Source organism: Nocardioides panacisoli, from assembly GCF_039537325.1.
Classification (GTDB): Bacteria; Actinomycetota; Actinomycetes; order Propionibacteriales; family Nocardioidaceae; genus Nocardioides; species Nocardioides panacisoli.
Map to the genome: position 1 here is coordinate 1 of NZ_BAABAH010000012.1, position 111,946 is coordinate 111,946.

General features: G+C 72.1%; 108 protein-coding genes (1 of these 108 cut by a window edge). 56 read left to right on the forward strand and 52 right to left on the reverse strand.

What is annotated here, in order from left to right; translation table 11 throughout:
- The 7 genes from ABD709_RS15270 to ABD709_RS15300 all read right to left on the reverse strand — a co-directional run.
- Positions 1–565: DUF222 domain-containing protein (locus tag ABD709_RS15270; RefSeq protein ID WP_344776922.1), on the reverse strand; the 565-nt coding region annotated here is incomplete at its 3' end.
- Between the two features lie 475 nt (positions 566–1,040).
- Complete coding sequence (locus ABD709_RS15275) at positions 1,041–1,310, reverse strand: hypothetical protein (RefSeq protein ID WP_344776924.1); 270 nt, start codon at positions 1,308–1,310, stop codon at positions 1,041–1,043.
- A gap of 69 nt (positions 1,311–1,379) precedes the next feature.
- Positions 1,380–1,997 carry a maleylpyruvate isomerase family mycothiol-dependent enzyme gene (locus ABD709_RS15280; RefSeq protein ID WP_344776926.1) on the reverse strand — a complete coding sequence of 206 codons (618 nt, stop codon included), beginning with the start codon at positions 1,995–1,997 and terminating at the stop codon, positions 1,380–1,382.
- A 40-nt stretch (positions 1,998–2,037) separates the two neighbouring features.
- Entirely contained in the window at positions 2,038–2,667 is a 630-nt protein-coding gene (locus ABD709_RS15285) for an HAD family hydrolase (RefSeq protein WP_344776928.1), read from the reverse strand.
- A 10-nt stretch (positions 2,668–2,677) separates the two neighbouring features.
- Complete coding sequence (locus ABD709_RS15290; protein WP_344776930.1) at positions 2,678–3,859, reverse strand: sulfotransferase family protein; 1,182 nt, start codon at positions 3,857–3,859, stop codon at positions 2,678–2,680.
- Positions 3,852–4,640, reverse strand: coding sequence for an SDR family oxidoreductase (locus ABD709_RS15295; protein WP_344776931.1), 789 nt, complete (start codon positions 4,638–4,640; stop codon positions 3,852–3,854). The genes ABD709_RS15290 and ABD709_RS15295 overlap by 8 nt, the downstream gene beginning before the upstream one ends.
- Before the next feature lie 41 nt (positions 4,641–4,681).
- Positions 4,682–5,572 carry an alpha/beta hydrolase gene (locus ABD709_RS15300; protein ID WP_344776933.1) on the reverse strand — a complete coding sequence of 297 codons (891 nt, stop codon included), beginning with the start codon at positions 5,570–5,572 and terminating at the stop codon, positions 4,682–4,684.
- Positions 5,573–5,623: 51 nt separating this feature from the next.
- Between ABD709_RS15300 and ABD709_RS15305 the strand changes: the two genes are divergently transcribed.
- The 3 genes from ABD709_RS15305 to ABD709_RS15315 are packed head-to-tail and all read left to right on the forward strand — an operon-like array spanning position 5,624 to position 8,876.
- The gene (locus ABD709_RS15305; RefSeq protein ID WP_344776935.1) at positions 5,624–6,577 is read left to right on the forward strand and encodes a Gfo/Idh/MocA family protein; all 954 of its coding nucleotides are present in this window, start codon (positions 5,624–5,626) and stop codon (positions 6,575–6,577) included.
- A 28-nt stretch (positions 6,578–6,605) separates the two neighbouring features.
- Entirely contained in the window at positions 6,606–7,454 is an 849-nt protein-coding gene (locus tag ABD709_RS15310) for an aldo/keto reductase (protein ID WP_344776937.1), read from the forward strand.
- A 45-nt stretch (positions 7,455–7,499) separates the two neighbouring features.
- Complete coding sequence (locus ABD709_RS15315) at positions 7,500–8,876, forward strand: flavin monoamine oxidase family protein (RefSeq protein ID WP_344776939.1); 1,377 nt, start codon at positions 7,500–7,502, stop codon at positions 8,874–8,876.
- On the opposite strand, the gene ABD709_RS15320 is transcribed toward ABD709_RS15315, so the two are convergent.
- Both ABD709_RS15320 and ABD709_RS15325 read right to left on the reverse strand, forming a co-directional pair.
- Positions 8,869–10,026, reverse strand: a complete 1,158-nt coding sequence (locus ABD709_RS15320; protein ID WP_344776941.1) for a hypothetical protein — start codon at positions 10,024–10,026, stop codon at positions 8,869–8,871. The two genes, ABD709_RS15315 and ABD709_RS15320, sit on opposite strands and share 8 nt — an antisense overlap.
- Positions 10,023–10,916 (reverse strand): TIGR03619 family F420-dependent LLM class oxidoreductase, encoded by an 894-nt coding sequence (locus ABD709_RS15325; protein WP_344776943.1) that lies wholly within the window; start codon positions 10,914–10,916, stop codon positions 10,023–10,025. Before ABD709_RS15325 ends, ABD709_RS15320 begins: the two co-directional genes overlap by 4 nt.
- Positions 10,917–11,007: 91 nt before the next feature.
- Between ABD709_RS15325 and ABD709_RS15330 the strand changes: the two genes are divergently transcribed.
- The 9 genes from ABD709_RS15330 to clpB all read left to right on the forward strand — a co-directional run bounded on the left by ABD709_RS15330 (position 11,008) and on the right by clpB (position 21,474).
- On the forward strand, positions 11,008–11,439 hold the full coding sequence (locus ABD709_RS15330) for a nuclear transport factor 2 family protein (RefSeq protein ID WP_344776945.1): 432 nt from the start codon (positions 11,008–11,010) through the stop codon (positions 11,437–11,439).
- 64 nt (positions 11,440–11,503) lie between these two features.
- Positions 11,504–12,100, forward strand: coding sequence for a hypothetical protein (locus tag ABD709_RS15335; RefSeq protein ID WP_344776947.1), 597 nt, complete (start codon positions 11,504–11,506; stop codon positions 12,098–12,100).
- A gap of 143 nt (positions 12,101–12,243) precedes the next feature.
- Positions 12,244–14,100 carry a molecular chaperone DnaK gene (dnaK, locus tag ABD709_RS15340; RefSeq protein WP_344776949.1) on the forward strand — a complete coding sequence of 619 codons (1,857 nt, stop codon included), beginning with the start codon at positions 12,244–12,246 and terminating at the stop codon, positions 14,098–14,100.
- Positions 14,097–14,708: a nucleotide exchange factor GrpE gene (gene grpE / locus ABD709_RS15345; RefSeq protein ID WP_344776951.1), complete on the forward strand. Its 612-nt coding sequence runs from the start codon at positions 14,097–14,099 to the stop codon at positions 14,706–14,708. The genes dnaK and grpE overlap by 4 nt, the downstream gene beginning before the upstream one ends.
- Before the next feature lie 32 nt (positions 14,709–14,740).
- A complete protein-coding gene (gene dnaJ / locus ABD709_RS15350; RefSeq protein ID WP_344776953.1) occupies positions 14,741–15,922 on the forward strand; it encodes a molecular chaperone DnaJ in 1,182 nt (393 codons plus the stop codon).
- A 1-nt stretch (position 15,923) separates the two neighbouring features.
- Positions 15,924–16,358: a heat shock protein transcriptional repressor HspR gene (locus ABD709_RS15355; protein WP_344776955.1), complete on the forward strand. Its 435-nt coding sequence runs from the start codon at positions 15,924–15,926 to the stop codon at positions 16,356–16,358.
- A 113-nt stretch (positions 16,359–16,471) separates the two neighbouring features.
- Positions 16,472–17,806: a DUF445 domain-containing protein gene (locus ABD709_RS15360; protein ID WP_344776957.1), complete on the forward strand. Its 1,335-nt coding sequence runs from the start codon at positions 16,472–16,474 to the stop codon at positions 17,804–17,806.
- A 12-nt stretch (positions 17,807–17,818) separates the two neighbouring features.
- Positions 17,819–18,724: an Abi-alpha family protein gene (locus tag ABD709_RS15365; RefSeq protein WP_344776959.1), complete on the forward strand. Its 906-nt coding sequence runs from the start codon at positions 17,819–17,821 to the stop codon at positions 18,722–18,724.
- A gap of 149 nt (positions 18,725–18,873) precedes the next feature.
- The gene (gene clpB / locus ABD709_RS15370) at positions 18,874–21,474 is read left to right on the forward strand and encodes an ATP-dependent chaperone ClpB (protein WP_344776961.1); all 2,601 of its coding nucleotides are present in this window, start codon (positions 18,874–18,876) and stop codon (positions 21,472–21,474) included.
- Positions 21,475–21,664: 190 nt separating this feature from the next.
- Here the strand turns inward: clpB and ABD709_RS15375 are convergent, their stop codons facing one another.
- Positions 21,665–22,171, reverse strand: coding sequence for a hypothetical protein (locus ABD709_RS15375; protein WP_344776963.1), 507 nt, complete (start codon positions 22,169–22,171; stop codon positions 21,665–21,667).
- The gene (locus ABD709_RS15380) at positions 22,168–24,663 is read right to left on the reverse strand and encodes a helix-turn-helix transcriptional regulator (protein WP_344776965.1); all 2,496 of its coding nucleotides are present in this window, start codon (positions 24,661–24,663) and stop codon (positions 22,168–22,170) included. The genes ABD709_RS15375 and ABD709_RS15380 overlap by 4 nt, the downstream gene beginning before the upstream one ends.
- A gap of 151 nt (positions 24,664–24,814) precedes the next feature.
- Between ABD709_RS15380 and ABD709_RS15385 the strand changes: the two genes are divergently transcribed.
- Positions 24,815–25,156, forward strand: a complete 342-nt coding sequence (locus tag ABD709_RS15385) for a response regulator transcription factor (RefSeq protein ID WP_344776967.1) — start codon at positions 24,815–24,817, stop codon at positions 25,154–25,156.
- A 66-nt stretch (positions 25,157–25,222) separates the two neighbouring features.
- The gene (locus ABD709_RS15390; protein ID WP_344776969.1) at positions 25,223–26,203 is read left to right on the forward strand and encodes a hypothetical protein; all 981 of its coding nucleotides are present in this window, start codon (positions 25,223–25,225) and stop codon (positions 26,201–26,203) included.
- Here ABD709_RS15390 and ABD709_RS15395 read toward each other — a convergent pair.
- Positions 26,193–27,356, reverse strand: a complete 1,164-nt coding sequence (locus ABD709_RS15395) for a pyridoxal phosphate-dependent aminotransferase (RefSeq protein WP_344776971.1) — start codon at positions 27,354–27,356, stop codon at positions 26,193–26,195. The two genes, ABD709_RS15390 and ABD709_RS15395, sit on opposite strands and share 11 nt — an antisense overlap.
- A 126-nt stretch (positions 27,357–27,482) precedes the next feature.
- On the opposite strand from ABD709_RS15395, the gene ABD709_RS15400 reads away from it, so the two are divergent.
- Entirely contained in the window at positions 27,483–30,548 is a 3,066-nt protein-coding gene (locus ABD709_RS15400; RefSeq protein WP_344776973.1) for an FAD-dependent oxidoreductase, read from the forward strand.
- Here the strand turns inward: ABD709_RS15400 and ABD709_RS15405 are convergent.
- The gene (locus ABD709_RS15405; protein WP_344776975.1) at positions 30,518–31,513 is read right to left on the reverse strand and encodes an FHA domain-containing protein; all 996 of its coding nucleotides are present in this window, start codon (positions 31,511–31,513) and stop codon (positions 30,518–30,520) included. The genes ABD709_RS15400 and ABD709_RS15405 overlap by 31 nt on opposite strands.
- A 113-nt stretch (positions 31,514–31,626) precedes the next feature.
- Here ABD709_RS15405 and pyrE point away from each other — a divergent pair, with 113 nt between their 5' ends.
- On the forward strand, positions 31,627–32,172 hold the full coding sequence (gene pyrE / locus ABD709_RS15410) for an orotate phosphoribosyltransferase (RefSeq protein WP_344776977.1): 546 nt from the start codon (positions 31,627–31,629) through the stop codon (positions 32,170–32,172).
- A 26-nt stretch (positions 32,173–32,198) separates the two neighbouring features.
- Here pyrE and ABD709_RS15415 read toward each other — a convergent pair whose 3' ends face one another.
- Positions 32,199–35,006, reverse strand: a complete 2,808-nt coding sequence (locus tag ABD709_RS15415) for a helix-turn-helix transcriptional regulator (protein WP_344776979.1) — start codon at positions 35,004–35,006, stop codon at positions 32,199–32,201.
- 107 nt (positions 35,007–35,113) lie between these two features.
- Between ABD709_RS15415 and ABD709_RS15420 the strand changes: the two genes are divergently transcribed.
- The gene (locus ABD709_RS15420; RefSeq protein ID WP_344776981.1) at positions 35,114–35,278 is read left to right on the forward strand and encodes a hypothetical protein; all 165 of its coding nucleotides are present in this window, start codon (positions 35,114–35,116) and stop codon (positions 35,276–35,278) included.
- Positions 35,278–36,144, forward strand: coding sequence for an SDR family oxidoreductase (locus ABD709_RS15425; protein WP_344776983.1), 867 nt, complete (start codon positions 35,278–35,280; stop codon positions 36,142–36,144). The genes ABD709_RS15420 and ABD709_RS15425 overlap by 1 nt, the downstream gene beginning before the upstream one ends.
- Here the strand turns inward: ABD709_RS15425 and ABD709_RS15430 are convergent.
- Entirely contained in the window at positions 36,141–36,866 is a 726-nt protein-coding gene (locus tag ABD709_RS15430) for a DedA family protein (protein WP_344776985.1), read from the reverse strand. The two genes, ABD709_RS15425 and ABD709_RS15430, sit on opposite strands and share 4 nt — an antisense overlap.
- Before the next feature lie 98 nt (positions 36,867–36,964).
- Here ABD709_RS15430 and ABD709_RS15435 point away from each other — a divergent pair, with 98 nt between their 5' ends.
- Positions 36,965–37,612: a TrmH family RNA methyltransferase gene (locus ABD709_RS15435; protein ID WP_344777186.1), complete on the forward strand. Its 648-nt coding sequence runs from the start codon at positions 36,965–36,967 to the stop codon at positions 37,610–37,612.
- Here ABD709_RS15435 and ABD709_RS15440 read toward each other — a convergent pair.
- Together ABD709_RS15440 and ABD709_RS15445 are read right to left on the reverse strand one after the other, a co-directional pair.
- Positions 37,609–38,373 carry a hypothetical protein gene (locus tag ABD709_RS15440; protein WP_344776987.1) on the reverse strand — a complete coding sequence of 255 codons (765 nt, stop codon included), beginning with the start codon at positions 38,371–38,373 and terminating at the stop codon, positions 37,609–37,611. The genes ABD709_RS15435 and ABD709_RS15440 overlap by 4 nt on opposite strands.
- A 15-nt stretch (positions 38,374–38,388) precedes the next feature.
- On the reverse strand, positions 38,389–39,129 hold the full coding sequence (locus ABD709_RS15445; RefSeq protein WP_344776989.1) for a hypothetical protein: 741 nt from the start codon (positions 39,127–39,129) through the stop codon (positions 38,389–38,391).
- Positions 39,130–39,259: 130 nt separating this feature from the next.
- Here ABD709_RS15445 and ABD709_RS15450 point away from each other — a divergent pair, with 130 nt between their 5' ends.
- Complete coding sequence (locus ABD709_RS15450) at positions 39,260–40,378, forward strand: glycosyl hydrolase family 18 protein (protein WP_344776991.1); 1,119 nt, start codon at positions 39,260–39,262, stop codon at positions 40,376–40,378.
- A 12-nt stretch (positions 40,379–40,390) separates the two neighbouring features.
- Here the strand turns inward: ABD709_RS15450 and ABD709_RS15455 are convergent, their stop codons facing one another.
- Positions 40,391–40,891 carry a SigE family RNA polymerase sigma factor gene (locus ABD709_RS15455; protein ID WP_344776993.1) on the reverse strand — a complete coding sequence of 167 codons (501 nt, stop codon included), beginning with the start codon at positions 40,889–40,891 and terminating at the stop codon, positions 40,391–40,393.
- Positions 40,888–41,712 carry a hypothetical protein gene (locus tag ABD709_RS15460; RefSeq protein WP_344776995.1) on the reverse strand — a complete coding sequence of 275 codons (825 nt, stop codon included), beginning with the start codon at positions 41,710–41,712 and terminating at the stop codon, positions 40,888–40,890. Before ABD709_RS15460 ends, ABD709_RS15455 begins: the two co-directional genes overlap by 4 nt.
- Positions 41,713–41,837: 125 nt before the next feature.
- Between ABD709_RS15460 and fbaA the strand changes: the two genes are divergently transcribed.
- A complete protein-coding gene (fbaA, locus tag ABD709_RS15465; protein ID WP_344776997.1) occupies positions 41,838–42,869 on the forward strand; it encodes a class II fructose-bisphosphate aldolase in 1,032 nt (343 codons plus the stop codon).
- A 24-nt stretch (positions 42,870–42,893) separates the two neighbouring features.
- On the opposite strand, the gene ABD709_RS15470 is transcribed toward fbaA, so the two are convergent.
- Entirely contained in the window at positions 42,894–44,399 is a 1,506-nt protein-coding gene (locus tag ABD709_RS15470) for a DHA2 family efflux MFS transporter permease subunit (protein WP_425575147.1), read from the reverse strand.
- 51 nt (positions 44,400–44,450) lie between these two features.
- Here ABD709_RS15470 and ABD709_RS15475 point away from each other — a divergent pair, with 51 nt between their 5' ends.
- Positions 44,451–44,864, forward strand: a complete 414-nt coding sequence (locus ABD709_RS15475; protein ID WP_344777001.1) for a DUF3151 domain-containing protein — start codon at positions 44,451–44,453, stop codon at positions 44,862–44,864.
- Positions 44,865–44,879: 15 nt separating this feature from the next.
- Complete coding sequence (locus tag ABD709_RS15480; protein WP_344777003.1) at positions 44,880–45,299, forward strand: ArsR family transcriptional regulator; 420 nt, start codon at positions 44,880–44,882, stop codon at positions 45,297–45,299.
- A 1-nt stretch (position 45,300) separates the two neighbouring features.
- Here ABD709_RS15480 and lysS read toward each other — a convergent pair whose 3' ends face one another.
- Complete coding sequence (gene lysS, locus ABD709_RS15485; protein ID WP_344777005.1) at positions 45,301–47,031, reverse strand: lysine--tRNA ligase; 1,731 nt, start codon at positions 47,029–47,031, stop codon at positions 45,301–45,303.
- Between the two features lie 20 nt (positions 47,032–47,051).
- Complete coding sequence (locus ABD709_RS15490; RefSeq protein WP_344777007.1) at positions 47,052–47,999, reverse strand: diacylglycerol/lipid kinase family protein; 948 nt, start codon at positions 47,997–47,999, stop codon at positions 47,052–47,054.
- A gap of 35 nt (positions 48,000–48,034) precedes the next feature.
- Between ABD709_RS15490 and ABD709_RS15495 the strand changes: the two genes are divergently transcribed.
- Both ABD709_RS15495 and ABD709_RS15500 read left to right on the forward strand, forming a co-directional pair.
- Positions 48,035–49,495, forward strand: a complete 1,461-nt coding sequence (locus ABD709_RS15495) for a carboxyl transferase domain-containing protein (protein ID WP_344777009.1) — start codon at positions 48,035–48,037, stop codon at positions 49,493–49,495.
- A 29-nt stretch (positions 49,496–49,524) separates the two neighbouring features.
- Positions 49,525–50,115, forward strand: a complete 591-nt coding sequence (locus ABD709_RS15500) for a TMEM175 family protein (protein ID WP_344777011.1) — start codon at positions 49,525–49,527, stop codon at positions 50,113–50,115.
- Here ABD709_RS15500 and ABD709_RS15505 read toward each other — a convergent pair.
- Entirely contained in the window at positions 50,112–50,486 is a 375-nt protein-coding gene (locus ABD709_RS15505; RefSeq protein ID WP_344777013.1) for a nuclear transport factor 2 family protein, read from the reverse strand. The two genes, ABD709_RS15500 and ABD709_RS15505, sit on opposite strands and share 4 nt — an antisense overlap.
- Before the next feature lie 159 nt (positions 50,487–50,645).
- Between ABD709_RS15505 and ABD709_RS15510 the strand changes: the two genes are divergently transcribed.
- The 5 genes from ABD709_RS15510 to ABD709_RS15530 all read left to right on the forward strand — a co-directional run bounded on the left by ABD709_RS15510 (position 50,646) and on the right by ABD709_RS15530 (position 55,972).
- Entirely contained in the window at positions 50,646–51,929 is a 1,284-nt protein-coding gene (locus ABD709_RS15510) for an adenylosuccinate synthase (protein WP_344777015.1), read from the forward strand.
- A gap of 17 nt (positions 51,930–51,946) precedes the next feature.
- Entirely contained in the window at positions 51,947–53,242 is a 1,296-nt protein-coding gene (purD, locus tag ABD709_RS15515) for a phosphoribosylamine--glycine ligase (protein ID WP_344777188.1), read from the forward strand.
- Positions 53,243–53,403: 161 nt separating this feature from the next.
- Positions 53,404–54,822: an adenylosuccinate lyase gene (gene purB, locus ABD709_RS15520; RefSeq protein WP_425575149.1), complete on the forward strand. Its 1,419-nt coding sequence runs from the start codon at positions 53,404–53,406 to the stop codon at positions 54,820–54,822.
- A 38-nt stretch (positions 54,823–54,860) separates the two neighbouring features.
- Entirely contained in the window at positions 54,861–55,439 is a 579-nt protein-coding gene (locus ABD709_RS15525; protein WP_344777019.1) for an RNA polymerase sigma factor, read from the forward strand.
- The gene (locus tag ABD709_RS15530) at positions 55,436–55,972 is read left to right on the forward strand and encodes a hypothetical protein (protein ID WP_344777021.1); all 537 of its coding nucleotides are present in this window, start codon (positions 55,436–55,438) and stop codon (positions 55,970–55,972) included. Before ABD709_RS15525 ends, ABD709_RS15530 begins: the two co-directional genes overlap by 4 nt.
- Before the next feature lie 6 nt (positions 55,973–55,978).
- Here ABD709_RS15530 and ABD709_RS15535 read toward each other — a convergent pair whose 3' ends face one another.
- Together ABD709_RS15535 and ABD709_RS15540 are read right to left on the reverse strand one after the other, a co-directional pair.
- Complete coding sequence (locus ABD709_RS15535; RefSeq protein WP_344777023.1) at positions 55,979–57,421, reverse strand: dienelactone hydrolase family protein; 1,443 nt, start codon at positions 57,419–57,421, stop codon at positions 55,979–55,981.
- A gap of 30 nt (positions 57,422–57,451) precedes the next feature.
- Positions 57,452–57,886, reverse strand: a complete 435-nt coding sequence (locus tag ABD709_RS15540) for a hypothetical protein (protein ID WP_344777025.1) — start codon at positions 57,884–57,886, stop codon at positions 57,452–57,454.
- 85 nt (positions 57,887–57,971) lie between these two features.
- Between ABD709_RS15540 and ABD709_RS15545 the strand changes: the two genes are divergently transcribed.
- Genes ABD709_RS15545 through ABD709_RS15555 form a run of 3 tightly spaced genes read left to right on the forward strand, consistent with a single transcriptional unit; the run spans position 57,972 to position 60,516 of the window.
- A complete protein-coding gene (locus tag ABD709_RS15545) occupies positions 57,972–58,571 on the forward strand; it encodes an RNA polymerase sigma factor (protein WP_344777027.1) in 600 nt (199 codons plus the stop codon).
- Positions 58,568–59,572, forward strand: coding sequence for a hypothetical protein (locus tag ABD709_RS15550; protein WP_344777029.1), 1,005 nt, complete (start codon positions 58,568–58,570; stop codon positions 59,570–59,572). The genes ABD709_RS15545 and ABD709_RS15550 overlap by 4 nt, the downstream gene beginning before the upstream one ends.
- 32 nt (positions 59,573–59,604) lie before the next feature.
- Positions 59,605–60,516 carry a glycoside hydrolase family protein gene (locus ABD709_RS15555; RefSeq protein ID WP_344777031.1) on the forward strand — a complete coding sequence of 304 codons (912 nt, stop codon included), beginning with the start codon at positions 59,605–59,607 and terminating at the stop codon, positions 60,514–60,516.
- On the opposite strand, the gene ABD709_RS15560 is transcribed toward ABD709_RS15555, so the two are convergent.
- Positions 60,468–61,466, reverse strand: coding sequence for a sulfotransferase family protein (locus ABD709_RS15560; protein WP_344777034.1), 999 nt, complete (start codon positions 61,464–61,466; stop codon positions 60,468–60,470). The genes ABD709_RS15555 and ABD709_RS15560 overlap by 49 nt on opposite strands.
- Positions 61,467–61,550: 84 nt before the next feature.
- Here ABD709_RS15560 and ABD709_RS15565 point away from each other — a divergent pair, with 84 nt between their 5' ends.
- From ABD709_RS15565 to ABD709_RS15580, 4 genes are read left to right on the forward strand one after another with little or no spacing between them, the layout of a single operon-like run.
- Complete coding sequence (locus ABD709_RS15565; protein ID WP_344777036.1) at positions 61,551–62,477, forward strand: phosphoribosylaminoimidazolesuccinocarboxamide synthase; 927 nt, start codon at positions 61,551–61,553, stop codon at positions 62,475–62,477.
- Positions 62,478–62,498: 21 nt separating this feature from the next.
- Positions 62,499–63,005 carry a YflT domain-containing protein gene (locus tag ABD709_RS15570; protein WP_344777038.1) on the forward strand — a complete coding sequence of 169 codons (507 nt, stop codon included), beginning with the start codon at positions 62,499–62,501 and terminating at the stop codon, positions 63,003–63,005.
- Positions 63,006–63,024: 19 nt separating this feature from the next.
- Positions 63,025–64,506: an adenylate/guanylate cyclase domain-containing protein gene (locus ABD709_RS15575; RefSeq protein ID WP_344777040.1), complete on the forward strand. Its 1,482-nt coding sequence runs from the start codon at positions 63,025–63,027 to the stop codon at positions 64,504–64,506.
- A 16-nt stretch (positions 64,507–64,522) separates the two neighbouring features.
- On the forward strand, positions 64,523–66,070 hold the full coding sequence (locus tag ABD709_RS15580; protein WP_344777042.1) for a long-chain-fatty-acid--CoA ligase: 1,548 nt from the start codon (positions 64,523–64,525) through the stop codon (positions 66,068–66,070).
- A gap of 4 nt (positions 66,071–66,074) precedes the next feature.
- Here ABD709_RS15580 and ABD709_RS15585 read toward each other — a convergent pair whose 3' ends face one another.
- Positions 66,075–66,542: an SRPBCC family protein gene (locus tag ABD709_RS15585; RefSeq protein WP_344777044.1), complete on the reverse strand. Its 468-nt coding sequence runs from the start codon at positions 66,540–66,542 to the stop codon at positions 66,075–66,077.
- A gap of 64 nt (positions 66,543–66,606) precedes the next feature.
- Between ABD709_RS15585 and purS the strand changes: the two genes are divergently transcribed.
- Together purS and purQ are read left to right on the forward strand one after the other, a co-directional pair.
- Entirely contained in the window at positions 66,607–66,849 is a 243-nt protein-coding gene (gene purS, locus ABD709_RS15590) for a phosphoribosylformylglycinamidine synthase subunit PurS (protein WP_344777046.1), read from the forward strand.
- Positions 66,846–67,514, forward strand: a complete 669-nt coding sequence (purQ, locus tag ABD709_RS15595; protein ID WP_344777048.1) for a phosphoribosylformylglycinamidine synthase subunit PurQ — start codon at positions 66,846–66,848, stop codon at positions 67,512–67,514. The genes purS and purQ overlap by 4 nt, the downstream gene beginning before the upstream one ends.
- Positions 67,515–67,523: 9 nt before the next feature.
- Here the strand turns inward: purQ and ABD709_RS15600 are convergent, their stop codons facing one another.
- Positions 67,524–68,933 carry a glycoside hydrolase domain-containing protein gene (locus ABD709_RS15600; protein WP_344777050.1) on the reverse strand — a complete coding sequence of 470 codons (1,410 nt, stop codon included), beginning with the start codon at positions 68,931–68,933 and terminating at the stop codon, positions 67,524–67,526.
- 239 nt (positions 68,934–69,172) lie between these two features.
- Here ABD709_RS15600 and ABD709_RS15605 point away from each other — a divergent pair, with 239 nt between their 5' ends.
- Both ABD709_RS15605 and purL read left to right on the forward strand, forming a co-directional pair.
- A complete protein-coding gene (locus tag ABD709_RS15605) occupies positions 69,173–70,393 on the forward strand; it encodes a hypothetical protein (protein WP_344777052.1) in 1,221 nt (406 codons plus the stop codon).
- Between the two features lie 65 nt (positions 70,394–70,458).
- On the forward strand, positions 70,459–72,744 hold the full coding sequence (gene purL, locus ABD709_RS15610; RefSeq protein WP_344777054.1) for a phosphoribosylformylglycinamidine synthase subunit PurL: 2,286 nt from the start codon (positions 70,459–70,461) through the stop codon (positions 72,742–72,744).
- A 7-nt stretch (positions 72,745–72,751) separates the two neighbouring features.
- Here the strand turns inward: purL and ABD709_RS15615 are convergent, their stop codons facing one another.
- Entirely contained in the window at positions 72,752–73,804 is a 1,053-nt protein-coding gene (locus tag ABD709_RS15615; RefSeq protein WP_344777056.1) for a hypothetical protein, read from the reverse strand.
- 81 nt (positions 73,805–73,885) lie between these two features.
- Here ABD709_RS15615 and ABD709_RS15620 point away from each other — a divergent pair, with 81 nt between their 5' ends.
- The gene (locus ABD709_RS15620) at positions 73,886–74,257 is read left to right on the forward strand and encodes a sterol carrier family protein (protein WP_344777058.1); all 372 of its coding nucleotides are present in this window, start codon (positions 73,886–73,888) and stop codon (positions 74,255–74,257) included.
- Positions 74,258–74,265: 8 nt separating this feature from the next.
- Here the strand turns inward: ABD709_RS15620 and ABD709_RS15625 are convergent, their stop codons facing one another.
- Positions 74,266–75,234, reverse strand: a complete 969-nt coding sequence (locus ABD709_RS15625) for a phosphatase PAP2 family protein (protein ID WP_344777060.1) — start codon at positions 75,232–75,234, stop codon at positions 74,266–74,268.
- Positions 75,235–75,352: 118 nt separating this feature from the next.
- On the opposite strand from ABD709_RS15625, the gene ABD709_RS15630 reads away from it, so the two are divergent.
- Together ABD709_RS15630 and ABD709_RS15635 are read left to right on the forward strand one after the other, a co-directional pair.
- The gene (locus ABD709_RS15630) at positions 75,353–77,770 is read left to right on the forward strand and encodes a phosphoketolase family protein (protein ID WP_344777062.1); all 2,418 of its coding nucleotides are present in this window, start codon (positions 75,353–75,355) and stop codon (positions 77,768–77,770) included.
- A 73-nt stretch (positions 77,771–77,843) separates the two neighbouring features.
- Positions 77,844–79,250 (forward strand): metallophosphoesterase family protein, encoded by a 1,407-nt coding sequence (locus ABD709_RS15635; RefSeq protein WP_344777064.1) that lies wholly within the window; start codon positions 77,844–77,846, stop codon positions 79,248–79,250.
- On the opposite strand, the gene ABD709_RS15640 is transcribed toward ABD709_RS15635, so the two are convergent.
- On the reverse strand, positions 79,240–80,373 hold the full coding sequence (locus ABD709_RS15640) for an acetate kinase (protein ID WP_344777066.1): 1,134 nt from the start codon (positions 80,371–80,373) through the stop codon (positions 79,240–79,242). The genes ABD709_RS15635 and ABD709_RS15640 overlap by 11 nt on opposite strands.
- A 45-nt stretch (positions 80,374–80,418) precedes the next feature.
- Here ABD709_RS15640 and ABD709_RS15645 point away from each other — a divergent pair, with 45 nt between their 5' ends.
- The 6 genes from ABD709_RS15645 to ABD709_RS15670 all read left to right on the forward strand — a co-directional run bounded on the left by ABD709_RS15645 (position 80,419) and on the right by ABD709_RS15670 (position 87,818).
- Positions 80,419–81,771, forward strand: a complete 1,353-nt coding sequence (locus tag ABD709_RS15645) for a dipeptidase (RefSeq protein WP_344777068.1) — start codon at positions 80,419–80,421, stop codon at positions 81,769–81,771.
- 116 nt (positions 81,772–81,887) lie between these two features.
- Positions 81,888–84,224: a molybdopterin cofactor-binding domain-containing protein gene (locus ABD709_RS15650; RefSeq protein ID WP_344777070.1), complete on the forward strand. Its 2,337-nt coding sequence runs from the start codon at positions 81,888–81,890 to the stop codon at positions 84,222–84,224.
- 9 nt (positions 84,225–84,233) lie between these two features.
- Positions 84,234–84,719 carry a (2Fe-2S)-binding protein gene (locus ABD709_RS15655; RefSeq protein ID WP_344777072.1) on the forward strand — a complete coding sequence of 162 codons (486 nt, stop codon included), beginning with the start codon at positions 84,234–84,236 and terminating at the stop codon, positions 84,717–84,719.
- 238 nt (positions 84,720–84,957) lie between these two features.
- The gene (purF, locus tag ABD709_RS15660; RefSeq protein WP_344777074.1) at positions 84,958–86,415 is read left to right on the forward strand and encodes an amidophosphoribosyltransferase; all 1,458 of its coding nucleotides are present in this window, start codon (positions 84,958–84,960) and stop codon (positions 86,413–86,415) included.
- 7 nt (positions 86,416–86,422) lie between these two features.
- Complete coding sequence (gene purM, locus ABD709_RS15665; RefSeq protein ID WP_344777076.1) at positions 86,423–87,487, forward strand: phosphoribosylformylglycinamidine cyclo-ligase; 1,065 nt, start codon at positions 86,423–86,425, stop codon at positions 87,485–87,487.
- 148 nt (positions 87,488–87,635) lie between these two features.
- Entirely contained in the window at positions 87,636–87,818 is a 183-nt protein-coding gene (locus ABD709_RS15670) for a DUF3073 domain-containing protein (protein ID WP_344777078.1), read from the forward strand.
- An 8-nt stretch (positions 87,819–87,826) separates the two neighbouring features.
- On the opposite strand, the gene ABD709_RS15675 is transcribed toward ABD709_RS15670, so the two are convergent.
- The gene (locus tag ABD709_RS15675; protein ID WP_344777080.1) at positions 87,827–89,257 is read right to left on the reverse strand and encodes a hypothetical protein; all 1,431 of its coding nucleotides are present in this window, start codon (positions 89,255–89,257) and stop codon (positions 87,827–87,829) included.
- Between the two features lie 109 nt (positions 89,258–89,366).
- Between ABD709_RS15675 and ABD709_RS15680 the strand changes: the two genes are divergently transcribed.
- The gene (locus tag ABD709_RS15680) at positions 89,367–89,663 is read left to right on the forward strand and encodes a hypothetical protein (protein WP_344777082.1); all 297 of its coding nucleotides are present in this window, start codon (positions 89,367–89,369) and stop codon (positions 89,661–89,663) included.
- Here ABD709_RS15680 and ABD709_RS15685 read toward each other — a convergent pair.
- The gene (locus ABD709_RS15685; RefSeq protein ID WP_344777084.1) at positions 89,657–91,243 is read right to left on the reverse strand and encodes a phytoene desaturase family protein; all 1,587 of its coding nucleotides are present in this window, start codon (positions 91,241–91,243) and stop codon (positions 89,657–89,659) included. The two genes, ABD709_RS15680 and ABD709_RS15685, sit on opposite strands and share 7 nt — an antisense overlap.
- Positions 91,244–91,248: 5 nt before the next feature.
- Positions 91,249–91,686, reverse strand: coding sequence for an SRPBCC family protein (locus tag ABD709_RS15690; protein WP_344777086.1), 438 nt, complete (start codon positions 91,684–91,686; stop codon positions 91,249–91,251).
- A gap of 354 nt (positions 91,687–92,040) precedes the next feature.
- On the opposite strand from ABD709_RS15690, the gene ABD709_RS15695 reads away from it, so the two are divergent.
- From ABD709_RS15695 to ABD709_RS15710, 4 genes are all read left to right on the forward strand, one after another.
- Entirely contained in the window at positions 92,041–93,120 is a 1,080-nt protein-coding gene (locus ABD709_RS15695) for a mechanosensitive ion channel family protein (RefSeq protein WP_344777088.1), read from the forward strand.
- Positions 93,121–93,238: 118 nt separating this feature from the next.
- Positions 93,239–94,741, forward strand: coding sequence for a DUF1800 domain-containing protein (locus tag ABD709_RS15700; protein WP_344777090.1), 1,503 nt, complete (start codon positions 93,239–93,241; stop codon positions 94,739–94,741).
- 10 nt (positions 94,742–94,751) lie between these two features.
- A complete protein-coding gene (locus ABD709_RS15705) occupies positions 94,752–96,041 on the forward strand; it encodes a DUF1501 domain-containing protein (RefSeq protein ID WP_344777092.1) in 1,290 nt (429 codons plus the stop codon).
- Positions 96,042–96,069: 28 nt separating this feature from the next.
- Complete coding sequence (locus ABD709_RS15710) at positions 96,070–97,686, forward strand: glutamate synthase-related protein (RefSeq protein ID WP_344777094.1); 1,617 nt, start codon at positions 96,070–96,072, stop codon at positions 97,684–97,686.
- Between the two features lie 3 nt (positions 97,687–97,689).
- On the opposite strand, the gene ABD709_RS15715 is transcribed toward ABD709_RS15710, so the two are convergent.
- The 16 genes from ABD709_RS15715 to ABD709_RS15785 form a co-directional block, all read right to left on the reverse strand.
- Positions 97,690–98,184: an MSMEG_6728 family protein gene (locus ABD709_RS15715; RefSeq protein WP_344777190.1), complete on the reverse strand. Its 495-nt coding sequence runs from the start codon at positions 98,182–98,184 to the stop codon at positions 97,690–97,692.
- On the reverse strand, positions 98,105–98,335 hold the full coding sequence (locus ABD709_RS21465; RefSeq protein ID WP_425575151.1) for a pyrimidine dimer DNA glycosylase/endonuclease V: 231 nt from the start codon (positions 98,333–98,335) through the stop codon (positions 98,105–98,107). Before ABD709_RS21465 ends, ABD709_RS15715 begins: the two co-directional genes overlap by 80 nt.
- A gap of 5 nt (positions 98,336–98,340) precedes the next feature.
- Positions 98,341–99,222 carry an NAD(P)H-hydrate dehydratase gene (locus ABD709_RS15720; RefSeq protein WP_344777096.1) on the reverse strand — a complete coding sequence of 294 codons (882 nt, stop codon included), beginning with the start codon at positions 99,220–99,222 and terminating at the stop codon, positions 98,341–98,343.
- The gene (locus ABD709_RS15725) at positions 99,212–99,967 is read right to left on the reverse strand and encodes a histidine phosphatase family protein (RefSeq protein WP_344777098.1); all 756 of its coding nucleotides are present in this window, start codon (positions 99,965–99,967) and stop codon (positions 99,212–99,214) included. The genes ABD709_RS15720 and ABD709_RS15725 overlap by 11 nt, the downstream gene beginning before the upstream one ends.
- A 71-nt stretch (positions 99,968–100,038) precedes the next feature.
- Positions 100,039–100,248 (reverse strand): hypothetical protein, encoded by a 210-nt coding sequence (locus ABD709_RS15730; protein ID WP_344777100.1) that lies wholly within the window; start codon positions 100,246–100,248, stop codon positions 100,039–100,041.
- An 83-nt stretch (positions 100,249–100,331) separates the two neighbouring features.
- The gene (locus ABD709_RS15735; protein ID WP_344777102.1) at positions 100,332–101,504 is read right to left on the reverse strand and encodes a PP2C family protein-serine/threonine phosphatase; all 1,173 of its coding nucleotides are present in this window, start codon (positions 101,502–101,504) and stop codon (positions 100,332–100,334) included.
- Positions 101,501–102,307 carry an alpha/beta fold hydrolase gene (locus ABD709_RS15740; protein WP_344777104.1) on the reverse strand — a complete coding sequence of 269 codons (807 nt, stop codon included), beginning with the start codon at positions 102,305–102,307 and terminating at the stop codon, positions 101,501–101,503. The genes ABD709_RS15735 and ABD709_RS15740 overlap by 4 nt, the downstream gene beginning before the upstream one ends.
- A 57-nt stretch (positions 102,308–102,364) precedes the next feature.
- Positions 102,365–103,264 (reverse strand): ATP-binding protein, encoded by a 900-nt coding sequence (locus ABD709_RS15745; RefSeq protein WP_344777105.1) that lies wholly within the window; start codon positions 103,262–103,264, stop codon positions 102,365–102,367.
- Between the two features lie 9 nt (positions 103,265–103,273).
- A complete protein-coding gene (locus ABD709_RS15750) occupies positions 103,274–103,768 on the reverse strand; it encodes an EVE domain-containing protein (protein WP_344777192.1) in 495 nt (164 codons plus the stop codon).
- Between the two features lie 44 nt (positions 103,769–103,812).
- On the reverse strand, positions 103,813–104,790 hold the full coding sequence (locus tag ABD709_RS15755) for a glycoside hydrolase family 26 protein (RefSeq protein ID WP_344777107.1): 978 nt from the start codon (positions 104,788–104,790) through the stop codon (positions 103,813–103,815).
- A 138-nt stretch (positions 104,791–104,928) separates the two neighbouring features.
- Positions 104,929–106,002 (reverse strand): NADH:flavin oxidoreductase, encoded by a 1,074-nt coding sequence (locus tag ABD709_RS15760; RefSeq protein ID WP_344777109.1) that lies wholly within the window; start codon positions 106,000–106,002, stop codon positions 104,929–104,931.
- Between the two features lie 48 nt (positions 106,003–106,050).
- Positions 106,051–106,902, reverse strand: coding sequence for a Gmad2 immunoglobulin-like domain-containing protein (locus tag ABD709_RS15765; RefSeq protein WP_344777111.1), 852 nt, complete (start codon positions 106,900–106,902; stop codon positions 106,051–106,053).
- 91 nt (positions 106,903–106,993) lie between these two features.
- On the reverse strand, positions 106,994–108,238 hold the full coding sequence (locus tag ABD709_RS15770; RefSeq protein ID WP_344777113.1) for an MFS transporter: 1,245 nt from the start codon (positions 108,236–108,238) through the stop codon (positions 106,994–106,996).
- Entirely contained in the window at positions 108,235–108,858 is a 624-nt protein-coding gene (locus ABD709_RS15775) for a helix-turn-helix domain-containing protein (protein ID WP_344777115.1), read from the reverse strand. The genes ABD709_RS15770 and ABD709_RS15775 overlap by 4 nt, the downstream gene beginning before the upstream one ends.
- A 174-nt stretch (positions 108,859–109,032) precedes the next feature.
- Positions 109,033–109,470 carry a hypothetical protein gene (locus tag ABD709_RS15780; protein WP_344777117.1) on the reverse strand — a complete coding sequence of 146 codons (438 nt, stop codon included), beginning with the start codon at positions 109,468–109,470 and terminating at the stop codon, positions 109,033–109,035.
- A 48-nt stretch (positions 109,471–109,518) separates the two neighbouring features.
- Positions 109,519–110,109, reverse strand: coding sequence for a hypothetical protein (locus ABD709_RS15785; protein WP_344777119.1), 591 nt, complete (start codon positions 110,107–110,109; stop codon positions 109,519–109,521).
- 179 nt (positions 110,110–110,288) lie between these two features.
- Here ABD709_RS15785 and ABD709_RS15790 point away from each other — a divergent pair, with 179 nt between their 5' ends.
- Positions 110,289–111,284, forward strand: coding sequence for an AraC family transcriptional regulator (locus ABD709_RS15790; protein ID WP_344777121.1), 996 nt, complete (start codon positions 110,289–110,291; stop codon positions 111,282–111,284).
- 177 nt (positions 111,285–111,461) lie between these two features.
- Here ABD709_RS15790 and ABD709_RS15795 read toward each other — a convergent pair whose 3' ends face one another.
- Both ABD709_RS15795 and ABD709_RS15800 read right to left on the reverse strand, forming a co-directional pair.
- A complete protein-coding gene (locus ABD709_RS15795; RefSeq protein WP_344777123.1) occupies positions 111,462–111,848 on the reverse strand; it encodes a PAS domain-containing protein in 387 nt (128 codons plus the stop codon).
- Positions 111,849–111,879: 31 nt separating this feature from the next.
- A protein-coding gene (locus ABD709_RS15800) for a hypothetical protein (RefSeq protein ID WP_344777125.1) crosses the window boundary here: on the reverse strand, positions 111,880–111,946 show its end. 467 nt of this gene lie beyond the right edge of the window; the window shows 67 of its 534 coding nt (coding positions 468–534); its start codon lies beyond the right edge, outside the window; the stop codon is at positions 111,880–111,882.

A 111,946-nucleotide genomic window follows, 5' to 3' on the forward strand; every position in this document is an offset into this window, starting at 1 on the left:
GTTCCTCTTCTTGGAGGCGCTGGGCGTCGGCCTGGTTGCCGGTGTCGGGGTCGACGACGGCCAGGATCCGTTTGCCCAGGGCGCGCAGCTCGTGGGGGGTGAACCGGGTGCACCAGGCGACCAGCTGGCCCTCCGCCTTCTCGACCAGGGAGGGATCGACCTCTGCGGGGAGCGCGTCGAGTGCTTCGACGATGACCTTGGCCTGTGCCGGTGAGACCAGTCCCTCGGCCATCGCGGCCGCGACCTGGTGCCAGCGCCGGTCCAGCGCCTCGGCGAGCGCGGTCTCGGCGCGGGCGGTGCGCAGGTCGGTGCGGGTGTGCCCGCAGAGCCAGGAGCCGAGGTCGCGGGCGCCCTCGGTCTCGGCCAGGTCACCCGCAGCCGCCAGGACCCGCAGCTTCAGCTCGACCAGCTGGGCCTGCGCCGAGGCGATCCCCAGCAGCGCCAGCTCCTTCTGTCCGGTGGTCATGAACGTCGGCTGCACATCGCGGACGGCCTTCAGCTCGGCCTCGAGGTTCTCCACGCAGGCCAGCACCGGGTGCGGCTGGTGCTGTGCCGGCTGGTCCATCGCGAGCCTCCTCCAGCGCGCGTAGTCATCTGACGCCGCGCTGCCGAGGGGCCGCTCTGAGGATCTCCCTAGCCGGTAGCACTGGCCCGATTCTCCAGCCTGTGGCGGGGCATCGTGTCCGGACCTGAGAACATTAGATCATGTGTTCGATTGCAGCGCAAGAGGGGATGGCGCCCGATCTTGAGCGCCATCCCCTCTCGCAACAGTCAGCTAGCCGCTTGCGGGTCAGACCCCTCCCCGGCCTCCGCGAACGCGGCTGAAGATGAAGAGGGCCAACGCGACGATGACCAGAATGACGAGGATGGTCCACAACATGGTGAAGCTCCGTTCACTGAAGAGTGGCTCTCCGAGGAGAGGCGGTCGACAACCGCTGGGGGACACCGACTCGTCACCCGTCCATGGGTGATGGTTCCCACTCAGCACAGGTTTCAAACCCTGCCTGCTGAGTGCTGGGAAACGCGCCCGCGGCTGCCGCTCAGGCGGGACCAGGATCCGCCGGGTCGTCCATCGTGAGGGTCAGCGTCGAGTGATAGGCGGCGGACGGGCCGTGGGTCTCCGTCGCTCCGCGGAAGGGCTCCTGCTCCGCCGGCCAGACCTCGACGGCTCGGAAGGCGTAGCCGTCCTGCTCGGCTGGCTCGAACTCCAGCGACACGGCCTCGTCGACCTGCAACTCCCGGTGACCGGGGACGAGGACGGACGAGAAATGTGCCCAGCAACCACCCGGGGTGGCGGGGGAGTCGATCACTCCCCATCCTGCGTCGGGATGCCAGGTGCGAACCACTCCGCTGACGACCATGGCTCGAGTATCGACGGCTCAGCGAGTGATCCGCTCGCGAAGCACGACGACCCCCGGACCCGTCAGGTCGTCGAGGGCGGCGGTCCGTCCCGAGACCGTCATCGCCAGCGCCTCGCTCGGTCCCGCGACCTCCGTGCCGTCGCCCCAGGACCAGTCCTGGTCGGTCGCACGCAGTGCGAGGCCGGGGAGCGTGCGCCGGTCCACGAAGCCAGAAGCCCGGCTCGCGGTGAACCAGTCGAGCACGGCACGCCAGTCGGCGAGGTCGGCGTCGGTGGCCAGGCCCAGCGGGCGCGCGCAGTCGCGGAGGTGGAGGCAGGTGTCGGCCAGCTGGCCCATCGGGCGCGGCACCTTCAGGTCGGCGTGCTCGCGCAGCAGCCCGGTCAGCTCCGCCACCGGGCGCTCGGCGAGTCGGGCGGCGAGGGCTTCGCTGGCGCGATCGATCGAGCCCCTGGCCCGCACGATCTGCACGACGAAGCCGCCGAGGCCGACCGTCACCGGCATGACCAGGTGGCCCAGCACCTCGCGCACGGACCACGCGTCACAGAGGCTGCGGGCGTCGAGCTGGTCCTCCTCGAGACCGTCGAAGAAGTCGGCGAGCAGGCGACGGTTGGCTGCGGTCCTCGAGACGACGTCCATGCGCGCCATGCTCGCACCCGAGCACAGCGGACCGGCCGTGCTAGAACCGCTCGAGCAGCTCGCCGAGGGCGGCGATGTCGCCGGACGAGGTGAACCGGTCGATCAGCACGGCGTCGATGCCGACCGAGGCGGCGCCCTCGCAGTAGGACCGCTGGTCATCGACGAAGACGGTCTCCGACGCCTGTACGCCGAGCGCGTCCAACGCGGTCCGGTAGATCGCCGGCTCCGGCTTGGCGGCACCGACCTCGCAGGAGAGCACGAGCTCGTCCACGAGGTCCGCGAGGCCGAGGGCGATGAGGAGGGGCCGGGTGTTGGACGAGCAGTTGCTGACGAACGCCGTACGCACCCCGGCGGCACGCAGCGACTCCAGGAACGGCACCGCGTCGTCGTGCAGCACGTGCAGGTCGTGGAGCAGCTGCTCGTCGGCTCGCACCAGGGCCGCGAGGGCGTCCTGCTCGATCGGGCTCCCGACCTCGTGGAGCGCGCCGGCCAGGGCGTCCTCGGTGGAGACCCGGCCGTCCATCACCAGGTGCAGCCAGTCGGCGACGAGGACGGCGGCGAACCTCTCCGGGTCGACGCCGGCGTGACGCGCCAGGCCGGCGTTGTGCTGCTCGAAGTCGACGCTCAGCACGGTGTCGAAGACGTCGACCAGGCAGGCGCGGTAGGTCACGGCCGCGACCCTACGTCGGGGCGAGGACACTCCGTCGATCGGGGAACGCGGCACGCACCTCGTCCTCGGTGAGCCCGTAGTCCGCGAGGTCGTAGCGGTGCGAGGGGCGACGCGGGCCGTTCCGCGACTCCTCGTCGAGCCGGCGTACGGCGTCCTGCGCGGCCTGGCTCCACTCCAGCCCGAACGCGTCGTAGATCGCACCCACGGTCCCGACCGGGTCCTGGACGAACGACCGGTAGTCGACGTCGAAGAACTGCGACTGGTCGTAGGCCGGCCGCGCTGTCCAGAAGGCGTCCCACTGCCGGCTCAGGTGGCCGAGCTGGTCGCGGCCGAGCGTCTCGCCGACGAACGTCGTCGAGTGACCGGCCGTCGCCTCCGCCGAGAGCGAGCAGGCGGACGCGACCGAGGTCACCGGGTCGCGCTGGGTCATGACGACGAGCGCATCGGGGTAGGTCGCCATCAGCGCGTCGAGCGCGATCAGGTGCGAGGGGTTCTTCAGCACCCAGCGCTTGTCCTGGTCGTTGAGCCCGATCAGCTGCAGGTTCTGCTTGTGCCGGGCGTAGGCGTCCGACCACTCCTGCTCGGCCAGCCAGGCGGAGTACGTCGGCACGTGCGCGAGCGACTCGAAGCCGAGCGACTTCCCCGTCTGGCGCAGCACCCGCCAGCACTCCTCGGGCTCGGCCGCGTCGGAGTAGTGGATACCCATGAACTCCGGGTTGGAGACATGGTGCTCGCGGAACGCCGCCTGGATGCCCGAGAAGACAGGGTCGGCGTCCCAGGTCTCGCGGGGCGGCCGCGGCTGCGGGAACAGCGTCAGCCACATCTCGAGTCCCTGGTGGCCCGGGTCCGCGCACAGCAGCCGGCTCAGCGCCGTGGTCCCGGTGCGGGGGAGGCCGACCACGAAGATCGGCCGCTCGATCCGCACGTCCGCGTGCTCCGGGAACTCGGCGAACCGCGCCTGGGTCATCAGCCGCGCGACGAGCGCGCTCTTGACCTCCGACCGCATGAAGTAGTTGCCGGCGCCGGTCAGCCCGGCCGCGTCGGAGCCCAGGTCGTCGACGAGGATGCGGAAGGCCTCCTCGTGCGCGGTGCCGCCGAAGTCGCTGAGCCCGGTGGTCCGAACCGCCGCGGCTGCGATGTCGTCGTACGAGCCGACGTCCGGGCGCTCCCGCGGCGCTGTCTCCTCAGCCACCGGTGTGGAACTCTCCGCAGTCGATGTTGAGAAGCTGACCGGTCACCGCGCCGGCCAGGTCGGACGCCAGGAACAGCGCGGCCTGTGCCACCTCCTCGGGCGTCGCCAGTCGCTTGAGGTCCGTGGGCGCGGCCTTCTCGGCGTACACCTCCTCGTGCGTCCGTCCGGACTCCTGGGCGAGCCAGTCGAAGTACGCCTTGTTGACGTCCTCGTAGATGTAGGACGGGGCGACGCTGTTGACCCGGATCCCGCGCGGGCCGAGCTCGGTGGCCAGCGACGAGGACATGTGGGCGAGTGTGCCCTTGGAGAGCTTGTAGCCCGCGAACTCCGGCTGGCTCTGGTAGAGCACGCAGGAGTTGATCATCAGGATCGACCCCTTGGACTCCGCCAGCGCGTCCGCGAAGAGCGCCGAGAGCCGCAGCGGGGCGAAGACGTTGGTCTCCTGCGCGGCCCGCAGGCCGTCGAGGCCGAGCGTGGTGAGCGGATCCATCGGCGGGATGCCGAAGGCGTTGTTGATCAGGCAGTCGACGCGGCCGAACTCCTCCAGTGCCGCCTCGACGAGGTGGGCGCGGGCGCCCTCGTCGGTGATGTCGGTCGGTACGACGAGTGCGCGCCTGCCGTGCTCGCGGACCACGGCGGCCATCTTCTCGAGCCGCTTCTCGGTGCGGCTCGCCAGCACGAGGTCCGCACCCATCAACGATGCCTGCTCGCCGAGCGCGCGGCCGAGGCCGGGGCCGACGCCGGAGAGGACGACGACCTTGTCTTCCAGGAGGGGGATCACCCGCACAGACTAGAACGTGTTCCAGTTCTGGTCGAGTGTTCTCAGGACGGGAGGTGCGGCAGCAGCTCCTCGACCATCCGGTCGAACGCGCCGACCAGGATCGACAGGTGCCCCTCGCCCTCGACGAGGTGGGGGACGACGGCGGGCACGTGGGCGGCCAGCCACTCGCCGTGGTGGAACGGCACCATCAGGTCTTCGGCGCCCTGCCAGAGGTACGTCGGCACCGCGACCCGGTCGAGGTCGAAGCCCCAGTCCTTGGTGAACGCCAGGTCGTCGTCGATCCAGCCGTCGAGCACCTCGACGCCGCCCTGGACGTTGCGGATGATGTCCTCGCCGATCTCGCCCGTCAGTACCGCGCGGTCGACGTCGGGCAGCAGGCTGTCGAGGGTCTGGATGATGCCTGCCGCGTCGGCGTCGATGATGCCCGGGCGCTCGCGCTCGCAGAACGGGCGCAACGCCTCCTCGCCCTGCAGTGCGAGCGTGAACTCCTCGACGTTGTCGGCGCCCATCCCGTCGAGGAAGTCCGCCTCCTGCCCGACGTAGGGCATCACGCAGCACACGGCCAGCGCCGCGAGCACCCGGTCGGGCAGCCCCGCCGCCGTGGCGAGGGCGTGCGGGCCGCCGCCCGACCCGCCGCCGGTGAGGATCTTCGCGGCGCCCAGGTGGTCGGCGATCGCGGCGACGTCGGCGGCGATGTCGGCGACCGCCCGTCCCGGCTTGCGGGTCGACCCGGCGGCACCCGCGCGGGTGTAGGTGACCAGCCGCAGGCCGTGCCCGTGCAGCACGCGCTGGTGGGTGGCCTCCTGGTGGCTGCACCCGGGTGTGCCGTGGTGCCACACGAACGGCACCCCGTCCGCGGGGCCGGAGACCTGCACGTCGAGGACGCGTCCGTCGGGGAGGTCCAGCGCGATCCGGTCGACCGAGTCCGTCATACCGGCGAGCATGGCACGGACCCCGAGCCGGCGTCCGCGATCATGAGGGCCGTGGCCCCTCGTCGCGTCGTCCTCGTCGGTCTCGGCACCATCGCGCGCACGCACCTCGCCGTGCTCGCCCGCCGCGACGACGTCGAGGTGGTCGGGGCCGTCGACCCGCGGGCACCCGCGGACCACTCGTTCCCGGTCTTCCCCGACCTGCCGGCAGCCCTCGCCGCGGACCTGCGGCCGGACCTCGTCGTCGTCGCGACGCCCACCGCGACCCACGCGGACGTCGTCGCCTCGGTCCTGGGCGCGACCGACGCCCGGGTGCTCTGCGAGAAGCCGCTCGTGGCGTCGTACGCCGAGCTGGAGGAGCTCGAGGAGCGCATCGGCAGCGCCCTCGGCCGGGTCGCCGTCGCGCACCACTTCGCGTTCTCGCCCGAGGTCGAGTGGGCGCGCGGGGTCGTCGCAGCCAGGCCCGAGCTCGGCCCGCCGACCCGGATCCTGTCCGTGTTCAACGACGCGTACGGCGACCGGCTCGACGACCGGACCGCGAGCCTGGTCTCGACCTGGGTCGACTCGGGACCCAACCAGCTGAGCCTGCTCGCGGCGTTCACGACCGGCTGGGAGGTCCTCGCCCACGACGACCGCACCCACCGCGCCGTCACGGACCTCCGTCACGAGGGCGGCTCCACGGTCCTGACGTCGAGCTGGCTCGCCGCCGACTCCAGCAAGCAGACGACGGTGGAGCTGGCCGGCGGCGCCGTCCAGGTCCGGATGGACCACACCTCCATGACGGGACTGCTGCTCGAGGACGGCCGGGTCGTCGAGCACGCCGGCTACACCGGCGGCCTCGGGCGCAAGGAGGCCCACTACGCGGGCCTGTACGACGCACTGCTGACCGACGCGGGCGACCCGCGGCTCGGCGTACCTCTCGCCGCCGAGATCGCGCGGGTGCTCGAGGACGCGGCCGGCGCCCACGGCGGCGGTGCGCTCTTCTCGGAGGTCGGGTGGTCGGAATAGCTGTCGGGCTGTCTTGTTGGAGCCTCCTATGACCACCACACCTCGGATCACCCTCAACGACGGAACGACCATCCCCCAGCTCGGGCTCGGTGTCTGGCAGGTACCGGCCGACGAGACCGAGCGGGTCGTCTCCGAAGCGCTGGAGGTCGGCTACCGGCACGTCGACACGGCGCAGATGTACGGCAACGAGGCCGGCGTCGGCGCCGCGATCGCGAGCTCCGGCCTCGCTCGCAGCGACGTCTACGTCACGACGAAGCTCAACAACAACCGGCACGACCGGGCCGACGCCAAGGACTCCCTCAAGGAGTCGCTGGACCGGCTCGGCTTGGACCGCGTCGACCTGTTCCTCATCCACTGGCCGCTCCCGACGAGGTACGGCGGCGACTTCGTGTCCACCTGGGAGGCGTTGCTCGAGCTCCGTGAGGAGGGGCTGACCAGGTCGGTCGGCGTCTCCAACTTCCAGGTCGCCCATCTCGACCGCGTGGTGGAGGCGACCGGAGAGGTGCCGGCGGTGAACCAGGTCGAGGCGCACCCCTACTTCGCCAACGACGAGGTGCGCACCGCGACGGTCCGGCGGGGAGCCCACGTCGAGGCGTGGTCGCCGCTCGGGCAGGGCGGCGGCGAGCTGGACGACCCCGTCGTGACCGCGCTCGCGGAGCGCCACGGCAAGACCCCGGCCCAGGTGCTCCTGCGCTGGGCGCTCGACCGCGGCGACATCGTCTTCCCGAAGTCGATGCGCAAGGAGCGGCTCGCCCAGAACTTCGACGCCCTCGACTTCGGCCTCGACCCCGACGAGGTCGCGTCCCTCGCGGCGCTCGACAAGGGCGAGGCGGGCCGCCAGGGACCGAACCCCGACACCTTCGACTGGATCCCCTGAGCCGGCGCCACGCCGGGTCCCGCTCGCGCTGTGCAAGCATCAGCCGTGGCCCGGCGCAGCTTCGACGACGGCTCCTCAGCCGTACCGCCTGCTCTTCCCGGTGAGGTCGAGCGCGTGGTCGTCGTCGGTGCCGGCATCGCCGGCCTGACGGTGGCCAACGCGCTCACCTCCGCGGGCGTCGACTGCGTCGTCGTGGAGGCCCGCGACCGGATCGGCGGCCGGCTCCACACGGTCGAGGTCGGCGGCCACGTCGCCGACCTGGGAGGGGCGTGGATCCACCACCCGGAGGACGGCAACGTCCTGGCCGGCTGGGTCGACCTCGCGGGCGTGCCTTGGATCGTCGATCCCACGGGGACGCGGTTCACGGGAGCGGACCTCGGCGAGCACCGCCGGTTGAGTGACGCGGAGCTCGAGCACGTGGGCTACGGGGTCTTCGACCCTCTGGGGCAGGCGTTTGCTGCGGAGCTCGCCGCCGGCGGCCGCGACCGGTCGGTGGCCGCGGTGGTCGACGAGTACCTGGCGACCTATGGCCCGGAGGACGGCGAGCGGGAGCGGCTGCGGCAGCTGATGGCGGCTGCGGTGGAGCAGGACGGCGCCGGCCCCCTCGACGGGATCTCGGCGCGCTGGGCGCTGACCGAGGACATGTTCGTCGGCGACGTGGTCGACAACGTGCCGATCGGCGGCTACCGCACCGTGCTCGCCCCCCTCGCGGGTGCGAGCGAGGTCCGGCTGCGTCGTCCCGTGCGGCGGATCACCCAGACCGCGACCGGGGTGCAGGTGGACGGTGACGACTGGTCGGAGTCCGGGTCGCACGTGGTCGTCACGGTGCCGCTGGGAGTGCTCAAGGCCGGAGCCATCGCCTTCTCGCCACCGCTTCCCGCCGAGCGGTCGGAGGTCATCGACCGCACCGGGTTCGGCACCATGGAGAAGGTCTTCCTCGCCTTCGAGGAGCCGTTCTGGCGCGCTGCGGACCCCGGGCTCTCGCACGCCGTGATCTACCCGGCCGACCGCGCCCAGGCGGCGACGTGGACGTGGGACTTCGGCCTGGCTCCCGTGATGATGTTCCTGGTCGCGCACAGCGCGGTGGAGGCCATGCGGCGCGACCCGCGAGCCTGGGCCGTCGAGCAGCTCGAGGCGCTGTACGGCGGACCGCTGCCGGCCGGCCCGGTCGACGTGCGCGCCACGGACTGGGCGCACGACGAGCGCGCTCTCGGTGCCTATGCCCACGTCCGGCCGGGGGAGAGCTCCGCCGACTTCGCGCTCCTCGGGGAGCCGGTCGGGCGGATCGCCTTCGCCGGCGAGCACACGACCGTGGGCCGGGCCGGCTACGCCGACGGCGCGATGGAGACCGGCCTCCGGGAGGCGAAGCGGCTGCTCCGCCGGGGCTCGGTCGAGCTGACCGCTCCGGACGTCGTCAGCTGATCATCCGCCGCGCGACCGCCCGCTGCCGGGCGGTGATGCGGGCGGCGTACTCCTCGTCGCTCAGCGGCTTGGTCTCCGGCAGCCGGCCCGGCACGTCGGCCAGGGGCACGACCTCGACCTGCGGGCCGTCGGCCTCGGTGAGGTCCCGCTCGAGCCGCTGCCAGCGCAGCATCATCGACCCGGTGGGGTGGTGGGTCGTCTCGAGCCAGTTGGCGATCGGCTGACCGTCGTACGGCGCCCGCGAGCTCACGACGAACCGCATCATCCCGTCGGCGTCGCACTCCGCCTGGGCCTTGGTCAGGGACGTCTGGTGCGTCTCGTACTCCGTCGAGGCGTACCAGTCCGACCCGACCTGGATCGCCTGGTAGGAGCAGTCGTCGCAGTGCGGGACGGTGACGATCAGCGCCTGGTCGTCGGTCAGCTCGTAGTGACCGATGGAGGAGAACTGCGAGGAGAGGCCGCCCGGCGTCGCCTTCGGGACGGTCAGGGTGTTGACCGGCTCCTTGTACTGGAAGAACTGCGGGAACGCGAACCAGGTCTGGATCGAGCCGACGAGCGAGCGGGCGGCGACGTCGTACTTCTTCTGGAGCAGCTCGCGGGTCAGCGGCTTCTTCGGCTGCCCAAGGGTGTCGGGGCGCTCGATGGTGATGGTGCCGCGCTCCTCGCGCTCCCAGTCGTTGAAGACCTCGCGCACGATCAGCGTCTTCGCGCCGGGCTCGGCGACGTAGCTGAACTCGAACCGCCCGTCCGGCCCGATGTCGAGCTTCCGGTCGTCGAAGGCCATCAGGCTGGTCGCCGCCGAGTCCGCCGTGTAGGCGCCGCCCATCACCTGGAAGGACAGGTCGGCCGACGTCCCACGGCGACCGCGGACGACGTACTCCACACCCTCGCGGAGGTAGGCGCTGAGGTAGATGGCGTCCGGGTTGTCGAGCCCCTGCCGGGAGAACTGATGGGTCGGGTTGACGAAGAGCGGGTGGTCGAGGTCGTAGTCGAACGCCGTCTGCATCGCCATCCGGATCCGGCCCGACAGGTAGTCGTAGCCCTCGAGCCGGTCCGCCTCGGACTTGATGAACGGCGCGTTGGCGATCAGCTCCTCGGCCTCGGCGATCGCCTCCTGCAGGGCCTTGGTGAGCCCGTAGGACTCGGTCATGAGACCTTCGCGATCACGGTCTCGGCGTACTGCTCGAGGTGCTTGATCTTGGTCTCGAGCGGCTCGGTGTCCGGTCCCTTGATGTAGGGGATCCGGAAGCCGACGATGCAGTCGGTCACGCCCTTGTCCTCGAGCCGCTTGACGCCGTCCGGGGTGTAGGCGTCGTAGGAGATCACGTGCACTTCAAACTCCGAGGAGTCGCGGGTGTCACCTTCTTCTCTCCGGATCTCGGCGAGCCGGACGAGCAGCCGGTCGAGCTCCTCGCCGTCGCCGCCGGCGTGCATCCACCCGTCGCCCTTGCGGACGGCGCGCCGCAGCGCCGCGTCGGAGTGACCGCCGACGAGCAGCGGGATCTGCTCCGTGGGGGCGGGGCACTGCTGCAGCGGCTGGATGTCGAAGAACTCGCCCTGGTAGCCGAAGAACGTCGGCTCCTCGCCGGGCTGGGTGAGCCCGCGCAGGATGTCCATGCACTCGTCCATCCGCTTGCCGCGCTTCTCCCACGGGACGCCGAGCGCCGCGAAGTCCTCGGGCCACGGCGACAGTCCGACGCCGAGCCCGAGCCGGTTGCCGGAGAGGAACGCGAGCGACGAGGCCTGCTTGGCGACGAGCACCGGGGGGCGCACCGGCAGCTTGAGCACGAACGGCGTCAGCCGCAGCGTCGAGGTCACCGCGAACAGGTGCGCGCAGAGGATGAAGGTCTCGATGAACTCCTTGCCGAGCAGGAACTCGCGGTCCCCGGTGTCGGTGTAGGGGTACTTGGAGTCCGACTCCTGGGGGTAGATGAGGCTGTCCGCCACCGTCATCGACGTGTAGCCGGCCGCCTCCGCAGCCTGGGCCAGGGGAGCGTAGTAGGCCGCTTGGGTCATGCCCTCGGCGAAGCTGAACCGCATCTCGTTCTCCGGTCACTGAGGTGCGCTCGTGAGGGACGAGCGAGGGCCTCGAAGTGTAGAACGTGTTCTAGATTTCTGCCAGAGTGGTCCCGTGGACCTCCAGGAGCTCAGCGACCGCGCCGACATCACCGACGCCCTGCACCGCTACACGATCGCCGTCGACACCGGCGAGTGGGACCGGCTGGACCAGGTGTTCACGCCCGACGCGCAGATCGACTACTCCGAGTCCGGCGGACTGGTCGGGGCGTTCCCGGAGGTGAAGGGCTGGCTCGCCGAGAACCTCCCCGCGTTCTCCGCGAAGCGCATGCACACGCTCGGGCAGGTCGTGATCGCGTTCGCCAACACGCGCGACGAGGCCCGCGTGACGGCGTACTTCCACAACCCGATGCTCATCGCCGACGGAAGCGGCGGGGAGCGGCTGGTCGAGGTCGGCGGGCTCTACCACCACACGATGACGCGGACGCGGGACGGCTGGCGCTCGCGCCGGCTGCACGAGCAGGTCGTCTGGACCCGCGGGTTCTGACCGGCGGATCCTGACCGGCGGACGCGGTTTTGTGCGGTGTGGGCCGCTCACCGACAATGGCCGGGTGACCGACGACCAGGAGCGCGACCGCGAGTCCACGCTGCGACCCGTGCTCAACGGGCTGCTCGCGCTGGTCGCCGTCGCGCTCGCCGTCGGCATGGTCCTCGGCGGAGCGGCACTGATCGGGACGCAGGCCCTCGGCCTCTCGGGCGGCGACGACGGCTCGAGCGGGGACTCCCTGGAGGGCGAGTCGCTCTACCTGCCGCCGTTCCACAAGACCTCCGAGGGCGGCCCGGCCATCACCCTCGACACCCAGGGCTCCGACCGGGCGGGGAACGGCGGTCCGACCCAGCCCACCGACGAGCCGAGCGACAGCAAGTCGCCGAAGAGCGGCCAGATCTCGCTGCAGACCGTGGAGACCTCGGTCGGCAACTTCGAGCACATCGACCTGACCGGCGTCTACCCGGGCGGCGAGGGCGCGATCCTGCAGGTGCAGCGCTTCGAGAACGGCGCCTGGGCCGACTTCGAGGCGACCATCCCGGTCAGCAACGAGACCTTCTCGACCTACATCCAGACCGGCGTCGCCGGACTGAACCGGTTCCGCGTGATCGACAACGCGACCGGAGTCTCCTCCAACGAGGTGCGCGTCCGGGTCGAGTGACCCGTGGAAATACCTCCGCGTCGTCGGGAACAACCCCGGGTCGCGGGCGGTTGGCTGCTGTGTAAGACTTGAGTCGAAGCGACTCAACTAATCTGCTCCGGCGCCGCTGCGGCTGCCGGGTCCAGCATCGGGAGGAACACAACATGGCACGAGCTGTCGGCATCGACCTCGGTACGACGAACAGCGTCGTCGCGGTCCTCGAGGGCGGCGAGCCCACGGTCATCGCCAACGCGGAGGGTGCACGGACCACGCCGTCCGTGGTCGCCTTCGCCAAGAGCGGTGAGGTGCTCGTCGGCGAGGTCGCCAAGCGTCAGGCGGTCACCAACGTCGACCGCACCATCCGGTCGGTCAAGCGCCACATGGGCACCGACTGGGACGTCAAGATCGACGACAAGAGCTTCACCCCCCAGCAGATCAGCGCCTTCATCCTGCAGAAGCTGAAGCGGGACGCGGAGGCCTACCTCGGGGAGACCGTCACCAACGCGGTCATCACCGTCCCGGCGTACTTCTCCGACGCCCAGCGCCAGGCCACCAAGGAGGCCGGCGAGATCGCGGGCCTCACGGTCGACCGGATCGTCAACGAGCCGACCGCGGCCGCGCTGGCCTACGGCCTGGACAAGGGCGACGACCAGACCATCCTGGTCTTCGACCTCGGTGGCGGCACGTTCGACGTGTCACTGCTCGAGATCGGCGAGGGCGTCGTCGAGGTGAAGGCCACCAGCGGTGACAACCACCTCGGCGGTGACGACTGGGACAACCGCGTCGTCGAGTGGATGATCAAGAAGTTCAAGGACAACAACGGCGTCGACCTCGGCGCGGACAAGATCGCCAAGCAGCGCCTCCAGGAGGCCGCGGAGAAGGCGAAGATCGAGCTCTCCTCCTCGAGCGAGACGCACATCAACCTGCCCTACATCACCCACGGTGAGAACGGCCCGCTGCACTTCGAGGAGCGGCTCACCCGCTCGGAGTTCCAGCGGATGACCGCCGACCTGCTCGACCGCACCAAGAAGCCGTTCGAGTCGGTCCTCAAGGACGGTGGGGTCAGCGTCGCCAACATCGACCACGTCGTGCTCGTCGGTGGCTCCACCCGGATGCCCGCCGTGACCGACCTGGTCAAGGAGCTGCTCGGCGGCAAGGAGCCCAACAAGGGCGTGAACCCCGACGAGGTCGTCGCCGTCGGCGCCTCGCTCCAGGCCGGCGTGCTCGCCGGTGAGGTCAAGGACGTGCTGCTTCTCGACGTGACGCCGCTGAGCCTCGGCATCGAGACCAAGGGCGGCGTGATGACCACGCTGATCGAGCGCAACACCACGATCCCGACCAAGCGGAGCGAGATCTTCACGACCGCCGACGACAACCAGCCGTCGGTCGAGATCAAGGTCGCGCAGGGCGAGCGCCAGATGTGGGCGCAGAACCAGCCGCTCGGCAACTTCGAGCTGACCGGCCTCCCGCCGGCCCCGCGCGGCGTGCCGAAGATCGAGGTCACCTTCGACATCGACGCCAACGGCATCGTCCACGTGTCGGCGAAGGACCAGGCGTCCGGCCGCGAGCAGTCGATGACGATCTCGGGCGGCAGCGCGCTGTCCAAGGACGACATCGACCGGATGGTCAAGGAGGCGGAGCAGTACGCCGCCGAGGACGCCGCCCGTCGCGAGGTCGTCGAGGTGCGCAACCAGGGCGACCAGCTCGTCTACACGACCGAGAAGTTCCTCGCGGACAACGGCGACAAGATCCCGGAGGACGTGAAGACCGAGGTCACCGCCGACGTCGAGGCGCTCAAGAAGGTCCTCGAGAACGCGGAGTCCGACAAGGACGAGCTCACGGCCGCGATCACCAAGCTGGGTGAGTCCAGCCAGAAGATGGGCGCCGCGATGTACGCCGCCGCCGACGCGGACGCCGCGGCGGCCGGGGGTAGCACCGGTGCCACGGGTGAGTCCGACGAGGACGTCGTCGAGGCCGAGATCGTGGACGACGAGGACGCGGCGCCGGGCGAGGACAAGTGACCGAGCGCCGGCCCGAGGAGACGACAGAGGCGCGACCGGCCGAGCCGTCGGGGCCCTCCGGGGCCGAGGACGTCGTCATGCAGTCGTCCCGGGACTTCGACCCGCCCTCCGCTCCGGCGGAGGGCGGGCCCGAGGCCCCAGCTGCCGAGGACGAGGCGGCGATGGACGACGAGCTGGCCGGCGCGCAGCAGGCGGTCGGCGCGCTGACCGCCGACCTGCAGCGGCTCCAGGCCGAGTACGTCAACTACAAGCGCCGGGTCGAGCGGGATCGTGAGCTCGTACGCCAGAACGCGACCTACGCCGCGCTCGCGCCGATCATCGAGGTGCTCGACACCATCGACCGGGCGCGGGAGCATGAGCCGCTCGAAGGCGGCTTCAAGGCGGTCGCCGAGCAGCTCGAGCGGATCGTCACCGGGCTCGGCCTGGTGAAGTTCGGCGAGCCCGGCGACCCGTTCGACCCGACCGTCCACGAGGCGCTGTCGCACATCGGCACCGACGCCGAGGTCGAGGTGACCACCTGCAAGGTCGTCGCCAAGGCCGGCTACAAGATCGGTGACCGCGTGGTGCGTGCGGCTCAGGTGCTGGTGGTCGATCCCGAGGAGAAGTGAGGCGATGAAGGACAGGGAGGAGGTGAGCTGGCATGGCTGACCCTGGCAGTGATGGGGGCGGCATCCGCGCGGACTGGGCGACGAAGGACTTCTACAAGGAGCTCGGCGTCGCGAAGACGGCGACGGCGGACGAGATCAAGAAGGCCTACCGCAAGCTCGCGCGCGCCAACCACCCCGACTCCCACCCCGACGACAAGGCCAAGCACGACAAGTTCAAGGCCGTCGCCGAGGCCTACGACGTCATCGGCGACCCCGAGAAGCGGAAGAAGTACGACGAGGCGCGCCGGCTGTTCGCGAGCGGCGGGTTCCCGGCGGGCGGCTTCGGTGGCGGTGGCGGCGCGGGGTTCGACGTCGACGACCTGCTGCGCCAGCAGCACTCCGGAGGCGGCGGAGGCTTCGGCGACCTGTTCGGCGACCTGTTCGGCGGCGGCTTCGGCCGCCGCCAGCAACGGGCCGCCCGTGGCGCCGACCTCGAGACCACGGCGACCATCGGCTTCGCCGAGGCGCTCGAGGGCGTCACGGTCAGCCTCCGGATCGCCGCGGAGGGCGCCTGCCCGACCTGCGCCGGAACGGGCGGCAAGCCCGGCACCACGCCGCACCGCTGCCCGACCTGCGACGGCACCGGGTTCGTGGTCGCCTCCGTCGGCGGCGCGTTCTCGATGAACGAGACGTGCCCCGGCTGCGGCGGCCGGCAACTGGTCTACGACGACCCGTGCCCGACGTGTCACGGCACCGGCCGCGGCAGCTCGGTGCGCACCATCCAGGCCAAGATCCCCGCGGGCGTCAAGGACGGCCAGCGGATCAGGCTGCGCGGCAAGGGTGCGCCCGGCGAGCGGGGCGGCCCGGCGGGCGACCTGTTCGTCACCGTGAAGGTCACCGGCCACCGGATCTTCGGCCGCAAGGGCGACGACCTGACGCTCGAGGTGCCGATCTCGTTCACCGAGGCGGCGCTCGGCGCCGAGGTCAAGGTCCCGACCCTCGGGGGCGCGCCGGTGACGCTGAAGGTCCCGGCGGGCACGCCCAACGGCCGCACGTTCCGGATCCGCGGCCGTGGCGCCCGGAAGAAGGACGGCAGCCACGGCGACCTGCTCGCCACGGTCGAGGTCCAAGTCCCCGCGACGCTCAGCGACGAGGCCCGGCAGGCGCTCCAGGCCTACGCCGCCGCGACGGGGTCGACCCCGCTGCGCGCCAACCTGTTCCCGGACGGTGAGTGAGATGGCGACGCGACGTACCCCCGGCCCGGAGACCCCGCCGCCGGACGCCGCCGTCTTCGTGATCAGCGTCGCCGCCGAGCTCAGCGGGCTGCACCCGCAGACGCTGCGCACCTACGAGCGGATGGGGCTGATCACGCCCGGCCGTACGGCGGGCGGCGGGCGGCGCTACTCCTTCCTCGACATCGAGCGGTTGCGCGAGATCGCGCAGCTGACCTCGTCCGGCATCGGGATCGAGGGCGTGCGCCGCATCCTCGACCTCGAGAACACCGTCGCCGCGCTGCGGGCCCGCAACGCCGAGCTGAGCGCGGAGCTGGAGGCGGCGCTCGAGGCGCTGCGCCAGGCGGTCGGCGCGCGGCAGGAGCGCTCGGGCAACCTCCCGGTGCTCCGCCAGTCGCAGCCGGGGCAGTCGGTCGTCGTCTGGCGCCGGCCCCGCTAGCGCCGCTCGCCGCAGCGTCCGCAGCCCGGATGTCTGTGCCGGTTGTCACGAGAACCACTAGCCTCAAGGCTTCCAGGGCCATGGGGCGGCCTGATCACCGGCGAGGGGTGCGCGTGGACGCAGTGATGGACTGGCTGTCCGACTGGGCCGCCGGCGTCAACTGGTTCGAGTTCGTGTCGATCCCGTTCTTCACCGGGATCATCGGCTGGCTGATCAATTGGTCCGGGCTCTGGATGCTCTTCAGCCCGGTGAAGTTCTACGGCTTCAAGGTGCCGGGCCTGCGCGAGATCGCGACGGTCATCCCGCGCAAGCTGCAGGAGGTCCCGGGCATCCCGGACGGCGGCATCGGCTGGCAGGGCATCGTGCCCGCCCGGGCCGCGAAGATGGGCAGCATCGCGGTCGACAAGGTGATCGCCAAGCTCGGCACGCCGGCGGAGTTCTACGCCCAGCTGGAGCCCGAGGAGATCGCGGCCCACATCGTCCGCGTCTTCGAGCCCGACCTGCCGCAGATGGTGGACGAGATCCTCTCCCGCGAGCACCCGCGCATGTGGCGCGACCTGCCCGCGCCGCTCAAGCAGGGCGTCATCAACCGGGTCCAGGCGCAGCTGCCGAACGTCGTCACCACGATCACCGACGAGATCGGCGTGCACATCAACCAGCTGCTCGACCCGAAGATCATGGTGATCGACCACTTCCGGAAGAACCCCGCGCTCGTGGTCCGCGTCTTCCGCGACGTCGGCCAGCGCGAGCTGAACCTGATGGTCGCGTTCGGCTTCATCTTCGGCTTCCTGCTCGGGATCCCGGTCGCGATCGTCGACCAGACCTGGCACCTCGCGTGGCTGCTGCCGATCATGGGCGTGATCGTCGGGTGGACCACCAACGCGCTCGGCATGTGGCTGATCTTCGAGCCGCCGGAGCCCCGGCGGATCCTCGGCATCAAGGTGCAGGGCCTGTTCCTGCGCCGCCAGGCCGAGTGCGCCGAGGTCTACGCCGGGATCATCGCCGACGACGTGATCACGCTCGAGCGGATCGGCGACTTCCTGATGGACGGCCCGCGCGGCGACCGCACCCGGCACATGATCGCCACCGCGATGAAGCCCGCGATCGACAAGGCCGCCGGTCCGCTGCGCGGCGCGGCGCGGGTGGTCGTGGGCGCGGAGAAGTTCGACAACATCCGCGAGTCCTTCGCGCGGGAGGCGGTGGGCCGCACGATCACCCCGTTCCGCGACCCCGAGTTCAGCCGGCGCCAGTCGGCGAAGATCCGTGTGCTGATCGCCCGCCGTACCAAGGAGCTACCGCCTCGGGACTTCGTGGAGATGATGCGGTCCGCCATCAAGGAGGACGAGTGGATGCTCTACGCTCACGGCGCGATCATGGGGGCGGCGGGCGGCTTCATCCACCTCGGCTTCTTCACCTGGGGCTGGATCCCCGGGTTCCCGCCCGGATGATGGAGGGCACTGATGACTGACGATCTCGACAGGGACGGGCTGCCCCGGCTGCCGGCCGTGGCGGTCAACGGGACCGTGGTCGAGTCGCTCCCGGGCCTCGCGCGGGTCGCAGCGGTCGCCGCGGTGAACACCACCGGCTGGGGACTGCGCGCGACCGCCCGCAACTGGCGCCGGGTCGGTCGTGCCGCCACCAACCGCGCCGAGGCGGCCGAGCTGATCCGCGAGGTCGGGGCCGTCGTCAACGCGGTCGGCGACATCGCGCGGCAGGTGGCGGACGGCGTACCGGTGGGCACGGTCCTGCTCAGGGCCGGCGAGTCGCTCGGCGGGGCGCCCGAGCGGCCGCGTGCCGAGGCCGTCGGCGAGGTGATCTCCACCCGCCAGACCAGCCTCCGCGAGCGCGGGCACGAGCTCCTGGAGCGGTCCCGCGACGTGTGGGCGACCGACAACCGGCACCCTGCCTTCGACCGGATCCTCGACGAGCTCGCGCCGGACGAGGCGCGGATCCTGGTGATGCTGCTCAAGGACGGCCCGCAGCCCAGCGTGGACATCCGCACCGGCGGGCCGATCGGCATGGTGAGCAGCCAGCTGATCGCCCCGGGCCTCAACATGGTCGGGGCGCGAGCCGGGCTGCGCTACCTGGACCAGGTGCCGTCCTACCTCAACAACCTGTTCCGGCTCGGCCTGGTCTGGTTCTCGCGGGAGCCGCTGCGCGAGCACATGGAGTACCAGGTGCTCGAGGCGCAGCCGGACGTGCTCAAGGCGCTGCACTCGGTGAAGTTCACCAAGGTCGTCCGCAGATCCATCCACCTCACGCCGTTCGGCGAGGAGTTCGTGAAGGACGCCCTGGTCGACGAGCGGACCGCTGCCAGCACCGACCTGCCGGAGCACGAGACGCCGCCGGACCTGGATGTCGACTGAGTGAGCGCCAGCGCCGCGCGAGGTCGAAAATCTCAGAGTTGAGTGGAACAGACTCAACTTTGGATGAGTTGTGATCTATGACGTCCGACCCTGGCAATCCCGGGACGGGCACGACACGATCAGAGCAACTCACGTCCAGGAGCCCGCGCATGAGCACGTTCGGTGCCGACAAGTTCACCACCCGCAGCCGCGAGGCGATCGAGGCTGCCCAGCTGTCCGCCACGACGGCGGGCCACTCCACCACCGAGCCGATCCACCTGCTCGTCGCGCTGCTGCTGCAGCAGGAGGGGACGGCCGCCAACCTGGTCGCCAAGGCCGGCGTGGACGTCTCGACCCTCGTGCACGCCGCTGCCGCCGCGCGCGACGCGCTGGCGTCGGCCTCCGGTGCGACCGTGCAGCAGCCCGCCGCGTCCGCCGCGCTGACCCGGGTGCTCGCCCAGGCGCTGGACCTGGCGCGGTCGATGAAGGACGAGTACGTCGCCAGCGAGCACCTGCTGATCGCGCTGGCCACCGTGGAGAGCTCGGCGCAGAAGGTCCTCCACGACGCCGGCCTGAGCGCCGACGGGCTGCGCGAGTCGCTGACCGCGGTCCGCGGCAACCGGCGGGTGACGTCGCAGGACGCGGAGTCGACCTACGAGGCGCTGGAGAAGTACTCCGTCGACCTGACCACCGCCGCCGAGGAGGGTCGCCTCGACCCGGTCATCGGGCGCGACGCGGAGATCCGGCGGGTCATCCAGGTGCTCTCGCGCCGTACCAAGAACAACCCCGTCCTCATCGGCGAGCCCGGCGTCGGCAAGACCGCCGTCGTCGAGGGCCTCGCGCAGCGCGTGGTCGACGGCGACGTGCCCGACAGCCTCAAGGGCCGGCGGGTGCTGAGCCTGGACCTCGCCGCGATGGTCGCCGGAGCGAAGTACCGCGGTGAGTTCGAGGAGCGGCTCAAGGCCGTGCTCGAGGAGATCAAGAGCGCCGGCGGGCAGATCATCACGTTCATCGACGAGCTGCACACGGTCGTCGGCGCGGGTGCCGGCGGCGACTCGGCGATGGACGCGGGCAACATGCTCAAGCCGATGCTGGCGCGCGGTGAGCTGCACATGATCGGCGCCACCACGCTCGACGAGTACCGCGAGCGGATCGAGAAGGACCCCGCCCTGGAGCGGCGGTTCCAGCAGGTCTTCGTCGGCGAGCCCTCCGTGGAGGACACGATCCAGATCCTGCGCGGCATCCAGGAGAAGTACGAGGCCCACCACGGCGTCCGGATCACCGACGCCGCGCTGGTCGCCGCTGCGACCCTGTCCGACCGCTACATCTCCGGGCGACAGCTGCCCGACAAGGCGATCGACCTCGTCGACGAGGCGGCGTCCCGGCTGCGGATGGAGATCGAGTCCTCCCCGGAGGAGATCGACCAGCTGCGGCGCCACGTCGACCGGCTCAAGATGGAGGAGTTCGCGCTCGCCAAGGAGTCCGACGACGCGTCGGTCGAGCGGCTCGAGGCGCTGCGGCAGGACCTCGCCGACAAGCAGGAGGAGCTGCGGGGGCTCGAGGCGCGCTGGGAGCGCGAGAAGTCCTCGCTCGAGGGCGAGGGTGAGCTGCGCCGCCAGCTCGACCAGCTGCGCAGTGAGGCCGAGCGGCTGCAGCGCGAGGGCGACCTCGGCAGCGCCAGCGAGATCCTCTACGGCCGGATCCCGGCGCTCGAGGAGCAGATCAAGGCGGTCGAGGCGGTCGAGGTGTCGGCCACCGAGAAGCTGGTCGGCGAGGAGGTCGGCGCCGAGCAGGTGGCCGAGGTCGTCGAGGCGTGGACCGGCATCCCGACCGGCCGGATGCTGCAGGGCGAGACCGCGAAGCTGCTCGAGATGGAGCAGGTGATCGGTGCCCGGCTGATCGGCCAGGCCGACGCGGTGCGTGCGGTCTCGGACGCCGTACGCCGGGCGCGGGCGGGGATCTCCGACCCGGACCGGCCGACCGGGTCGTTCCTGTTCCTCGGTCCGACGGGTGTCGGCAAGACCGAGCTCGCGAAGGCGCTCGCCGACTTCCTGTTCGACGACGAGCGGGCGATCGTGCGGATCGACATGAGCGAGTACGCCGAGAAGCACGCGGTCGCGCGGCTGGTCGGTGCGCCTCCGGGCTACGTCGGCTACGAGGAGGGCGGTCAGCTCACCGAGGCGGTGCGGCGCCGGCCCTACTCGGTCGTGCTGCTCGACGAGGTCGAGAAGGCGCACCCCGAGGTGTTCGACGTGCTGCTGCAGGTGCTCGACGACGGCCGGCTCACCGACGGCCAGGGCCGGACCGTGGACTTCCGGAACACGATCCTGATCCTGACCTCCAACCTCGGCTCGCACTTCCTCGTCGACCCGACGCTGGACCCCGAGAAGAAGAAGGAGTCGGTGCTCGCGGTCGTGCGGCAGAGCTTCAAGCCGGAGTTCCTCAACCGGCTCGACGAGATCGTCACCTTCGACGCGCTGTCCAAGGACGACCTGACGCACATCGTGGACCTGCAGCTCGCGTCGCTGGAGAAGCGGCTGTCCGTGCGCCGGATCAACATCCAGGTCACCGACGCCGCGAAGCAGTGGCTGGCCGAGACGGGCTACGACCCCGCCTACGGCGCCCGCCCGCTGCGCCGGCTGGTGCAGACGGCCATCGGCGACCGGCTCGCCAAGGCGATCCTCGCCGGCACCGTCACCGACGGCGGCACCGTCACCGTCGACCGCGCCCCCGACTCCGTCGACGGCCTGGAGCTGCGTGTTGAATCCTGAGTTCGAGCACGTCGAACCCTGACTTCGAGCACGTTGAACCGTCAGTTCGAGCACGTTGAACCCTGAGTTCGAGCGCGTCGAACCCTGGCTTCGAGCACGTTGAGTCAGCAGTTCCAACCGTCCCGAACTGAAGGTTCGACACGCTCGAACTGACGGTTCGACGTGCTCCAACACGGGGTTCGACGAGGGTTCAGGCGGGGCGGGGGAGGCGATCGAGGCGGCGTCGGTACGCCGCGATGGCGGCTCCGGTGGCGTCGGCGCCGAGCTTGGTCCGGGCGGCCGCGAGGCGGCGGTCGGCGGACCGGCGGGACAGGTGCAGGGCGTCGGCGGCGGCGCCGAGCGTCGAGCCGCCGGCGAGGAGGTCCATGAGCACCCGTTCCTCGGCAGTGAGCATCGGGCCACCGCCCGAGACCCGGTGGTCGAGGTGCCCGAGCCGGCGCAGGTCGTCGCAGAGTCGGTCGACGACCGGACGGGGCGCGGAGGCGGCGTCGACGAGGAGCCCGACGCCCTCGATGGCCGTGAACAGTGCCACGGCGGCGTCGTCGGCGCTCGCGACCGGCAGCGCGTACACCAGCCCGCCCTCCCGGTGACCGATGTCGAGGTGGTCGACGACGCGCCAGCCCCGGGAGCCGAGCTCGCCGCGCGCCTCGGCGAGGGCGTCCGGCCCGGCCTCGACGACCACGTAGGGCAGGGTCATCCGCCGCTCACCAGACTGATCAGGTGGCGGCGGTTCTCGGCGCCGACCTTGCGGCGCGCGTTGGCGACCAGCGTCTGCACCGTGCGGTGCGCGATCCCCAGCCGCGCGGCGATCGCCTTGTCGGTGAGGCCCTCGGCCGCGAGCATCACGATCTCGAGCTCGCGGGCCGTCAGCGGAGAGCTGTCCGTGCGCGTCGTCGCCGCGGACCGGCGTACGCCGAGCGCCCGGAGCGAGCGCTCGCAGCGGCTCACCACGTGCACGAGCCGGAGCCCGCGCGCGTGGGCCTCGGCGTCGACCAGGGCGGCCGCGGCGGCCGGGTCGCCGGCGAGCCTCAGCGCCTCACCGTGCGCCCAGCGGCAGCGGGCGCCGGCTCGCTGGTGGGTCCCCTCGTAGGCCGCCGCGGCGTTCGCGAACGCGACGGCCGCCGCTTCGTACTCCTCCTCGCGCAGCAGGGCGATGGCGTCCACCTCGCGGAGCGCTCCGCCGAGGAGGCCGCGCGGGCGCACGTCCGGGGCGGTGGGGTGCGGCGCGCCCGTCTCCCGGGCGGCCCACGCGAAAACCGGCGTGGCGAAGGCGATCCGCGCGAGGTCGTGCTCGTACTCCCGGAAGGCCTTCTCCTCGACGAGCACGTCGTCGTGGCGCCGCAGCTCGAGGAACGCCCACGACCGCACCAGGTGGTAGTTGCTGTGGCCGCGCTCGCTTCCGAGCGACTCGATCCGCTCGGTGGTCTCGAGCCCGAGATCGACCAGCCCGAGGTCCACCTGGGCGATCGCGAGGGTGAACAGCAGGTCGGTGCGGTCGAGCACGCCGAGCCCCGTCGGGGCGGCGGCCAGGGTGGACGCCTCCGCGAGCACGACGTCGTACTCGCACGCGTGCGCCGCCAGGTTGACCCTGCGGAAGTCGAAGGTGCGCTGCAGGCCGAGCAGCTTGGCGTCGGCGCAGCGCAGCGCCATCGTCCGCGCGAGCTCGCGGGCCACGGACTGGGGTCCGTAGGTCTCGGTCGCCGAGATGTAGTTGTTGGCGATGCGGCACTCGCGGGCGAAGTCGCCCTCCTCCTGGGCGCGCTGCAGAGCCGCCGGGTAGGCGTCGCGCCAGCGCGGGTCGGAGCCCAGGTAGTAGGCGTCCGCGACGGCCTTCAGCGCGGCCACGTGACCCTCGTCGATCCGCTCGGCGAGAGCGAGCGCCTGCTCGGCGAGGACGGCAGCGGCAGGTACGTCGCTGTCGACGACGAGCTTCAGGAAGCTTCGCTCGACGAGGGTGAGCAGCTCCTCGATGGTGCCGGGCGTCGCCGCCTCGACCTGGGCGGCGAGCGCGGCGCGGTGCGCCTCGGCGTCGCCACGGAAGTACGCGATGTCGGTGCGCTGGCGGGCGATCCGGAACCGCAGGTCCGCCCGGTCCGGGAGGCCGTCCAGGAGCGCCGCCGCGGTGTCGCACTCGCCGATCTCGTTCGCGGCCTCCGCGGCCTGCAGCCGGAACTCCGCGCCGCTCTCGGTGCCGACGCACCGTGCCGCGGTCTGCAGGTGCGCCACCCGCTCCCCGGTGGTCGCGGCCTCCTCGACCGCCCGCATCGCCGCGTCGTACGCCGCCCCGCAGTCACCGGCCGCCTGCAGGTGGACCGCCTGCTCGCCGGGGTGGGTGAGCACCTCCGCGAGCCGTTGGTGGCAGCGGATCCGCCGCTCCTCGGAGATCAGCTCTCCCACCACCTCGCGGACCAGCGCGTGCCGCATCGCGACGTAGCCGTCCGTCGACCGGGCCAGCCCGCTCTCGATGAGCCCCTCGGCGCCCGGGATCGCCCGCTCGGGCAGCGGCCGGCCGGCCAGCGTCATGAGCGCCAGCCCCTCGAGCTGCTGCTCGGGCAGGTCGCGGCAGCGGGCGAGCATCGCCCGGTGCAGGCTCTCGGTGCCGCGGTCGGCGTCAGCGAGCTCCTCGATCAGCAGCGGGTTGCCGCCGGAGCGGTCGACGACCTCGGCGACCTCGCTCGGCGTGAGCCGCGGCCGGAGGGTGCGGACCAGCTCGGCGGCGTCCTCCCCGTCGAGCGGCTCGAGGTCGATCCGCGCGCCGGCGGCGATCCGGGCGAGCAGCGCGGCCGCCCCCTGGTCGCCGCGGCGGACGGTCAGCACCAGCGGCACGGTCGCAGCGAGCAGCTCGAGCACCCGGACCGTGTCCTGGTCCGCCCACTGCGCGTCGTCGACGAACAGGATGTCCTCGCCGAGCGCAGCGGTGACGGCCTCGGCGACGTACTCCGCGTCACCGTCCCAGGTCTCGGGGTCCAGGTCGGGGCCGAACGCGCGTCGCAGCGGCAGGTACGGCGACCACGACAGCGTCGCGAGGCAGCCGCCCTCGCGGTAGCCGCGCCCGCCGAGCGCGGCGCGGACCAGCGCGGTCTTGCCGACGCCGGCCTCGCCGTACAGGACGACCGGCCAGGCCCGCTCGGCGAGCTGGTCGACCAGCGCCCGGGCGGGCTCGGAGCGCCCTACCAGCAGTTCCCCCACCCGGCTAAAGGTAAAAGGGAAAATTCATCCTTGCGGGGGAATTCGCGCATCCGTCGGGGGGAGGTTGGCGCATTTGCACGATGCCGCGCACCGACCGCGACCGCGAGCCTTGGGGCATTCGAAGCCACTTGTGTTTCTGGAGGAACCCCTCATGTCAACTGCTACTGCCACCCCCCTCGCCCCCGCGCCGGTCGCGCCGGTCGCGCCGATAGCCCCGCGCCGCGGGCCGCGGCTGACCCGGCGCGAGGTCGACGTGCTCACCCTGCTCGCGCTGGGCCGCTCGAACGCCGAGATCGCCGAGGAGCTGTTCGTGAGCGTCTCGACGGTGAAGAGCCACGTACGCCGGCTGCTCACCAAGCTGAATCGGCGCGACCGGCTGCAGCTGGTCGTGCTGGCCTACACCAGCGGGTTCATGGGCGAGCGCACGGCGCAGCGCGACCGCTGCTCCTGCCGCACGAACCACCCCGCGCAGGGGCTGCGCGCGCTCGCCTGACCACCGGGTGCTCCGGCGGCCGTCCCGCCTCGGGCCGGCCGCCGGGCGTCTGGTGCAATGGAGGCCATGACCGAGCAGGCGCCGCGACCGGGGCAGACGACGTTCGCCGGGTGGCTGATCATCGGCGGCTCGGTCGTACTCGTCGTCGCCGCATGGCAGCGGATCGCCGGCCTGCACACGCTCGAGGTCCAGGACGAGCTGCGCAAGCTCCTCTCGGAGCCGCCCATCGACGGCTCCGGCCTGACGGTCAACATGCTGTCGGACGTCATCCGGGTCCTGGCGATGATCGCGGCTGGAGCCGCGACCGCGTCGGCGATCCTCGGCTTCCACGCTCTGCGCCGCTCGACGAGCGCTCGGCTCGCGCTGACCTGCCTGGCACCGCTGGTCCTCGTCGGCGGCCTCGCCACCGCAGGATTCCTGGCCCCGATGGTCGCGGCCGGCGTCGCCATGCTCTGGGTGCAGCCGACCCGCGACTGGTTCCGAGGTACCTCGGCCGCCCCGGTCGCCACCAAGCCGGTGCCGCAGCCGCAGCCCGGCCCGCCGGTCGCGCCCCCGCCGCTCGCGCCTCCCCAGCAGCCGTTCGCGTACGCCGCCCCGCCGGTCGCGGTGCGGCCGGCCCGGCCGCCCGCGATCGTCGCGGCCTGCATCGTCACCTGGGTCTGCACCGCGCTGGTCGCGGGCGGGATGCTGCTGGCCGAGGTCGCGATCATGCTGATGCCGGACGACACCTTCGACGAGATGGTCAAGCAGGCCGAGCAGTCCGGGCCGTACGTCGCAGACCTCAGCCGCAGTGAGATCGTCGCGGCCACGCTGGTGCTGGCGGTCGTCGTCGTCGTCTGGTGCATCGCGGGGGCCGTGCTCGCGGTGCTGGCGTTCCGCCGGGTGATGTGGGCGTGGATCGCGCTGATCGTGTCCGCAGCGGCGGCAGGCCTGCTGCTGCTCGTGACGAGCTTGGCGGCTCCCTACCTGGTCGTGCTCGTCGCTGCGGCGGCGGTGACCTGCTCGCTGCTGCTCCGGGCGGACGCGCGCGCCTGGATCAGGCGCTGAGGTCGGCGGCGGCCAGCCGGCGGACCGCCTCGTCGATGACCGGCTCGTCCTTGCAGAACGCCCAGCGCACCAGGTGCCGCCCGTCGCCGTCCGGGTGGTCGTAGAACGCGGCCATCGGCACGGCGACGACCCCGGCCCGCTCGGGCAGGGCCAGGCAGAACTCGCGGCCGTTGGCCCAACCGAGGTCGGTGATGTCGGTGGTCGTGAAGTAGGTCCCCTCCGGGGTGTACGGCGACAGGCCGGCCGCCGTGAGGCCGGCGGCCAGGCGGTCCCGCCGCTCCTCGAGGCTGCGCGCGAGCTTCGCGGGGAAGTCCGGGCACTCGTCGAGCGCGGCCGCGACCGCGGGCTGCAGCGGCGCGCCCGAGGTGAACGTGAGCCACTGCTTGGCGCCGACCAGGGCCGCGACCAGGTCGGCGGGCCCGGTCGCCCAGCCGACCTTCCAGCCGGTGAACGAGTAGGACTTGCCAGCGCTGGACAGGGTCAGCGTGCGCTCGAACATGCCGGGCAGGGTGGCGATCGGGACGTGCCGGCGCCCGTCGAAGGTGAGGTGCTCATAGACCTCGTCGGTCACCACGATCAGGTCGTTCTCCTGCGCGACGGCGGCGACCGCCTCGAGCTCCTCGCGGGTCAGCACCGAGCCGGTCGGGTTGTGCGGGGAGTTCAGCAGGATCAGGCTCGTGCGCGGACCGACGGCCGCGCGCAGCTCGTCGGGGTCCAGCCGGAAGCTCGGCGCTCGCAGCGGGACGGGCCGGCGTACTCCGCCGGCGAAGCCGATCATCGCGAGGTAGGAGTCGTAGTAGGGCTCGAGCACGACGACCTCGTCGCCCGGGTCGACCAGGCCGAGCAGCGCGGCAGCGATGCCCTCGGTGCACCCGGTGGTCACGGCGACCTGGCGGTCGGGGTCGAGCTCGATGCCGTAGTGCCGCTGCTGGTGGCGGGCGATGGCGGTCCGGAGCTCGGGGACGCCGATCCCGGGTGCGTACTGGTTGCGCCCGCCGCGGAGGGCCGCGATCGCCTCCTCGATCACCTCGGGCGGGCCGTCGCTGTCCGGGAACCCCTGGCCGAGGTTGACCGAGCCGGTCCGCACGGCCAGCGCGGACATCTCGGCGAAGATCGTCGGCGGGATGCCGTCGAGGCGTCGGGCGTGGCGCATGTGCCCATGTAACCGCACGTCGCGGGCCGCCGATGCGCGCGGGATCACCCCGTGTCGGATTGCGGTTCCTTTACCTACACTCGACTCGGATGTCTCGGGTCCACCGGTTTGGGACGGGGGAACGACATGGTCGCGCCCGAGGTCGAGGTGCGGGAGCTGGGCCGCGCGCCGCGAACGGTTCCGGTCGACCGCGGGCTCGAGGTGGGCCGCGGCGCCGACGGGCTGCGGATCGACGACGACGGTGTCTCGCGGCGTCACCTCAAGCTGCTCCCGAGCCCTCTCGGGCTGTCGGTCGTGGACCTCGGCAGCCGCAACGGCACGCTCGTCAACGGAAGGCCGGTGACCTCGCGGACCGCGCTCGCCGACGGTGACGTGATCCGGCTCGGCCGCACCGAGCTGGTGGTGCGGCTCCCGGTGCCGCGATCGACCCCGACTCCCGGCCCGCGCGTGCTCCCGGCGGACTCGGTTCCGCTCCCCGCGCCGCCGGTGCTCGTGGCGCCGGCTGCGACCACGCCCCTCCGGGCGGCGGTCGTGTGGCTCAGGGCCGGGCCGGACACCCACGCGGCGTTCCGTACCTACCAGGAGCTGCCCCGGCGGATCCCGGTGCGGGCCTGGCGCGTCGTGCGGGTCGGGTCGGTGGCGGCCTACCTCGCTCTCGTCGTCACGCTCGTCGTCCGGCCGACGACCGGGCTCGCCCTGTTCTTCGGCGTCGTGGTGCCGGTCCTGCCGATCCTGTTCTTCGTCGCGCCCGGCGTCTGGCGCAACATCTGCCCGCTCTCCTCCGCGAACCAGTCGGCTCGGGTGCTCGGGTTCACCCTCGGCCGCACCGCGCCGCGGTGGTGGAGCGAGCGGGGCTACGTCGTCGCGATCACCCTGTTCTTCGGGATCGCCGGGGCGCGGCTCGCGCTCTTCAACAGCAGCGGTACGGCGACCGCGGCGCTGCTCGCCGTGATCATCCTGTCGGCCTTCGCGATGGGGGTGGTGTTCAAGGGCAAGAGCGGGTGGTGCAGCAGCATCTGCCCGTTGCTGCCCGTGCAACGGCTCTACGGCCAGACGCCGTTCGTGCTCTCGCCCAACAGCCACTGCCAGCCCTGCCTGGCGTGTACCCGCAACTGCTACGACTTCCAGCCGCAGCTGGCGCAGCAGGCCGACCTCCACGACCTCGACAGCCGCTGGTCCCAGCCGCGCCGCTTGTTCGCGAGCGCTCTGCCGGGATTCGTGGCGGGCTTCTTCACGCTGCTGGGCGAGCCCGCCCTCACTACGCCCCAGACCTATGGCCGGCTCGCTCTGTTCGTCGCCGCGAGCGTCGCATGCTTCCTCGTGCTCGAGGTGTTCCTCGGCGTCTCCGCCGGGATGGTGACCGCACTGGCCGGCGCGGCCGCGCTCAACCTCTTCTACTACTACGGCACTCCGCGCGCCGGCTCCGCGCTGAGCACCCTGCTGGGGACCGCGAATCCCGGCTGGCTGCGCTGGCCGGTCCTCGCCGTGGTCGCTCCGCTGACGCTGGTGTGGCTGCTGCGGACGCACTGGGCCGAGCGCCGCTACCTCGCCGAGACCGGGCAGGACGAGGTCACCGACCTGGGGATGCCGGTCGTGCCGACGGTCGCGGAGGCGCCCGCAGCAGAGGTCGCCTTCGTCGGTGGGCCGACTGCCTCGGCGACGACCGGCCAGAGCGTGCTCGAGCTGGCCGAGAGCTGCGGCCTGCAGATCGAGGCCGGCTGCCGGATGGGCGTGTGCGGCGCCGACCCGGTCGCCGTGGTCGGAGGTGCCGAGCACCTGTCGGTGGCCGAGGAGGAGGAGCTGAGCACCCTCCGGCGGCTCGGCCTCGCGCCGAACACCCGGCTGGCGTGCTGCGCCCGCGCGACCGGCGGCCCGGTCACCGTCGGTCTCACACCGGATCGGGGAGCATCCGTCGAGACGCCGCCGCCCTCGTTCGACCGCTCGATCACCAGCGTCGTGGTGATCGGCACCGGTGTCGGCGGGGTCACCGCGGCCGACTTCGTGCGCCGTGGGCACCCCGACTGCGAGATCCACCTCGTGGGCCAGGAGCCGCACCTGCTCTACAACCGGATGGGCATCTCGCGGATCGTCTACGGCCGCTCCGCGATGAGCGGTCTGTCCCTCCTGCCGGAGGAGTGGTACGACGACCACCGGGTCACGACCTGGCTGAACACCCTGGCGACGGACGTCGACACCGCGGGGCGCTCGGTGCGGCTCGGCACGGGTGAACACCTCTTCTACGACAGGTTGATCCTCGCGACCGGTGCGCAGGGCACGGTGCCGCCCCTTCGCGGTTTCGGTGGCCCCGGCACCTTCGTGCTCCGGACCGCGGAGGACGCCGGCCGGATCCGGGCGTACGCCCAGCAGCACGGTGTCACGCGCGCCGTGGTGGCCGGCGGCGGGCTGCTGGGGCTCGAGGGAGCCTGGGCGCTGCGGCGGCTGGGCCTGACCGTCACCGTCCTCGAGCGCAACACGCGGCTGCTGCCGCGCAACATCGACGCCCGCGCGAGCGAGCTCGTGCACGAGCACCTCACCCGCGCGGGCATCGCGGTCCGCTACCGCGCTTCCGCGGCCGCCCTCGAGGGTGGCAGCGTGCTCGAGCAGGTCCGGCTGGACGACGGCTCCCTGCTCCCCGCCGGGATCTTCCTCGCCGCGATCGGCATCACGCCGAACGTCGACCTCGCCCGGCGGGCCGGCCTCGCCGTCGACCGCGGGATCGTCGTCGACGACCGGATGCGCACCAGCGCCCCGGACGTCTACGCCGTCGGCGACGCGGCCGAGCACGACGCGCGAGTCCTCGGGCTGTGGCCGGTCGCCACGAAGCAGGCCGAGGTTGCCGCTGCCAACGCCCTGGGCGGCGACGAGTCGATCGAGGCGGACCTCCCGGCGATGATCCTCAAGGGCGTCGACCTCGACCTCTCGGCCGTCGGCCGGGTCGAGCCGGAGCCGGGGGACGTGGTGCTGACCGAGGACCTCCCCGCCGTCCCGCTCTACCGCCGACTGCTGCTCGCCGGCGACGTCGTGGCTGGCGTGCTGGTCCTCGGTGCGGCTCCGGAGTTCCTCTCGGCGGCGACAACGGCCGTCAAGAGGGGGACGAGGCTCGGCCCGGAGGCGCTGGCGCGGCTGCGTGCCGGTGACTGGATGGCTGTCAGGGCCGCCCCTCAGCCGGAGTCCTTGCCCACGACGGTGTAGACCTGCCGGCCGATCCGGATGCTCCAGCCGAGAGCGAGCTGCACGGGCTCCCGGCCGATCCTGGTCCACTCCCGGTCGCCGGGCCGCGCGAAGAAGGTGCCGTTCGCCGAGGCGCTGTCGCGGACGACGACCGCGTCGCCGCGGACGTCGACGAACGCGTGCACCCGCGAGACCAGGTTGTCGTCCTCGGGCACCCGCACGGGCGAGGCCGACCCCGCCGTCACCGACGGGTCCTGACGAGGGTTCCGGCCGATCACGTAGTCGCGGTCGAGCGGGATCCGGCGCCCGTCCGCGGACTCCAGCGCGAGCAGGTCGGCCGCGAGGACGACCGTGTCACCCGGGACCACCTCCGAGATCGGAGGGGCGGGCACGGGCGCCCCCCTGCCGAGCGCAGGAGTGGGCTCGTCCAGCGGGTGCGCGGGCGTCACCGGCGCGAAGCCGGCCTGGCTGGCCACGGGTTGAGCGCCGGGCGAGCGGGGCGGCGCCGGCTTGGTGGGCGGTGTGGGAACCCGCGGTCCGCCGCCGTCGACCTGCAGCACCAGACCGGTGCCGCGGGAGGTGCCGTCGCGCAGGTTGGTGTGCGGGTGCGGGGTCACCGGACCGTCGACGACCGTGAGCGCGACGGTGTGGGTCCCGGCCGGGACGGGGTCCTCGCGCCAGGTCCACACGTCGCCGGACCCGGGCTCGGCGCCGTCGAACAGGACGCGCGCGGTGCCGTACCGCACGACCCGGCGATCCTCGCGGTCGCCGACCAGCAGCACGAACGGCGGTACGTCGGGTCGGCGGCTCGCCACGAGTGCCGCGACCGACCAGAGCAGCTCGACAGGCGCCGCAGGCTCCGCGAGCAGGTCGAGGAGGGGATCGGTGAACGCGTCGGGCCCGGGCCCGATCGCCGCTGCCACCGCACCGAACCGGGCGACGATCCCCTCGCCCGGCTGCACCCCGGTCCTGTCGTGCCCGATCACCGCGGACCCCCTTCTCGACTCATGAACAGCGTGCCACGACCATCGCGACGCACCTGACGAATCCGTCGTGCACCGAGGGAAATCGCGACCGAGGAGTCAGGTACGTTCGCCCCGTGACGTCTACCGACACCGAGCTCGCTGCCGACATCGACGCCACCTGCCGGCTGACCGGGGAGTTCACGCTCCGGTCCGGCCAGGTGAGCAGCGAGTACTTCGACAAGTACCTCTTCGAGGCCGACCCGCTGCTCCTCGCCCGGGTGGCCCGGGAGATGTCTCAGCTGCTGCCGGCCGACACCGAGGTGCTCGGTGGGCTGGAGATGGGCGGCATCCCGATCGCGACCGCCGTCAGCCAGCTGCTCGGCATGCCGGCGCTGTTCGTGCGCAAGAAGGCGAAGGAGTACGGCACCGCCAAGCTCGCCGAGGGACCGGACTTCGCCGGCAAGCGGGTCACGCTCATCGAGGACGTGATCACGACCGGAGGCGCCGTGCGCGACGCGACCAACGCGCTGCGCGCGGCCGGTGCGGTCGTCGAGACCGTCGTGTGCGCCATCGACCGCAGCCCGGCGGGGGAGAACCCGCTGGCCGACGTCGGTCTGGAGGTGCGCGCGGTGCTCACCAAGGCCGAGCTCGACGCGGCGCGTGCCGCGGCCGGCGCCTGACCGCACCTCAAGGCCGAGCAGCCGGCCTATGACCCGCTCTCGAGGCCGGAGAGGTCGATCTGCGCGAGTCCGGCCCGGGAGGAGATGCCGAGCTTCCCGTAGGCGCTCGCCAGCTGCTTCTCCACCGTCTTGCGCGAGACGAAGAGGGTCTGGGCGATCACCGTGTTCGTGGTCCCTTTGGCCGCGAGTCGCACGACCCTGCTCTCCGCGGGCGTCAGCGCGGCAACGCCGGTGACCCGGGTACGACGCGGCCGGCCGCCGGCGAGAGCGATCTCCTCCCGGGCCGACGCGGCCAGCGCCGTGCCGCCACAGCGGTCGGCGAGGTCGAGCGCCGCGGCGAGGTGGCGGCGCGCATCCGTGGGCCGCCCGGTGCGGCGCAGGGCCGCGCCGAGCTCGTAGGCGACCAGCGCCCGCTCGAGCAGTGCCGGGCCTCCGGCGACCAGCCCGTCGGCTTCGGCGAGCAGCTCGACCGCCTCAGGCCCCGGCACGAGAGCCGCCAGGGCGCGCAGCGACCCGGCCTGGACGGCAGGACCACTCATGGACCGGGCCAGTCCGAGCTCCTCCTCGGCGAGCTCCGTCGCCCGACGCTGCTCGCCGAGGACGCGCAGGGCCGCGGACGCCGTCCGCCGCCACGCGGTGATGGCGGGGTTGCGCACAGCGAGCTGTTCCAGGCAGGCGCCGGCGGCGGTGGCGTCGCCGAGCGCGGCCCGCGGGTCGTGCCGCCGGAGGGCGACCTCGCCGCGGGTGTGGAGCAGCATCGCCACCGGCACGGTGGTCGGGTTCGCCAGGTCGAACGGAACGTCGGCCACGACGTCGGCAGCACCCGCAACGTCGCCGATCCACAGCCGGGCGGCGACCTGGACGGCCGGCAGCTCGGCGGATCCCATGGGCCAGCCGGCCTCGGTCGCGAGCGCCATGGCGTCCGAGACCTCCGTCGCGGCGGCCCCGACCTGCCCAAGACGCGGCAGCTCGATCCCGCGGTAGATCGTGGCCAGCACGTGCGCGACCCAGTTGCCGGTGCGCCCGGCCTTCTCCAGCACCTCGGTCGTGAGCGCGTCGTGGTCGGCGTGCCGCTCGCCCACCGTCAGGGCGAACAGCGCGCCGGCAAGAGCGGCGGAGTCGATGCTGATGTGCGCGAGAAGGCCCGGCGGGGCCAGCGCCAGGTCGAGGTAGCGGTGCAGGTCCGTGAGCGGCCCTGCCACCGCCGCCTCGGTCGCGAGGTGGCAGGCTGCGACGCGGCTGACCTCGGCGTCGGGGTGAGCCAGCGCCCGGTCCAGGTCACCGCGCTGGCCCCGGACCCGGGCGTACGTCGTCGTGCTGGTCCGGCCGATCCAGTAGCGGTCGGCGGCCGCGAGCGAACGGAGCCTGGTGCTCCGGGTGGACGCGAGGACCGTGTCGAGCGCGTCGACCGCCAGAGGCACGAGCGACGCCTTGCGTGCCAGCTCGGCGAACAGGAGTGCTCGCTCCGTCGCCGTGTCGGGGTCGTCCGCAAGCCGGATGCCGGTGACCAGGTGCTCGATCGCTGCGAGGTCCCCGACCTGGGCCTCGGCCACCCCCAACCGGAACTCCACGTCGCCGACCGCCGCGGGGGACGGCGGCTCGTCGCGTGCGCGCCGGAGCAGCGCGACGGCCGCGTGTGGGCTGCCCGCGCCGAGGGCCTGCTCGCCCGCCTGCAGGAGCAGGTCGGCCGTCTCCGGGTCGCCTGCGGGCTCGGTCGCCTTGAGGTGGGTGGCGACCACCCCCACCGGAGCTCCGCGGGAGCGGAGCACGGCGGCTGCCCGGGCGTGCCACCGTGCCCGCTCGTGGCGCCCGACGTCTCCCAGCACCGACGCACGCAAGATCGGGTGGGCGAGCCGGAGGCCACCTGCGTCGTCGACGAGCACGCCGGATGCGACCAGAGCGTCGGCGGCCGTCGCCGCCTCGTCGATCGGGACCTCCGCGAGCTGTGCCGCGTGGTCGAGCCGGCACCCGTCCCCCAGCACCGCGCAGGCGTGCGCCAAGCGAGGCGCCGCCGGGGCGAGGACGGCCATCTGGAGCAGCACGCTGCGCACGATCGCGGGTGGGGCGATGGTGTCGGCATGGGGCAGCTGGTCACCGGACGGGTCGATGCCGCGGCGCTCCAGGTCGCGGGCGAGCTCGGTCAGGTAGAACGGGTTCCCGCCGGTAGCCCGTACGCAGGTCTCGATGAATCCTCGCGACACCGGCCCATTCATGAGGCGCCCCAGCAGGACGGCTGCCGCCCCATCGGTCAGCGGCGGCAGCTGCAGCTCGCCGACGTCGCGGTGCAGGGCCTCGAGCGCGGGCGACCACGCGACCTGCGCGGCCGGCCGCAGCGCGGCCACGATGATGACCGGCAAGTCGGTCACCCGGCGAGCCAGGTACCCCAGGAAGTCGATGGAGGCGTCGTCGCACTCGTGGGCGTCGTCCACGAGCAGCGCGAGCGGACCGTGCGCGGCGAGGTTCGCCACCGTCCAGTACAGCGAGTGTTGCAGCGGACCCGGTGCGGCGGCGCCGCCAAGGATCGCCGCGGCCGGGACCGCCGCGTCCCGCAGCACGTCGGCGCGGAGGCCGGGATCGGTCAGCGCCGGCTCGAGCAGCGACCGGGTCGTGGCGTGCGGGAGCGAGCGTTCGCGGTCGGTGCCGCTCGCCGACAGGACGAGGTGTCCGCGCGCCACCAGCCGGTCACGAATGGCCGCGAGCAGGGACGTCTTCCCTACGCCCGCCGGTGCAACGATCGCGAGCGCCTGGCCCTCCCCGGCCCGCGCCGCGCCGGCGAGCTCGTCCACGCGGGCGAGGGCGGCGTCCCGCTCGAGCAGGTCGACGACAGCGGACACGGATCCCCCTGAAGCGCGGTGCGCGGCCGGTCGGCCGGCTCCATCGGGCAAAAGGTAGGGCACCCGCCCCCCTGTTCGCGCGCGTTCGTGGCGACAGGCTCGTGGACATGACAACCAGCTCGCACCGCGTGCGGCTCGTCCTCGAGATCGACGCCGCCGAGGCCATCGCCGGGCGGATCCGCAGGGACGGCCAATGGCTCGCGTTCGCCGGCTGGACCGAGCTCGGCGAGTCGATCGTGCGGCTCGCCGGTCACACCGACAAGGAGCTGTGATGGACGACGGATCGATCTTCCTGGTCACGGGCGCGTCGACCGGCATCGGCTGCGCGGCGGCCGAGCACCTCGCGGGGCGGGGGCACCGGGTGCTCGCCGGAGTGCGCAGCGATGCGGCGGCCGCCGAGCTCGGCCGCACGGACCGGATCCGACCGGTCCTGCTCGACGTACGCGAGAGCGGATCGGTGAAGGCGGCGGCGGAGATGATCGCCGACGCGGTCGGCAGTCATGGGCTCGACGGACTCGTGAACAATGCGGGGATCCAGGTCGCCGGGCCGCTCGAGCACCTCCCGCTCGACGCTGTCCGCGACGTGCTCGAGACCAACGTGCTCGGCCAGGTGGCCGTGACGCAGGCGGTGCTGCCACTGCTGCGCTCGGCCCCGGGCGGGCGGGTGGTCCTCATCAGCTCGATGAGCGGCCGGGTGGCGCTGCCGTTTCTCGGGCCCTATGCCGCGTCGAAGCACGCACTCGAGGCGATCGGTGACTCCTGGCGGCGCGAGCTCGCCCCGTCGGGTATCAGGGTGTCGGTCGTGGAGCCCGGCAACACCGCGACGCCCATGTGGGACAAGGCGCTCGGCACCGAGGGACTGAGTCGGTTCGGGCTCGAGGCGGAGCAGCGCTACGGCGCGATGGAGGCGTGGGTCCGAGCCCAGGCGCAGCGCTCGGCGGACGCGGCGATCCCGACCGACTGCGTGGTGCGGGCGATCGAGCACGCGCTGACGGCGCGCCGGCCGCGTCAGCGGTACGTGGTTGGCATCGACGCGCACGTCGGCACCCGACTGGCCCGCCACGCCCCTCGGTTGCTGGACCGCGCGATCGCCGTGGCGATGGCCCGGGACGCCCGGCGCCGCACCGGCGGCAGCTAGTCGGCGAGCTGCTTCTCGTCCTCCGGGGCGGCGTCCTCGTGGCGCGCCTTGCGGCGTACCTCGATGAAGATCGGGATCACCGTCAGCAGCAGCAGGCCGATCGTCACGAAGTCGATGTTGTTGCCGAGCCAGGGGAACGAGCGGCCGAGCAGGTCACCCGCGAGGGTGATCGTGACGACCCAGAGAGCCGCGCCGACGCCGCTCCAGACCAGGAACCGACTGCGGTCCATCCGGGTCACGCCCGCGACAAGGGTGATGTAGGTCCGCACGAACGGCACGAACCGGCCGATGACGAGCGCCTTCGGGCCGTGCTTCTCGAAGAACGTGGAGGTCCGGTCGAGGTACTCCCGCTTGATGATCCGGCCGTCGCGCTGGTAGATCCGCGGGCCGATCCGCCGGCCTATCTCGTAGCCCGCGACGTTGCCGGCGAACGCCGCCAGGCCGAACAGCAGGATGGCGACAGTCAGGTCCACCTGGTGCGGGCCAGGGACGATGTCCACGCGCGGCTCGCCGTGCTTGTTGACGGTGCCGATGAACAGCCCCATCGCGAAGAGCAGCGTGTCGCCTGGCAGGAACGGGAAGAACAGGCCGCACTCGATGAAGACGATGAGGAGGCTCAGCCAGAACAGGGCCGAGCCGAAGGTCTGCAGAAGCCAGTCCGGCTCCATCCACTTCATCCCGAGCAGCATCGGCTCGGCGACGAGGGGGGCGAGCACGCTCACGTCGTACACGCTACCGGCCACTGCCCAGCGCCACCGACGGTCCCATGCTTTATGGTCCGCCCGTGGACGACGAGGAGCCGCGGGCGCCGTACGACCCGATGCCCCACGGCCGTCCGGAGGTCGGCGTCGGCCCCTGGGAGGGCCCTCGGCCCGAGGGTGAGCAGTACGACGAGCGGCTGCTCGCGGAGGGCGATCGGCGCAACGTGGTCGACCGCTACCGGTACTGGTCGATGGAGGCCATCGTCGCCGACCTCGACGCCCGGCGGCACGACTTCCACGTCGCGATCGAGAACTGGCAGCACGACTTCAACATCGGCACGATCGTCCGCTCGGCGAACGCGTTCCTCGCGCGCGAGGTGCACATCGTCGGCAGCCGCCGCTGGAACCGCCGGGGCGCCATGGTGACCGACCGCTACCAGCACGTGCGGCACCACCCGACGGTCGAGGACCTGGCGGCCTACCTCGACACGCTCGACGGGGGACCGGTGCCGCTGCTCGGCGTCGACAACCTGCCCGGCTCGCAGCACCTGGAGACGATGCGCATCCCGCGGCGGGTCTGCTTCCTCTTCGGCCAGGAGGGCCCGGGTCTCTCCGACGCCGCCCGCCACGCCTGCGCCGGCACGTTCTCCATCGCCCAGTTCGGCTCGACGCGGTCGATCAACGCCTCGGCCGCCGCCGCCATCGCGATGCACTCGTGGGTGGTGCAGCACGCCGACCTGTCGTCGGACGACGCCTGGCGCGGCTAGGACCTGGTCTTCCGGAAGCAGGTGGAGAAGCGCAGCCCGTGGCGCCACATCGGCTTGGTCGGCCACTCGTACACCCCGAGCGAACGACCGAGCTTCGCGTGGCAGCGCTGATAGGTCCACGCGTGCATGCGCTTCGTTCCCGGATAGGTCCCACCAGGACGCTTGATGAGGGGCGCCGCACCCTGGGTGTGCGGGCCTGAGCAGGCGACGACGAGGAACCCCAGCGGCTTCCCGGCCCGGCAGCGGGCCAGGCTGTCGTCGAGCGGGAGCGGCCCGAGCTGCGGTGGCCCGTCGGTGGGCAGGGGCTGCAGCGTCTTGCCCTCGGCAAGTGCGATGTCGCACCGCACCCACTTCGCGCCCGCGTCGCGCTGTGCCTTGGACGGGACGAAGAGCCACTCCGAGTAGGCGGACGACTGGAGCGCCTTGGGCTCGGCGCCGAAGACCAGGATCTCGCCGCGGACGCACTTCTCCTGCGACCGGCGGTAGAGCGCTCCCACATCGCTCCAGTCCGGCGCCTTGGCGAACTTCACGACCGCCAGGGTCACCGAGGTGTGTGCCTCGGTGCAGTCGACGGCAGGGTCGGGATCGGCCGCGTTGAGACCCTCGGCGTAGGTCAGGTCGTGGCAGCTCCCCTCGGCCGGAGGAGCTGTGTCCACCCCGCGGCGAGGGGCGTCGGCGGACGCAGTGCTGCTCACCGGGGCGATCAGCGCAACGGACAGGGCAGCCGCCACGAGGGCGGTAGCGCGGAGCGGGCGGCGCATGGAGCTCTCCTCGGCCTAGGAGCGGGTCTCGGGCAGACAGACGGCGTACCGGAAGCCGAGGTTCCAGGAGAACTTCGACGGCACCGACTCGTAGTAGAACGCCCCGTCGAGGTGCGCCCGGCAGTGGCGGAGCGCCCAGTGCAGCGCTGCCTTCTTGCCGGGGTAGGTGTCGCCGGGGTAATTCAGCGCGAGCGTCGCGCGGTAGGCGTGGCGCCTGGAGCAGGAGAGCACCTGATAGTCGGCGCGCTTGCCGGCACGGCACTCCGCGAGCTTGTTGCCGAGCGGCAGCGACCCGAGCGAGATATCCGTCCCCGCGGGGAGCGGAACGAACTTGCCGCCGCCGAGCACCACGGCGTCACAGCGGACCCAGGAAGCTCCTGCGTCACGCTCGGCCTTCGTCGGGCCGAACCAGTAGAACGTGTAGGCGGACAGCTGGATCTTCTTGGTGTTGCCGCCCAGCGCGTCGATCAGACCGAGGTAGCACGGCTTCGAGAGCTTCTTCCAGAGCGCGTCCGCGGCCGACCAGTCCGGGTTCGACAGCTGGACCACCTCGATGGTGATCGAGGTGTGCCTGTTGGTGCACGGCACCGTCGGGTCCGGGTCGGAGAACTTCGCGCCCTCGTCCACGGTCAGGGTGTGGCAGTCGCCGACGACGGGGGTGGCGACGGCGCCGCGCTCGGCGGACGCGCTCCCGGGCGCGACGAGCAGGGTGGACAGGGCGGCGGCCAGGACGGCTGCGGAGCGCAGGGCGCGCATCGACGTACTTCCTCACCGGGATGACTCCCGAGTAGATCCGATCAGGTGCCCGCAGTTTCCCTGTTGTTGCAGCTCTGACGCAGGACTTCAAAGAAATCCGTGGCCCGTCGAGCGCGGCTAGCGTGAGGCGATGCTGAGAGCGCTTCTCGTCGTGGTGGTGACCCTGGGTGCGCTGGTCGCCCCCGCGAGTGCGGACGACCCGGGGTCGTCGAAGGAGCTGATCCAGCGCTGGAGCATCGGGTACTACGCAGGTTACGAGGCGGACGCCTACCCGGTCGACGCGATCGACTGGTCGGGGATGACGGACCTGGCGGTGTCGTTCTACCTCGTCGACGGCAGCGGGACGCTCGACCACCGGCTCTACCAGGGCACCGCCGGGCAGGGCAACGACCTCGCGACCAGTCTGATCACGGCCGGTCACTCCAACGGCGCGCGGGTGGTCGCCTCGGTCGGTGGTGCCGGTTCCGGACCGGCGTTCCACGACGCGATGACGAACCACCCCGCCACGCTCGTGCAGTCGATCGTCGCCCTCCAGGGCCTGGGCTACGACGGCGTCGACGTGGACTGGGAGCCGTTGGAGCCTGGCGACCAGGCCCTGCTCGCCCAGCTCGGCACCGCCATCCGGGCGGGATGGCCGGGAGCCGTGCTGAGCGTCCCGGTGGAGCCGATCAACGCCAACTTCCCGCCGGATCTCTCGGGCCTGGACGGTGTCGCGGCCGCGTTCGACCGCGTGGACGTGATGGCCTACGGCATGGCCTACACCTACCAGGGTTGGAAGTCGTGGCACTCCTCAGCGCTGAAGGGGGAGTCCGGCTCCACGCCGACGTCGGTGGAGTCCAGCGTGCAGGCCTACCTCGACGCGGGCGTGCCCGCGTCCCAGCTGGGCGTGGGGATCGGCGCCTACGGGCTCTGCTTCTCCGCGCCGGTCACCGGACCGCGCCAGAAGCTCAGGGGGTCCACGATCCTCAGGGACGACTACCACCTGCAGTACCGGCAGATCAGGACGACCTACCAGCCGGCGATGAGGAGCCACTACGACAGCGCGGCCGAGGCGCCGTACCTCTCGGGGAACAAGAAGCACTGCACCTACATCACCTACGAGACCCCGCGGTCCATCAAGGCCAAGATCGCCTGGGAGGCCGATCAGGGGCTGGGTGGCGTGATCATGTGGACCGTCAACCAGCAGTACCTCCCGTCGTCGGGCGGCAACCCGCTGTTGGCGACCGTCGGGCAGGAGTGGCTGCACTGAGCAGGCGGTTCCTCAGCCGGCCGACGACTCGGCCAGCGCGGACCTGAGCGCGTCGAGGCCGCGGGAGGTGTGGCTCTTGACCGTTCCCTCGGAGATGCCCATCTCCTTGGCGGTCTCGGCGACGGACAGACCCAGCCAGTGCCGCAGCACCACGGCCGCGCGCTGCTGCGGCGGCAGGTCCTCGAGCGCGGCGAGCAGGGCGGGCCGCTCGCCGAGCGCGTCCGACTGTCGCGCCGCCAGCTCCGGCAGCTCGTCGGTGGGCAGCTCTCGGCGTCGCCAGGGCCGCCGGGCCTCGTCGATGCTCGCGCGGACCAGGATGGTGCGGACGTAGGCCTCCTCGGCCCCGTTGCGCCGGACGCGCGGCCAGGCGACGTACAGCTTGACCAGCGCGATCTGGAGGAGGTCGTCGGCGCGGTGCCAGTCGCTGCACAGCGCGTACGCCACGCGGCGCAGGTGGTCGCGCCGCGCCGCCACGAAGTCGACGTAGGAGGCCTCGCGGTCGGCGCCGATCACCGGACGCCCTCGCCCGACGCGTACTGGGCGCGCAGGTAGTCGACGTAGGAGTCCAGCGTGGTCCCGGCCTTGGGGGTGTCGACCGGGGGCGCGAGCTCCCAGCCGCCGCGGACGTGGTTGCGGGCGGCGACGAACCACGTCTGCCCGTCGAAGCGGAGCTGCGCGACGGTCGTGTCCGCCGGCGCCCACTCGGCACGGCCGATGTCGTCGCCCACGCGCTGGGCGACGATCCGGATGGCCTCGTTGGACGAGGTGAGCCGTCCGTCGGCACCGAGGTCGAGCGCCTCGCCGATCGGGTCGGGTCGGTTGGCGCCGACCTGGTCGTCGACCCACTCCTGGAACGTCGCGAACCCCTTCTGCGCCTCGTCCGAGGTCGAGCCGCTGCCGTCGGCGTCCCGCCGGACGAGGTACCAGTAGCGGTCCGTGCCGTCGGTCAGCTCGAGGGCGACGGAGGCTGCCGGAGGCCGGTAGCCCATCGGGTTGGGGATCCGCTGCGTCACGTGCCAGCCGTCCCTGATCACCAGAGCGCCGTCCGGTGAGTACGCCGCAAGCAGGCCGCCCTCGAGGACGGGATCGGCCGTCGGCGTCGACTGGCCGGCGACCGGCGGGCGATCGGTCGCGACGTCGGAGCCGCCCGCCCCCAGCGTCCACCCGGCGCCGCCGATGACGAGCGCCGCGGCGACGACTCCCGCCCCCACGGCGGCGCGCCGGCGGGTGCGGGCGCGGCGCCCGTCGCGGAGCAGGGCGTCGATGTCCAGCGGGGCGGCGGGCGCCGGTGCGGCATCGAGCTGGGCGCCCAGCAGGTCGGTCACGTCGGTCATGGCTCCTCCAGTGTGGTGCGAGTACCTCACCTGCGAATACGGAACGGGACCGCGGCCGGTTGTCACGAGCGCGGCGGATAGTGTGAGAGGAACCGGATCCACTCGTGAGCAGGAGCTGCGCCGTCATGCCCATCGCCACCCCCGAGAAGTACGCCGAGATGCTGGACGCCGCGAAGGCCGGCTCCTACGCGTTCCCGGCGATCAACGTGTCGTCCTCGCAGACGCTGAACGCCGCTCTCCAGGGCTTCGCCGACGCCGGCTCCGACGGCATCATCCAGATCTCCACGGGTGGCGCGGAGTACCTCTCCGGCCCGTCGGTGAAGAACATGGTCACCGGGTCGGTCGCGTTCGCGGCGTACGCCGCCGAGGTGGCCAAGAGCTACCCCGTCAACATCGCGCTGCACACCGACCACTGCCCGAAGGACAAGCTCGACGGCTTCGTGCGGCCGCTGATCGACATCTCCGCGGAGCGCGTCGCCAAGGGCGAGGCGCCGCTGTTCCAGTCCCACATGTGGGACGGCTCCGCCGTACCGCTCGCCGAGAACCTCGAGATCGCCGAGGACCTGCTCGAGCGCTGCGCGAAGGCGCACATCATCCTCGAGATCGAGGTCGGCGTCGTCGGCGGCGAGGAGGACGGCATCGTCGGCGCGATCGACGAGAAGCTCTACACGACACCGGAGGACGCGCTGGCCACGGTGCGGGCGCTCGGCACCGGCGAGAAGGGCCGCTACATGACGGCGCTGACCTTCGGCAACGTGCACGGCGTCTACAAGCCCGGCAACGTGAAGCTCCGCCCGGAGATCCTCAAGGCCGCCCAGGAGGCCGTGGTCAAGGAGCTCGGACTCGCCGCGGACGCGCGGCCCTTCGACCTGGTCTTCCACGGTGGCTCCGGCTCGACCGCCGAGGAGATCAGCGCGGCCGTCGACTACGGCGTCGTGAAGATGAACGTCGACACCGACACCCAGTACGCCTTCACCCGCCCGGTCGCGGCGCACATGTTCCAGAACTACGACGGCGTGCTCAAGGTCGACGGCGAGGTCGGCAACAAGAAGGTCTACGACCCGCGCTCGTGGGGCAAGGCCGCCGAGGCCGGGATGGCCGCCCGCGTCGGCGAGGCGTGCGAGAACCTGCGGGCCGCCGGCAAGTCGGTCGGCTGAGACCGACCGCCGGCCGGCCCTCGGTCAGTCGCTCGCCGGCGCGGCGGGTACGGCGGCGGCCGCCGGCCCGTGCAGGTGCTTCGGCATCTCGAACAGCAGGCTCGCCACCGCACCGAGCGCGAGGACCGCTGCCGGGAGCAGGGTGGCCTGGGACATCGCGTCGCTGAACGGCTCCCAGATCTGGGCGGGCAGCGTGCTCTGGCCCGAGGAGGCGGCGCCGCCGGTGGGCAGGCCGTGGGCGACGAGCCGGCTGTCGATCAGCACGGCGATGCCGGCGGACCCGATCACGGAGCCGACCAGCCGGGTCGCGTTGTAGACGCCGGCGCCGGCGCCGGCCTGGTGCATCGGCAGGTTGCGGGTCGCGGTCGCCGCCAACGGCGCCCAGACGCCGGACATGCCGAGCCCCAGCACGCCCATGGGCACGAGGATCCGCCACCAGGCGGCGTCGGGGTCGATGCCCTGGGCGACGAAGAAGATCGCGATCGCGCACAGCGAGAACCCACCCGTGGTCAGGATCCGCGGGTGCACCTTGTCGGTGAACCTGCCGACCACCGGCGCCATGAAGAGCGAGATGACCGCCATCGGGACGAACAGCAGCGACGCCTCGAGCGCCGACAGGCCGCGCACCAGCTGGGCGAACAGCATCAGCGGGAAGCCCATGGCCACGGCCGCGAAGCCCATGCAGGTGATCCCGACGTTGGAGACGGAGAAGTTGCGGTCGGAGAAGATCGAGAGCGGGACCAGCGGCTCCTTGCGGTTGCGCGCCTCCCAGAGGATGAAGAGCGCCATCACCACGAGGCCGCCGACGATGAGGGCCCACACCACGGAGTCCCAGTCGCGCTGCTCGCCGTTCTGGATGCCGAAGACCAGCGCGAACATGCCCACCGCGCTGAGCACGACGCCCCACCAGTCGAAGGTGTGCTCGTGCGTCGCGAGCACCGGCACGAGGCGCCAGTTGAGGTAGAACGCGACGAGGCCGACCGGGACGTTGATGAAGAAGATCCACTCCCAGCCCAGGGCGTCGACCAGCACACCGCCGAGGATCGGGCCGACCAGGGTGGCCACGCCGGCGGTCGCGCCCCAGAGCGCCATCGCCTGGCCTCGCTTGTCGGCGGGGAAGATCCGCGTGATCACCGCCATCGTCTGCGGGGTGATCATCGCGGCGCCGATGCCCTGCACGACCCGCGCGGCGATCAGCATCTCGATCGTGCCGCTCAGGCCGCACCAGAGCGACGCGGCGGTGAAGACGGCGAGTCCGGTGAGGTACATCCACTTCGGCCCGATCCGGTCACCGAGCCGGCCCGCGATGAGCACGGGAGCGGCGTACGCCAGCAGGTAGGCGCTGGTCACCCACAGCACCGAGTTGGTGGTCGCGTCGAGGTCTTCCTGGATCGTCGGCGTCGCCACGGTCACGATCGTCATGTCGACGAGGATCATGAAGAAGCCGATGCACAGGGCGCCGAGAGCGGGCCACGGACGCACGTCGGCAGGGACGTCGGTCTGCGGAGGCGAGGTCTGGGTCACGAACATGAGTCAACCACTGGCCACCGACAACCATTCCGGGTCTGGCAACCTGATCGCATGAGCCACGTCGACCTGATGGCGGGACCCCCGCCGACGCACCTGCCCGAGGACCCGGCGACCGAGGCGGTCGCCTCCGGTGAGGAGCCGGTCGACGTCGTACGCCGCTTCCCGGCCTCCCCGCTGGCCTGGGCGACGCTCGCGCATGCCGCCGTCGACGCCGACCTCGACGCGGTGACGGTCTATGCCTACGCCCGGGTGGGCTACCACCGGTCCCTCGACCTGCTCCGGCGCAACGGCTGGAAGGGGCACGGCCCCGTGCCGTGGGAGCACGAGCCCAACCGAGGCTTCCTCACCTGCCTCGCGCTGCTGGCCAAGGCCGCCCGGGCGATCGGCGAGACGGACGAGTGGGAGAGGTGCTCGACGTTCCTACGTGATTCCAGTCAGACTGGTGCCAACCAGCTGCTGGGCTGACTGGAGGTCGTGCGGGTGAGCGAGGTGACCGGGTCGCCCTCACCCGCACGACCTGACCTCCCGCGGCTCGGTCCCCGGACCTGGTGGGTCTACCTGGCGCTCGCTCAGCCCAAGACTCTTGCCGAGCTCGCCGCCGAGGCCGGCATCGTCGAGGACTCCGTCCGCACCCACCTGCGCAAGCTCGAGCGCGCCGAGCTCGTCGCCCGCGTCGTCGCGCCGGACGCCGACACGCAGTGGCACCGCATCGTCGAGCTGGACACCCCGACCGTCTACGGCCTGGTCGGACGCGTCCGGCGCGCCCGCCTCAAGCGTCCGCGCTCGGACGCCCTGCCGGAGTACCCGCGGCCCTTCCCCGCCGTCGCCGTCGCCCTCGCCGGCCTCGCCGGCGTGCTGGCGACCGCGGTCGTGGTGCTGGTGCTGGTCCTCGGGCGGTAGCTCAGGCGGGCGGCGTGAGCAGGGTGCGGATCCGCTCGGCGCCCAGCGCCGCGAACAGGGTGGGCAGCCGGGGGCCGCGCTCGGCGGCGACGAGGAGCTCGTAGAGCAGCCTGAAGAACGCCTTCTGGTCGGCCTTCACCTCGTCGGTGGGAGCGTCGTCGAGGGCGAGGCCGCGGCCGAGCTTGGGGACGCCGTAGATCAGGCCGGTCAGCTCGTCGGCCATGTCCTCGCGGTCGAAGGAGTCGGGCAGCCGGTCCAGCAGGATCCGCAGCCAGGTCTCCTCGTCCTCGGAGAGGTCGCTGAGGCGAGTCGCGTCGGGCTCGACCCGCACGGTCGTGCGTTCCTCGGCGTCGACGTACTCACCGACCCACGTCATCGCCCGCGAGAGCCGCGGCTCGAGGTCGGCGACCGAGTCGTGCGCGAAGCCGACCTTCCGGACCGTCGCCGAGACGAGGTCGGCCGAGCCGGCGGTCACGTCGGCGATCGACGACAGCATCCGGAACGGTACGACGACCGCCGGCGCCGGCAGCCGGCCGGCGGAGGAGGTCGACGAGGCCCGCTCCCACGCCAGCACCGCGGCGTCGCGCTTCTCGGGGATCGCTGCCTTCTTCGCCAGCGCGTCCCACTCGTCGTAGAGCCGCAGCACCTCCTGCCCGAAGTCGACGTTGAACGCCTGCTTCGGCTGCCGGCGGACATAGAGCCACCGCAGGATCGGCGCCTCGAGGATCCGCAGCGCCTCGGCCGCGGTCGGCACGCCGCCCTTGGACGACGACATCTTCGGCATCCCGGCCACGCCCACGAACGAGTAGCCCACGAACGACGGCGCGCTGCCGCCGAAGACCGGGCCGACGATCTCCTTGCCGACGGTGTACGACGACCCGGGGCTGGCGTGGTCGACGCCGCCCGGCTCGAAGTGCACCTGCTCGAAGGTCCAGCGCATCGGCCAGTCGACCTTCCAGACCAGCTTGCCCTCGTCCTGCGTCGCGAGGTTGGTGACGAAGGAGTCGCCGCACACGTCGCACGTGTAGGCCAGGTCGGTCGTCTCGTCGTCGTAGGACGTCAGCGTCACCGTGTCCCGGCCACAGCCGCGGCAGTAGGGCTTGAACGGGAACCGGGCCAGGTCCTCGCTCGCGCCGTGGCCGGCGTCGTCCGCCTCCGCGCTCGACTCCTCGGCGCCCTCCGGGTCATCCGCGCCGTCGGCGGCCTTCTTGGTCCGGTACCGGGAGAGGACCGCCTCGATCTCGCCCCGCTTCCGCACGGCGGTCAGCACCTGCTCGCGGTAGGCGCCGGAGCGGTACATCCGCGTCTGGTCGACCTCGACCATGTCGCAGCCCATCTCGGCGAGCGCGGCCCGCAGCGGTGCCTTGTAGAGCTCGGCCCAGTTGTCGTACTGCCCGGTCGGGTCGGGCACGGCCGTCAGCGGCCGGCCGATGTGCTCGTTCCAGGACTGGTCGACGCCCGCCGGCACCTTGCGGAACCGGTCGTAGTCGTCCCAGCTGTGCAGGTGGCGCACGGCGATGCCGCGCCGGCGGATCTCCTCGGTGACGAAGTGCACCGTCAGGAACTCGCGCAGGTTGCCCAGGTGGATCGGCCCGGACGGGCTGATGCCGGAGGCGCAGGTGACCAGGTCGGGCAGGGTGCCGCCGTTGACCGACTCGGCGTGCCGGAGCGCCAGGTCGGCGGTCCGGGTCACCCAGTCGCTGATCTCGCTGCCCTGCTGTCCTCGTGCCACGGCGGGTCAGCCTAGCCAGGTCAGGCCGTCGCGCCCGATTCGCCGCCCGGAGGCAGGATCATGGAGTAGGCGCCCGCCTCCACGCGCCAGGTGCGGTGCCGCTCGGGGCCGTAGAGCTCCCCGTCCGCGCTGCACCAGAACTCCGAGCCGCTCACCGAGACCGTGCGACCGCGGACGGTGATGACCTCGCCGTGCGTGCGGTGCGCGCCGAACGGCAGCCGGACGGCGTACGACAGCTGTGAGAGCCGGCCGGCGGGCGAGGCGACCAGTACGTCGATCAGCCCGTCGAAGGGGTTCGCGTCCGGGACCAGCTCGGTGCCGCCGCCGACCGAGGCCCCGTTGCCGAGCGCGACCTGGAGCACCGGGCTGTCCACGTCGGTGACCAGCTCGTCGTCCACCGTGACCCGGACCCGCAGCGTCGGCGGGTCGATGGCGGCCATCAGAGCGCCGAGGGGATAGCCGAGCCGGCCCAGGTTGACCTTGCCCACCCCGACGGAGCCGAGGCGCTCCTTCCAGACCGCGCCGTGCCGCGCCGCCTCCGCACCCGCGCCGAGGTGCACGTTGTTGACGACGACGTTGCCGACCTCGTCGACCAGCAGGTCCGTCGGCTTCGGCTCGCCGTCGAGGATGGCCCGTGCCGCCTCCTCGAGGTCGAGCGGGATCTCGAGCATCCGGGCGAGGTCGTTGCCGGTGCCGGCCGGCAGGATGCCGAGCACCCGGCCCTCGAGCTCGTGGCGCCGGTGCAGCGCCGCGATCACCGCGTGGATGCTGCCGTCCCCGCCCGCCACGATGATCGGCCGGGACCCGGCCCGGTGGAGCACGCCGTCCAGCTCGCCCGGCCCGTCCGTGGCCTGCACCTCGACGGAGCAGCGCTCGCGGAGGACGCCGAGGGCGGCCTCGAGCTCGGGGTCGTCGCTGCGACCCGCGCCGGTGTGGGTCACGACGAGCAGTGGTTCCGAGACGGGCATCGGCCCAGCCTAGGCAGGTGGTTGGATTCCGCCCCATGGGGACCCCGGGGACACCGTCGCACGCGCGTCGCTGGACCGCACGCGAGCTGGTCGAGCTCGTGCTGGACGCCGGCAGCTACGAGTCGTGGGACGAGCCTGTCGACATCTCCGGGCACTCCGAGGCCTACCAGGCCGAGCTGCGGTCCGCCGCCGAGAAGGCCGGCACCGACGAGTCCGTGCTGACCGGGCGCGGGACGGTGCGCGGCCGGCCGGTCGCCTTCGTGGTCAACGAGTTCCGGTTCCTGGCCGGCTCGATCGGCATCGCCGCGGCGCAGCGGATCGCGCACGCCGTACGCCGGGCCACCCGGGAGGGCCTCCCCGTCCTGGCGAGCACCGCCTCCGGTGGTACCCGGATGCAGGAGGGCACCCGCGCCTTCGTGCAGATGGTCGAGATCTCGCGCGCCCTGATGGAGCACCGCGCGGCGGGGCTGCCCTACCTCGTGCACCTGCGGCACCCCACCACCGGCGGCGTGTACGCCTCCTGGGGATCGCTCGGCCACGTGACCACCGCCGAGCCGGGCGCGCTGGTCGGCTTCCTCGGCCCGAAGGTCTACGAGGCGCTCCACGGCGAGCCGTTCCCCGAGGGCGTCCAGGTCGCCGAGAACCTCGCCGCGAAGGGGGTCCTCGACGCCGTCGTGCCCGCCGAGGACCTGCCGGCTCTCGTCGACACCGCGCTCGGCGTGCTGGTCGACCCACCCTCGGACCCGGAGCTCGTACGCCGCCCGCCGGTCCCACGCGGCACGACGTCGGACCACGACGTCTGGGTCGACGTCGAGCACACCCGCGACGCCGAGCGGACCGGCGTCCGCGAGCTGCTTCGGTACGGCGCCACGGGCACCCTGCGCCTGCGCGGCACCGACGAGGGTGAGCGCGACGACACCGTGCTGATCGCGCTGACCCGGCTGGACGGGCGGCCGTGCGTGCTGGTCGGCCAGGACCGGTCCCGACAGACCCCGGCAACGCCGATGGGACCGGGCGCGCTCCGGGAGGCGCGGCGGGCGATGGCGCTCGCCGAGGAGCTCCGGCTGCCGCTGGTCACCGTCGTCGACACTCCCGGGGCCGAGCTGTCCCGGGAGGCCGAGGAGGGCGCGATCGCGGGCGAGATCGCGCGCTGCATCGCGACCCTGGTGACGATGACGGTCCCGACGGTCTCGGTGATCCTCGGCCAGGGCTGCGGCGGCGGTGCGCTCGCGCTGCTGCCCGCACGCACCGTGCTCGCGGCGCAGCGCGGCTGGCTCTCGCCGCTGCCACCGGAGGGTGCCAGCGTCATCGTGCACGGCGACGTCGACCACGCTCCGGAGATGGCCGCGGCCCAGGGCATCGGCGCGCTCAGCCTGCTCGCGGGCGGCGACGTGCACGGCGTCGTGCCCGAGCTCGACGAGGACACCCCCGAGACCCTCGCCCGCGCGGTCGCAGCCGAGATCGCCCACCACCTCGCCGAGTCGGCACAAGCTTGAGCCGACTCGGCATTCCTTATCCTCGGCGCATGACCACCAGCAGGCTCGAGGCGTTCAGCGACGGCGTGCTCGCCATCGTCATCACGGTCATGGTGCTGGAGCTGAAGCCACCAAGCCCCGAGGACGCGACGTGGCACTCGCTGATCCACACGTCCGGCGTGGGCCTGCTGACCTACGTGCTCAGCTTCGTCTACATCGGCATCTACTGGAGCAACCACCATCACCTGTTCCAGCTGGTCGACGACGTCGACGGCACGGTGCTCTGGGCGAACCTGCACCTGCTCTTCTGGCTCAGCATCGTCCCGTTCACCAACGGCTGGCTCGACGAGAGCAACGTCGACGAGGTGCCGACGGTCGTCTACGGCCTCAACCTGCTGGCCGCCGCGATCGCCTACTACCTGCTCCAGCTCGCCATCTTCCGCACACCCTCCGGCGACCGCGCCCGGGCGGCTCTGGGCTCCGACCTCAAGGGGAAGCTGTCGCCGGTGCTCTACGTCGTGGGCATCCTGCTCGCGCTCGTGAACCCGTACGCCGGCCTGGTGCCCGCGGTGATCGTCGCGCTGACGTGGCTGGTGCCCGACCGCCGGGTCGAGCGGTTCCTGGCCGCGGAGCGCGGCTAGCTGACGACCATGTCCTCGCCGCTCCAGAACGCCCGCATGCTGGTGATCCGGGCGTCGTCGTCGAAGGTCATCACGTCGATCGGCGCCAGCGTGTAGGTCTGGTCCCCGGCCTTCGTGACCAGCTCGAACTGGAACGCCGCCTCGTTGCCGGCGACCCGTGCGGAGACCAGGGTGCCCTGCTGCTCGAGCGCCTCGAGCCCGCTGTAGAACTCGGTGATCGACTCCCGGGTGGTGCGCACCTCGGTGCCGACCGGGTCCTCGACCGTCGCGCCCTCCGCGTACAGCGCGACCACCTCGGCCGTGGTGCCGCCGGCCACCAGGTCGACGTACTTCTGGATGGTCGCGAGGATCTGGTCGCGCGCTGCCGGCATTCGAGGCCTCCGGGTAACTAGAACAGGTTCTACCGCGGCACGTTAGCCGATCGGAGGCCCTTTGGTAACGTTCCTCCGGCGTTGAGCAGCCGGCCCCGCAGACATCCCTGGGGCGCGGAGGGACTCCGTATCCCTGGGTCTCACCGAAGGAGCAACCGCATGCCAGCCATCGTGATCGTCGGTGCCCAGTGGGGCGACGAGGGCAAGGGGAAGGCCACCGACCACCTCGGCGACCGCGTCGACTACGTCGTGAAGTTCAACGGCGGCAACAACGCCGGCCACACCGTGGTCATCGGGGACGAGAAGTACGCCCTGCACCTGCTGCCCAGCGGCATCCTGACCGCGGGCTGCACGCCGGTGATCGGCAACGGCGTCGTCGTCGACCTCGACGTGCTGTTCCAGGAGATCGACGGCCTCGAGGCGCGCGGCATCGACACCTCGGCTCTCAAGCTGTCGGCCAACGCGCACGTGATCGCCGACTACAACCGCACCCTGGACAAGGTCACCGAGCGCTTCCTCGGCAGCCGCCGGATCGGCACGACCGGCCGCGGCATCGGGCCGACGTACGCCGACAAGATGAACCGGATCGGCATCCGGGTCCAGGACCTGTTCGACGAGAAGATCCTCACCGCCAAGGTCGAGGGCGCCCTCGACCTCAAGGGCCAGGTCCTCACGAAGATCTACAACCGCCGCGCGCCGTCGGTCGAGCAGACCGTCGAGGAGCTGCTCGGACACACCGAGCGGCTGGCGCCGTACGTCTGCGACACCACGCTGCTGCTCGGCGACGCGCTCGACCGCGGCGAGACCGTGCTGCTCGAGGCCGGGCAGGCGACCCTGCTCGACGTCGACCACGGCACCTACCCGTTCGTGACCTCCTCCTCGGCCACGGCCGGCGGCGCGTGCACCGGGTCGGGCATCCCGCCGACCCGGATCGACCAGGTGATCGGCATCGTCAAGGCCTACACGACCCGCGTCGGCGAAGGCCCGTTCCCGACCGAGCTGCACGACGACTCGGGTGAGTTCCTGCGCAAGCAGGGCTGGGAGTACGGCACCACCACCGGCCGCCCGCGACGCTGCGGCTGGTTCGACACCGTGATCGCCCGGTACGCCGCCCGCATCAACGGCGTCACCGACTTCGTGCTGACCAAGCTCGACGTGCTGACCGGCCTCGAGCAGGTGCCGGTCTGCGTGGCCTACGAGATCGACGGCAAGCGGTACGACGAGATGCCGGTCAACCAGACCGACTTCCACCACGCGGTCCCGGTCTACGAGTACCTCCCCGGCTGGTGGGAGGACATCGCCGAGGCGCGCAGCTTCGAGGACCTCCCCGCCGCCGCCCAGCGCTACGTGGAGTACGTCGAGGAGCGCGCCGGCGCCCGGATCTCGCTCGTCGGTGTCGGACCCGCCCGCGACGAGGTCGTCGTCCGGCACCCGCTCCGCTGAGAGGAACCGCGTTGAGCCTGACCTGCCTCGTCGTCGGCACCGGTGGCCGCGAGCACGCGATCGCCCTGGCGCTCGCCGCGGACCCCGACGTCGGCGCCGTCCACGCCGCGCCGGGCAACCCCGGCATCGGTGCCGTCGCCACCCTGCACGCGCTCGATCCGATGGACGGCTCCGCCGTGGCGGACCTCGCCGAGGAGATCGGCGCCGACCTGGTCGTCGTGGGCCCGGAGGCGCCGCTCGTCGCCGGCGTCGCCGACGCGGTCCGTGAGCGCGGGATCGCCGTCTTCGGGCCGAGCCGCGCGGCCGCGCGGCTCGAGGGCTCCAAGGCGTTCTCCAAGGAGGTCATGGCCATGGCCGGCGTACCGACCGCCGGCTCACGCACCTGCGCGACGGCCGAGGAGGTCGCCGCGGCGCTCGACGCCTTCGGGGCGCCGTACGTCGTCAAGGACGACGCGCTCGCCGCCGGCAAGGGCGTCGTCGTGACTCGCGACCGGGCCGAGGCGCTGGCGCACGCGGCCGGGTGCGAGCGGGTCGTGGTCGAGGAGTTCCTCGACGGGCCCGAGGTCTCGCTGTTCGCGGTCTGCGACGGCGCGACGGCGTACCCGCTCCAGCCCGCGCAGGACTTCAAGCGGATCTTCGACGGCGGCCGCGGCCCCAACACCGGCGGCATGGGCTCCTACTCGCCGCTGCCCTGGGCGCCGCCGGGCCTCGCCGACGTGGTGATGGAGACCGTCGTGCGCCCGACCCTCGACGAGATGGCGCGTCGCGGCGCGCCCTTCGTCGGCTGCCTGTACGTCGGCCTGGCCCTCACCGCCGCCGGACCCAAGGTCATCGAGTTCAACTGCCGCTTCGGCGACCCCGACATCCAGCCGGTGCTCGCGCTGCTCGAGTCGCCGTTCGGGCAGCTGCTGCACGCGGCGGCCGAGGGCCGCCTGGCCGACGTCCCGGCGCCGACCTTCGGCGCCGACGCCGCCGTGACGGTCGTGCTCGCTTCCGCCGGCTACCCGGAGTCGTCCTCGAAGGGCAACGTCATCACCGGCGTCGGTGCCGCGAACGGCGTCAACGACGTCGACGTCATCCACGCCGGCACCGCGCTGGTGGACGCACCGGAGCCGGGCGATCCGGACCACCGGCACCTGGTCACCGCCGGCGGCCGGGTGCTCGCGGTCCGCGCCGTCGGCTACGACATCGACGACGCCCGGACCCGCGCTTACGCCGCCGCCGACCTGATCAGCTTCGAAGGCATGCAGCGGCGCTCCGACATCGCCGCCGAGCCGCTCGGCGTCGTCGAGGGCGCGTCGGTCGCGGACTGACCGGGGCGCGTCGCTGCCGAATCATCACGGTATGCAGGTGATTCCCCACTTCCCCCGGGGAGCTCCACCCGGGAAGCATCCGCTCGCCTGCATACCGTGATGATTCGTCGCAGGCCGAGCAACCGTCCAGCAGCGATCCCGTCATGGGAGAATCGGGCACCGTGACAGTCCCGAACGTGCTCGCCACCCGCTACGCAGCGCCCGACCTCGCCGAGATCTGGTCGCCCGAGCACAAGATCGTGCTCGAGCGGCGGCTGTGGATCGCCGTGCTCGAGGCGCAGCGCGACCTCGGCATCGACGTACCGGACGGCGTCGTGGAGGCCTACGAGAGCGTCGTCGAGAAGGTCGACCTCGACTCGATCGCAGCCCGGGAGCGGATCACCCGGCACGACGTGAAGGCGCGGATCGAGGAATTCTCCGCGCTCGCCGGGCACGAGCACATCCACAAGGGGATGACCTCGCGCGACCTCACCGAGAACGTCGAGCAGCTCCAGGTCCGGCAGTCGCTCGCGCTGCTGCGCGACCGCGCGATCGCCACCCTGGCCCGGCTCGCCCGCCTCGCTGCCGAGCACGAGACCACCGTGATGGCCGGCCGCTCGCACAACGTCGCCGCCCAGGCGACCACGCTCGGCAAGCGGTTCGCGACGATCGCCGACGAGCTGATGATCGCGGTCGAGCGCGTCGAGGAGCTGCTGGCGCGCTACCCGCTGCGCGGCATCAAGGGCCCGATGGGCACCGCCCAGGACATGCTCGACCTCCTCGGCGGCGACGAGACGAAGCTCGAGGAGCTCGAGCAGCGGGTGGCGCACCACCTCGGCTTCGAGCGGGTCCTGACGTCGGTGGGCCAGGTCTACCCGCGCAGCCTCGACTTCGACGTGCTGTCCGCGCTGGTGCAGCTGGTCGCGGCGCCGTCGAACCTCGCCACGACGATCCGGCTGATGGCCGGCAACGAGCTGGTGACCGAGGGCTTCAAGGAGGGGCAGGTCGGCTCCTCGGCGATGCCGCACAAGATGAACACTCGCTCCTGCGAGCGGGTCAACGGGCTGGCGGTCGTCACCCGCGGCTACCTGTCGATGGTCGGCGAGCTCGCCGGCGACCAGTGGAACGAGGGCGACGTGTCCTGCTCGGTGGTGCGCCGCGTCGCGCTGCCGGACGCGTTCTTCGCCGTCGACGGCCTGTTCCAGACCTTCCTCACGGTGCTCGACGAGTTCGGTGCCTTCCCCGCAGTGATCCAGCGGGAGCTCGACCGCTACCTGCCGTTCCTCTCGACCACGAAGGTCCTCATGGCGGCCGTGCGCAACGGCGTCGGCCGGGAGACCGCGCACGAGGCGATCAAGGAGGCCGCGGTCGGCACCGCGCTGTCGATGCGCAAGGGCCAGGCCGAGAACGACGTCTTCGCCAAGCTCGCCGCCGACGACCGGCTCGGCCTCACCTCCGAGCAGCTGGCCTCGCTGGTCGCCGACCCGATCACGTTCACCGGCGCGGCCGTCGCCCAGACCCAGGCGGTGTGCCGCGCGGTCGCCGTACTCGTGGAGAAGCACCCGGACGCCGCGGCCTACCGTCCGGGCGAGATCCTCTAGGCCGGTGACGCGCGGTGGCGAGCCGGACATGGAGGGACATGACGGGGTTCGCCGCGCCCGGTGACGCAGACGCCGAGGAGGGCTTCCGCGCGCTCTACGACGGCAACTTCACGGCCGTCCTCGGCTACGCGCTGCGCCGGGTCGACCAGCCCGCCGACGCGGCGGACGTGGTCAGCGAGGTCTTCCTCGTCGCGTGGCGGCGGTACGACGAGGCGCCGCCCGGCGACGGGCGCCCGTGGCTGTTCGGGATCGCGCGCAACGTGCTGTCGAACTACCACCGCTCCGCGCGGCGGCGCCAGCGGCTCGGCGGCCGGCTCCGGGACACCCTGCAGCGCGAGGTCGAGCCCGACCCGGCCGTCGGCGTCGCGGAGTGGGACCGGGTGCGGCGGGTGCTCCTGCGGCTCGGGCCCGACGACCGCGAGCTGCTCATGCTCGTGGGCTGGGACGGCCTGACGCCGAGCGACGCGGCCGGCGTCATCGGGATCCCTCCGAGCACCGCGCGGATGCGGCTGTCCCGTGCCCGGGCGAGGTTCCGGACGCTCTGGGGTGACGCGCAGAGACCGGCCGGACATGTGCTCGACGTCCTGCCCCCACTCGTGACTGGCGAGCCCCGATGACCGATCCCGACGACCCGCTCCGCGGGCTCGATCCCTATCCACGGGAGCGGATCGAGGGGCTGCACCAGGAGCGGGCCCAGCTCCTGGAGGAGATCGTGTCCACACCCGGCCCCGGCAAGCAGCCGGCGTCCACGCCCAGCAAGGTCCTGCTCGCCGTCGGTGTCGCGGCCGCCCTCGTCGTCGTCGGAGGCGGCGGCTGGCTCCTCGCCAGCAACGACAGCGACGACTCCGCCGGCGACCAGGTCGCCGCCGCGACCTCGGCGTCGGCGCCGGCCCCCGCGTCCAGCGAGCCGACGTCGACCACCCCGTCGTCCGCACCGTCCTCCCGCGCCGAGTCGCCGACCCGGCCGCAGCACGCCGTCAAGGTCACCGGGCACCGGTGCGACCAGCTCCGGACCCGGGACCTCCAGCACGTGCTCAAGGCGCGCAGCGGGCAGCTCAGGAGCCTCGAGGAGGTGCGGAAGGGCCGCTACTACGTCGTCCTGAAGCGGCACGGCTGCGTGCTCCAGCTGGGCCCGCGCCACCACCGCTGACCCGGGTCAGCAGCCGACGCCGGTCCAGTCCAGGTCCTCCTGGTGGCTCTCGCCGCTCCCCAGCGAGTACGCCGAGCAGTACCTCCCGCTCAGCAGCGGGTCCCGTCGCAGCGTGATCGGCTGCCAGCGGCCGTGGCCGCGCGGCTCGAGGTAGCGGAGCGAGCTCGCGAGCAGCGCACCCTGCGAGCCGTCCCGCAGGTAGCGGTCCAGCCACCGCTGGACGTAGACCGAGGCCAGGTCCTGGCCGTAGCGGCTGGCCGGCAGCACCAGCGGGATGTCGGTGTACTCCAGGTGCGTGGAGGCCCGCGGCACCACCAGCATCGAGTCCTCGCCGGAGGCCCGCCACGCGTCGAAGCCGGTCTCCCGCTCGCGCATCGGGTCCGGGGCACCTCCGCCGGGGACGATCGACGACCCGCCGGAGAGCTGCCACGGAGTCACCGTGAAGCCGTACTCCGACTGCACCCCGAGCGCAGGCACCTCCGGCTCGATCGTGCCCTGGTCGTAGGGCGCCATGCCCTTCGGTGCGGCGAGCTTGTCGAGCGCGACGACCGTCGCGACCCGGTCGTCGTACTCCTGCACCTGGGAGACCGCGAACGCGCCCATCGAGTGGCCGATGATCGCCAGCTTGGTGGTGCGTCCCGGCGCCGTGGGGTGGTCGAGCGGGCTCTGGTCCCACAGGTCGAGCCACGGGTTCGCGGCGCCGGTGAAGAAGTCGACCGCGTCCTCGGTGCCGGTCGTGAAGTTCGACAGCTGCTGGAAGGGAACGCCCGGGCAGCCGGTCATCTGCTGGGTGCCCAGCTCCGGGTCGCCGGCCGGCGGCGCGAACGGGTTGCAGTAGGGGAACGCCGAGCCGGACATGTGCGGCAGGGTCTCCGAGGTGCCCTCGCCCTGGACGTCGTAGAGCAGCACCAGGTAGCCGCGCTCGGCGAGGTCCTCGGCGAGCCACTGGTACATCCCCTGGGAACCGCCGACGGAGCCCGGCGTGATGACGACCCCGGGGTACGGCGCCGAGAGCCGCGCACCCGTGTAGGGGTCCCGCGCGTCCGGGAGCGGGGCGTAGAGGGTGCCGCGCAGCTGCGCCCCGAACCGGTTGAGGAACGCGACCTGCTTCGTGCGGCCGCGGGTGCCGTCCCAGCCGGCGCGGAGCGGGTTGCCGACGTTCCACCCAGGGACCAGGACCGCCGGCGTCAGGGCCAGCCGGTTGGGCTCGGCGGCCTGCTGGAGCAGCTGGGCGGTGGTCACCTTGTTGCTCTGCTGCACCAGGGCGGGCAGGTAGGCGGGGTTGCGCAGCTGCCCGCCGGGCCCGACGATCCGCCCGTACGCGGCGGTCATGTTCGCGAGGTCCGCGACCGGGCTGTAGGGCCGCGGTGCGGGGTCGGCGGCGTGGCCGGCCGGCGCGTGCGTCAGGGACAGCGCCAGGGTCAGGAGCAGAGCCGAGAGGGTCTTCACGCCCGGTAGAACGAGTTCTGCTGCCGGGGGTTAGGCGCGGGCGTTGCCGCCCCAGTTGGCGAGCTTCGTGGCGACCGTGTGCAGGTCGACGGGGTCCTTGCTGTCCTGGGCGTACGGCGCGAAGAACCAGACGTGGAAGTGCCCGCGGTGCGCGCCGTAGCGGCTGACGTCGACGTACTCCGCCTCCGGGAGGTTCTCGATGATCCGGACCAGCCGGTTCGAGATGCGGCCGAACTGGGTCGCGAGGTCGTCGTCGAGCTGGCCGACCCGCGTGTGCTCACGGGTCTGGAGCAGCAACGCGGTCGACAGCTCGGCCGGACCGTCGGAGTAGGAGAGGATCCAGCTGTCGTCCTCCCAGACGATCCGTTCGGGCGTGACGCTGGCGCACTCGGGGCACTCGCCGTCGACCGCCCGGCGGGAGGCGCCGACGATCCGTGCCCAGACATCTTCTGCTGACTCCGGCATGGCTTCACTCTGCCAAACGCGTGCGCCCCCGATTCCAGCGGCCCCCGTCTGCAACGATCCCCTCACTGTCGGACACGGGAGAGTCATGGAGCTCGCAGCAACGGCACCCGAGGACACCTTCCGCGGCCTCTACGCCGCGCACTTCGACGCGGTCCTCGGCTACGCGCTGCGCCGGACCGACCGTCCCGAGGACGCGGCCGACGTGGCGGCCGAGACGTTCGTCGTCGCCTGGCGACGGCTGCGGCACGTCCCGCACGGGGAGTCCGCCCGGCCCTGGCTGTACGGCGTCGCGCGGCGGGTCCTGGCCAACCACCGCCGCGGCGAGTCCCGGCGGGCGGCACTCGGTGCCCGGCTGCGGATCCAGCTGGTGTCCGCCGTCCGCGACTCTGCCGGCTGGGCCGACGAGACCGTGCACCGCGCCGACGTCACCGCGGCGATGGCCCGGCTGAGCGCCCGCGACGAGGAGGTCCTCCAGCTGCACCTGTGGGAGGGCCTCGAGTCGCGCGAGATCGGCGAGGTGCTGGGCCTGCCGGCGACGGTGGTCCGGCCGCGGCTGTCGCGGGCCAAGGCCCGCCTGCGCGCGCTCCTCGGCGACGACCCGGGCGCGGACTGCAACGACGCCGGCCCCGGCGGACATCCACCCTCCCGTAACCGAGAGCTCGCCGCGAAGGAGGAGCAGTCATGAGCAGCCCGAAGCTGACCGACGAAGCCGTGTCGCGGCTGCCGATCCAGGAGGGGCGGGCCGACCTGCTGGAGGAGATCATGGCCATCCCGACCGAGACCCCTGTCACCACCGACGACCTGGCGGAGCGGCGCGAGAGCCGGCGCCGGCGCTGGCTCCCGGCCCTCGGCGCCGCGGCTGCGGTCGCGGCGATCGCAGCCGCGGTCGCCGTGCCGAGGCTGCTGGACGGCGGCACCACCGCCGCACACCTGCCCGTCGCCGCACCGGGCGGCGGCGAGATCGCGGTGCTCCAGGCGCCCGGCTGGCAGCTGGTCAACGCCGACTCCGTCGACGAGGGCGGCGGCGAGATCTCCTACCAGTCCGGCGACGAGACCCTCGACATCGACTGGCGGCCGGCCGACCAGTACGACTCCTACCTCACCGACCGGCAGGACATCGGCAAGGCCGAGAAGGTCACCGTGCTCGGGAAGCCGTCCCTGCTCTGGGCCTACTCCGCGGAGGACCACACGGTGATCCGGCCGGTGGTCGGGGACTTCATGCTCGAGTTCCGGGGCAGCGGCATGGACGAGGCGGCCTACCGCAGCCTGCTCGGTCACCTGCTCGCGATCGACCCCGCCGACCTCGACTCCTACCTGCCGGACAGCTTCGTCACCGACGACGAGCGTCCGGACGTGATCGCGCAGATGCTGGCGCCGATCCCGGTGCCGGACGGCTTCGACAAGGACATCCAGTCCGACGAGATCGAGCGCTACCAGCTCGGCGCCCAGGTGACCGGAGCCGTCACGTGTGCCTGGCTCGACGAGTACGTCGCCGCGAAGCAGGACGGCGACAAGGCGGCGATGCAGCAGGCGGTCGACGCGATGGCCACCAGCCGCGACTGGCCGATCCTGAAGGAGATGCGACCGGAGGGTGGCTGGTCGCAGGTGATCTGGCAGTTCGCGGACGAGCTCGCGGCGGGCACCGTCCCCGAGGACTACGCCGGGCAGATCGGGTGCGGGAACTAAAGCCTAGTAAGTTGGTGTAGTAACATCACCACATGACGCTCGCGCCCTCCTTCCCCACCTACGACGACGCCGAGCTGGTCGTCCCCGCCCCCGCTGCCGGTCCCGGCAACTGGGCGGGGGCGGCCAGCGCGGTGCTGGTCGACGGCACCTTCTGGCTCACCTACCGCGTCCGCCGGCCGCTGACCGACGGCCGCGGCGTCGCGGTCGTGCTGGCCCGCGGCGAGGACGGCGTCCACTTCGAGCCGGTGTGCGAGATCCCGCGCGAGGCGTTCGGGTGCGAGTCCTTCGAGCGGCCCGCGCTGGTGCTGCTCCCGGACGGCCGGTGGCGCCTCTACCTGTCCTGCGCGACGCCCAACTCCAAGCACTGGTGGGTCGACAGCCTCACCGCCGACACCCCGGACGAGCTGCCGTTCGGTGAGCGCAGGGCGGTGCACCGCGGCAACCTCGGCGTCGGTGTGAAGGACCCGGTGGTGGTGCAGACCGAGAGCGGCTGGGAGATGTGGCTGTGCCACCACCCGCTGACCGAGATCGGCCACGAGGACCGGATGTCGACGCACCGCCTGGTCTCGAAGGACGGGCTGCGCTGGATGGACCTCGGCGAGGTCCTCGTCGGCCGCCCGGGGCGGTGGGACGCGCGCGGCGCCCGCGTGACCACGGTGCTGCCGTCCGGGCCGGGGGAGCCGCGGACGGTGCTGTACGACGGCCGTCCCGACGCTGCCTCCAACTGGCACGAGACCACGGGCATCGCCCGCTGGACCGGCACCCGGCTGATGGCCGTCGACGACCAGCCGATCTCCTCACCGCACTCCGACGGCGCCTGGCGCTACGCGACCGCGGTCGAGCTGCCGGACGGTCGCACGCGGCTCTACGTCGAGGTCGCGCGCCCGGACGGGGCTCACGACCTGGTGACCGTCCTCCTCGGCGAGCGGTTCCCCGCCGCCTGACGCTCGAGGAACGAGCCGCGGTCGGCGGTGGACAGCCAGTCGGAGAAGTCCTGCCCGGTGAGCTGGGACAGCCGCGCGATGTCGTCGGCGAACGCCGGGATCAGCCGCTCGCGCTGGGCGGCGGTCAGCGAGGGGCGGCGCGCCGACTTGTCCCCGGCGAGCATCGACACCAGCGGGACGCTGGCCCGGCGCCAGTAGCGCGGCGGCGCGAACTGGCCGAGCCGGGCGCCGGTCCGCACGACCGGGCCGAGGACCGTCGGTCGCCAGCCCGGCGTGACGTAGGGCTTGGCGTTGTCGCGGGGCACCTCGCCCACGATGCCCTCGGTGATGCCGAGGAACCCGCACACCCGGTTGAACGTCGAGCCCGGCTCGTCGACGATCTCCCGGTAGCGCAGCACGAGCACGCGCTGCGGGTCGACGTAGGCATAGAGGTGCGCGAGCTGCTCGCCGTAGCGGCCGAGCTCGCGGTAGCGCCAGAACGGCGCCCAGCCGGCCTCGATGCGTGCGGTCTCGCGCGCGAGCGCCTCCTCGAAGTCCGGCACCGGCTCGAGACCGTCGGACCACAGGTGCATCCAGTTGCTGTAGGCGCGGTCGATCGGGTCGCGGACGACCGCGATGATCCGTACGTCGGGGAGCGCCTCGGCGATCCGCCGGTGGGCGCCCCGGCTCCAGAGGTAGAACGGTGTCGACTCGCCGCGCACCTGCTCCGGGCGGGCCGCTCGGAACAGGTCGGCGTACTCCTGCGGACGCCAGACCCACTCCTGCTGCGAGTGCTTGTCGCCCGGGCCGCGCCAGTGCGGGGGTGGCGCGCCGTCGCACAGCCAGAACTTCGGCTCCTTCGGGTTGCTCACGAACACCTCGGGGTGCTGCGCGAGCGCCGCGTGCAGCGCGGTCGTGCCCGCCTTCGGGGCGCCGGCGAGGAGGAAGTCCGGTCGCGGCGGACGGGTCATCGGCGGGCCTCCCAAAGTAAGAACACTGACTTAGTGTAAATACATCACGAAGCGGGGCCCTCCGCCACCCCTAGGCTGAGTCCCGTGACGATCGCGAACATCCCGCCCGCCCCGGAGCTGCCCGGCGCCCGCCACGTCCACTCCGGCAAGGTGCGCGACCTCTACGAGCTGACCGAGGGCCCGCACGCCGGCAAGCTGCTGATGGTCGCGAGCGACCGGCTCTCGATCTTCGACTTCGTGCTCGAGACCACGATCCCCGGCAAGGGCGAGATCCTGACCCGGATGTCGCTGTGGTGGTTCGAGCAGCTGGCGGACCTGGTGCCCAACCACGTCGTCAGCACCGACGTCCCCGAGCAGGTCGCCGGCCGCGCGGTGATCTGCGAGCGGCTCGACATGCTCCCCGTCGAGTGCGTCGCGCGCGGCTACCTCACCGGCTCGGGGCTGCTCGACTACAAGGACACCGGCGAGGTGTGCGGGATCCCGCTCCCGGCCGGCCTGGTCGACGGCAGCCGGCTCCCCGAGCCGATCTTCACCCCCGCTCGCAAGGCCGAACTCGGCGACCACGACGAGAACGTCGACTACGACGCCGTGGCGGGCACCGTCGGTGCGGAGACGGCTGCTGCTCTCCGGGACCTCACGCTCCGCATCTACGGCCGCGCGGAGGGCATCGCCCGCGAGCGCGGCATCCTCCTGGCCGACACCAAGTTCGAGTTCGGGGTTCCAAGGCTCGCTGGCGCTCGCACCCCGACCACCGAGGCGGATCGCCTCGTCCTCGCCGACGAGGTGCTCACGCCGGACTCCTCGCGCTACTGGCCGGCGGCCGAGTGGGAGCCGGGCCACGCCCAGCCGTCCTACGACAAGCAGATCGTGCGCAACTGGGCCCTCTCGCCGGCGTCGGGCTGGGACCGCTCCTCCGGTGCGGCGCCGCCCGCTCTCCCGCCCGAGGTCGTCGAGCGCACGCGGAGCCGCTACATCGAGGCCTACGAGCTGCTCACCGGCGAACGGTTCTAGCGAGCACGGCACACTGGGGTCATGAGCACACCGTTCGCAGGCGCAGGCGGGCACTCGCCCCTCAAGCTCGAGTTCCCGCAGTCGCTGGCGGTCTACGACGAGTACGCCGCCGCGCAGCGCACGGTGGACTACCTCGCGGACAACAAGTTCCCGGTCGAGCAGTGCATGATCGTCGGCACCGACCTGAAGCGGGTCGAGCGGATCACCGGTCGGCTGACGACCGGGCGGGTCGCGCTCGGCGGTGCCCTCTCCGGTGTCTGGATCGGGCTGTTCGTCGGGCTGGTGCTGTCGATCTTCGCGGACGAGGGAGCCTTCGCGACCATCGTGTCGACGATGATCATCGGCGCCGCGTTCGGCGTGGTCATGGCGCTGGTCGGCTACGGGATGACGCGCGGCCAGCGGGACTTCTCGTCGATCACCCAGGTGGTCGCGACCAAGTACGAGGTGCTCGTCGAGCACAAGGGCGCAGCGCAGGCGCGGGAGATGCTCGTCGGCCTTCCGGGCGCGCTCCCGGACCCGTTCGCCTGAACCCTGCTCTAATCGACGCATGAGCGCGCCGCGCCTCGTGCGTCCGTGGCACGTGGTCCTGCTCCAGTGGCTCGCGAACACCTTCGGGGTGGTCGTGACCATCGTCGACTACGTGTTCCTGCTCCCGGCTCCGGCCGAGGCGCGGGTCCCGGGTGTGGTGCGCGAGAACGTGGCGCTGGGCCTGCTGGCCGTGGCCGCCAGCTACGTCGTGGTCGCCACGGTGGTCGCGCCGCGGACGCACCGGGCGCTGGACTGGACGGTGCGGGGCGACGACCCGCGGCCCGAGGAGTGCGCGCGGACGCTGGCGCTCCCGTGGTTCCTGTTCCGGGTCTCCGCCACCCTCTGGCTGGTGCCGGCCGTCGCCCTCGCGCTGTTCGACCTGCACGTGTCGCTGCTGACCGCCCTGCTCGTGTTCGGCGTGATCGCCACCAGCGGCGTGGCGACGGCGGCGTCGTCGTACCTCCTCACCGTCCGGCTGCTGCGCGAGCCGACCGCCCGGGTCCTGGAGATCGCCCCGCCCGCGCCCGGCGACACCGCCGGGGTGGGGGAGCGTGCGGTGTTCATCTGGGTGCTGACCACGGGCGTCCCCGGCCTCGGTCTGGTGCTGATGGTCGTGTTCGCGCCCTGGACGGAGCCCTCGCTGGCGCGGCTCGCGACCGCGGCCGCCGTGATCGGCGGTACGGCGATCGTGGTCGGCTTCGCAGGAACCGTCCTCTTCGCCAAGTCGGTCGGGGAGCCCGTCTGTGAGCTGACCACCGCGCTCGCCGCCGTCGAGGCCGGCGACCTCGACACCCACGTGGAGGTCAACGAGTGGGGGGAGATCGGCGTCCTCCAGGCCGGCCTGAACCGGATGGTGCTCGCGCTGCGGGAGCGGGAGCAGCTGCGCGACCTCTTCGGCCGCCACGTCGGCGCCGACGTCGCCCGCCGCGCGCTGCGGCACGGTGTGGAGCTCGGTGGTGAGGAGATCGAGGCCGCCGCCCTGTTCGTCGACGTGATCGGCAGCACCACGTTCGCCGCGAGCCGGCCACCCGCCGAGGTCGTCGCGGCCCTCAACCGGTTCTTCGAGGTCGTCGTCGACGTCGTGGACGCGCACGGCGGCCTGGTCAACAAGTTCGAGGGCGACGCCGCGCTGTGCATCTTCGGCGCGCCCCTCCGGCTCGACGACCCCGCCGGGCATGCGCTCGCCGCGGCGCGGGCCATGGGCGCCCGGCTGCGTGAGCAGGTGCCCGAGCTGGACGCCGGCATCGGCGTCTCCCAGGGCCTGGTGATCGCCGGCAACATCGGCGCGACCAGCCGGCTGGAGTACACGGTGATCGGCGACCCGGTCAACGAGGCCGCCCGCCTCACCGAGCAGGCCAAGGAGCGCCCGGAGCGGGTGGTCGCGTCGCAGCGGATCGTGGAGTCGGCGGCCACGGACGAGCGCAGCCACTGGCGGCTGCTCGACCCGCTGCTGCTGCGCGGCCGGCTCGAGCCGACGGTCCTCGCCGTGCCTTCCGGCTGACCGCTAGGTTGACGCCATGTACAACCTGTCGGTCTTCCTCGAGGACAGCGCCCGCCGTTACCCCGACCGCGACGCCCTGGTGCTGGGCGACGTACGGCTGACCTACGGGCAGGTCGACGCCGCCGCCAACCAGGTCGCGAACCTGCTGGTGTCGCGCGGGATCGAGCCCGGCGACAAGGTCGCGCTCACCTGCCCGAACCTGCCGTACTTCCCGATCGTCTACTACGGCGCGCTCAAGGCCGGCGCGGTCGTCGTGCCGATGAACGTCCTGAACAAGGGTCGCGAGGTCGCCTACTACCTGACCGACTCCGGCGCGAAGGCCTACTTCTGCTTCGAGGGCACGGCCGAGCTCGCGATGGGTGCGGAGGGCTGGGAGGGCTTCGGCCAGGTGGACACCTGCACGGACTTCTTCCTGATCACGGCGGACCCCGCAGCGGAGTCGTCGATCGACGGCGCGACCACGTTCGGGCAGGCACTGTCCGGCCAGTCCGCGGCGTTCGAGTCCGTGTCGACGACCGAGACCGACACGGCGGTGATCCTCTACACGAGCGGCACGACGGGCCAGCCCAAGGGCGCCGAGCTGAGCCACTCCAACCTGGTGCTCAACGCGCTCACCTGCAACCGGCTGTTCCAGAGCGCGCCCGCCCAGGACAGCCACATCGTCGCGCTGCCGCTGTTCCACAGCTTCGGCTCGACCGTGCAGATGAATGCCGGCTTCTCGATGGCGGCGACGCTCTACCTCGTGCCGCGCTTCGACGCCGAGCAGGTCGTCGGGCTGATGCAGCGCGAGAAGATCACGTTCTTCGCCGGCGTCCCCACGATGTGGTGGGGCATCCTGCACGCCCTGAGCGACGACGTGGACGTCGCGAGGATCGCGGGCAACCTGCGGCGCGGGGTCTCCGGCGGCGCCAGTCTTCCGGTCGAGATCATCAAGCAGACCCAGGAGAAGCTCGGCGTCACGATCCTGGAGGGCTACGGGCTCTCGGAGACCTCGCCCGTCGCGACCTTCTCCGACCCCGACCACGACCCGCGGCCGGGATCGATCGGCATCCCGATCTGGGGCGTCGAGGTCAAGCTCGTCGACGAGGACTGGAAGACCGTCGAGGGCGCCGACGAGGTCGGCGAGATCGCGATCCGTGGCCACGTGGTCATGAAGGGCTACCTCAACCGCCCCGACGCCACGGCCGAGGTGATGAAGGACGGCTGGTTCCGGACCGGCGACCTCGCGCGGCGCGACGAGGACGGGTTCTACTACATCGTCGACCGCTCCAAGGACATGATCATCCGCGGCGGCTTCAACGTGTACCCGCGCGAGGTCGAGGAGGTGCTGATGACGCACCCTGCCGTCTCGCTCGCGGCAGTGGTCGGCGTGGCCCACGACAGCCACGGCGAGGAGATCAAGGCGTTCGTGATCCTCGACGAGGGTGCCAGCATCACGCCCGATGAGCTGGTGGCGTGGGGCAAGGAGCAGATGGCTGCCTACAAGTACCCGCGGATGGTGGAGATCGTCGCCAATCTGCCGATGACGGCGACCGGGAAGATCCTGAAGCGCGAGCTCTCCTGAGGCCTCAGCGCTTCTCGGCGATCGCCTTCAGCCTCTCGAGGCTGGTGGCCATGCCCTGCTCGAGCTCGTCGGCGTGACCCTCGCCGCCGCCGAGCAGCACCGCGGCGAACGCCTTGCTGAGCCCGGTGAGCTTGTTCGGGACGGGGCGGCGCTGGACCAGCCGGGTGCCGCTGTCGGCCGGCTCGATCTCGAAGATCCAGCGGGCGCCGCTCGACCTGGTGTCCCACGCGAGCCGGTGCGGGGGGTCGGCCTCGACGACCACGCTGCGGGTCGGCCAGACGACCAGCTTGCGGCGGTTCCAGCCGACGTACTGCTGACCCTTGCGGAACCCGCCGCGGCGCAGCGGCATCATGGTCAGAAGCTCGGGGCTGGCCTCGGCCAGCGCGCGGGTGTCGGTGATGACCTCCCAGATCCTCTCGGCCGGGGCGTCGACGACGACCTCGGCGCGCAGCTCGCGGGCGGCGTTGCTCATCGGGTGCCTCCTGGTCGGCCCTCCTGCGGGAGAGTCAGAGTCTAGGGTCACTAGACTCCTGACCGTGGCCCGCGTCGTCGTCTCTGTCATGCCGAAGCCCGAGATTCTCGACCCGCAGGGGAAGGCGGTGCTGGGGGCCCTGCCCCGGCTCGGTTTCACCGGCGTCGAGGACGTCCGTCAGGGCAAGCGGTTCGAGCTCGAGTTCGACGGCGAGGTGACCGACGCCGTGCTCGCCGAGGTGGACAAGATGGCCGAGACGCTGCTGTCCAACCCCGTCATCGAGAACTACAAGGTGACGGTCGAGTGAAGATCGGCGTCGTCACCTTCCCCGGCTCGCTCGACGACGGCGACGCCCGTCGCGCCGTGCGGATCGGCGGCAACGAGGCAGTCGCGCTCTGGCACGCCGACGCCGACCTCAGGGGCGTGGACGCGGTGGTGCTGCCGGGCGGGTTCTCCTACGGCGACTACCTCCGCTGCGGTGCGATCTCGCGGTTCGCGCCGGTCATGGGCGAGGTCGTCCGGGCGGCCCAGGACGGCCTGCCGGTGCTCGGCATCTGCAACGGCTTCCAGATCCTCTGCGAGTCCCATCTGCTGCCGGGCGCGCTGATCCGCAACGACCACCGCAAGTTCGTCTGCCGCGACCAGCGGCTGCGGATCGAGAACAACCGCACCGCCTGGACCTCCGCCTACGCCGACGGCGCCGAGATCACCATTGCCCTCAAGAACGGCGAGGGCGGCTTCGTCGCCGACGCGCCGACGCTCGAGCGGATCGAGGGCGAGGGCCAGGTCGTGGCGCGCTACCTCGAGGACAACCCGAACGGCTCGCTCAACGCGATCGCCGGCATCACCAACGAGCGCGGCAACGTGGTCGGCCTGATGCCGCACCCCGAGCACGCCGTCGAGGAGCTGACCGGCACCGGCACTGACGGGCTCGGCTTCTTCACGTCGCTGGCCGAGTCCGCTCTCGCCTGATCGCGAGGGTCAGAGCACGCCGCGGTCGAGCCGGTCGTTGGTCCGCGGGTTCACGATGCCGGTCTGCTTGAGGCCGACCAGGGCCTGGTAGGCCTTGACGGCGGTCGCGGTCGCTGCACCGTAGACGCCGGTGACCTTGAGCGACGTGGTGACGCCGGAGGCGTGCAGGGCGCGCTGCAGTCGACGTACGACCGGACCGGCGGAGCCGACCTTGAGCACGGAGTCGGGAGCGTCCATGTGCATCGCGATCCAGTCGCGTGGGCCGAACATGGTGCGCGGGGTGAACCCGTGCGCCTGCTGCCAGGCGCCGACGGCGGCGATGGTGGCGTCGTTGTAGACGCCGTTCAGCTTGCCCTCGTAGCGGCCGCGCTCGGTCAGCAGGCACTGGACCGCACGGACCTGGCCCTCGGGCGGCGTGTAGGTCTTGGTCGGCGGGAACAGCCGGCCGTAGGTCTTGAAGTTGATGTTCACGCCGTTGCAGTGGTCCTCCTCCGGCGCGAAGCTGCCCTTGCCGAGATCGAGGTAGTCGCGGTCGATGTTGATCGTGACGCCGCCCCAGGTCTCGTTGTGGCCGCCCTCGTACTGCTTCATCCGGCCGCCCGGCCGCCATCCGTCGTCGCGGAGGTACGACGTCGACGTGTTCGCGACCCCGTCCCAGCGCGCGATCCAGATCGCGTCGGGGAAGTCGTAGGCGTCCGGGGTGTTGACCCGCGCGTCGTCGAGCATCTTCAGGCCGGAGCCCGCGCTGGAGTAGACGCCCGACTCGTAGCCCAGCGTGTTGATGCCGGTGGTCCACGCGCTCAGGAAGGCGAGCGCGGACTTCCGGCAGCGGGTGTTGCCGATGTCGAACGCCTCGAGGTCGTACCAGAGGGTGCTGCCCGCCGTGATCCCCAGCCGCTGGGCGACATCGACGGTGGTGCGTGCCTCGGCGCGGCCCTGCTTGCGGGCCTTGCCGTAGAGCCCCTCCGGCCCGGGCGCCGCGTTGATGGTCGGGTCGTCGCCGTACCGCGGGTAGCGCGGACTGCAGGACGCCTGCGGGCCGAGCGTGATCGGCAGCAGCTTCCAGCCGGCCTGCAGCTGGTGCTGGATCCACGCCGGGGTCAGGTTCGGCTGGTCCCGGCAGGCCCGGGACTTGCCGGAGATGTAGATGCCGGCCGCGAGGAACGGCGACGAGCTCATCCACCGGTTCATCGCCTTCTGGGACGGCGCGAGGCACTGGTCGAACCCGTAACCGGTGAAGTCGCCCGGCGTGACCGGGTTCGGGGTGTCCGCCCTCAGGTCCACCGGCGTCGCGCCGATCGGGGCCTTGGGTGCCGGGTGCTCGTACGTCGCCACCAGCACGCCGCACGCGAGCAGCACGCCGAGCGCGGCGGAGATCAGGCGGACGGTGGAAACGGCCAGGGGCTGCCGGGTGGGCATCGCAGGTGACTCCAGGAGATCGGCGGCGTTTTCGGCGGGAGCGGCGTCACGATAACCACAGAAGTAACACCTGTAACAGGGGTAACGGATAACTACAGCCGTGTAATTCGAAATGGGCGAGCGCGCAGGGTCAGCACAGTCCCTAACCTGGGGACCGGACGGCACCGCGCGGGGCATGGGGCTCTGAGCGCAGCGTCGGCCCGGTGCGGCCGGCCGTGCCACGACCCGGAGGAACAGCCGTGGACCTTTATCGCGCGCTCCGCGAGCTGATCGCGACCTACGGCCCGGAGATCCTGGCCAACCCGGACGGCTTCCGCGGCATCCTCGACGACTACTTCGAAGAGACCGCGGTGCCGCGGGGCGAGATCAACCTGTTGGTCGACGCCGTCCGCTTCGGCGCGGTCGACGCGCTCCGTGCCCTCCTGGACGGGGGTGCAAGTCCCGAGCGCGCGGTGCGTGAGGCGGGTGGCAGGCTGGCCCGCGATCGGGGTGGTGCCGACGTGACCGCTGCGACCTGGGCCGTCGGGATGCTCGGTTTCGCGACCGGGTTGGTGCCGGAGGCCGTGGTCAGGGGCCTGCGGTCGGTGGACGCACCACCGGCAGCTGCCGAGACCGTGGTCGGCGACCCGTCGGCCGCGCTCACCGTGGGCGCCGTGCCGGGCGCCCCGACCGTTGCGCGCCGCGCGGGCGACGACTCCGGGCCTGTGCGGCCGGCCAGCGGCGACGGCAGGTCCCGTCGTCGGCCGGTGCTGGTCGTCCTGGCAGTAGCCGTGGCCGTCGCGATCGGTGTCGTCGGCGCTGTGGTCGTCATGCACCAGGTCGACGATGGTGGCGGCGCCGTGGCAGCCGATCAGGGATCGGTCGCAGGGTCCGCGGTCGGCAACGGACGAGAGCGCAAGAACGCGACGCGGCGGTCCGACGGACCGAGCCGTTCCGTCGCGCCGCCGACCACAGCGTCCACCTCGCAAGCAGGGGACTGGACGTGCTGGGACGGATCCCTACGACCGACCAAGACGGACTGCGGCACACCGCCGCCCAATCTCCGGGGCGCACACTGGCTGTTCGCAGGCCCGTTCGCGTCCTGCATCTCCAAGAGGGTTCCGGATCGCGCGCTGCACCTCGAGTGCGCGGGGACTCCCTCGTCGGGCCTGGAGTCGTACGTGAAGGTCTCGTACTGGAACGACTTCAAGACGGCCTACGACCATTACTCGTCCGAGGGCGGCGCCGAGGAGCACTACCGGCCGAGCTGGCCCGCCTACGCGCGAAGTGCCGCTCCCATGCTGCTCTGGCGGGTCGATGATGCCGTCGAGGAGCCTTGCTGCCCCTTCAAGGCATCGGTGATGTACCCGAGTGTCGGGTGGTCCCTCACGATCTATGCGCAGACGAGCACCGACCGGCTCGAGCTCCTGAACGGCCTCACGATCGAGCCACCTGGGTTCCTCGACGGGCACCCGGTCTAGAAGTGCGCCGATCCACGGGCTGGGGTGCGGCGTCCGGCCCCCGCGCCTCTCCCTAGACTTGCGTCGTGGCCGACACCGCCCCCGCCGAGACCATCGCCCGCCTGGACACCGTGGCGGTGGCGGGCGCCGACCCCGATCACGAGCAGCCGTGGGCCGAGCTGGGGCTGAAGGAGGACGAGTACCAGCGGATCCGCGAGATCCTCGGCCGTCGGCCGACCAGCTCGGAGCTGGCGATGTACTCGGTCATGTGGAGCGAGCACTGCTCCTACAAGTCCTCCAAGGTGCACCTCAAGCAGTTCGGTGAGATCCCGCAGGAGACGCCGGTCGGCAAGATGCTCGCGGGCATCGGTGAGAACGCCGGGGTCATCGACATCGGCCAGGGCTACGCGGTCACCTTCAAGGTCGAGAGCCATAACCATCCGTCGTACGTCGAGCCCTACCAGGGTGCGGCCACCGGCGTCGGGGGCATCGTCCGCGACATCCTGGCGATGGGCGCCCGGCCGGTCGCGGTGATGGACCCGCTCCGGTTCGGACCGCTGGACGCCGACGACACCCACCGGGTGCTGCCCGGGATCGTGGCCGGCGTGGGCGGCTACGGCAACTGCCTGGGTCTGCCGAACATCGGCGGTGAGGCCGTCTTCGACGAGACCTACCTCGGCAACCCGCTGGTCAACGCGCTCTGCGTCGGCGTCCTCAAGCACGAGGACCTGCACCTGGCCAAGGCGTCCGGCAACGGCAACCAGGTGATCCTCTACGGCGCTCGGACCGGCGGCGACGGCATCGGCGGCGTCTCCGTGCTCGCGTCGGAGACCTTCGACGCCGACGGGCCCGCGAAGCGACCGAGCGTCCAGGTCGGCGACCCGTTCATGGAGAAGCTGCTCATCGAGTGCACCCTCGAGCTGTTCCGGGCCGGCGTCGTCGCCGGCATCCAGGACCTCGGCGGCGCGGGTCTCTCCTGCGCGACCTCCGAGCTCGCCTCCGCCGGCGACGGCGGCATGCGCTGCGAGCTCGACCGGGTTCCGCTCCGCGACTCCACGCTCGCTCCCGAGGAGATCCTCATGAGCGAGAGCCAGGAGCGGATGATGGCCGTGGTCGAGCCCGGCGACGTGGACGCGTTCATGGAGATCTGCGCGAAGTGGGACGTCGAGGCGGTCGTCATCGGCGAGGTCACCGACACCGGCCGCCTCGAGATCACCTGGCACGGCGAGACCGTGGTCGACGTACCTCCGCGCACCGTCGCCCACGACGGCCCGGTCTACGAGCGGCCCTACCGGCGGCCGGACTGGCAGGACGCGCTCCAGGAGGACCGGGCCGAGTCGCTGCCGCGTCCGAGCACCGGTGAGGAGCTCCGGGCGGCGCTGCTGAAGCTCGTCGCCAGCCCGAACCTGTGCGACAAGTCCTGGATCACCGACCAGTACGACCGCTACGTCCTCGGCAACACCGTGCTCGCGCAGCCCGCCGACAGCGGGATGGTGCGGGTCGACGAGGAGACCCACCTCGGCGTCTCCGTGGCCACCGACTGCAACGGCCGGTTCGCCAAGCTCGACCCCTATGCCGGCGCGCAGCTCGCGCTCGCCGAGGCCTACCGCAACGTCGCGACCGGTGGCGCCCGGCCGCTCGCGGTCAGCGACTGCCTCAACTTCGGCTCGCCGGAGGACCCGGCCGTCATGTGGCAGTTCGCCGAGGCCTGCCGCGGCCTCAAGGACGCCTGCGTCGAGCTCGGCATCCCCGTCACCGGCGGCAACGTCAGCCTCTACAACCAGACCGGCGAGACGGCGATCCTGCCGACGCCGGTGGTCGCGGTGCTCGGCGTGATCGACGACGTACGTCGGCGCACGCCCTCGGCCTTCGGCGCGGAGGGCGAGGCCATCGTGCTGCTCGGCACCACCCGCGAGGAGCTGTCCGGCTCGGAGTGGGCGCACGTCGAGCACGGCCACCTCGGCGGCCGCCCGCCCGTCGTCGACCTCGGCGCCGAGCGGGCGCTGGCGGAGCTGCTCGCCGACGTGGTCGGCGTCGCGACCAGCGCGCACGACCTGTCCGACGGCGGCCTCGCGCAGGCGCTCGCGGAGGCGGCCCTGCAGAGCGGGATCGGAGCGACGGTGCAGCTCGCGGACGTCGCGGCCGACCCCTTCATCGGCCTCTTCGCCGAGTCGGCCGGTCGCGCGATCCTCACCGTGCCGGCGGACCGGCTGGCCGAGGTCGAGCGGCTCGCGGCGAGCCGCGGCGTGCCCGCACACTCGATCGGCACGACCGGCGGCGATGCGCTGACGGTCGACGGCGCGTTCGGCGTACCGCTCAGCGAGCTGCGCGCTGCCTGGACCGGGACGCTGCCGGCGGCGCTGGGGCGCTGACCGCGGGTCAGGACTGCGGCACGGTCATCTGCACCGTGCCCTTGACCTCCTTGGTCATCTTGTTCACCGGATGACCGCTGCCGTAGCTGTTGCGCAGCTGGAGCCGGTAGGTCTCGTCCACGTCCAGCTGGTCGGGGATCTTGTCGGCGTCGACGTCGAAGACGAAGAAGGCGTCGGCGAGGCATGCCCCGGTCCGGAGGTCCGGGCAGGTCTTGCTGACGTCCTTCGTGGTGTCGACCGGCTTCTGGTCGTCGATCGTCGCCTTCAGGCGGGCATCGGTCCCGACGTACAGCGCCCCGCCGCCCGACCCGTCGGCGATCCCCCAGGTGCGCAGCTCCGTGCTCAGCCCGACGGCGAGGAACACGTGGCCCTCCTTGGCCCAGGCCCCGTTGGCGTAGGGCAGGACCAGCGGGCCGGTGACCTCGCAGGCGTAGTCGATGGCCGTGAGCGGCTCGTCGACCCACGAGTCGGAGTCGCAGTCCTTCCCCGAGAGCCGGTTGGCCTGGAGCGAGTAGAGCGGCTCGGCGCGGCCCGCCTGACGTCGCCCCGTGCGCAGGTCGACGGTCTGCGAGACGCCGTCGAAGGTGACCTTGAGCGTGGTCTTCTTCGCCTCGCCGTCGACGACCACGAAGAAGGACTCGCCGTTCTCGTCGGAGGTGTCCGGCGTCGGCAGCCGGTAGGTCTCGCCGTCGCTCACCAGGTCGACGACGGGCTGCGCGTCGGTGTTGACGAACGTCTGCGCCGCAGCGAAATCGTCGGAGTACTGCCAGGAGATCGGCACCAGCCGCGCCCCGTCCGGAGCCTTCAGGGCCTCCAGCTGGCGGGTGTCGTCGCTGGAGGCCGTGTCGGTCGCCTTCTCGGTCCAGATCCGCAGCCGGCCGACGGGCAGCGCGACCATCGACCGCTTGCCGCTGGAGAACTGGTTGTCCTGACGCGCCGGCACGATGTCGCCGACCTTGAGGGCGCTGCCGCCGTCGTCGTCGCCACAGGCCGCGAGCACGGGGAGGCACAGGGCGAGGCAGGCGGAGACGGCGAGCGTCCGGGCCGATCGGAGGCGCATGGCGGACATTGTGACGGACCGGGTACGCCGACCGGGGGACCGGTCCAGTCCGGGGCCACGGGTCGCGGCACAATCGGCCTCGTGCCCGCCCGTCTCCGGCCCGCCGATCCCGAGGTCGTCGCCGACGCGCTCGCCCGGCTCGCGGCCGGCGAGCCGGCCCGCGCGGACCTGCGCGTGCTCACCAAGCACTTCCTCGCGCTGCTCGAGCAGCGCGCGCCCGGCAGGTCGGTCGAGGTGCGGGTCCCGCCCTACGCCGCCGCGCAGGTCGTCGAGGGCGTCCGGCACACCCGCGGCACCCCGCCGGCCGTCGTCGAGACCGACGCCGCGACCTGGATCGCGCTCGCGACCGGCGACCTGACCTGGCCGGCCGCGGTCGAGGCGGGCCGCGTCGCGGCGAGCGGGGAGCGCACCGACCTGTCGCCGTACCTGCCCCTGGGCGAACCGGGTCCGTGACCTGAGGCTCACCGGGCCTGGCCGGCGCTCTCCAGGGCGGTCGGCTCCTCGCCCTCGGACTCGGTCTCCCGCCGCCCCTCGACCGCCTTCCAGGCCGCCATCACCCCGGCGACGAGCAGAAGGCCGGCGATCCCGTCGACGACGTAGTGCTCGCCGTAGTAGACGAGCATGAACGCCATGGCGAGCGGATAGAGGACGAGCAGCCAGCGCCAGCCGGTGCGCAGGCGGCCGATCGTCCACCACGCGACCAGCACCGACAGCGCGACGTGCAGCGACGGCATCGCGGCGACCTGGTTGCCCACGGCGGAGATGTGCTGCTGGGCGGTCGCGTGGCCGTGGGAGGACCCCAGGTCGAACCAGCCGCGGCCGGTGATCCGCTCGATGTCGGTGCTGATGTAGCCGTCGCGCGACGCCATCCACGGCGGCGCCATCGGGTAGACGACGTAGCAGACGACGCCGATCGAGATCACCGACAGGTAGCGGCGCATGTAGCGGATCCAGTCGGGTCGGTTGCGCCGCCAGAGGTACGCCGCGATGCCGATCGCCGCGAAGAAGTGCGAGTAGTAGACGGTGGTGAGCACCACGTCGTACCACCGCGGAGGCAGCGACTTCTCGCACGGGACCCCGCAGAGGTGCTCCTGGAGGTAGGTCGTGGGGAGATGGCCACCGAAGAGCCACTCATCGGCCTTGATCGGCTCGGTGAAGTGGACGCTGAAGATGCCGAGGTCGTCGGACAGCCCGCGGCTGTAGAGGTAGAGCGTCAGGACGACGAACGGCGGCCACCAGTCGCGCAGGAACGCCATGTGGTCGCCGACCGGACGGCGGACGTCCCACGCGATGGTCGCCAGCCAGACCCAGCCGACCACCTCGACGCTCTGCTTGGGAAGTCCGAAGAAGTACACATAGGCGACCAGCGCCACGACGAAGCCGAGGCAGCCCAGGATCCTGAGCTCGTCGATCGTCCGCTTGTCCGCCACTCTGGTCCTTTCCCGAAGCCCCAGAGCCGCAGACTAGGTCGCCGAGCGGTCCTCGTCGCTCGATTTCGACGTGTGCCGGGCGCGTGACTTTCACCGCGTCCTCGCGCACGGTGGACACATGACTCTCGCCGAGCCCGACCTCGACCGGATCGACCGGTGGTTCCGCGCCGCCAACTACCTCTCGGTCGGGCAGATCTACCTCCTGGACAACCCGCTGCTCGAGCGGGCGCTCGAGCCCGAGGACATCAAGCCGCGGCTGCTGGGCCACTGGGGTACGACGCCGGGCCTCAACCTCGTCTACGCCCACCTCAACCGGCTGATCCGCGAGCGCGACGTCGACGCGATCTTCCTGGCGGGCCCGGGCCACGGTGGGCCGGCCGCGGTCGCGAACGCCTGGCTGGAGGGCACCTACTCCGAGGTGTACCCGCACATCAGCCGCGACGCCGAGGGGATGCAGCGGCTGTTCCGGCAGTTCTCCTTCCCCGGTGGCATCCCGAGCCACGTCGCGCCGGAGACGCCGGGATCGATCCACGAGGGCGGCGAGCTCGGCTACGTGCTGTCGCACGCCTACGGTGCCGCCTTCGACAACCCCGACCTGCTCGTGACCGCCGTGGTGGGGGACGGCGAGTTCGAGACCGGCCCGCTGGCGGCGTCCTGGCACGCGAACAAGTTCGTCGACCCCGTCCGCGACGGTGCCGTGCTCCCCGTGCTCCACCTCAACGGCTACAAGATCGCCAATCCCACCGTCCCCGCGCGGATCCCCCGCGAGGAGCTGCTGAGCCTGCTGCGTGGCTACGGCCACGAGGTGCTGACCGTCGAGGGCGACGACGTACGCGACGTGCACCGGCAGCTGGCCGACGCGATGGAGACCGCGCACGACCGGATCAGGTCGATCCAGGCGGCGGCGCGGGAGAGCGGGACCTACGACTGGCAGCCGTGGCCGATGATCCTGCTGGTCACGCCGAAGGGCTGGACCGGTCCGCGCGAGGTCGACGGCGTCCGGGTGGAGGGCACCTGGAGGGCGCACCAGGTGCCGCTCGGCGCGACCCGCGACAACGACGCGCACCGCGCGCAGCTTCAGGAGTGGATGGAGTCCTACCGGCCCGAGGAGCTCTTCGACGAGCAGGGCGCGCCGCGCCCCGACGTGCTCGAGCTCGCGCCCCGGGGCGTACGACGGATGAGCGCCAACCCGCACGCGAACGGCGGCCTGCTGCGCCGGCCGCTGCGGCTGCCGGACTTCCGCGACCACGCCGTCGAGGTCAAGGAGCCCGGAGGTTCGATCCACGAGCCGACGCGGGTGTTCGGCCAGTACCTCGTCGACGTCGTGCGGGACAACCCCACGAACTTCCGGATCTTCGGGCCCGACGAGACGGCGTCGAACCGTCTCGACCCGGTGTACGAGGTGACCGACAAGGCCTTCGCCGGCGAGATCCGCGAGGTCGACGAGCACCTCGCGCGCCACGGCAGGGTGCTGGAGATCCTCTCCGAGCACACCTGCCAGGGCTGGGCCGAGGGCTACCTCCTGACCGGGCGGCACGCCCTCTTCAGCTGCTACGAGGCGTTCATCCACATCATCGACTCGATGCTCAACCAGCACGCGAAGTGGCTCAAGACGACGCGCGACATCGGCTGGCGACCGCCCGTGTCGAGCCTCAACTACCTGCTGACCAGCCACGTGTGGCGCCAGGACCACAACGGCTTCAGCCACCAGGACCCCGGGTTCATCGACCACGTCGTGAACAAGAAGTCCTCGGTCGTGCGCGTCTACCTGCCACCGGACACCAACACGCTGCTGTCGACCATGCAGCACTGCCTGGCCTCCCAGCACTACGTGAACGTCGTGGTCTCCGGCAAGCAACCGGGCTTCGACTGGCTCGGCGCGGACGAGGCCGACCTGCACTGCGCCCGCGGGGCAGGCATCTGGGACTGGGCCTCCAACGACGACGGCGACCCCGACGTGGTGATCGCGGCGGCCGGCGACGTACCCACCCTCGAGGCGCTGGCCGCCGTGTCGCTGATCCGCGAGCACCTGCCCGAGCTCAGGGTGCGGTTCGTCAACGTCGTCGACCTGATGAAGCTGCAGTCGGAGTCCGAGCACCCGCACGGGATGCCGGACCGGGAGTTCGACGGGCTCTTCACGACGGACAAGCCGGTCGTCTTCGCCTACCACGGCTACCCGTGGCTGATCCACCGCCTGATCTACCGCCGCACCGGCGAGGACAACTTCCACGTCCGCGGCTACAAGGAGGAGGGGACGACCACCACGCCGTTCGACATGGCGATGATGAACGACCTCGACCGCTACCACCTGGTGATGGACGTCATCGACCGCGTGCCCTCGCTGGGCCGTGCGGCCGCGGGCACGCGGCAGCTGATGGTCGACACCCGCCGGCGAGCACGCCAGTGGACCCGTGACCACGGGGAGGACCTGCCCGAGGTCCGCGACTGGCGGTGGACGGAGTCCGGCGAGCCGCGGAAGGGATGGTCGCCCTCCGTCGACGTCGCGGTCGGCACCGACACCTCCGCCGATTCCTGAGGTCTCAGGCGACCTTCAGCACGCCCGGGTAGCCTGTGCGCCTCGTAGGTGGGACTCGGGGAGGGGTCTGCGCATGGGGCGCGAACGACGAGCGGTGGTGGGCGCCGCGGTGGCGCTTGCCGTCGCGGTCGTCGCCACGCTGCTGATCGTGTCGTCCGACGCCGGCGGAACCACCTCCGCGGGCAGCGGCGCCGTCGCGGGCACGTCGACGACACGCCCCCTGCAGCCACCGCCCGCGACCGGGCGACCGACGTCGTTCCGCTTCCTGTCCTCGCCGGACTTCTTCAACGCGGACATCGGCGACCTGAGCACCCTGTCGGGGTGGTCGGCCTTCGTCGCCGGCTGGCACCAGCGGTTCCCCGGCGTGCCGGTCCCGAACTCGTGGAACGACCACCAGGCCGCGCTCGTCGACCAGATCCTCGGGCAGTTCGCCGCCGAGAAGCCCGACGACGTCCTCGTCGCCGGCGACACCGTGGCCGGGCACTGGGGCGAGGACAAGTGGTACGTCCACGGCCACAAGGTCCGGACCGACATCTTCGGGCCGACCTCCGACCGGGCCGAGCGGATGGCGGCGCTCGACCGGGCGGCCGACTTCTACTTCGGCGCCTACGAGGATTTCTTCGCCGACCGTGGGCTGCGGCTGTGGCCGGCGATCGGCGACCACGAGTACGGCGACAACCCCTGGTCCGGCTCGAACCCGTCGCACCGGCTCAAGCGCGCCGCGTTCCCGACGATCCGCAAGCGGTTCGACGAGAACCTGGTCCGACCCCGGATCGCGAACGGCGCGGACGTGAGCCGGCCCGCGGGGCCGGCGAGCAGGACGGCGTACGCCACCTATCTGGACCCCGAGGTGCTGCTCGTCTCGCTCGACGACTTCCACCCGACGGGGAAGGCCGTGACCCCGCGGATCGACCGGCGGCAGCTGGCCTGGGTGCGCTCGGTGCTCGCCGCCGCCGACCGCGCCGGCACCGACTGGATCATCGTCCAGGGCCACCTGCCGATCGTGCCGACCGTGCGGGTCTCGCACTCGTCGGCGATCTGCTACCGCGGGGGCACGCGCTCGCCGCTGTGGCGGACCATGGTGAGGCACCACGTGGACCTCTACCTGAACGGCGAGGTGCACGACAACTCGGTCAACACCGTCGACGGGATCACCCAGATCAGCCACGGCGGCCTGTTCGCCAAGGCCTACACCAAGGGCAGCACGGCGTACCTCGTCGGCGACATCACCGGCGGGAAGCTCTCGCTCACCCTCAAGCGCTGGGACATCACCGCCGCGCAGAGCACGCCGCGGGTCTGGCAGACCACGCCGAAGACACCGGTGCTGTGGGCCAAGACGCTGTCCGCGAAGCCCCGGACGATCGGGACGATGACCGTCACCAAGAACCGGCGGATCCTGTCCCAGCGCGGCCTGCTCCGGGAGTACCGCGGCGCTCAGCGCTGCGGGTTCAGGGACGGTCGGCCGCACGTCAACCTGTAGGGCCGCTCCCCGGCGGCCGCTCCAGCGTGGCGACCACCTCGCGCGCGATCTCCCACTCCTCGTCGGTCGGCACGACCAGCACCGTCGTCGGCGCGCCGTCCGGCGAGATGATCCGCGGGCCGTCCGCCTCGGCGTCGTTGCGGGCCGGCTCGACCTCGATGCCGAGCCGCGCGAGGCCGGTGAGAGCCGCCGCCCGGACGAGAGGGGCGTGCTCGCCGACCCCGCCGGTGAACGTCACCACGTCGGCGCCGCCGAGGACCGCGAGGTAGGCGCCGACGTACTTCCGCAACCGGTGCACGTAGACGTCGAAGGCGAGGCCCGCCGCGGCGTCGCCCGCCGCGCGGCGCTCGAGCAGGTCGCGGAAGTCGCTGACGCCCGCGAGGCCGAGGAGGCCGGAGCGGTGGTTGAGCAGCTCGTCGACCTCGGCCACCGAGCGGCCGTCGTGGAGCAGGTGCAGCACCAGGCCCGGGTCCAGGTCGCCGGCGCGGGTTCCCATGACCAGGCCCTCCAGCGGGGTCAGGCCCATCGACGTGTCGACGGGGCGGCCACCACGGATCGCCGCGGCCGACGCGCCGTTGCCGAGGTGCAGCACGATCTGGTCGACGTCGGTGACGTCGCGGCCGAGGAAGGACGCCGCCGCTCGGCTCACGAACGCGTGGGAGGTGCCGTGGGCGCCGTACCGGCGCAGCCGGGCGCGCTGCGCCAGGTCCCGGTCGATGGCGTAGGTCGCCGCCTCCGCGGGCAGGTCGGCGAAGAATCCGGTGTCGAAGACCGCCACGTGCGGGAGCCCCGGGTAGGCGGCGCGGGCGGCGCGGATCCCCGCCACCGCCGCCGGGTTGTGCAGCGGGGCCAGCTCGCTGGTGCGTTCGAGCTCGTCGACCACCCCGTCGTCGAGGACGGTCGGCCGGGTGAATGCCGAGCCGCCGTGGACCACCCGGTGGCCGACGGCGAGCAGGTCGGGGGCGTCCTCGACCTGCTCGGTCACCGAGCGGAGTGCCGCGTCGTACCCGTCCTCGTCGACGCGCTCGACCTCGCCCTTCGTGCGGGCCTCGCCGGTTGCGGGGTCGACCACCTGGAACTTCACGCTCGACGAGCCCGCGTTGATCACCAGGACCGTGGTCATGCGCCGACATTAGGGGGAGTCCGGGTGCCCTCATAAGGTGTCGTCATGACTGCGCGCCTCTCGACCGACGACCTTCGTTCCCGGATCTCCGAGCTGCTGCCGGGCGTCCGGAAGGACCTCGAGGACCTGGTGCGGATCCAGTCCGTCAGCGCCGACCCGGCGCGGCTCGGTGAGGTCGAGAAGAGCGCCGAGCTGACCCGCAGCCTGTTCGCCGCCGAGGGCTTCGACGCCGAGATCGTGCGGGCCTACGACGGCGCGCCGCCGGCGGTCGTCGGGGAGAAGAAGGCAGGGCGCGACGGTGCTCCTGTCGTGCTGCTCTACGCCCACCACGACGTCCAGCCCGAGAACGACCCGGCCGACTGGGACAGCGCGCCGTTCGAGCCCACCGAGCGGGGCGACCGGCTCTACGGCCGCGGCGCCGCCGACGACAAGGCCGGGATCGCCACCCACCTCGCGGCCGTCCGCGCGTTCGGCGACGACCTTCCGGTGACGCTGCGGCTGTTCATCGAGGGCGAGGAGGAGGTCGCATCGGCGACCCTGCCCGAGCTGCTCGGGAAGTTCCACGAGCGGCTCGCGGCCGACGTGATCATCATCGCCGACTCCGGCAACTGGGACATCGGCGTACCGGCGCTCACGACCAGCCTGCGCGGCCTGATCCGCGTCGACGTCGAGGTCCGCACCCTCGACCACGCGGTCCACTCCGGCATGTGGGGCGGCCTGGCTCCCGACGCGATCATGGCGATGGTGCGGCTGCTCGACTCGCTGTGGAAGGAGGACGGGTCGCCCGCGGTCGAAGGCCTGGTCAGCGGACCGGCCGCGGAGGTCGACTACCCCGAGGAGCGGCTGCGCGCCGAGTCCGGCGCCGTCACCGGCCTCGAGTGGGTCGGCACGGGTTCCAAGGTCGAGCGGATGTGGACCCAGCCGGCGATCACCGTGACCGGCTTCGACGCACCCAAGGTCGCGGGTGCCTCGAACACCCTGGTGCCCTCGGCCCGCGCGCGCGTCACGGTCCGCACGGCTCCCGGTGACAGCAGCAAGAACGCGCTGGACCGGCTGCAGGCGCACCTCGAGAAGCACGTTCCCTGGGGCGCCGAGCTGAGCACGACCGTGGTCGACACCGGCGAGCCGATCGCGCTCGACGCGACGGGTCCTGCCTACGACGCCGCGCGCGAGGCGTTCACCGAGGCGTGGGACGGCACCTCCCCGGTCGACATGGGCGTGGGTGGCTCCATCCCGTTCATCGCCGAGTTCCTCGAGGCGATGCCGGGGGCGTCGGTGCTGGTCACCGGCGTCGAGGACCCCGACACCCGGGCCCACGGGCCCAACGAGGGCCTGCACCTCGCCGAGTGGGAGCGGGTGCTGCTCGCCGAGGCCCTGTTGCTGCGAAATCTGGGCTGACGCACAGTCAGTCTCGGAATCTTCGTGCGTGTGACCGTTGCCACGCCGTCTTGACAGGTGTCAAGGTGGCCGGCACCGGGTGCTGCTCCCCACCCCGCCCGGCGTGAGGTACTCACATGCGCATCTCGGAACCGCAGCCGGTCAGCGGCGTCGGTCGCCGTAGCTTCCTGGGCTACGTCGTCGGCGCCACCACCCTGGTCACCGCCGCCGACCTCGCGCTCGGCGGACCCGCGGCCGCCGACGTCGCCGCGGTGACGCCGAGCCTGCCGAGCATCCCCGAGCTCTACGACCTCAACGACTTCCTCACCGAGTGCGCGATGCCGACCTCGTCGCTGATCGCGATCGCGGTGCACCCCGACGGCACGGCCTCGTTCGCGCTGCCGCGGGCCGAGGTCGGCCAGGGCGTCACCACGTCGACGGCGATGATCATCGCCGAAGAGCTCGAGCTGCCGGTCGAGAAGGTCGTGGTGACCCTGGCCCCCGCGCGTCCGGAGCTCCTCTTCAACCAGCTCACCGGCGGGTCCAACACCACGATCTCCACCTACACGCCGCTCCGGGTGGCCGCCGCCGTCGCCAAGAAGGCGCTGCTCGAAGCCGCCGCGGTCCTGCTGGGGGACACGGTCGACCAGCTGGTGGCGCGGGCGGGTGTCGTGTCCGGGCCGAGCGGCTCGGCGACGTACGGCGAGCTCGCCTCGCGCGCCGCGTCGCCGACCGGTCGCAAGGTGGACGTCACCCTCAAGGACGAGGCGACCTTCCGCGTCGTCGGCACCGCCCGCTCCCGGATCGACGCCCGCGACGCGGTCACCGGCCGCAAGCAGTTCGCGACCGACCTGCAGGTCGCCGGCGCGCTGCCGACCATGGTCTGTCGGGCACCCACGCTCAACGGCACCCCCAGGGCGCTGCGCAACACGGCCGCGATCCTGGCGATGCCGGGGGTCACCGACGTCGCGGTGGTCGACACCGGCGTCGCCGTACGGGCGGAGACCTTCGGGCAGTGCATCGACGCCGTGCGGGCGATGGACGTCGACTGGAAGGACGGGCCGGTCGCCGGCATGTCCGACGACGACGTCCTCGCCGAGCTGCGCCGCGCGCAGAACCCGATCAAGCTGCCGAACCTGCCCAGGAACCCGCTGCTGCGGACGGTCTCCCGCGACTTCGTCTTCTACTTCCGCAGCAACTCGGCGATGGACACCAACTCGGCGGTCGCCGACGTCCGCAGCGACGGTGCCGAGGTGTGGTCCGCGCTGAAGTCACCGATCGTGGCGCAGCAGGAGATCGCCAAGGCGGTCGGGCTGCCGGTCAGCAAGGTCAAGGTGAACGTGGTCTCCGGCGGCGGCTCGTTCGGCCGGCGGCTGTTCTTCGACGGGGCGCTCGAGGCGGCGAAGGTCTCCAAGGCGATGGGCAAGCCGGTCAAGCTGATGTGGCACCGAGCAGACGACGCCCGGGTCGGCCGGACCCACCCGATGTCGACCAGCCGGATCACGGCCGCCGTGCTGGGCAAGAACGTCCTGGCGTTCACCCAGGCGCACACGAGCATCTCGACCGACTTCACCCACGGCCTCGGCGAGATGATCTCCGCCAACCTCGCGAAGCTCCCGACCGGGCTCGGCAACCTCGGTTTCTCCGAGACCGTGTTCACGCTGACCCAGGAGCTGCCCTACAACGTCGGGCTCGCGTCGCAGACCCTCACCGAGACCGACCTGCGCTTCAACACCGGCAGCATGCGGAACATCTACTCCCCGGACGTGCGCACGGCCAACGAGCTGATGATGGACGTGCTCGCCAAGCAGATGGGCCTCGACCCGCTCGCGTTCCGCCGGAAGTTCCTGCGCAACGCCCGGGTCAAGGCGTGCCTGGAGAAGGTCGCCGCCGTCGGCCAGTGGGGGCGCTTCATGCCTGCCGGGACCGCGCAGGGCATCGCCATCCACAAGGAGTACAAGGGCGCCAGCGCCTGCCTGGTCGAGATCGACTGCCGGCCCGCGACCGTCAACCGCACGGTGCCGGGCGGGGACGCGAGCGTGACCGGTCCTCGGGTCACCAAGGTCGTCTACGCCATCGACGTCGGCCTCGCGATCAACCCGCGCGGCCTGGAGGCCCAGATGCAGGGCGGCATCAACGACGGCATCGCGCTCGCGCTGACGTCGAGCATGCACCTGAAGGACGGGCACTTCCTCGAGGCGAGCTGGGACAACTACTTCTACACGCGCCAGTGGAACACCCCGCCGGACGTGCAGGTGATCGTGATGCCCTCGGACAGCACCCAGCCCGGCGGCGCCGGCGAGGCGGGTGTCGCCGCCACCATGGCGGCCACGGCGTGTGCCTACGCACGCGCGATGCGCGCCATGCCGGCGTACTTCCCGGTCAACCACAAGGCGCCGCTCGCGTTCACGCCGAAGCCCTACATCCCGCCCATCCCGCAGTCGCCCACCAACGGGCTCGACCTCACGATCTAAGGAGCGCCGATGCCCCAGCAGACCTTCGTCCTCAACGGCGAGCAGGTGACGGTGGACGCCCCCGACGACGTGCGCGTGCTGTGGGTGCTGCGCGACCTGCTCGGGGTCACCGGCCCGAAGTACGGCTGCGGGATCAACGTGTGCAAGGCGTGCACGTCCCACATCAACGGCCGAGGCTTCAACCCGTGCAGCGTCCAGGTCGGTGACCTCGAGCCGACCGACGAGGTCACCACGATCGAGGGCCTCCCCGCCACCGTCGGTGCTGACGGGGCCGAGCTGCACCCCATGCAGCAGGCCTGGCTGGACCGCGACGTCGCCCAGTGCGGCTACTGCCAGCCCGGCCAGATCATGGCCGCCGTCGCCCTGGTGAAGAAGGTTCGCCGGGAGGGCCGTTCGATCACCCAGCAGGACCTCGACGAGATCCGCAACATCTGCCGCTGCGGCACCTACACCCGGATCCGCGAGGCGATCCAGGACGGGGCGGCTCGCATGTAGGTCGAATCTTCTCTCGTGCTGCTTCGAATCGTCCCTCGTGGTCGTTCGAATCCCCTCTTGTGGTTGGGTGCCGGGTCAGATGCAGCGCACCTGCGAGCACCACAAGGGGGGTTTCGAGGGACCACGGCGGTCGATTCGACCCGACACGAAGGAGGATTCGACCCGACACGAAGGAAGATTCGCCGCACCACGGCGGACGATTCGGGATGAGCGTGGTCGGATCGGTACGCTGGGAGCTGTGTGCGGAGTCTTCGGCGTGTGGGCACCGGGTGAGGACGTCGCCAAGCTCACCTACTTCGGGCTCTACGCCCTCCAGCACCGCGGCCAGGAGTCGGCGGGCATCTCGGTCAGCAACGGCCGCCAGATCCTCGTCTTCAAGGACATGGGGCTGGTCTCCCAGGTCTTCGACGAGAACACGCTCGAGTCGTTCACGGGCCACGTCGCCATCGGCCACTGCCGCTACTCCACGACCGGCGCCAGCACCTGGCACAACGCGCAGCCGACGTTCCGGCCCACGGGGCACGGCTCGATCGCGCTCGGCCACAACGGCAACCTGATCAACACCCACGAGCTCGCCCGGATGGTCGCGGAGCTGCCGAGCGACGAGGACGAGCTCGACATCCACGCGCACAACCTCGAGACGACCAACGACACCAGCCTGGTCACCGCGCTGCTCGCCTACCACCCCGACGAGTCGCTCGAGGACCGCGCGATCGAGGTGCTGCCGAAGCTGCGGGGCGCCTACTCGTTCGTCTGGATGACCGAGGACACGCTGTACGCCGCCCGCGACCCCGAGGGGATCCGGCCGCTCGTGCTCGGCCGGCTCGACCGCGGCTGGGTGGTCGCGAGCGAGGACGCCGCGCTGGCGACGGTGGGTGCGAGCGTGGTCCGCGAGATCGAGCCGGGCGAGCTCGTCGTCATCGACGAGGGCGGCCTGCGCTCCCACAAGTTCTCCCCGCCCGATCGCAAGGGCTGCGTGTTCGAGTACGTCTACCTCGCCCGCCCCGACGCCACCATCGCCGGCCGCAGCGTGCACGAGGCCCGGGTCGAGATGGGCCGGCGGCTGGCCCGGGAGTTCCCGGTCGACGCGGACCTGGTGATCCCGGTGCCCGAGTCGGGCACGCCCTCGGCGACCGGCTACGCCGAGGAGGCCGGCATCCCGTTCGGGCAGGGCTTCGTCAAGAACGCCTACGTCGGGCGCACCTTCATCCAGCCGAGCCAGACCCTGCGCCAGCTCGGCATCCGGCTCAAGCTCAACGCGCTCGAGCACATGATCCGCGGCAAGCGGATCGTCGTGGTCGACGACTCGATCGTGCGCGGCAACACCCAGCGCGCCCAGGTGCGGATGCTCCGCGAGGCCGGCGCCCTCGAGGTGCACGTCCGGATCTCCTCGCCGCCGGTGAAGTGGCCGTGCTTCTACGGCATCGACTTCGCGACCCGCGCGGAGCTGATCGCCAACGGGCTCGACGTCGACGAGATCGCCTCCAGCATCGGCGCCGACAGCCTGGGCTACATCTCGCTGGACGGGATGGTCGAGGCCACCGGCCAGCCGGTCGGCAGCCTCTGCACCGCCTGCTTCACGGGCGAGTACCCGATCCCGCTGCCCGACGAGAGCCTGCTCGGCAAGCACCTGCTCGAGGTCAGCCTCGCCACGCCGACGATGGGCAAGGCCCTCCCGGTGCTCAACAACCCGTAGGAGACGCGTGACCGAGCCCAACGCCTACGCCATGGCCGGCGTCGACATCCACGCCGCCGACCGCGCGGTCGACCTGATGAAGACCTGGGTCGAGAAGGCGCGCCGTCCGGAGATGGTGGGCGGACTCGGCGGCTTCGCCGGGCTCTTCGACGCGAGCGCGCTGACTGCGTACAAGCGGCCGCTGCTCGCGACGTCCACCGACGGCGTCGGCACCAAGGTCGCCGTCGCCCAGATGATGGACAAGCACGACACGATCGGGTTCGACCTGGTCGGCATGGTCGTCGACGACCTCGTCGTCTGCGGGGCCGAGCCGCTCTTCATGACCGACTACATCGCCACCGGGCAGGTCGTCCCCGAGCGCATCGCCGCGATCGTCAAGGGCATCGCCGAGGCGTGCATCGAGGCCGGCTGCGCGCTGGTCGGCGGCGAGACCGCGGAGCACCCGGGTCTCCTGGCGCCGCACGAGTACGACGTCGCCGGCGCCACGACCGGCGTCGTCGAGGCCGACGACCTGCTCGGCCCCGGCCGGGTCCGTCCGGGAGACGTGGTGGTCGCGATGGCCTCCAGCGGCCTGCACTCCAACGGCTACTCGCTCGCCCGGAACGTCTTCTTCACGCAAGCCGGCTGGACCGTCGACCGGGACGTCCCCGAGCTGGGCCGGACGCTCGGCGAGGAGCTGCTCGAGCCGACCCGGATCTACACCAAGGCCGGCCTGGCGCTGGCCCGCGAGACCGAGACGCACGCGATGGCGCACATCACCGGCGGCGGGCTCGCCAACAACCTCGCGCGGGTGATGCCGGTCGAGCTGGCCGCGACCCTCGACCGGGCGACGTGGACCCCGGGCCCGGTCTTCGACCTCGTCCGGCAGGTCGGCTCGGTCCCGCAGCCCGACCTCGAGGCGACCCTCAACTGCGGCGTCGGCATGGTCGCGCTGGTCGCGCCGGACTCCGTCGACGCGGCCCTCGCGCTCCTCTCCGGGCTCGGCGTCGACGCCTGGGTCGCCGGCGAGGTGGTCGTCGACCCGCGGCAGAAGGGCTCGGTCGAGCTGGTCGGCCAGCACCCCGGCTGGTGACCTCTCGGGGAAACCACGCGCGAGGTGCGTCCCCGGCGTGCGGGAACACCCACCCAACAGGTAGCGTTGCTCCCACGAGACTATGAACCAGTAGTCCGGGGTCTCTCCAAAGGAGCCCCGGCCAAAGTGTGCGAGGGGGCTGGACCCTATGGGCCGCGGCCGAGCGAAAGCCAAGCAGACGAAGGTCGCGCGCGACCTCAAGTACCGCACTCACGAAGTCGACATCGGGGCGCTCGCAAAAGAGCTCCACGGCGAGGCGGACCAGTCCGCCGACCCGGTCGACGAGTCCGACGAGTTCGACCAGTGGTCGGACTACGCGGACCGCGATTGACGCAGCGGTCAGTCGACCGAGCGCATCAGCACCACGTCACCGTGCGTGCCATAGCCCGGTAGCGCGCCCCCGTACGGCGTCCCGTCGAAGGTGACCAGCCACCACGGCTGGTCGTCCGCGGCCGGTGGGACGACCGTCGGCCACGGGATGTTGGTGCCGTACGTCGCCGCCAGCTCGCCGGCCTCGGTCAGGCCCGGCAGCTCCCAGACCGGGTAGCGGCGCCGGCGGCCACGCGGGTTGTTCGGCCCGTCGCTGGCGAGCAGCAGCCAGCGTCCGTCGTGCCGCAGCAGCGTCGTCCCCTCCGTCGCGCGCCGGTCCTCGACCGCGCCCCTCAGCGCCAGCTCGTCGAGGCTCGGCCCGGCCGCGTACGCCGGGTGGAACGAGAAGTACTTCCGCGCGCTCACGAACCCCACCAGCCACTCCTCCCCGGTGTGCACGAGGTGCGGGTCCCACACCCCGACCGACCGCAGTCCGTCGGTGGGCACGTCGAGCGGGCGGGTCGCGAGCAGGTGCCGCCCCTGCAAGAGGTCCGCGTCGGACTCGGCGAGCGTGATCGCGACACCGACCTCGTTGTCGGGATCGCCCGTCCTGAGGAGGTCGCTCTGCGACCGTCTCGATGGGAAGTCGCCCCAGGTGGACGTGGCGACCAGCCACCGCGCGCCGTCGCGAACCAGGTGCGTCGCGTGGTCCCCGTAGCCCCCCGCGCGGTCGGGGCGTTGGAAGAACAGGTCACTGAGGTGACGCAGCTCCGGGGGGTTGGTGTCCATGCCGGTCTCGAGAGACCACACGGACGTGTGTGCCGTGTCGAAGAACCCCGGACCGGCGCTGGTGGCGGTGAACAGGATCCGGCCGTCGGGCCGGTACGGCGAGCCGTCGCGGCCGGTCACCAGCCGCACGTCCCGCAGCCCCAGCCTGCCGAACCCGCCCGCGCGCCAGCCGGCCACGGGTGGGCCGCTCCAGCCGCTCACCAGGCCGGCCAGCCAGTCCGGGTCGCGGGTGTCGAGCCCGGGCGCGTCCTCCTCGAGCGCGATCCGGCCGCGGACGATCCAGCTGCTGTCCTCGAGCGTCAGCGCCGCGAGGTGGGTGCCGGTCAGCGCGAGCCCGAACCGCTCCGGGCGCACCTTCGCCGTGCCGAACCGCCGGCTCCGGCGACGGACCGGCTGGCCCTCGTGGTCGACGCACAGCGAGACCGCGCCGCTCGCGTCTTCGTACGCCACGCTCAGCCGCGCGCCGTCGGGGCCGATGAGTTCGAGCATGACCGTCCCCGAGCCCGCCTCCGGCGCCAGGTCGACCTCGACCGCGGCGTACGGCGCCAGGTGCGGCGTGGCGGCGGTCGCGCCCGCGCCGGCGGGGCGGTCGGCGTACGACTCCCCGACGGTGGGTGTCCCCACGACCGCGACCGGCCGCATCCGGGCCACGACCTCGAAGCTGGGCAGCACCCGCCGACTCTCCCGGCTCGCGCCCACCGCATCAAATCGGCGCGATCGGAGTTTCGTTCACCGTGAACTGAAAGTACACTGAGTTGGTGGGTATAGGTAACTTATGACCGTGACCAAGATGCGTACGGGCCTCCTCGGGCTCGCCGCCGCCGTGCTCTCGCTGACGTTCCTCGTCGGCGCGGTGGTCGCACCCGCCCACGCGGCCGACGTCGACGCCAAGCGGGGCACCCCGCCCGCACGGAGCGCCACCATCAGCACGCCCGACCCGTCGACCCCGCGCACCGCGGACCGGAGCAGCGCCCAGGTGCTGGTCGCCGGCGGGGCGCTCGTCCTGATCGGTGCCGGCATCGGCGCCGGCGTCGTGCGGGCCCGCCGCCACCCGGAGCTCGTCACCTACGGTCACTGACGACCGAGGCGCGCGCGGAACAGCGCGGCGCGGGCCGCGTTGGCGCCGCACGCGCCGTGCACACCGCCGCCGGGGTGGGCCGCGGACGACGCGAGGTACAGGCCCGGGATCCCCGTGCCCGCCCGCCCGAGCATGCCCGCGACCGGCCGGAAGAAGAGCTCCTGGTCGACCTGCGCGGTGCCGCCGCCGAGCGCGCCCCCGATCAGGTTCGCGTCGCGCTGCTCCATCTCGACCGGCCCGAGGACCCGCCGGGCACGGATCCGTGAGCCGAACCCCGGCGCCAGCCGCTCGAGCCGCGCCTGCATCCGGTCGGCGAAGCGCTCCTTGTCGTCGTGGTCCCAGCGTCCGTGGACGGACCCGTCCCCGCCGTCGGTGACGCCCGATCCGGGCTGCGGCACGTGCGCGTAGGCCCAGAGCGCCTCGGTGCCGGCCGGTGACCGGGTCGGGTCGGAGGTGGTCATCTGGCCCGCGAGCATGAACGGCTTCGCGGGGATGACGCCCGCTGCCAGCTGGGTGAGCACCTGGTCCATCTCGGCGAGCGAGTCGGCGATGTGGACGGTGCCGGGGGCGTAGGCCGGCGTGCTGGCCCACGGCACCGGGCCGTCGAGGGCCCAGTCGACCTTGACCGTGCCCGGGTCGAGCCGGAAGCCCGGCATCCCGCGGCGCACCCGCCGCGGCAGGTTCTCGGGCGACACCAGGCGCCCGAACAGGGTCGGGAAGGCGACGTCGGCAAGGACGCGCCGCGCGGGGTAGCGGGCGCCGTCGGCAGTCCGGACTCCCGACACCCGGCCGCCCTCGACGTCGATCCGGACCACCTCCTGGTCGCAGGTGATGGTGCCGCCCCGCTCCTGCAGGCGCCGCGCGAGCGCCTCGCTGAGCCGCCCCGCGCCGCCCTCGGGCACCGGGAAACCGACGGTCTGTCCCAGCATCGCGAGGAGCAGGCCGAACAACGTCGAGCCGGGGGCGGTCAACGGGATGTCGGCGTGGCCGGCGTTGCCGGCGACGAGGAGCCGCGGCAGGTCGCCGGCGAACCGCTCCTGCAGGATCGCCATCGCGGGTGCGACCAGGGTGCGGACGAGGTCCACGCCGCCGGTGCGCAGCACCGCGGTGGCGGCGCGGACGCCGCCGCGGACCGGCGGGAACGGCGTCAGCATCGCCTGCAGGATCGGGTCGCCGATCCGGTCCCACATCTCCACCAGCTCGAGCCACGCCTCGCCGTCGCCCGGGTGCGCCGCGTCGAGGCCCGCGGCCGTGACGTCCCGGTCACGGTGCAGCAGCGCCCAGCGGCCGTCGGGCAGCGCGTGCCCGAGCACCGCGGGCGCATGGCGCCAGCGGACGCCGTACCGCTCGAGGTCCATGGCCTTCATGACGGGCGAGGCCGCACCCAACGGGTAGAACGCGCTGAACGTGTCGTGGACGAAGTCGGGGTCGAGCTCGCGGTCGCTCCGCACGGCGCCGCCGACCTCCGGCTGCGCCTCGAGCACCTGGACCGACCAGCCTGCGTCGGCCAGCACGTTGGCCGCGACCAGGCCGTTCGGCCCGGCGCCGATGACGACCGCGTGGTGCCGTTCCCGCGCCACGGCGGTCAGCGACGCCGCTCGGCGACGTACGCGAACCGGCGCAGCGTCTCGCTGTTGCGCCAGTCGAGCATCGGCACCCGCACCAGGCTGGGGATGAACCGGGCCGGGCCGTGCGAGGCGTCCTCGAGGATGGTCACCTCGGTGCCCTCGGGGTGCTCGGCGAGCTCGAAGGTGACCTCCGCCGCACCGGCGGGCCACACGCGGGCGCGCAGCTTCAGCCGCTTCGGCGGGTCGCACTCCAGGACGGAGGTGGTGTCGTCGACGGTCGCCGGCCAGACGCCGACGGAGTGGTGCAGCCGCGCGCCCGGGGCCGGCCACTCGTCGTCGACGTCGCGCATCCGCGTCGCACCCACCACGAACAGGGGGTAGAGCCAGCCGTCGGAGAGGACGTCCCAGACCTGGTCGGGCGTCGCATGGACGACCCGTCGCATCACCGACGTCACAGCTCGGCCTCGCTCGCGCTGGTTGCGGATCGCATGCTCGTTCCTCCGTGGGTCGCGGTCGACGTGCTCTGGCACGCGGAAGGTACCCGACGGGGCCCGCGGCAGAATGTCGGTCGCGCCACGCAACCGGATGGCCTGGAGCGTGGACGGACATCAGAACGCCCGCGGCGCCGTGTGGGGCGGCACCGCGGGCGTTCAGAACGCTCCGTCAGCGTCTCGGGTCACCGACGGAGCGTGAATCAAATGATGCACCCGCGCGGGACCCGGTGTCCGCCGATTGGCGGAACTTCCGACCGGACGTGAGCCTCGCCACGACGCCTTCGGTAGCCGCGGTCCGGTCGGCACCATGGACCGATGATCGATTGGACCGAGACCCTGACCCGCGTCGCGTCCGCGCTCGGTGTCGGGCTCCTCGTCATCGGCACCGCGCGGCTGGCCTGCCGGCTCGCGGCGCGACGGTGGCCGTCCGTGGAGGAGCTCGAGCAGCGCTCCCGGATCCCGTTCCGGGTGCTGGTGCTGATGACGACGCTGAACCCGGTCGTGGCCACGCTGCGGCCCGCCGAGTCCAACGCGTGGTGGTGGGCGTGGGGCGCCGCCGTCGCGCGCGTCCTCGCCATCGTCGCCGCGGGGTGGTTCGTCACGTCGGTCGCGCTGTTCCTCGAGGACACCGGCCTGCGCCGCGCCCGGACGGACGTCGCCGACAACCGGCTGGCCCGGCGGATGCGCACCCAGGTGCTGGTGCTGCGCCGGCTCACGATCGCTGCCGCCTGCGTCGTGACCGTCGGCGCGGCGCTGCTCACGTTACCCGGCGTCCAGGCGCTCGGGGCGAGCGTCCTCGCCTCGGCCGGGCTGGTCAGTGTCGTCGCCGCGCTCGCCGCGCAGTCGGTGCTGGCCAACGTGTTCGCAGGCATCCAGATCGCCTTCGGCGACTCGGTGCGGCTCGACGACGTGGTGGTCGTCGAGGACGAGTGGGGGTGGATCGAGGAGATCACCCTGACCTATGTCGTCGTCCGCATCTGGGACGACCGGCGCCTGGTCCTGCCGTCGACGTACTTCACGACGACGCCGTTCGAGAACTGGACCCGGCGCAGCGCGGAGCTGCTCGGGACGGTCGAGCTCGACGTCGACTGGGAGGTCGACCCGGAGGCGCTGCGCGAGCAGCTGGACGCCGCGCTGGCGACCACCGACCTGTGGGACGGCCGCACCCGATCGCTCCAGGTGACCGACGCGGTCAACGGCTGGGTGCGCGTGCGCGCCGTCGTGACCGCCGCGGACGCGGGTCAGCTGTTCGACCTGAGGTGCCACGTCCGCGAGCACCTCGCCGGGTGGATCCGCGACCACGGCGCGGGCATGCCGAAGCGGCGGGTCGAGGTCGTGCCCGACGCGACGGCCGGGTCCCGCGACGAGCGTTTCGAGCGCCTGCACGCCGGCTGACCCGTCCGGCCTGGTCAATTCGGACCAGGTCGTCGCGCCCGTGTGTCGGTGCCGGGCGGACCGCGGTCCGTCCTACGGTGAGCGCGTCCTCCGCCGTGCCACTCGAGGAGCCCGCCAGGTGACAGCCAGCCGACGCCAGCCCGCGCGCCGACCCGGCCGACCGGTGCTCACCTACGCCGGCCGGTCGTCGGCGGGGCTCGGCGCTGCCGACAGGCACCTGGTCAAGAGGTTCAGCTGGGGCCTGACGCCGGATCTTGTCGCCCAGGTGCGGCAGGCCGGCGGTGGCCGGGCCTGGTTCGAGAAGCAGCTCAGCCCGGCGCGGGTCGCCGACGCGCCCGGCGCCGAGATCGACGACTGGTTCCCCACGGTGGCGGCCGACGCGAAGCAGGTCTTCGACGATGACCAGAGCGAAGTCCGCGGCGCGTGGGAGGTCGCGACCGACCTCAGCCGCTGGACCATCGCCCGCCGGATCGCGAGCAACCGGCAGCTGCTCGAGGTGATGGTCGACTTCTGGTCCAACCTGCTCAACGTCTCGCTGTTCCACGAGGACTCGATCTTCTGGCGGACCGATTACGACCGGGTGATCCGCGCGAACGCCCTGACCTCCTTCGAGAAGCTCCTCCAGGGCGCGATCACGCACCCCGCGATGGGGCTGTTCCTGGACAACGCCTTCTCCTCGAAGGACTCGCCGAACGAGAACCTCGGGCGGGAGCTGCTGGAGCTGCACACGGTCGGGGTCGACGCCGGCTACACCGAGGACATGGTCAAGGCCTCGGCACGGATGCTGACCGGCTACCGGGTCGACGTCTACTACCCGAAGTTCCAGGCGTTCTACGACACCAGGCGGCACGACACCCAACCGGTCACGGTGCTCGGCTTCCACCACGAGAACAGCGATCCGGACGGGCGGCCCGCGACCCTTGCCTACCTCTCCTACCTCGCCAAGCACCCGGCCACCGCGGAACGGCTGGCCCGGCGGCTGTGCTCGAAGTTCGTGTCCGACCAGCCGAGCGACGACCTCGTGCAGACGGTCGCGACGGCGTACACCACGCACGGCACGGCGATCGCTCCGACGTTGCGGGCGCTCGTCGGCCACCCCGAGTTCGCGGCCGCCGCAGGCCGGAAGGTTCGTACGCCGACCGAGGACTACATCGCCTCGGTGCGCGCGCTAGGGGTCCAGATGCTGCGGCCGGTCAAGGACGAGTCGTTCGCCAACGCGATGTACTGGCAGCTCAGCGAGCTGGGCGAGGCGCCGTACGAGTGGCCGGCTCCGAACGGCTACCCGGCGGTCGACGCCGCGTGGGCGAGCGCGGGCCGGGTGCTGACGAGCTTCACCACGCACCGGTCGCTCGCCGCCCGCTGGTGGCCGGTCGACGAGGTGCGGTTCCCCACGTATGCCTCGCTGCTGCCGCCGATGCCCGCGACCCTCGGCCAGGTCGTCAACACGGTCGCGCTGCGCACGATGGGGGAAAAGCCGACGCCCGCCGTGCGTGCCGGGATCGCCCAACTGCTCGGCATCCCGCTCTCGACCCCGCTGACCCGGAAACAAGCTCTCGGCTACTGGACGATCCGGGGAATCCTCACCTCCCTTCTCGACTCACCCCTGCACATGCACCGCTGAAGGAGCCCCGATGCCCACCCACGAGACGCCGCGCCGGCACTGCGGCTGCCCGGACTACGGGCGGCTACGGCTCTCCCGCCGCCGGCTGTTGGGCGCCGCGGCCGCCGGGACGGCGGGCATGGTCGGCGCGCAGATGCTGGGCGACGCGTTCGTGCAGGTGGCCTACGGCGGCGAGCCCGGCGGCAACGTCGTGGTGGTGCTCAGCATGCGCGGCGGCGCCGACGGGCTGTCGATCGTCGTCCCCCGCGGCGTGGACCACGACCACCTGGTCTCCTACCGGCCGACCATCGCCGTACCGGAGAGCACCCTGCTGGGCGCGGACCCTCGCTTCGGCCTGCACCCGGCGCTCGGCGAGCTGATGCCGATGTGGAACGCGGGCAGGTTCGGGGCCGTGCACGCCGTCGGGCTGCCGGCGCCCAACCGCAGCCACTTCGAGGCGATGGAGGCGATCGAGGACGCCGACGCCGGCTCGCTCGCCCGGATCGGTTGGATCAACCGGATGATCGGGCTCGACGCGGCGGCGACGCCGCTGGACGCCGTGGCCCTGGGCTCGAGCCTGCTGCCGACCTCGCTGGTGGGTCCCTCCGCGGCGCTCGGCGCCTACGAGGTGAGCGACCTCTCGCTGGCCGACCTCAACACCGACGCCGACGTACGTCGTGGCTCGGTGGACACGATGTGGGCCGGGGACTCCTCCGTCCTCGGGGCGGGCGTGCGGCTGGCCATGCGGTCCACGACCGCGCTCGCCCCGCTCGTCGCCTCGGCCGACACCGAGGTCCACCTCTCCGCCTACCCGGAGGGGCCGCTCCAGGAGGTGCTCGCCAACACCGCCGCGCTGATCAGGGCCGACCTCGGGACCCGAGTCGTAACCGTGGACCACGGGGACTGGGACATGCACGAGGGCCTCGGCGCCTCCGACAACGGGTGGATGCACGACCAGCTCACCCACTTCGCCGGCTCGCTGAAGTCGTTCTTCGCCGATCTCGGCCCGGCCGCGTCCCGGGTCACCGTGGTGACCATCAGCGAGTTCGGGCGCCGGGTCGAGGAGAACGGCGACGGCGGGATCGACCACGGCTACGGCAACGCGATGCTGCTGCTCGGAGCCGGTGTTGCGGGCGGCGCCGTGCACGGCCGCTGGCCGGGGCTGGCCGAGGCCGACCTCGAGGACGGCGACCTCGCCGTCGCGCAGGACTACCGCAGCGTGCTGTGGGAGGTCATGTCCAAGCGGTTCCCGTCGGTCTCGGGTAGCCGCGCCACGGTGTTCCCCGGGTTCACTCCTGAGTCGATCGGGTCGATGACCTGAGGGTGTCCGTAGTGGGTACCGCGGACGCATGAGGAAGTCCCTGGTGCTCGCGCCCCTGGCCGCCCTCGGTGCGGTCGCCGCCCGTGACCTGGTCCAGAAGGACCACGCGATCCTGAGGAACTTCCCGCTGGTGGGGCACGCGCGCTACTGGCTGGAGGCGGTCGGCCCCGAGCTGCGGCAGTACATCGTCGCGAGCAACGACGAGGAGCGCCCGTTCAGCCGCGACCAGCGCCGGTGGGTCTATGCGTCGGCGAAGCTGCAGAACAACTACTTCGGGTTCGGCACCGACAACGACTTCGAGAAGTCGCTGGGCAACGTGATCGTGCACCACCGCACGTTCGGCGAGGAGCACCCGACCCACGGCGCGGTCGGGCAGGAGGCGTTGCTGCCGTCCGCGAAGGTCCTCGGTGGCCCGCGTGGTCGCAAGCACGCCTTCCGGCCCGGGTCGGTGGTCAACGTCTCCGGGATGAGCTTCGGCTCGCTCTCCGGACCAGCGATCGAGGCGATCAACCGCGGGGCGGCCGAGGCGGGGTGCCTGCACAACACCGGTGAGGGCGCGGTGTCGCCGTACCACCGCAAGGGCGGGGAGCTGGTCTTCCAGATCGGCACGGCCTACTTCGGCTGCCGTGACGAGAACGGCCGGTTCAGCCTCCCGAAGCTCAAGGAGCTGATCGACGGCGCACCGATCCGTGCGCTCGAGGTCAAGCTGAGCCAGGGGGCGAAGCCCGGCCTCGGGGGCGTGCTCCCCGCCGCCAAGGTGTCGCAGGAGATCGCGGACACCCGCGGCATCCCGGCCGGTCAGGACTGCCTCAGCCCGTCGCGGCACGCCGAGTTCAAGGACACCGACTCCCTGCTCGACTTCGTCGAGATGCTCGCCGCGGAGACCGGCCTCCCGGTCGGCATCAAGTCGGCCGTCGGCGAGCTGGACTTCTGGGAGAACCTCGCGGGCCTGATGGAGCGCGGCGATCGTGGCGTGGACTTCGTGACGATCGACGGCGGCGAGGGCGGGACCGGTGCCTCGCCGATGATCTTCACCGACGCGGTGTCGCTGCCGTTCCGGCTCGGCTTCGCGCGGGTGTACGCCGAGTTCGCGCGCCGCCGCATCCAGGAGGACCTGACCTTCATCGGCTCCGGCAAGCTCGGGCTCCCCGACAACGCGGTGGTGGCGTTCGCCCTGGGCGCCGACATGGTCAACGTCGGGCGGGAGGCGATGCTCGCCGTCGGCTGCATCCAGGCGCAGCGCTGCCACACCGGCGGTTGCCCGACCGGGGTGGCGACCCAGAACCCGTGGCTGACCCGCGGCGTCGACCCGGTGAGCAAGGGCGAGCGGGTCGCCAACTACGTCCGGACGCTGCGACGGGACCTGCTCAAGGTCTCCGAGACGTGCGGGGTCCCGCACCCGGCGCTGATCGGCCCCCGCTCGATCGAGGTCGTCGACACGCTCTCGGCGGGGCACCTGCTCGACACGATCTACGGCTACGAGCCGGAGTGGGGCTATCCCTCCCGTGCCGACCGCGACCGGATCGTCGAGATCATGGAGCGGGTCGACGAGGAGGAGGCCGGGACGGAGGGTCCGCCCGAGACGGCCGAGTACGGCGAGCGCGGCGACGACATGGAGGGCGACGTCCCCTCCGCCGGCGCCTGAGGGTCAGCCGCCCACCTCGGGTGGCGGGCTCGCCCGGAGCGCGGCGTTGCGCCGCCGGGTCGCCCACGCCTTCTTCGCGGCGCGGCTGCGCCGCCGGCGCAGCCGCGCGGCTTCCTCCAGCCGTCGCTGCGCTGCGCGCTCGGCGCGGAGTCGCGCGCTCTCCGCCCGGCGGAGCTCCGCCGCGACCGCCGCCTCAGACCGGACCGGCCAGACGTAGGGGAGGTCGTCGGGGACCCCCGGGAACCGCGGTCCGTAGAAGGCGGGGTCCTTCCGCACGAGCGCTGACCGGTGGCTGCGGTGGAGCTCCTCGTCGCCGAGCCAGGGAGGGAGAGCGTCGGCCTCCGCGAGCTCGGCCTGCGTGCGCACGACCGGGATGCCCGCGGTCCTGAGGTCCGCAGCGATGGTCAGGGCGCAGGTGTCACCGTGCCCGAGCCCCGTCCAGACCTCGCAGCACACCAGCCCGTAGCGGCCGAGTGCCTCCTCGAAGCCCTTCCACATCAGCACCGCCGGATGGTTTCGCCCAGCCGTAGCCCGCGGTGGTCAGCGCCCGGACGACCTGGAGCGCCTCGACGCGCTGCTTGCCGAGCCGCTTGGGGTCGAGCGAGCGTGCGGACCGCGCGAAGTCGGCGTAGGGGAGGAAGGTCTGCATCCGGCTCAGGCCAGCTCGGCGAGGACCGCGGGCACCTGCGCCGGCAGCTCGCGGGCGAGGTAGCCGACCGGGCCGACAGCGGCGGCGAGCCGCTCGCCGCAGCGGGCGTGGACGTAACCCGCCCACGCCGCCGCCTGGGCCGGCCCGGCGCCCCGGGCGAGCAGGCCCGCCAGGATCCCGGCCTGGGCATCGCCGGACCCGGACGCGGCCAGCCCCGGCCCGCCGCCCTCCACCACCCAGGCGTCGCCGTCGGGCGTGACCAGGTACTTGGCCGTGCCGCCGCACAGGACCACGACCTGGCAGCGCGCCGCCACCCGCGCGGCGACGCCGAGCGGGTCGCGTGCGACCTCGTCGTCGGAGGCGTGGGCGGTGCGGGCCAGCTCGTGCGGGTTCGCGGTCAGCACCGCCCGGCCGTCGAGCCGGCGCAGACCGTCCGGGCACGCGGTGAGGTACGCCGAGCCGAGCGCGTCGAGCACGAGCGTCGCGTCCGTGCGCCGCAGGACCCGCTCGAGCAGCGTGACCGCGTGCTCGGCGTCGACCAGGCCCGGCCCCGCCAGCAGCACGTCGACCTGCTGGGCGTGCTCGACGACCGTGCCGGTCTGGGCGACGTCGATCGAGCCGGCGTCGTCGGTCGCGAGGGGGATCATCGCGGCCTCCGGCACGAGCGGCGCGAGGCCCGCGACCACCGTCTCGACGGTCGCCAGCGCCACCTTTCCGGCCCCTGCCCGCAGCGCGGCCTCGCCTGCGAGGCGCACGGCTCCCGGAGATCGGGTCGACCCGCCGAGCACGAGGAGGCGCCCGCTGTCCTGCTTGTCCTCGCCCGGCTCCGGCAGCGGCCAGTCGCGCAGGACGGCCGGCGTGACCACCCGGGCCCGCTCAGGCGACATCGTCGTCCTCCCGGCCGGGCTGCGGCTCCTCGTGGGTGACGTCCGCGTCGCCCCGGTCGACCGCGGCGGTGTCCGCGAAGGTGTCCAGCTCGAGGAACGACCCGGACCGGCGGAACGTCGTGACCGAGGCGTTGGGGATCGGCGTGCTGCCGTCCAGCTCCAGGAGCTCCGACTCGTCGACCCCCTCCAGGACGTAGCGGAACGTCATGATCACGGCCTGGTGCGTGAACAGCCAGACCCGCTCGTCGTCGTACCCGAACCGGAGGTCGGCGAGCAGCGAGCGCACCCGCTGGGCCACGTCGGCCCAGCTCTCGCCGCTCGGCGGCTGGTAGTAGAACTTGCCGAGCTTCTTGCGCCGCTCCGCCTCCTCCGGGTGGCGCGCCCGGATCCCGGCGCCGGTGAGCCCGTCGAGGACCCCGAGGTCGCGCTCGCGGAGCCGTTCGTCGTACTCGACCTGCAGGTCGAGGCCCTCCAGCGCGAGCGCGGCCGTCTCGGCGGCCCGTCGGTACGGCGACGCGACGACCACCGTCGGACGGTCGTCGGGCCCGAGCGCGTCCACCCAGGCGCGGAGCGCCCGCGCCTGGTCGCGGCCGGTGTCGGAGAGCTCGACGTCCGCGTCGCGCGCGTCGAGGTCCAGCACCTCCGCTCCGGCGTCGCGGGCGGCCGTGTCGGCCAGGTTCCCGACGCTCTCACCGTGCCGGACCAGCTTGAGCTCGCCCGGTCCGCTGTCCCACCTCGGTCGCATGCCACCTCCAGTCGTCGGGCGGGAGGTACCCGTCCGGACCGAGGCAATGCGCGGGCCGTTCGGCCCGGCGCTCAGGGCAGTCGGTAGCCCGGCAGGTAGCAGGGCAGCAGCACCGCGATGAACAGCCCGACGGCGGAGATCAGGCACGCGGTGAGCCAGCGGTCGACATCGGGTCCGACCCGTGCCTTCCGCCCCCCGGGCGTCGCGACCCGCCACGCGGTCATGCCGACCGACACCGCGAGCAGCAGCCCGACGTAGAGCACTCCTTCTGGGACGTCCATCGTCCAGTCCTCCGTGGGTCGTTGGCCTGTCACAGGGGACAACGACGATCCTCCCGTCGGGCAACGGGGGAGTGTCGGCCGACTCAGGCGGCAGGCAGCCGGAGCGCGAGGATCGCGACGTCGTCGCTGCTCCGCCCCTGTCCGTACGTCGTCACGTCGTCGAGGAGACCGTCGACCACGGCCCGGGGGTCGCCGCCGTGGGCGGCGACGGACGCGTGCAGCCGTTGCTCGCCGAAGAAGTCGGAGCCGCGGCGGGCCTCGGTGACGCCGTCGGTGTAGAGGACCAGCCCGTCTCCCGGCCGCAGCTCGAGGCGCTGCTCGGGGAACCGGGCGTCCCGGAGCACGCCGACGAGCGGTCCGCCCCCGGCGAGCGGGGTGACCTCCCCGTCGCGGACCAGCAGCGGAGGCGGGTGACCCCCGACGCCGAGCTCCAGGTGCCAGGAACGGCCCTCCGGCCGCAGCCGGGCGAAGACCATCGTGCAGAACCGCTCGGTCTCGTGCTGCCGGATGGTCTCGTTGAGCGCCTCCAGGACCCGCTCCGTCCCGGCGGACCCCGCGGCGGTGGCGCGGACGGTCCATCGGACGAGGGCGGTCACCGCTGCGGCCTCGACGTCCTTGCCGCAGACGTCGCCGAGCACCAGCCCCCACTCGTCGCCGCCCAGCGGGAACACGTCGTAGAAGTCGCCGCCGATCAGGAGGTCGCCACCTGCGGGCCGGTTGACGGCGGCGAGCTCGAGGCCCGGGATCCGCGGCTCGGTGGGCGGCACCAGGGTCCGTTGCAGCGTCTGTACCAGGCCGCGTGCGCGTGCCTCGGAGGCCTCGGCGTGCCGCTTCGCCTCCAGCAGCTCCTGCTCGTAGCGCCGGCGGTCGCTCGCATCGAAGATCGCGACCCGGATCCCGCGTGGCCCGCCGGCGGCGTCCCGCACCACGGCAGCGTTGACGAGCACCGGGAGCCGGTGCCCGCCGGGGTGCTGGAGCTCGAGCGCCAGCTCGCGCACCTTGTCGTGCATCTGGAGCATCGGCGCGTAGTGGGTCTCGTGGTAGATCCGGCCGCCGCCGGTCAGCAGGTCGGTGAACGAGGCTCCGACGAGGTCCTCGCGGCGGGTGTCCAGCCACCGGCAGATGGTGGCGTTGACCTTGACGATGATGCCGTCCGGCGTGGTCGACAGGAACCCGCAGGGCGCTTCGTCGTACAGCCGGACCGGGTCGTCGTCGCTGAGCGCGGAGAGGAAGGCCTCGCGGGCGACGTCCGTCATGCGGGCGTCCCCAGGAAGGCGTCGATCGCCCGCACGGTGGGCTCCGGTGCGCTCAGGTGCGGGCAGTGCCCGACGGCGTCGAGCACCACGAGCTCGCTGTCGGGCAGCGCGTCGTGGACGTACTCGCCGACGGCCATCGGGGCGATCACGTCCTGGCGTGACTGCAGGACCAGGGTGGGCGTGCTCACCTTGGCGAGGTCGGCCCGGTTGTCGGAGAGGAAGGTCGCCCGCGCCCACTGCTCGGCGACCGCGGGGTCCATCCGGCAGAAGCTGCCGGTCAGCTCCGCGCCGAGCTCGGGCCGGTCGGGGTTGCCCATGATCGCCGGGGCCATGGCCGCGGACCAGCCGAGGTAGTTGCTCGACAATGACCCGAGCAGCTCCTCGATGTCCTGCCGGCCGAAGCCGCCGACGTACCCCGCACCGGGGTCGTCCACGTACCGCGGCGAGGGTCCCACCATGACGAGCCGGGCGAACCGCTCCGGCTCCGCGGCGACGGCGAGCGCACCGATCATCGCGCTGACCGAGTGGCCGACGAGGACCACGTCCTGCAGCTCGAGCTCGTGGACGAGCCCGAGGACGTCGTCGGCGTAGCCGGCCAGGGAGGCGTAGCGCTCGGCGTCCCAGGCGGAGGAGTCGGAGCCACCGCAACCGACGTAGTCGAAGAGCACCACGCGGAAGCGGTCCTCGAAGGCCGGGGCGACGTAGCGCCACATGTGCTGGTCGCAGCCGAACCCGTGGGCGAACACGATCGGCTGGCCGTCGGGCGCCCCGCTGATCGATACGTTGAGTTCGGCAACCTTCATCGGACGAGCCTAGTCCAGGTCAGGCGACGACGACGAAGCGCGGACCCTCCCGCGCTGTCAAGGCAGGTCGAGGACGAACCACACGGTGGTGCCGTCGCTGTCGACCGTCGTGCCCCACCGGGTGGCGAGCGCGTCGAGGACCTGGAGCCCGCGCCCGTTCGGCTGCAGGGGGTCGTCGACCGCCTCGACCGCGACCTCCTTCGCCCCCAGGTCGCGGACGCTCGTGAGCAGCACGCCGCGGTCGAGGACGACCCGCACCGAGCAGCCGGTCTGCGTGTGGATGACCGCGTTGGTCACCAGCTCCGAGAGGCAGAGCACCGCCGTGTAGACGCAGTCCTCGTCCACCCCCCACTCGCCGAGGATGCTGCGCAGGAACGCGCGGGCCGGCGCGACCGCGGCGACGTCCGGCGTCACCTCGTGGACGGCGACGGCCGCTCCGGGCGGTACGTCGTCCTCGGCGAAGCCCGCCGTCGTACGGCGTACGGCGGCCTGGGCGCGGCGCAGTGTCGAGCCCAGGGCCCGGCCCAGGTCCTCCAGCTCACCGCGCTGGCCGTCATCGAGCGGCTGGGGCTGCTCGAAGAACAGCACGTAGCCGCCGACGGTCTGCGCGTCCGCCACCAGCGGCACGGCGGCGACCGCGACGGTCGAGGTGCCCTCCTGGCGGGCGGCGAACGCGGCATAGCGCTCGTGCAGGCCGGTGACGGTGCCGAGCACCGAGGCGCCCGTGCGCACCGCGGTGTTGAGCGGTACGTCGTCGTACCCGTCGATGTGGCACCACGCCGGCGCGCCATCGGCGAGGCGGTCGCTCGCGGTGAACTTGAGACGCCGGCCGCCGCCCTCGACGAGCGCCAGCCCGACGCGGTGCACCGCGGGCAGCGCCATCCCGCGGCGCAGCGCGTCCTGGGCCCAGGACGCGACCGGCTCCCCGACCGACACGGGACGAGGCGACACGGGCACGTCCGCAGCCTATGCCGGGTGCGGGCGGCGTGCCGGCCACTCCGGCAGCAGGTGCTCCAGGGTCTCGAGCTGCTCCGTCGAGGCCCACGACGGGTTCGCCCCCTGGGGCATCCGCAGGACCTCCAGGTCGGCGAGGCCGGCCGCCCGTACCTCCGCGACCGTGACGGGCTCGGCGAGGACCGGCACCCAGAGGGGGACGGCGAGCCGCACCGACCGCCGGGCGGCCTGGTCGACCCAGTGGCCCCGGTCCTCGTCCTGGCCGTCGAGCCGCCGCACCCCACCCTCGACCCAGCCGACGCCCCAGATCCCTCGCGCCAGCCGCCGTCCGTCGCCGGAGACCCACAGGAGCGCCTTCTGGCCGGCCCGCATCAGGTCGGCGCGGTAGCCGGGGCGAACGCTCCAGCTGTCGACGTGGTCGATGCCGGCCTCGACGGCGGCGCGGAGGTCGTAGACCTCGGGGTTGCACTTCAGCACCCAGGCACCGAGGTTGCCCTCGTCGATCATGGCCACCGGCCCGCGGTACCCCCGTCAGGTCGCGTGAGACGGCGTCAGCCTTGCAGCGCCTTCCGGAAGGACAGCAGCGACCCCGAGGAGGAGTCGAGCCGCCAGTCCCGCTCCTTGCGGGCGTCGAACCAGACCAGGGCGCTCACCCGGGGCATGCCGGTGAACCGGAACATGTCCGAGACCCACTGCGACTTCTTGTGGTGCCGGTCGACCGGCGCCCCGTCGTCCTCGGCGGGCTCCTTCGACCCGGTCTCGCAGATCCACACCGGGAGGGTGGGGTCGAGCGCGGTGATGTTGCGGTACTGCTGGAGTAAGATCTCCGAGAACGTCTGCCAGTGGAAGAACCCGCCGTTGCCCCAGTTGAAGCCGTCGAGCCCGAGCACGTCGACGTACTCACGCCCGGGCCAGATCTGGTCGATCGGCGTCGTACCGGCGTAGGTGTCGGCCGTCGGGTTGAACACCCAGCGGAGGTTCGTCGCGCCCTGGGCCCGCAGGTAGCCGACGACGTGCTGCCAGGCCGCCCGGAACTCGGCGTAGGTGCCACCGGCGGGCAGGCCGCCGTCGGGGGTGGGCTGGAACTCCTGCCAGTCGCCGTTCATCTCCGGCCACGGCCGGACGTAGAGCGGGTAGGGGTAGCTGCGCGCGGCAGCCGCGATCTGGTCGAGGTAGTCGTCGTGGTCGCCGGCGGCCCAGGACCGGAAGGTGCTGTGGCCCATGTTCCAGGCGATCAGGACGTCGCGACGGCCTCCGTTGGCGAGCGCCAGCTCGGTCGGGCCGGGGAAGACGTCGCCGTAGCCGTAGTAGTACGACGCGATGCCCACCGGGACGCCGACGGCCGACTCGACGCGCGTCAGCCGCTGCGGGTCGGACTCCATCCCGGGGACGTAGGCACCGAACTTCACCGAGGCGCTCGTCGCGGCGGGAGACGGCCTCGGTCGCGTCGCCGAGGCGGCCGGCAGACCGGTCCCGGCGACGGCGGCGAGGGTGACGGCGATGACGAGAGGCAGGTAGGCACGGCGCACACCGCGACCATCGGTCCGACCGCGGGCGGACGGAGGAGTAGCACCCCGAGCGCTGCGGGTTGTGGCCGGTCGGCAGCCGTGCGGGTGACCCGATCGGACTACCCCGTCGTGGCCCCGAGGCGCCACGAGTGGAGCACGTCAGGCGACGAGGTCGTCCCAACCGGCGCTGAGGTAGTCGAGGAACGCCGGCCCGACGTGCTCGGCCCGCAGCACCTCGCGCGGGACCGGGCGCTCACGCGTGCGGAAGCCCGCATCGGCGAGCGCCCGTGCGGCGAAGTCGTGGTGCAGGATCGCGCCGGTCCCGACGGTGACCACGTCGGCGCCCTTCGCCAGGCACCACTCGGCGTCCGCGGTCGTGAGCACGCCGCCGGCGACGCCCAGCAGGACCCCGTTGCGCGGCAGGTCGGTGAAGTGGTCGATCAGCAGGCCCTCGTGCCCCTCTCCGCGTGGTCGCATGAAGACGTCCCAGAGCGACATGTCGAGGTAGTCGAGCAGGCCCGAGGAGAGCGCCCGCCGGGCGACCTCGCGGCCCTCGGGCAGGGCGATGCCGTTGCCTTCCGGCGTCAGCCGCAGGCCGAGCTGGAAGCCCGGCCCGGTCGCGGACCGGATGCCCTCCAGCACGGAGAACAGCATCCTCGCGCGACCGTCGAGGGAGTCCCCGTAGCCGTCGGTGCGGTGGTTGGAGCGCGGGTCGAGGAACTGGCCCACCAGGTAGCCGTGGGCGCCGTGCACCTCCACGCCGTCGAAGCCCGCGCGCTCCGCGCGGACGGCGGCAGCGACGAAGTCCTCGACCGCGGCGTCGACCTCCGCGGTGGTCAGGGCCACCACGCCGCGCGCGGGGTCGTCCCACGGCGCGCGGGCCGGCAGCCCGGTGACCCCGGGGTCGGCGCGCCGCCCGCCGTGGTGGAGCTGGACCGCTGACCGGGTGCCGGTCGCGCGCAGGCTCTCGGCGAGCCGGGCCAGACCGGGGAGTTGGTCGTCGGAGGCGATGCCGAGCTGTCCGCGCCAGGCCTTCCCTGCCGGTGCGACGTACGCCGCGCAGGTCATCGTGAGGCCGAAGCCGCCGCGTCCTCGCGCCACGAGCCAGTCGTGCTCGTCGTCGGAGAGGGTCCCGTCGTCGTTGCTCTGCGTGTTCGTCAGCGGCGCCAGCGCGAAGCGGTTCGGCCACGCTGCGCCGTGCAGCGGGTGGAGGGAATCGGCGAGGGTGGTCACAGGTCCATCTTCCCGGGAGCCCGGAGCGTCCGGCAGCCCCGGGTCCCGTCACTCGACGGTGAAGGACCGGGTGTCGGTCATCGCCGGCCCGCCCTCGCCTCCCGACGGGTCGTCCTCGCGGACCTCGGCGACATAGCGGCCCGCGGGCAGCCGCACCCGGAAGGAGTAGGGCGAGAAGCGCTGCCCCTCCGCCGTCATCGCGGTGCCGGATCGCACGACGCGCCCGGAGGTGTCGAGGACCCGCCAGGGGAGGGTCGCCTCGAAGACCGCCGCGTCGCCGCGCACGGTCACCGGCGAGTGAAGCGCCGCGCCCTCCGCCGGCACGTCGATCTGGACGAGGTTGCGGACGTCGACCGGCGGGTCGCGGTGCTCGGGTCCCGTCCACGTCAGCACGCCCCACAGCTCCCCGGCGGGCCGGCCGTCGATGAGCAGCTGCACGGGACGCTGGGGGCCGAGCGCGGCGGAGGCGGTGTAGACGAGCTGCTGCACCATCAGGGCGGCCAGCCCCGAGCCCACGCTCGCCGTGCGTGCGTCGGCCGAGAGGTCGACCTCGATCGCCCCCGGTGCTCGTCGTACGTCGACCACCCGGGTGGCGGGGTTCCACGAGGTGGCGTAGTCGGGGTCCTCCGGTCCCGCGATCATCGCCTCCACCGCGCCCACCGCGGGATCGGACGCGGGCACCTGGCGCAGCTCGCGGGCGAGCCGGAAGCCGGTACGGGTGTCGACGACGTAGTAAACCGCGCGGGTGACGGTCCGGTCGGTCGGTGCTGAGCTGGTCGGGGTCGAGGTGGTCGGGACTGAACTGGTCGGGGCCGAGGTCGGCGAGCTGCCGGACCCGCCGCCGCAGGCGGAGACCAAGAGCGTGGCGACGGCCAAGGACACGAGGACGGACGACTTCACGTCCCGAGGCTAGGGAGACCGGACCCGCGACGGTGGCGGCGGAGGTCCGCACCGCGATGGACGTTGGGCCCGACCCAGGGTGCGTCCGGTCTCAGACGAGCGCCGCGATGCTCCGCCGGGTCGCGAAGAGCACGCAGAGCGCCGACATCGACAGGCCGAAGGCCGCGGTCGCCGTAAGCACGCTCGAGGCGCCGGCGAGCGCTCCGAGGACGGGCATCGAGAGCGGCATCAGCGTCAGGTCGCCCAGGGAGGTGACCGAGGAGACGCGACCCGTGTAGGTCGGGTCCACCGCGCGGAGGAACGCGGCGGACAACCACACGCTGGCGAGCCCGGCGGTCGCGCCGACGGTCGCCATGCCGGCGAGCACGACTGGGAGCGAGGCGACGCCGACGACCGCCAGCCCGACCCCCTGGAGCACGAGCACCTGGAAGCCGACCCTGGCGGAGTGCAGCGGCTGCCAGCGGATCGCCGCCATGCTGCCGACGATGGCGCCTGCGGCGAGAGCGCCGTCGGCGATGCCGAGCCAGTGCGGTCCCCAGCCGGCGCCGTCGACGCGCAGGGCGAGACCCAGCGCGATCACCGGGCTGACGAACACGTTGAGCGCGGTCAGCCCGGTCACGAAGACGCGTGCGGTCGGGCTGCGCCGGAGGTAGTCGACGCCGTCCGCGAAGGAGTCCCGCCAGCGCAGCTGCGCCGCGCGCGGCAGGGCGAACCGCGCCTCGACCACGATCCCGAGCACGAGGGCGATCACCGCGAAGGTGGCGGCGTCGAGAAGCATCGCGGCGACCGGCCCTCCGGTGGCCACCAGGACGCCGCCGACGGGCGCGCCGAGCAGGCGCGTGACCCGGCTCAGCACCTGGTTCCACCCGAGCACCGTCCTGAAGTCGTCCGGGTCCACGACCTGGCGGACCAGCGCGCTCCCGGACGGCGTCGTCAACCCGGCCGCGGCGCCGAAGCAGAGCGCGACGGCGAAGAGCGTCGGCGCGCCGTCGAGACCCGCCCGCCACGCCAGGGCGCCGACGACGAGGACGGTGGCGCGGGCGACCTGCCCGGCGACCAGCACCTTGCGGGGGTCCCAGCGGTCGGCGACGACCCCGCCGAAGAGGACGAGCGCGGCCTGCGGCAGCATCTCGATGCCGATCACCGCCCCGGCCACCGCCGGGGGCAGCAGGTGGGCGGCGGTCCAGGCCAGGGCGACGGTCCACACGGCGTCGCCGAAGGTCGAGATCGCGACCGCTGCCACCCAGGTGAGGACCATCGGGTCCCGGCGGACCGGCGGAGGCGGCGTTCCGAGGAGCTCCGGCCGGGCCGGCTGCGGCGCCCGTGCGGCAGTCACGGGCGCACCGGGCGGCTCGGGAAGCAGCGGATGACCGTGCGCACCGGGCGCCGCTCGGCGTCCGGATGCCGCTCCTGGTCGGTCTTGACCTCCTCGCCCCACGCCGCGAGGACGGCTCCAAGCCGGCGGTGCAGGTCCGCGGTCTGGTCGGCCGTGGCCATCGCCATGCTGTCGGTGGCGCCGGCGGCGCGGCGCCAGGGCAGCGGCGCCGCGGACATCTCTCTCAGCCACTGCTGGACGGCGCGGACCTGGTGCCGGAAGTTCTCGACCTCGGCCTGCTCGGCCACCCGGCGGCCCAGGCTGTCGGGCTCGAAGTCGTCGACGCTCCAGCTGACGCTGCGCGACGTGGCGCGCCACCAGCTCTCCCGGGTGTCCCTCGCCAGCTCGGGCGCCGGCTCGATGAAGCCCTGCCGGTGCAGCGGCCTGAGGTGGTGGCTGACGCTCCCCACCGCGAGTCCGGTCCGGGCGGCGAGACGTCCCACGCTGGCCGGACCCTCCGTCCACAACAGCTCGGCAAGCCAGCGACGGGTCGGGTGGTGGAGCGCCACGAGCACGTCGATCATCCCGGCCGGTGCGTCCGCGTCGACGACGTGCCGCTGCTCGGCGGTCTTGCGGGTCATGCCACCAGCGTCGGCCGGTGACCAGGTGTTCCACAAGGCCTCTTGTATGACTTCGGGAGCTCGAGCGCGACCTGGAGCTCACGAACCGACTCCCACGCACTTTTCGGACGGCACCGTCCGACTCGTCTCGCTCCCGTGAGGCTTGCTCGCGGGCTGCGTGGGGTCGATCGCGTTTCAGCAGGTCCAGCCGCCGCTACCGGACTGATTTCCGGACGCAAGCGTTGCGGTGTGCCGAGCGATGGTCCCCTTGACGGTCCAGCCGCCATTGCCGGTGAAGTGAAGGATGGTGACGCGGATCCGCTCATCCTCAGGCAGGTCGACGTAGGTGGTGTGGTAGGTCTTCACCTTCTCGCCGTCGTCATTCTTGCGGCGCTCTTCGGTGACGAGCTTCAGCGTGCGATCGCGGCCGACGGCTTGGAACTTGTCGGCTTCGTTGTTGTACTTCACGCCGTCCTCGCACGTGAAGTAGTTGCCGCTTCCGGCAAAGTGCTTCGCAGCGGGATGGAACAGGTCGTCGGGGTAGAACTGGATGGCGTGCGCAGGCTGGGCGTTGGAGATGATCGCAAGCACGGCCGCGAGCAGGGCCGCGACGGTCGCGGTGAACTTCTTCATGAGTGTCTCCTGGTGTGATGCGACTCTTGCAACGGTCGTGCAAGCCGGTCAGAACGGTCGCGTCGGTAGGGGACGGATGAGGGGGGCGAGGAGCGCGCTGGTCTGCTCGACGGTGAGCACCTCGTGCGGCTCGAGCGGGATGATCTGTCGCTTGCTCTCGTCGATCTCCCAGACGTCTTCGCCGACGAGGCGGCCTTCGTCGTCGTAGGGCCAGATCATGTGCTCGACGTTGGCCACGAGGTAGTACGCGGCGGGGTCGACCGGTGCTCCGGCTTCGGCGAGGAGAGCGCCGGGGGTCTGCTGATAGATGGTGGCGGTCGAGACGATCATGTTGTCGCCGACCGCGAGCTTCTCGTCGCCCGCGTAGAAGACGCATTGCGCGGTTCGCGACCACTCCTCGTAGACGGCCTGCACGGCGTCGGCGCCGTCGAGGACGGTGGTGATGCCGAAGACGTTGAAGTGGTAGACGGGGTGGTCGACGGTCATCTCGGGCGCGAAGATCTCCTTCCAGCGGCCGGCCATCTCGAGATTGCGATGGCGGTCGTAGGCCTGGAGCATCCACTTGTGGCGTCGGTTGTCGGTCGTCTCGATCAGCCGCCGTACGGCGGCGTTGGTCTGGGTGATGTCGAAGCGGCTCATGTCGGTGTTCCTTCTTGCATGTTGCGGAGGGCGATCATCCCGGCCCTGGCACCTGACCCTTCCGACCTGGGTGATCGCGGCGCAGAGTCGGTCGTCGGTGAGGAGGTGCTGGACCAAGGTCCCAGGTGACAGCGGACCGGGTCTTGACCAGACGCGACGTGTTCTTGACTCTGGACGACATGTCGCTGATCCGCGGTACGTCGCTGCAAGGCTTCAGCGAGCTGGTCGAGGAGCTGGGCTCAGACCCCGGCGCGCTGCTCGGGCAGGCCCACCTTCCTGCGGATGTGGTCGGGGACCACGACAGCTTCATCGACTACCGGAGCGTCGCCGCCGTGCTCGAAGCGGCCGCACGGGCAACCGGCGCTGAGGACTTCGGACGCCGGCTCGCAACGCGCCAAGGGCTGGAGATCCTCGGTCCCCTCGGGGTTGCCGCCCGCACCGCGGCGACAGTGGGCGACGCGTTCGCGTCGATCGAGCAGTACCTCGCCGTCTACAGCCCCGCGATCGCAGTCTCGATCAACGTTCCGGCGCGCGGCCGCACCGCTGAGTTCGAGTGGCGCCTCGTCGCGCAACGCCCGCCGCCACACCGTCAGGCCGCGGAGCTCGGGCTCGGAGTGTCGGTGCGTGTCTTCCAGCTGCTCGCCGGTGACGACTTCCGTCTGCTCTCGCTCTCACTGCGCCACAGCGCCCCGTCAGCCGATCAGGGACATGAGTCCTACTTCGGCTGCCCGGTGCGTTTCGGCGCTCCGTCGTACGCCTTCATCTTTCCCAGTGCCGTCCTTGGTCGACCGCTCTCGGCGGATCACTCCGTGCACTCCGTCGTCCGCGACTACCTCGCGTCGATCGCGCTCCCGACGCCCGCGGGCTTCATCGATCCCGTCGCCCGGATGGTTCGACGCATGCTGCCGACCGGCGGACCCGACCTCGGGCTGGTCGCCGAACAGCTGTCCCTGCACCCGCGAACCCTGCAGCGACAGCTCAGCGCGCAAGGCACGACGTTCGCCACGCTCGTCGACGACGTCCGTCGGGACGAGGCGGAGCGGTACCTCCGGGACACGACGATGCCGCTTGCGCAGCTGTCGGGTGTTCTCGGCTTCAGTGAACAGAGCTCGCTCACGCGCGCCTGCCGGCGGTGGTTCGGGGCCTCGCCGACGCAGGTGCGGCGGCGGGGATGACCCCAACACCGTTGGTGTGGTCGACCACGGTCCCCGTTGCTGCTCCGGGGTACGCAGGACGCAGCCCGGGTCGTCGTCGCTCCTGGTCGGCGCGCAGTGATGGGCTTCAGGCCGGGACCGAGGTGAGGTCGAAGGTGGCGACGAAGACCCGGTCACCGCTTTGCAGCAGGCGCGGGCTCACCGTGAAGCGCGCCACGGTGTCGGTCCCGTCGGCGCGGACGACGGGAAGGGTGAGTGGGAGATCGAGGAGGGGGCGCGGCCCTCGGTGGCGTTGAGGGTCGTTCCTGCGACGTGGGCCTGTCGGTAGCGCGTCGGAACGACGGTGAGGATCCTGCGGCCTGGAAGTTCGCTCTCGGAGGAGTAGCCGAGGAGCTGGAGGATCGGCGGCGTCGCCGCGACGATGGTGCTGGCCTCGTCGGTGGCCAGCAGGGCCTCGTCCGAGTCCGACCGCTCCGCGTCGTGCGACGGCGAGGCGTCGTGCAACCGACACTTCGGCGCCGTGCCGAACCCAACCCCCACGCGGTGAGATCGAACCCGCTCGTCACCAAGAAGCGCGCTGTGCATCTGAAGTATCCGCCGGTGCCGCCTATCGATCTCAGCGGCCCTGAGGCGGCTTCTTCGTCGTTGAGACGGAGATCGAATAGATCGTGGAGGACGCCTTC

What these genes read in the sequence shown, in the direction of transcription:
- ABD709_RS15280 (WP_344776926.1), bottom strand. Translation starts at nt 1,997, where the DNA reads ATGGACGTCGTCTCGAGGACCGCAGCCAACCGTCGCCTGCTCGCCGAC.
- ABD709_RS15300 (WP_344776933.1), bottom strand. Translation starts at nt 5,572, where the DNA reads ATGACGGACTCGGTCGACCGGATCGCGCTGGACCTCCCCGACGGACGC.
- ABD709_RS15310 (WP_344776937.1), top strand. Translation starts at nt 6,606, where the DNA reads ATGACCACCACACCTCGGATCACCCTCAACGACGGAACGACCATCCCC.
- ABD709_RS15320 (WP_344776941.1), bottom strand. Translation starts at nt 10,026, where the DNA reads ATGACCGAGTCCTACGGGCTCACCAAGGCCCTGCAGGAGGCGATCGCC.
- ABD709_RS15325 (WP_344776943.1), bottom strand. Translation starts at nt 10,916, where the DNA reads ATGCGGTTCAGCTTCGCCGAGGGCATGACCCAAGCGGCCTACTACGCT.
- dnaK (WP_344776949.1), top strand. Translation starts at nt 12,244, where the DNA reads ATGGCACGAGCTGTCGGCATCGACCTCGGTACGACGAACAGCGTCGTC.
- dnaJ (WP_344776953.1), top strand. Translation starts at nt 14,741, where the DNA reads ATGGCTGACCCTGGCAGTGATGGGGGCGGCATCCGCGCGGACTGGGCG.
- ABD709_RS15355 (WP_344776955.1), top strand. Translation starts at nt 15,924, where the DNA reads ATGGCGACGCGACGTACCCCCGGCCCGGAGACCCCGCCGCCGGACGCC.
- ABD709_RS15365 (WP_344776959.1), top strand. Translation starts at nt 17,819, where the DNA reads ATGACTGACGATCTCGACAGGGACGGGCTGCCCCGGCTGCCGGCCGTG.
- clpB (WP_344776961.1), top strand. Translation starts at nt 18,874, where the DNA reads ATGAGCACGTTCGGTGCCGACAAGTTCACCACCCGCAGCCGCGAGGCG.
- ABD709_RS15375 (WP_344776963.1), bottom strand. Translation starts at nt 22,171, where the DNA reads ATGACCCTGCCCTACGTGGTCGTCGAGGCCGGGCCGGACGCCCTCGCC.
- ABD709_RS15385 (WP_344776967.1), top strand. Translation starts at nt 24,815, where the DNA reads ATGTCAACTGCTACTGCCACCCCCCTCGCCCCCGCGCCGGTCGCGCCG.
- ABD709_RS15390 (WP_344776969.1), top strand. Translation starts at nt 25,223, where the DNA reads ATGACCGAGCAGGCGCCGCGACCGGGGCAGACGACGTTCGCCGGGTGG.
- ABD709_RS15395 (WP_344776971.1), bottom strand. Translation starts at nt 27,356, where the DNA reads ATGCGCCACGCCCGACGCCTCGACGGCATCCCGCCGACGATCTTCGCC.
- ABD709_RS15400 (WP_344776973.1), top strand. Translation starts at nt 27,483, where the DNA reads ATGGTCGCGCCCGAGGTCGAGGTGCGGGAGCTGGGCCGCGCGCCGCGA.
- ABD709_RS15420 (WP_344776981.1), top strand. Translation starts at nt 35,114, where the DNA reads ATGACAACCAGCTCGCACCGCGTGCGGCTCGTCCTCGAGATCGACGCC.
- ABD709_RS15425 (WP_344776983.1), top strand. Translation starts at nt 35,278, where the DNA reads ATGGACGACGGATCGATCTTCCTGGTCACGGGCGCGTCGACCGGCATC.
- ABD709_RS15435 (WP_344777186.1), top strand. Translation starts at nt 36,965, where the DNA reads ATGCCCCACGGCCGTCCGGAGGTCGGCGTCGGCCCCTGGGAGGGCCCT.
- ABD709_RS15440 (WP_344776987.1), bottom strand. Translation starts at nt 38,373, where the DNA reads ATGCGCCGCCCGCTCCGCGCTACCGCCCTCGTGGCGGCTGCCCTGTCC.
- ABD709_RS15445 (WP_344776989.1), bottom strand. Translation starts at nt 39,129, where the DNA reads ATGCGCGCCCTGCGCTCCGCAGCCGTCCTGGCCGCCGCCCTGTCCACC.
- ABD709_RS15450 (WP_344776991.1), top strand. Translation starts at nt 39,260, where the DNA reads ATGCTGAGAGCGCTTCTCGTCGTGGTGGTGACCCTGGGTGCGCTGGTC.
- ABD709_RS15460 (WP_344776995.1), bottom strand. Translation starts at nt 41,712, where the DNA reads ATGACCGACGTGACCGACCTGCTGGGCGCCCAGCTCGATGCCGCACCG.
- fbaA (WP_344776997.1), top strand. Translation starts at nt 41,838, where the DNA reads ATGCCCATCGCCACCCCCGAGAAGTACGCCGAGATGCTGGACGCCGCG.
- ABD709_RS15470 (WP_425575147.1), bottom strand. Translation starts at nt 44,399, where the DNA reads ATGTTCGTGACCCAGACCTCGCCTCCGCAGACCGACGTCCCTGCCGAC.
- ABD709_RS15475 (WP_344777001.1), top strand. Translation starts at nt 44,451, where the DNA reads ATGAGCCACGTCGACCTGATGGCGGGACCCCCGCCGACGCACCTGCCC.
- ABD709_RS15490 (WP_344777007.1), bottom strand. Translation starts at nt 47,999, where the DNA reads ATGCCCGTCTCGGAACCACTGCTCGTCGTGACCCACACCGGCGCGGGT.
- ABD709_RS15495 (WP_344777009.1), top strand. Translation starts at nt 48,035, where the DNA reads ATGGGGACCCCGGGGACACCGTCGCACGCGCGTCGCTGGACCGCACGC.
- ABD709_RS15500 (WP_344777011.1), top strand. Translation starts at nt 49,525, where the DNA reads ATGACCACCAGCAGGCTCGAGGCGTTCAGCGACGGCGTGCTCGCCATC.
- ABD709_RS15505 (WP_344777013.1), bottom strand. Translation starts at nt 50,486, where the DNA reads ATGCCGGCAGCGCGCGACCAGATCCTCGCGACCATCCAGAAGTACGTC.
- ABD709_RS15510 (WP_344777015.1), top strand. Translation starts at nt 50,646, where the DNA reads ATGCCAGCCATCGTGATCGTCGGTGCCCAGTGGGGCGACGAGGGCAAG.
- ABD709_RS15525 (WP_344777019.1), top strand. Translation starts at nt 54,861, where the DNA reads ATGACGGGGTTCGCCGCGCCCGGTGACGCAGACGCCGAGGAGGGCTTC.
- ABD709_RS15530 (WP_344777021.1), top strand. Translation starts at nt 55,436, where the DNA reads ATGACCGATCCCGACGACCCGCTCCGCGGGCTCGATCCCTATCCACGG.
- ABD709_RS15540 (WP_344777025.1), bottom strand. Translation starts at nt 57,886, where the DNA reads ATGCCGGAGTCAGCAGAAGATGTCTGGGCACGGATCGTCGGCGCCTCC.
- ABD709_RS15545 (WP_344777027.1), top strand. Translation starts at nt 57,972, where the DNA reads ATGGAGCTCGCAGCAACGGCACCCGAGGACACCTTCCGCGGCCTCTAC.
- ABD709_RS15550 (WP_344777029.1), top strand. Translation starts at nt 58,568, where the DNA reads ATGAGCAGCCCGAAGCTGACCGACGAAGCCGTGTCGCGGCTGCCGATC.
- ABD709_RS15555 (WP_344777031.1), top strand. Translation starts at nt 59,605, where the DNA reads ATGACGCTCGCGCCCTCCTTCCCCACCTACGACGACGCCGAGCTGGTC.
- ABD709_RS15560 (WP_344777034.1), bottom strand. Translation starts at nt 61,466, where the DNA reads ATGACCCGTCCGCCGCGACCGGACTTCCTCCTCGCCGGCGCCCCGAAG.
- ABD709_RS15570 (WP_344777038.1), top strand. Translation starts at nt 62,499, where the DNA reads ATGAGCACACCGTTCGCAGGCGCAGGCGGGCACTCGCCCCTCAAGCTC.
- ABD709_RS15575 (WP_344777040.1), top strand. Translation starts at nt 63,025, where the DNA reads ATGAGCGCGCCGCGCCTCGTGCGTCCGTGGCACGTGGTCCTGCTCCAG.
- ABD709_RS15580 (WP_344777042.1), top strand. Translation starts at nt 64,523, where the DNA reads ATGTACAACCTGTCGGTCTTCCTCGAGGACAGCGCCCGCCGTTACCCC.
- ABD709_RS15585 (WP_344777044.1), bottom strand. Translation starts at nt 66,542, where the DNA reads ATGAGCAACGCCGCCCGCGAGCTGCGCGCCGAGGTCGTCGTCGACGCC.
- ABD709_RS15600 (WP_344777050.1), bottom strand. Translation starts at nt 68,933, where the DNA reads ATGCCCACCCGGCAGCCCCTGGCCGTTTCCACCGTCCGCCTGATCTCC.
- ABD709_RS15615 (WP_344777056.1), bottom strand. Translation starts at nt 73,804, where the DNA reads ATGCGCCTCCGATCGGCCCGGACGCTCGCCGTCTCCGCCTGCCTCGCC.
- ABD709_RS15630 (WP_344777062.1), top strand. Translation starts at nt 75,353, where the DNA reads ATGACTCTCGCCGAGCCCGACCTCGACCGGATCGACCGGTGGTTCCGC.
- ABD709_RS15635 (WP_344777064.1), top strand. Translation starts at nt 77,844, where the DNA reads ATGGGGCGCGAACGACGAGCGGTGGTGGGCGCCGCGGTGGCGCTTGCC.
- ABD709_RS15640 (WP_344777066.1), bottom strand. Translation starts at nt 80,373, where the DNA reads ATGACCACGGTCCTGGTGATCAACGCGGGCTCGTCGAGCGTGAAGTTC.
- ABD709_RS15645 (WP_344777068.1), top strand. Translation starts at nt 80,419, where the DNA reads ATGACTGCGCGCCTCTCGACCGACGACCTTCGTTCCCGGATCTCCGAG.
- ABD709_RS15650 (WP_344777070.1), top strand. Translation starts at nt 81,888, where the DNA reads ATGCGCATCTCGGAACCGCAGCCGGTCAGCGGCGTCGGTCGCCGTAGC.
- ABD709_RS15655 (WP_344777072.1), top strand. Translation starts at nt 84,234, where the DNA reads ATGCCCCAGCAGACCTTCGTCCTCAACGGCGAGCAGGTGACGGTGGAC.
- ABD709_RS15670 (WP_344777078.1), top strand. Translation starts at nt 87,636, where the DNA reads ATGGGCCGCGGCCGAGCGAAAGCCAAGCAGACGAAGGTCGCGCGCGAC.
- ABD709_RS15695 (WP_344777088.1), top strand. Translation starts at nt 92,041, where the DNA reads ATGATCGATTGGACCGAGACCCTGACCCGCGTCGCGTCCGCGCTCGGT.
- ABD709_RS15705 (WP_344777092.1), top strand. Translation starts at nt 94,752, where the DNA reads ATGCCCACCCACGAGACGCCGCGCCGGCACTGCGGCTGCCCGGACTAC.
- ABD709_RS15710 (WP_344777094.1), top strand. Translation starts at nt 96,070, where the DNA reads ATGAGGAAGTCCCTGGTGCTCGCGCCCCTGGCCGCCCTCGGTGCGGTC.
- ABD709_RS15715 (WP_344777190.1), bottom strand. Translation starts at nt 98,184, where the DNA reads ATGTGGAAGGGCTTCGAGGAGGCACTCGGCCGCTACGGGCTGGTGTGC.
- ABD709_RS21465 (WP_425575151.1), bottom strand. Translation starts at nt 98,335, where the DNA reads ATGCAGACCTTCCTCCCCTACGCCGACTTCGCGCGGTCCGCACGCTCG.
- ABD709_RS15720 (WP_344777096.1), bottom strand. Translation starts at nt 99,222, where the DNA reads ATGTCGCCTGAGCGGGCCCGGGTGGTCACGCCGGCCGTCCTGCGCGAC.
- ABD709_RS15725 (WP_344777098.1), bottom strand. Translation starts at nt 99,967, where the DNA reads ATGCGACCGAGGTGGGACAGCGGACCGGGCGAGCTCAAGCTGGTCCGG.
- ABD709_RS15730 (WP_344777100.1), bottom strand. Translation starts at nt 100,248, where the DNA reads ATGGACGTCCCAGAAGGAGTGCTCTACGTCGGGCTGCTGCTCGCGGTG.
- ABD709_RS15735 (WP_344777102.1), bottom strand. Translation starts at nt 101,504, where the DNA reads ATGACGGACGTCGCCCGCGAGGCCTTCCTCTCCGCGCTCAGCGACGAC.
- ABD709_RS15740 (WP_344777104.1), bottom strand. Translation starts at nt 102,307, where the DNA reads ATGAAGGTTGCCGAACTCAACGTATCGATCAGCGGGGCGCCCGACGGC.
- ABD709_RS15750 (WP_344777192.1), bottom strand. Translation starts at nt 103,768, where the DNA reads ATGATCGACGAGGGCAACCTCGGTGCCTGGGTGCTGAAGTGCAACCCC.
- ABD709_RS15775 (WP_344777115.1), bottom strand. Translation starts at nt 108,858, where the DNA reads ATGACCCGCAAGACCGCCGAGCAGCGGCACGTCGTCGACGCGGACGCA.
- ABD709_RS15780 (WP_344777117.1), bottom strand. Translation starts at nt 109,470, where the DNA reads ATGAAGAAGTTCACCGCGACCGTCGCGGCCCTGCTCGCGGCCGTGCTT.
- ABD709_RS15785 (WP_344777119.1), bottom strand. Translation starts at nt 110,109, where the DNA reads ATGAGCCGCTTCGACATCACCCAGACCAACGCCGCCGTACGGCGGCTG.
- ABD709_RS15790 (WP_344777121.1), top strand. Translation starts at nt 110,289, where the DNA reads ATGTCGCTGATCCGCGGTACGTCGCTGCAAGGCTTCAGCGAGCTGGTC.
- ABD709_RS15795 (WP_344777123.1), bottom strand. Translation starts at nt 111,848, where the DNA reads ATGCACAGCGCGCTTCTTGGTGACGAGCGGGTTCGATCTCACCGCGTG.